This window comes from Silvimonas sp. JCM 19000 (assembly GCF_054652575.1).
On sequence record NZ_BAAIHC010000006.1, the window covers coordinates 57672 to 170363 of the forward strand.

Below are 112692 nucleotides of genomic sequence, written 5' to 3' on the forward strand. Positions count from 1 at the left end.
GAGCTGGATCAGCGGGTTGAATTGCGCACGCGCGAGCTGGGCGATACCAACCGCTTGCTGGAAGGCGAAATTGAAGAACGCCGTAATGCCGAAGAGCGGCTGCATCAATTAGCCCATCACGATCCGCTGACCCACCTTCCCAATCGCTTGCTGTTCAAGCAAAGACTGGAAGACGCGCTGGTGTCCACCGCGCAGGCGCAACCGCCACTGGCGGTTATGTTTCTTGATCTGGATCGTTTTAAAGATGTGAACGACACGCTCGGTCATTTTATTGGCGATCAATTGCTGATTGCCGTGGCAGAGCGGCTGATCACGCATGTACGGCCGGGCGATACGCTGGCACGCATAGGCGGCGATGAATTTGTCTGCATATTGGCCGGCGTCGACACGGCCGACGCGGTAAATCCGGTGGCCGAGCGCTTGTTGTCTTTATTTAATCTGCCGTTTCGCATCAGCGATAACGACATTCATCTGTCCGCCAGCATCGGGGTAAGCTTTTCGCCGCAGGATGGTAGCGACTTTGATGCGCTGGTCCGCAAAGCGGATATCGCCATGTATCAAGCCAAAGCCATGGGCCGCAATCGGCACCAGATCTACACGCACCAGATGTCGGTGGCGGCGGAAGAACGCGTGCAGATCGAACGCCATTTGCGCCGCGCGATCGAGGCTCAAGATATTGAGGTTTATTTCCAGGCCAAAGTGGATTCCGCGAGCGGGCGTCTGGTTGGCGCCGAAGCCCTCGCGCGCTGGACTGATCCGGTGTTGGGGTCGGTGCCGCCGGCGCGCTTTATTCCAGTGGCCGAAGATTCTGGCCTGATCGTTAAACTGGGGCAGCAAGTCCTGGAAAAAACCTGCCAGCAAATCGCGCAATGGCGGGCCGATGGTTTTGCCCTGGATTCGGTCTCGGTCAATTTGTCGGTTAAACAACTGGAACTGGACGACTTTGCCATTCGACTTGATCGGCTGCTGAAATCGCACGATTTGCCCGCCTGGGTATTGGAACTGGAAATCACCGAAAGCGTGATCATGGCCGTCGCTGACGCCTTTAGCGTGCTCGAGGCCATACGCGCGCTGGGCGTTAAATTGTCGATTGATGACTTTGGCACCGGCTATTCGTCATTGGCTTATCTCAAACAATTGCCGGTCGATATCCTGAAAATTGACCGCGCATTTGTCACCGGCATTGGCACCGGCATCGATAGCGAAGCGATCATCCGCACCATCATCGGCCTGGCCCGTAGCCTGGGGCTGAACACCGTGGCGGAAGGCGTCGAAGAACAAGCGCAGGTCGACTTTTTGCAACGCGAGGGCTGCACCACCATCCAGGGCTATTTTTATGGCCGCCCGCAGACGGCGGAATTGTTCATGCGGGATTGGCGCGCGCAAATTGCATAAACAGCGCCGCTGCGATGGCTTTGCACCCGAGCGGGCCGCGACGCATCAATAATTGAACGATCTGCTTACGCTGGCGGGACCGTCATATTCCACGGCCTTTTGCCGCTTTGGTTTCCGCTAATAAACGAGCGATAAACCACATTTTTTCAATGGCTTGAGGCGCATTTTCGGCATTCCGTTTCCGCTATTTTTTCCGCTTGCTGCGCGACCGCTTTGCAGCGTTGCGCGCAAGGTTGCCCTTACGCGGAAATCCGCAACCACGGCTGCTCCCCGCCAAATGCCGTCCGCAACCGCTCAATAAACAGCCGCGTTTTGGTATTCACATGCCGCGCGGTGGGGGTGACTGCATGCAGGGGCAGCACCGGGCTAGTGTAGTCGGGCAGTACCCGTTGTAGCTCGCCGCTGTGCAGATGGCGGGCCACCACAAAATCCGGGCCATAGACGATGCCGCCGCCTGCCAGCGCCACCGCCAACATCACGGCGGTGTTATTGGCGCTAAAGCGGCAGGGATAATCGAGTTCCTGCGTGTTGCCGGCGGCATCGCTAAAGCGCCATGGCGCCGTGGTCACTTCGCCCAGATAGCCTATCAGTTGATGGTTTTCCAGATCGGCGGGATGGCGCGGTACGCCCGCTGCGGCCAGATAGGCCGGGGTGGCGCAGGCCAGCAACTGGCAGTCGGCCAGCTTGCGTGCAACCAGATTGGAATCGGGCAGTCGGCCGATGCGCAGCGCGATATCCATCCCCTCTTCGATCAGATCAACAAAGCGATCCTGCAACTGCAACGTCACCTCGACGCCAGGAAATTCCGCCATGAAATCGGCCACCAGCGGCCCCAGAAACAGGGCCCCAAAGGTAATCGGCGCGGCGATGCGCAGGCTGCCGCGCGGCGTGGATTGCAGGTCCGCGGCTTCGCTGTCAGCTTCTTGCAGATCGTCGAGGATACGTTTGCTTTTAACAAAGTAGGCACGACCGGCATCGGTCAGGTTGAGCTGGCGCGTGGTGCGCTGTACCAGCCGTACGCCCACCTGGTCTTCCAGTGCGGCCAGGTAACGCCCTGCCATTACGGGTGAGAGGCCAAAACGACGGCCTGCGGCGGCGATACTGCCGTCTTCCACTGCGGCGACAAAGACCGACAGGCTGATAAAGCGATCCATGGTTTTCCCCGCGTGTATTCGCTACTTTGAGTTTGCATTCTATATACGCAGTGGCGCATTCACTACCTGGGCGAGCGTCCGGACAATAGCCATACACAGACGCGCCGTCTTTCGCGGCCGCAGGTACACCGGAGTGTTTCAACATGAAAATCCACAATCAGAATGTCGAACTCGATGTGACCGATACCCAGCTCGGCGATACCGCGCTGGTGTTTCAACATCATTGGGGCGGCTCGGCGGCCACATGGAACGGCGTGATCGAACAATTGCGCGGCCAGTTCCGTTGCGTGGCCATCGATGCGCGCGGTGCGGGCAGTTCCTCGGCCCCGGCCAGCGGCTATCGCACGGCGGACCACGCCAGCGATACGCGCGCGGTGATTGCGCAGTTGGGGCTGCAGCGCTATGTGCTGGTCGGCCATTCCATGGGCGGCAAAGCGGCGCAATGGCTGGCCGCGCAGCAACCGCAAGGGCTGGCCGGGTTGGTGCTGGTGGCGTCTTCGCCGCTGTCACCGATGGCGATTGATGAAGCCCAGCGCCAGCAAATGCACGGCGCCTATGCGTTTCTGGGCGCGGTGGAATGGACGCTGGACAACGTGTTGCTGGGGAGCGCGGTGGATAGCGCAACCCGCCAGCAATTGCGGGACGATGCGCTGCGCCTGAGTGCGCCAGCCAGGGCGGGCTGGCTGGAGATTGGCAGCCGCGAGGACTTGAGCGCGCTGGCCGCGCGAGTGCAGGTGCCGGTGAGTATCATCGCGGGCGAGCTGGACCGGGTGGACCCGCTGGCCGTGGTAACCAGCAAGATCGCCCCGCTCTATCCGGCCGCCGAGCTACATTTGCTGCCCGGCAAAGGCCATCTGTTGCCCGCCGAAGCGCCGCAAGAGATCGCACAGATCATCCGCCAGTTTGCGCAGACCTTAACGCCGCAAAGCCAGGCCGCCTAGTGCGACGAGACAAAACCGCGTGAGGGCGCGGGGTCGAGCAAGGCAAAGCTTTGCTTCATCCGCGCCACTTCCTGCAGCGGGCTGCGGCCAAACAGGCGCTTGAACTCGCGGCCGAATTGCGAGGCGCTTTCGTAGCCCACCTGCGCGCTGGCCGCCCCGGCCGTCATGCCATTGCGTGCCATCAACAAGCGCGCCTGGTGCAAGCGCGTCGACTTGAGATATTGCATCGGCGAGCTATCGGTCACCGCTTTGAAATGCACATGGAAGGTGGCGACGCTCATGCCTGCCGACGCCGCCAATGACGGTACATCCAGCGGTTGCGCAAACGATTGGTGGATGCGCTGGATGGCGCGGCCGATCTTGCCAAACTGACCATGTGCAGCCAGCGCGGCGCGCATCGATCCGCCTTGTTCGCCCAGCATCACGTGCAGATAAATTTCCCGCACCAGCGCTGGGCCGAGTAGCTGCGTTTCGAGCGGCGACGCCAGGGCACGCAACAAGCGCAGGACACTATCGGCCATGCGCGTATCCAGCGGGGTCGATGCCATGCCGCGCGGGGCCGCGGTGGGCAAATGGGCGAGGGCATCCAGCTGCAACATCAGATCGGTGGCCAGATTGAAGTCGAGGCGTAGATAAAGCGCCAGCAGCGGCTCGCTCGCGCTGGCCTCGGTCTCCATCGAAAAAGGCAAAGCCACCGACACCACCAGGTAATGCTGTGGATCGTAGATATACACCTGGTCGCCCAGATAACCACGCTTGCGGCCTTGGCACACAATGACGATGCCGGGCTCGTATAACACCGGCGTGCGCGTCAAGGGCCGATCCGAGCGCAACAGGCGGATATCGTCCAGGCCGGTCAGGTTATAGCCTTCAATCGGGGCCAGTCTGGCCAATAATTCGATGGCTTCGGGCACGAGTACGGTGGTGGTTTTGCGGGCGGTGGCAGGCATGGTCGATACGGCCAAAAGCGATGGCGCTACTTTGCCACTGTCGGCGTGCCTGCGGGGCCTGGTCAGACAATCAGGCTAAACATGCAGAGCATCGGGTCTTAGCGGCAACGCGGGGCGCGCCTAGCATGGCGGCACTGTTTAACCGTTCTGACTGGAGTTGCCCTTATGAGCTTGTCCCCTACCCCGAACAACAAAACCGTGCTGATTACCGGCGTGTCCTCCGGCTTTGGCCGCGCCTTTGCCGTTGCCTTGCTGGCGGCAGGCCATCGCGTAATTGGCACCGTGCGCAAGCCGGAGGCCTGCGCTGAATTTGCGGCATTGCACCCGCACAATGCCCATGCGGTGGTGCTGGATGTGACCGATTTTGCCGCCATCGAACCCACGGTCGCCCAGTTGCAAAACCAGTTTGGCCCGATCGATGTGCTGATCAATAACGCCGGTTACGGTCACGAAGGCACGCTGGAAGAATCGCCGCTGCACGAACTGATCGCACAATTCAACACCAATGTGTTTGGCGCGGTGGCCATGATCAAGGCCGTGTTGCCCACCATGCGCCAGTGCCGCAAAGGCCACATTATCAACGTCACCTCCATGGGTGGATTTATCACCATGCCCGGCATCGCTTATTACTGCGGCAGCAAATTTGCGCTGCAAGGCATCAGCGACACGTTGGTGCAAGAACTGCGCGGGCTGGGCATCCATGTGACTGCGCTGGCGCCTGGATCCTTCCGCACCGATTGGGCCGGACGCTCGATGGTGCGCTCAGAACGCAGCATTGCCGATTACGACGCACTGTTTGACCCCATCCGCGCCGCGCGCGAAGCCAAATCGGGCAAGCAACTGGGCGACCCCGCCAAGGCGGGCCAGATGTTGGTGGATTTGATTGCGCATAACGCACCCCCTGCGCAGCTGTTATTGGGCAGCGACGCGCTGGGCCTGGTGCGCACGCGGCTGGATGCGTTGCGTGCCGAGATCGACCAGTGGCAGGCGGTCACGCGCTCCACTGACTTTGCCTAAGCAGCCGCGCGCTTTGTCACGCCGCTTGCGCCGCGTTGCCGGCCGAATATATGATTCGTATATGGAACATATATACGGATAAGCGATGGGCATCGTAAATATCGACGACGAACTGCACGATCAAATGCGCAAGGCCAGCGCGGTATCGTGCCGTTCCATCAATGCGCAGGCGGCGTTCTGGATCAAGATGGGCATGTTGGCCGAGATGAACCCGACGCTGAGTTTTAATGAGATTGTCGCGCGCGAATTACGCGCCGCTGGCGTTGAGACTGCCGCCTTTCGGGTAGCAACGCCATGACCAAGCGGCCCGAAGAAATCGCCGTGATGGCCGAGGCTGGGCGCCTGCTGGCCAGCGTGTTTGCCCGGCTGGATACGCTGGATTTGATTGGCATGTCGACCATGCAGGTAAACGATCTGGTCGAGGCATTTATCGTCCATGACCTGAACGCACGCCCGGCCAGCAAAGGCCAGTACGGCTATGCCTATGCACTGAATTCATCGCGCAACCAGGTGGTGTGCCATGGCGTGCCCTCGCCCGCGGAGATGCTGCAGGATGGCGATATCGTCAATTTTGATATCACGCTGGAGAAGAACGGCTATATCGCCGATTCCAGCAAAACCTATCTGGTGGGCAATGTCGGGCCAGAAGCGCGGCGGCTGGTACAGGTCACGTATCAAGCCTTGTGGAAAGGCATAAAAACCGTGCGCCCCGGCGCTACCCTCGGCGATGTGGGCCACGCCATCGAACGCCACGCGCGCCAGCACGGCTTTGCGGTGGTGCGCGAATATTGCGGCCACGGTATTGGCCGCGAAATGCACGAAGAGCCGCAAGTGCTGCATTTCGGTACGCCCGGAACCGGCCTGGTTTTGCGCGAAGGCATGGTGTTTACCATCGAACCCATGCTCAACCAGGGCCGTCGCGCCATCTACACCCAAGCCGATGGCTGGACGGTGGTGACGCGCGACGGCAAGTTATCGGCGCAGTTTGAACATACGGTGGCGGTGACGCGTCATGGCGTGCAGGTGTTGACGCTGCGCGCGGACGAGAAAATCGCCGCCTGAGCGCCCGCCATCAGACGGGGGCCGTGGCCAGCGGTACCTCATCCAGCGCGTGATAGACCGGCTTGCCCCACGCCAAGGCCAGTTGCACATCCTGATCCGCGCCTTTTGATGCGCCTTCGATGCGATAAACCGCATCGCAACGCTGCAGCAAGCGGTGCGCCACCGGGTACATATATTGTTCGCTGATGGCGTCGCCCACGGCCTGCGAACCGGCCATGGCCGCCAACGGCAGCGCGGCCCATTCGCCGATCAGCGGCATATGGCCGCGTTGGTATACATCCAGCGCCGCGCGCTCCAGATGTTTGAGATTAAGCGCAATCCTGACCGGATCGCCGTCGGTGCCGCTGCGATAAGGCCCTGCAATCAAAATCATCTGGCTGCTCATGCCGCGCGCTCCCCGGTCAGCCCGCGCAAGGCGAGATGTTGTAACAACATGATGGTTTTGCCATCGACGATTTCACCGTGCGCAATCGCGTCCAGGGCTGCGGCCAGCGTCATCTCGATCACTTCCAGATCTTCACCCTCCGCCTCAACGCCGCCCCCGGCATGGATACGGGCATCGGCGGCGTATTCCGCAATAAAAAAATGCAGTTTTTCGGTGACCGAGCCGGGGCTCATATAGGCCTCGAAGACCTTGTGCACTTCGCCCACGCGGTAGCCGGTTTCTTCTTCCACTTCGGCGCGGATGCGCGCTTCGGGCGTGGCGTTATCCAGCAGGCCCGCCGCCGCTTCGATCAACATGCCGTCGTGGCCATTCACAAACACCGGCAAGCGGAACTGGCGGGTAAGCACCACCGTTTGTTGCTGGCGGTTAAACAGCAAAATGGTCGCGCCATTGCCACGATCATAGGTTTCGCGGCTTTGCCGTTGCCAGATGCCATCGCGGCGTAAAAAGTCGAACGTGGTTTTTTTGAGCACATACCAATCGTCCGACAACACCTGGGTATCGATAATGCGCACGCGCTCTGCCGTGGTCAGCATGGGGAGCTCCTGTTCCCGAAAATGAGTATTCATGCTATCGTGCAGTTTCGTGCAATACAAGCATCTTCGTGCAAACCATGCTGACCACAGAACGCAAAAAAACCATACTTGAAATGCTGGTGCGCGACGGCCGCGTACTCGCCGCCGACCTCGCCCACGCCTTTGGCACCTCCGAAGACACCATCCGCCGCGACCTGCGTGAACTGGCGGCCGAGGGCCTGCTGCAACGCGTGCATGGCGGCGCCCTGCCCGCCTCGTCGGCGGTGGCGCCGTTTGCGCAACGACGCTCGATTGAATCGGCGGCCAAGCGCAATATCGGCCGCGCTGCGGCGGCGATGATCGCGCCCGGCCAGATCGTCATTCTGGACGGCGGCACCACCTCAGCCGAGCTGGTCAAGCATCTGCCGCTGTCGCTGGCTGCCACCGTGGTCACGCATAGCCCGACTGTGGCCGTGGCGCTGGTCGACCATCCTTCGATTGAGGTCATCATGATCGGCGGCCGCTTGTACAAGCATTCGGTGGTTAATGTCGGCGCCGCGGCGATCGAGGCGATGTCGCATATTCATGCCGACCTTTACTTTATGGGCGTGACCGGCGTGCACCCGACTGAGGGCTTGAGTACCGGCGATATGGAAGAGGCGTATATCAAGCGCGCGCTGGCGGCCAGAGCGGCCGAGACGGTGGTGCTGGCGTCGATGGACAAGCTGAACGCGGCATCGCGTTATGCAATTGGTGCGGTGACACTGGCAAGCACCATCATTGTCGAGCAACAGGCCGATGCCGCGATTACGCAAGCGCTGCAAGCCAAGGGCATCAGCATCCTGCGCGCCTGAACCGGCCCCACTACAGCCGGAACCGCGTCACCACGGTCTGCAAATGCGCCGATAGCCCATCCAGCTGCATCGACGCCGTGGCCAGACCGCGCACGGTGGCGCTGTTTTCTTCGGCCATGCGTGCCACCGTTTCCATGCTGCTGGCCAGACCGTGGCTGGCGGTGCGTTGTTCGGCCAGCGCGCCGTCGATGACGGTGATGGCACTGGCAATGGCGCGGGTGCCGTGCTCGATGTCCTGCATGGTGAGCGAGGTTTTTTCTGCGGTATCCGAGACCACGCCCGCGCGGCTCAGGCTCCTGCCCATGCTGTCGGTCACCTGGTTTACGCCCGCCTGGATGGCATTGATCATCGCGGTAATCTCGCCCGCCGAGCGGGTGGTATGTTCGGCCAGGTTGCGCACTTCGTCGGCCACCACGGCAAAGCCACGGCCTTGCTCACCGGCGCGGGCGGCTTCGATGGCGGCGTTGAGCGCCAGCAGATTGGTCTGATCCGCCAGGCCGCGGATTACATTCACCACATGGTCGATGCGGCGGATATCGGTTTGCAGTTGCGTCATTTGCGCGGCGGTATCGGCCATTGCGCCGGTGACGAGGCCGATTTCGCCGGAGGACGTACGTGCGGCCTGGCTGCCTTCGGTGGCCAGGCGCCCGGCTGCGCCCGCGCGTTCGGCTGCTTCGTCCGCGCTATCGGCGACGTGGTTCACGCTGACAGTAAGTTGCTCGATGGTGGCGGCGGCGCTGGACGTCGCCTCCGCCTGTTGATGCGAGCCCGCCGCAATCTGCGCGGCCGAGGCCGACAACGCTTTGGCCGCGGCGGCAACCTGGCCCGCATCGTGATGTATGCCCGACACCACCTCGCGCAAACCGGCACGCATATCCTGCATGGTGCGGGCGATTTCGATGGCTTCATCACGGCTGGGCGCGATGAGCTCGTGTTGGCCCGACAGGTCACCGGCCTTGATCGCATGCGCCAGCCGCACTGATTTCTTGAGCGGCGTGGTAATGATCCAGCCCAGCGCCAGCGCCATCAAAACGCCGACAATCAAGGCACAGAGCGCCACGCCCAGCATGGTCCATAAAGCGGTGTGATAACTGGCCTGCGCCGTCGCACCCGATTGCAGCATTTGCTGCTCCTGATATTCCGTCATGCGCTTGAGCGCGGCGGCCAGTTCGGTGTTGTCCGGGCTGATATTGCTGGCCAGAAAGGCCACCGCCGCCGGGTTCTGGTTGGTTTTGATCAAACTTTCCATCTGCGGCAGATCACGCGTCAGCTTGTCATCGGCGGCGTGGATTTGCGCCAGGATGCCGCGCCCGGTTGGCGTGCGGATCAGCTTGGTCATGCTGTTGATATCGGCCTGCGCTTGCGTATGCAATTGCTCGATCAACGCCACATTGGCCGCATTTTGCGTTTCCGAGGTGCCGATAATGCCGTCGCGTATCACCCGGCGCATTTCCAGATAAGCCGTGCTGACCTTATAAGACAGCGCCAGCTTGGGATAGCGACTGTCGGTGATGTCGACCAGGTTGGCGTTGATGCTGGACATCTTCCACAGGGCCGTACTCACGACAATCGCCAGCAAGACCAGCACCACGGCAAAGCCCGATAACAGCTTTTGTTGCACCGACAGCAAACGCAGCATGGCGACCCCCGGGGCCAGCACGGGCTGGCATTACGGATAAGAATATTCCGTTATAGCGGCTGGCCCTGTGCGCAGTGGCGCGCGCGGCCGGGCTTCAGCCGTGCGGCACCCGGGCTAGCTGCGCCCGGACCATTCCACGGCTGGCGTAGCGTGCGGCAGTGGCGCTTGCAGCGCCTCTGCTACAAATTCAATAAACGCGCGCACCCGGGTATTGAGCGCGGCGCGCTCGGCCACGCAGGCGTAAATCTCCATCGGCTCGGGCACGGCGCCATCCACATCGCCCGGTGCGGTCTCAAACAGCGGGCGTAACTTGCCGCCATCGATTAAAGGCTGCGCGACAAAGTCGGCCAGGCGCACCACGCCGCCATCGTTAAGCGCAATCTGCGCCAGCATTTCGATATCGTCACAGATAAAGCCGGGCTGGATCGGCGCATCAAAGCGCTGGCCATTGCGCACAAATTTCCACGGCAAAAAGCGACCATCCACCGGATATCTGAACACCAGGCAGGCGTGTTGCTTCAGGTCTTCCGGCGTCTGCGGTGTGCCGGCGCGCGCCAGATAGGCGGGCGACGCGCAAAACACAAAGGGATAAGTGGCGATATGGCGTGCAATCAACCGATCATCCAGTTGCGGGGGGATGCGCAGGCTGACGTCGATGCCCTCCAGGCGATGGTCGGTGCGGCGGTCGGTGCTGATCAATTCGATGGCAATACGCGGATAGCGCTGCTGAAAGGCAGGCAGCAAGGGCGCCAGTTTATGCCGACCGAACACCGAGGTTGTGGCGATGCGCAGCGTGCCCTGCAGTTCCAGCGCATCTGTGGCCGCGGTCTGCGCCAGATCCAGATCATGCGGAATATGCCGCACCTTGTCGTAATACAAGGCGCCACTTTGCGTGAGCGCCATGCGCCGCGTGGTGCGTGACAACAAGCGCACGCCAAGATGCGCTTCCAGCCGCGCCACATTCTGGCTGACCGCCGCCGCACTCATGCCCAGCGCCCGTGCTGCCGCCGCAATACTGCCCGCCTCAACCACTTTGATAAAACACTGGATCAAACCCAGAAGATTGGCGGCCATCGCCCGGTCCTTGCTGCCGATAATTCGTCATGTTTGCTTAGCAATGAATCAAGCGCAAGCGGGCTACTCGCCTGCCAGCGGGCTTGTTATTGTGGCGGCTCCCTGACTTTATGCCCGTCCCGAGCGCCTGCCATGATGCCTGATACATCCCGCCCCGCCCTGCCCCACGCACCCCCAGCCAGCAAGCGCAGCGGCTTGCGCCGGCGCTTTCCGCGCACACTTACGCCCTATGTGTTCGCGCTGTATATGGCCACCATCATGGCTTTTTTGATGTGTCTGGTGATTACGCTGGCCGAGTTCGGCTATAACGCGCATTACGTGGAAAATGTGTTGAATGCCTATCGCGTGGCTATGCCCGCCGCCTTTTGCTGCATCCTGGTGGTGCGGCCATGCGTGGCGCGGCTGGTGGCATGGACCGTGCATCCGCATTAAGTCGGGCGCGCGTCACAGCACCGTCGGTTTTGCTGGGGCAGGCGTCACCGTCTGCCTTGCCCCGCGCTAGCCGCGCCGGGCGCGTGGGGATGCGGTACTGGCGCGCGGCACCAGCACCGGTTGCGACGTGACCAGCATCTGCGGCTCGGCATGCGCCGCGCGGGCGTCCGGGCCGACCAGTTTGCGCAGCAAAGATACCGCCAGTTCGGCCGCTTCTTGCGTCGGTACGGCCACGGTCGACAATGCCGGGCGGCTTTCTTGTGCCATCTGGATATCGGTAATGCCCATTACCGACAAATCGGCGGGAATACGCAAACCCAGGTCGGTGGCGGCGTGCATGGCGCCGATGGCGGGCAGGTCATTGGTGGCAAAAATCGCGGTCAGGTGCGGGTGTTTTTGCAGCAACAATGCGCCCGCGGCGTAACCGCCTTGCACGGTATCGGGCGAGGTCTCGATCAGCTCGGGGGCAAAGTGCACGCCGGCCGCGGCCATCGCATCGGTAAACCCGCGCAAGCGCGACGCATGGATGCCGCCTTTGCCATTGCCGACCACAATGCCGATATCCCGATGCTGCAAGGCCAGCAAATGCTGCGCCGCCAATTGCCCCGCCAGATAAAAATCCACCGCCACACAGGGCAGGCCCGGCGATTCATGCGGCTTTTCCCACATACACAGCACCACGGGTGAGCGGCTTTGGCGCAGCACGGCAAAGTCCAGATTGCCGTTCATGACCAGTACCCCTTGCGATAGTGACCCGGCCAGCTGGTTGAGATAGGCGTGCGCGGTGGCGGTGTCGTCGTTGGTGTTACACAGCAGCATAAAGCTGCCGTGGGCCCGGGCCGCGCGTTCGGCGGCGAGGGCAAATTCGGGATAAAACGGGTTGGCGATGCTGGAAACCATCAAGGCCAGCGTTGGCCCGCGGCCTTCCGCCAGCGCGCGCGCATTAAGGTTGGGCCGGTAGCCGAGCGCATCGATGGCATCGAGCACACGCTGGCGGGTTTCGTTGCTGACGCGGCCACGATTGCGCAGCACATTCGACACCGTCGCCGGGGTTACGCCGGCGTGCTGGGCCACCTCTGAAAGTGTAGTCATCGCTTGTTAATTTCCATATTTCCGGGCTGATCACGGGTCGCAGTCGGGCAATGTACACGCTTGGCTGGATGCTGGCGCGGGCCATGTCGCTGGCCCAGCCACGCGGTAAGGCGGCAGCGCGGGCTGCTACAAATATCCTGGATCACCGTATTGCATTTTGAGAAAACCGGCTGCTATAGTCCGTAGCACTTCGTCACCCACTACATCAAAACCGCCCCCTGCGTTACGGCGGTGATGCCTGAGTGGCCTTTTTTTGCAGACCGTGATTAAGCGCTTAATCAAGGCGGACAAATCTGACCATGGAGCCGGATTGATGGCAAGTATTTCGTTGCAAGGGGCGCAGAAAAGCTACGGCGATCATCAGCCCGTTATCCGCAATGTCGATCTGGAAATCGGCGAAAACGAATTCTGCGTTTTCCTCGGGCCATCGGGCTGCGGCAAGTCGACGCTGCTGCGCATGATTGCCGGGCTGGAAGATCTCAGCGGCGGCCAGCTCAAGATCGGCGGCCGTTTGATGAACGATGTGCCCGCGGCCGAACGCGGCGTGGCGATGGTGTTTCAGAGCTACGCGCTATTCCCGCATATGACGGTGTTCGAAAACATGGCGTTCGGCCTCAAGCTGGCCAAAACCCCGACCGACACCATCGTGGCCAAAGTAAACCAGGCCGCGCGCATTCTGCAGCTGGAAAACCTGCTCGACCGCTATCCCAAAGCCTTGTCCGGCGGCCAGCGCCAGCGGGTGGCTATCGGCCGCGCCATTGTGCGCGAACCGGGGGTGTTTCTGTTTGATGAGCCCTTGTCCAACCTCGACGCCACCTTGCGCGGCCAGACCCGCATCGAGATTGCACGCCTGCACAAGCAATTTGCTTCCGCCAGCGTGGTGTATGTCACGCACGACCAGATCGAAGCCATGACCCTGGCCGACAAGATTGTGCTGCTGCACGCGGGCAAAGATATGGAACAGCACGGCAGCATTGCGCAGATCGGCGCGCCGCTGACGTTGTATCACCGCCCGGTCAGCCGCTTTGTGGCGGGGTTTATCGGCTCGCCGCGCATGAACTTTTTACCGGCGCAAGTCAGCGCTATCGATAGCGCCGGCGTGGAAGTGGCGCTGGACCACACCGGCGAGAAGTTGCGCGTGCGGGTGGCCGGCACTCAGCTCAAGCCGGGGCAAGCCGTCACCCTCGGCATTCGGCCGGAACATCTCGAAAGCGCCCCGCCCGGCGCCGTGCCGCCGACCCAGACCATCCGCCGTCCAGTCTCGCTGATCGAGGCCTTGGGCGAGCACAGCTATCTGCATCTGAACGCACCGGACCAGGCCGTGTTGATCGCCAAAGCGCCCGGCGACGCCAGCGTCAAAGTGGGCGAAACGGTCAGCTTTGTGGCGCCCGAACACGCCTGCCATCTATTCACTGAAGACGGCTTTGCCGTCCCGCATCTGGAGTCGCAGCCATGAACCAACCCCAAGCCGGTGCGCCGATGCGCCTGGGCGTTTGCTATTACCCCGAACACTGGCCCGAAGCGATGTGGGCCGACGATGCCGCGCGCATGAAAGCGCTGGGCATTACGCAAGTGCGTATCGCCGAATTTGCCTGGAGCCGCATCGAACCGCAGCCGGGCCAATACAACTGGGGCTGGCTCGACCGTGCCGTGCAGGTTCTGGGCGATGCCGGTTTGCAGGTGGTGATGTGTACGCCGACGGCCACGCCGCCCAAATGGTTGATCGACCAACATCCGGATATTCTGGCGGTGGGGGCCGATGGCCGCCCGCGCCGTTTTGGTTCGCGCCGCCATTACGATTTTTCATCGCCGAGCTGGTTTGAGGCCTCGCAAGGCATCTGCACCGCCGTGGCACAACGTTACGGCCAGCATCCGGCCGTGGCGTTCTGGCAGGTGGATAACGAATACGGCTGCCATAACACCGTGGTCAGCTATTCCCCCGCCGCCGCGCAACGCTTCCGGCAATGGCTGCAAGCGCGTTACGGCGATATCGCCACGCTCAACCAGGCATGGGGCACGGTGTTCTGGAGCATGGAATACCGCAGCTTTGCCGAGATCGACCCGCCCATCGAAACCGTCACCGAAGCGCATCCGTCGCATCGGCTGGATTACCGCCGCTTTGCCTCTGACGAACTGGCGCGCTACAACCGCATGCAGGTCGATATCGTGCGTGCGCATTCGCCGGGGCGGCCGGTGGCGCATAACTTTATGCAGATGTTTAACGAGTTCGACCATTACAAAGTGGCGGCCGATCTGGACGTGGCCAGCTGGGATAGCTATCCGCTGGGCGCGCTGGAAGAAATGTGGTTCGCGCCTGAGATCAAGGCGCGCTGGCTGCGCACCGGCCACCCCGATTTCGCCGCGTTTAACCATGATCTGTATCGCGGCATGTCGCGCTTGCCGTTCTGGGTGATGGAACAGCAACCAGGCCCGGTGAACTGGGCGCCATGGAACCCCGCGCCGCTGCCCGGCATGGTGCGTTTGTGGAGTTGGGAAGCGTTGGCGCATGGCGCCGGTTGCGTATCGTATTTCCGCTGGCGGCAAGCGCCGTTTGCGCAAGAACAGATGCACGCCGGTTTACATACGCCGGACAACCAGCCCGATCTGGCCGCGCACGAGGCCGAGCAAACTGCCGCGGAAATCGCCGCCGTACAAGCCACGGGCCTGGATGGCGCGGTGCGTCCGCGCGTGGCGCTGTTGTTTGAATACGAAGCCAAATGGCTGTTCGAAATCCACCCCCAGGGCGCCGATTTCCATTACCCGCGCTTTGTCTTTGGCTATTACAGCGCACTGCGCAGCCTCGGGTTTGATGTCGATATCGTGCCCACCAACGCGGCGCTGGATGGCTACGCCCTGATTGTGGTGCCGCCATTGCCGGTAATGCCGGATGGCCTGGCGCAACGGCTGGCGCGCAGTGGCGCGCAGGTGGTGATCGGGCCGCGTACCGGCTCCAAGACGCTTGATCTGCAGATTCCGCACGCTCTGCCACCAGGCCCGTTGGCCGAGGTGCTGCCGCTGCGGGTCTGGCGCGTTGAATCACTGCGGCCCAATGTCAGCGAGGCCGTCGATGCCAGCGCGCTCGGGCTGGGCCAGCTTGATGCCGTGCATTGGCGCGATCTGATACAAGCGGATGCCCGCGTTGAAATCCTGGCCCGCTACGCCGATGGTCATCCGGCGGTATTACGCCACGGCAAGCTGCATTACTGCGCCAGCATTTTTGCTGAAGCAGGCACGCGGGCGCTGCTGCAACAGATTGCGCAAAACGCTGGCCTGGTGCCGCAAGCCTTGCCCGAGACCGTGCGCATTAGCCAGCGCGGTGCTTTGACTTACGTTTTCAATTACGACACGACGGCATACGACATTCAGGGTGTCGATGCAGCCGCGTTCGTGGTCGGCGCGGCCTCGGTCGCGCCACAAGGCGTGGCGATTTATCGCGCCAGCGCGCCGGCGCAGTAAGCACAGTCAATACCGGTTCAATGTCATTGGTAGCAACGCAGAAACATCCTCGATTCCAGCGCAAGCAAGGAGATAAAAATGAGCATGAAGGTACGCACTCGCATCCTGGGTTTGGCACTGGCCGGTCTCGGCCTGTGTAGTGGCCTGGCCCAGGCGGGCACATTGGCCGTTAACGTGGCATTCAAAGGCGCCAGCCAACGCGCGGTCTGGCAATCCGTTTTTGATGACTTTAAAAAAGCGCATCCCGATATCGACGTCAAAGCGACATTTGTGGATGAAGAAGCCTACAAAGTGCAATTGCCGGGCTGGCTGACCACCATCGCGCCCGATATCGTCAACTGGCACAACGGCGAACGCATGGCCTATTACGCGCGCCGTGGTTTGCTGGAAGATTTGTCCGGCGATTGGGCAAAGAATGGCTGGAATGAAACCTATGCCTCCACCAAAGAAGCCTCGTCGTGGAATGGCAAACAATATGCCGCGCCCACCGTGTATTACTCATGGGGCGTGTTCTATCGCAAAGATGTATTCCAGAAAGCCGGGATCAGCGCTGAGCCCAAAACCTGGGATCAGTTTATGGATGCCTGCAAAAAGCTGAAGGCGGCCGGGATCAGCCCGATTGCCTTGGGCGGACGCGATTCATGGACGTTGGCGGGCTGGTTTGATTATCTGGATTTGCGCCTGAACGGCAACGCGTTCCATCAAAAACTGATGGCGGGCGAAGTGGCCTATACCGATCCGCGCGTTAAAAAGGTTTATACAACGTGGAAAGAGCTGATCGATAACAAATACTTTATCGAAAGCCCGCTGTCGTATGACCTCGACGCCGCTCAGCCTTTCCTGTTCCAGGGCAAGGCGGCCATGATGTTGATGGGTACCTTTATCTCGGCCGGTTTCCCCGCCACGGTTAAACCGAATATGGGTTATTTCCAGTTCCCGATCATTGATAGCAAAGTGCCGACGGCGGAAGACGGCCCGGTTGAATCGCTACATATTCCGGCCAAAGCCAAAAACAAGGCGGATGCCCATACCTTCCTCGCCTTTGCCGAAACCCCGGAGATCAGCGCACGGTTGGCTAAAGGTCTGGGCTCCTTGCCGGCCAATGCTAAAGCGCCGGAACCGGAAGATCCCATTTCTAAAATCGGCTTCCAGATTCTGTCGCAAACGCGTGGCGGCATTGCGCAGTTCTACGATCGCGATATGACCAAAGAAATGGCCGATGAAGGCATGAAAGGCATGCAGCAATTCTTGTCGGACCCCAGCCAGATTGACGCCGTATTGGCGCAGCTGGAACAAACCCGCAAGCGCATCTACAAGAAGTAAGGCTGTGCAAGCCTGATGCGCGGCATCTACGCCAGGCGCATCAGGCTTGCTACCGGCTGCCGCCGGTTTGATCTGGAGAAAGACCGTGATTGATTCCGCCTCAGGTATCGCCCCGGCCGCCGCCGTCCCACCGCAGACCCGCCCGGCACGGGCCGCGCGCAAAGGCTTGTCGCCCAGCGCGCGCCGCCAGCGTCGCGCCGCCTGGTTGTTTCTGGCGCCAGCCTGCCTGATGGTGGCGGTGTATGTGCTGTACCCGATTCTGACCAGTATTTCGCTCAGTTTTTATAACTGGGATGGCATGACCGAAAAATCATTTGTCGGCCTGGCCAATTACGTTGAGCTGATCCACGCGCCCACGTTTTATACCGCGCTTAAAAACAATCTGATCTGGCTGTTATTGTTTTTGCTGTCGCCGCCCGCTGGCCTGGCCATTGCGCTGTATTTAAACCAGGAAGTCGGCGGCATTCGTTTGGTCAAATCGCTGTTCTTTGCACCTTTTGTTTTGTCGGGCGTGGTGGTGGGGCTGATCTTCAGCTGGTTTTACGACCCCACCTTTGGTTTATTGGCCATGTTGCTGGGCCACGGCATTCCGGTGCTGGGCGATCCGCATTACGTCACCTTTGGCATCGTCTTTGCCGCCCTTTGGCCGCAAACCGCTTATTGCATGATTTTGTATTTAACCGGCCTGACCAGCATCAACGCCGAACAGATTGAAGCCGCGCGCATGGAAGGCGCCAAAGGCTGGAATTTATTGTGGTACGTGGTGCTGCCGCAATTACGCCCCACTACGTTTATGGCCATCGTCGTCACCATCATTGGCGCATTGCGCAGCTTTGATCTGATCTCGGTCATGAGCGGTGGCGGCCCGTTTGAAAGCTCGACCGTGCTGGCGTATTACATGTACGACCAGGCCATCAAGTATTACCGCCTTGGCTACTCTGCGGCCATTGCTGTAGTGCTGTTTGCCATCATGCTGGTGTATATCGCCTGGCATTTGCGCCGCATGCTGCGCAATGAACATTGATCCGGAGGCCCACCATGTTCCCCATGCCTATTGAACACTGGAAGCCGCTTAACCGGCGCATTTATAAACTGTCCTTGCCGTTTGCTTTGCTGATCTGGTTATTGCCGATGATTGCGGTGATGGTCACATCCATTCGCTCCACCGAAGAACTCACCGAAGGCAATTATTGGGGCTGGCCCAAACACTTTGCCTTATGGGCCAATTATCACGAGGCACTGACCACCTCGCCCATGCTGCATTACTTTTTTAATAGCGTAATGATCACCGTACCCGCCGTCGCCGGTGCCATTACCCTGGCGGCAATGGCCGGGTTTTCGCTGGCGGTTTATAACTTTCGCGGCAATACCGCTTTGTTTGCCACCTTTGTGGCGGGCAATTTTGTGCCGATCCAGATTCTGATGATTCCGGTGCGCGACTTGTCCTTGCGCATGGGATTGTTCAATACCTTGCCGGCGCTCATTTTGTTTCATATCGCGTTTCAGACCGGCTTTTGCACTCTGTTTTTGCGCAATTTCATCAAGCAATTGCCGTACGAATTAGTCGAAGCCGCGCGCATTGAAGGCGCGGGCGAATGGACCGTGTTTTTCCGCATCGTATTGCCGCTGATCCGCCCCGCGCTGGCCGCGCTGTCTATCCTGGTGTTCACCTTTGTCTGGAACGATTACTTCTGGGCGCTGTGTCTGACCCAGGGCGACGAAGCCGCCCCACTCACCGTCGGGGTCGCCGCGCTGAAAGGGCAGTGGACCACGGCATGGAACCTGGTCAGCGCGGGTTCCATCCTGGCGGCGCTGCCTTCGGTGCTGATGTTCTTTGCCATGCAACGGCACTTTGTGGCGGGGCTGACCTTTGGTGCTACCAAAGGCTGAAGGCAAACCGGGCATGCCATGCAACAGGCGCGGCGCGCTTAATCCTGCAACAAGCGCGCCGCCAGAAAATCCCCCAGGATGCGCACCCGGGCGCTATGCCGACGTTCGCGCGGGCTGACCAGGTGGATGGGCGATGGCGGCGCTTGCCAGTCCGGCAACAGTTGCACCACTTCGCCACGCCCCAATTCGGCATCGATCAGCCAATCCGGTGAGTACGCAATGCCCATGCCGGCAAGGATGGCGTAGCGCATCACCTCGCTGCTATTGGTTTGCAGATCGCCCTGCACGGTGACCGCTTGCAAGGTACCGGGTGGCTGGTTCGCGCCTGGACCCGCGCTGAAACGCCAGACATTGCGCGTGGCCAGCGCGGTGTAGATCAGGCAATTGTGTTGTGCCAGGTCGGCCGGTTGCTGCGGCAAGGGACGCTCGGGCGGCAATTGGCGCAGATAATCGCGCTGCGCAACCAGCAAGCGGCGTGAGGTGCCGATACGGCGCGCCACCAGACCGCTATCAGCCAGTTCGCCGATGCGCAGCGCGACATCGATGCCTTGCTCGATCAGATCAATAAACCCGTCCTGCAACTGGATATCCACGCTGACGCCGGGATGCGCCGCCATAAACGCCTGCAGCAGCGGCATCAGCTTCAGGCGGCCAAACCCCACTGGCGCGGCAATGCGAATCAGCCCGCGTACTTGCTCGGCCCCTTGCCGCAGCAATTCTTCAGCAGCGTCCATTTCGGGCACCAGCCGCCGTACTTCTTCAAAGTAGCGCTGCCCTTCTTCGGTCAATGACAGTGAGCGGGTGGTGCGGCTGAGCAAACGCGCACCCAATGCATGTTCCAACGCGGCCACCTGTTTGCTGACCGAACTCTGAGTGACGCCCGACTGCGCCGCCACGGCCGAAAAGCTGCCGGCCTCGACCACACGCACAAAAGTCCTGATTGCGGCCAGCTTGTCCATAAGCGCTCATTTATTCCGAAAAGGAATGATTTATACAACTTCGGGCAGGCTAGTTCAACGTCATGGAATCAATCAAAGTGAGCCCGTCGCAAACCAACGCTCACGGAGCAAACATCATGGCAAATCAACAAACCGTTGTTATCACTGGCGCCCTTACCGGCATCGGCCGCGCCACCGCCCTGGCCTTTGGCAAACTGGGCGCCAATCTCGTCGTCAGCGGCCGTCGCCCAGAAGCCGGCCAGGCACTGGCGGCGGAGCTGCGCGCCCTCGGCGCACAAGCCGAATTTGTACAGGCCGACGTCACGCAAGAAGCTGAAGTACGGGCGCTGATGGCCGCCGCCGTAGCGCGCTTTGGTCGTATCGATGTGGCAGTAAACAATGCGGGTGTCGAAGGCCAGGGCGGCCCGCTGACCGAACAAACCGAGCAAAACTATCGCAGCACCTTTGAAACCAATGTGCTGGGCACCTTGCTGTCGCTCAAACACGAAATGCGCGTGATGCAACAGCAAGGCGCGGGCGCCATCGTCAACCTGTCTTCGGTGGCGGGCCAGGTGGGTATGGCCGGGGCGTCGGTGTATGTGGCCAGCAAACATGCGGTGGAAGGCCTGACCCGTAGTGCGGCGCTGGAAGGTGCAGCGCTGGGCGTGCGCGTTAACGCGGTGGCACCGGGCCCGGTACAGACCGATATGCTCGATCGCTTTGTCGGGCGTGATCAGGCCATGAAGAACGGCTTTCTCGCCACCATCCCGGCGCGGCGCGCGGCCGAGCCGGAAGAAATTGCCGAAACCATAGTCTGGCTGGCCTCGGATAAGGCGCGTTATCTGACCGGCCAATCGGTGGCCGTGGACGGCGCTTATACCGCGCAATAAGCCCCATCGCGGCCCGTAACCTGCCATGCCCACAGCAGGACGGGCCGCCCGCCTGGGTCAACGGTGCTGGCTTGTCTGCGCCATGTATCCAACTATCGGAATGAGAATGCTTCCATTTCGCGAACGGAAACGTTTACAATTTCGTACCAATCAAAACGAAATAATCAGGGTTGAAATCATGGGGCAAGTCCGGGCGCAAGCGCGTCATCGCAATTCCGTTTTTCAGATGAATATGGTGGCATCGGCCCTGCGCGGCCTGGTGCTGATGACGCCGGTACTGGCCGCATCGCAGGCTTTTGCCGCTGATACCACCGCCGCCAGCGATGCCGCCTCGGCACCTGCCAGCGCCAACGTCGGCAGCAACGAAAACGCCGTATTGCCCAGTGTGACCGTCACCGCCAAAGCCAGCCCGACTGCGCCTTATGCCGGCGGCCTGGTCGCCCGCGGCGGTAGCCTTGGCGTGTTGGGCACAGCCAGCGTAATGGACACCCCGTTCAGCACCACCAACTACACCGCACAAGGCATCGAAGCCGTGCAGGCGCGCGCCATCGGTGACGTAATTGCCAACGACGCCTCGGTACGCAACACCAACGGCGACGGCGGCTTTGGCGATAGCTATCAGATTCGCGGTTTCACCATGTCGACCAATGATGTGTCGTTCAATGGCCTGTACGGCATGGTGCCGCTGACGCGCATGCCGATTTCGATGGTCGAGCGCATTGAAGTGCTTAAAGGCCCCGGTACCTTGATGTATGGCATGGGCCCGTCCGGTGGTGTGGGTGGCGCGGTTAACCTGGTGCCCAAGCGCGCCTATGAAGAAGCGGTGACCAGCCTGACCGCCACTTATTTGTCGGATTCGCAATTTGGCCTGAAGGGCGATATGGGCCGTCGTTTTGGCGAAAACCAGGAATGGGGCGTGCGCGTCAACGGCTTGTATTCGAAGGGCGACGGCAATCTGGACGGCAACAACTCGGAACAGAACATGCTGTCCGCTGCGCTGGATTACAGCGGCGAGCGCCTGCGCTGGAGCCTGGATGCTTATACCCAGCATGAAGACACCGTCAATTTCCGCCCGCAGTTCAGCATCAGCAGCACGGTGATGCCGGATGCACCGTCGGGCAAGACCAATCTGTACCCGGGCACCACGCTGCAAGCCGATGACAAAGCCGTGGTCTCGCGGCTGGAATACGACATCAGCAACAACCTGACCGCCTATGGCGCCATCGGCCATCACGTGGCCGAATCCAAACAAAGCTTTCCCAGCACCACCGTGCTGGATGCACAGGGCGATACCAGCGATTTGTGGAATGGCTGGTACGACCAGAACGTGACCTCGACCTCGGCCGACGTGGGCGTGCGCGCACGCTTTGATACCTGGGGCGTTAAACACACGCTGATGCTGGAAGCCAACCGCATCAATCAAGAAACCGACTACTTCTATTATTCGGAAGACACCGGCGTTACTTCCAATCTGTACAACCCGGTGGCACTGCCCGCGATCAGCGCACACCGTGGCGACATGACGCCGCAAAACCAGACGCGCCTGACCAGCTATGCACTGACCGATTCGGCCTCGTTCTACGATGACAAGCTGCGCTTGATCGGCGGGATACGCCGCCAGCAGGTGTATACCCGCACCTTTGGCGATTACGGCCAGACTTCGGATGAGATCGGTTATTCGCCGGTGGCAGCCATCGTGATCAAGCCGATGCAACATATGTCGGTGTACGCCAACTACACGGCCGCACTGAGCGCCGGCGGCTTTACCAGCGCGGATGACGTCAACCCCAACCATCCGTTCCCGCCGTACAAGTCCAAGCAGTACGAGACAGGCGTCAAATACGACTTTGGCCGCATCACCACCACCGCTGCGGTGTTCCAGATCGAGCAAGCCAATTCGTCGACCAACCTGGTGAACGGCGTCAACCAGACCACGCAAGACGGCCGCAATCGCGTGCGCGGGCTGGAACTGACCGCCTACGGCGAACTGGTGCGCGGTCTGCGCTTTAACGCCAGCGGCAGCTTCTTTAACGCCAAGCAGTACAACACCGACGGTGGCGTTAACGATGGCAAGGACGTCGGCGCCATCCCCGATAACAACTTCAACCTGGGCCTGGACTGGGACACGCCGCTGAAGGGTCTGGCGCTGAATACGCGGGTGACCCGTACCGGCTCGATGTGGTACAGCAACGCCGACACCCTGCGCGTACCGGGCTGGACCCGTGCTGATATCGGCGCGCGCTACGTCACCACCGTGGGCAACCAGGTCGTGACCTATCGTGCCAATGTGGAAAACCTGTTCGACAAAGCCTATTGGGTGATGCAGAACGGCTACGTCGGCACGGCATCGGGCCGCACTTTTGTGCTGTCGGCACAGGTTGATCTGTAATTGCCGGGGCTCTATTGAGCATCCAGCAGCAAGGGCCCCGCGGGGCCCTTTTTTGCGTCCGCGCTGCGGCCATCAGGCCCGGCAAAACGATGCATCAAACTTGCCGCTATCTTCAAACAGCGGTTTGCTGAACAAATAACCCTGCATCAGCGCAATGCCGGTATCGGCCAGAAAAGCGGCTTCGTCCCGCGTCTCTACGCCTTCCGCAATGACGCGGATATCCAGTTCTTCGCAAATGCGGGTAATGCCGCGCACGATGGCCTGGCGGGCTTTGCTTTGGTCAACGTGCCGGATCAGATCCATATCCAGCTTGAGAATATCGGGGTGAAAATCCGCCAGCAGATTAAGCCCGGCAAAGCCGGCGCCAAAGTCGTCGATGGCGGTCAGAAAGCCGATTTTTTTGTATTCGCGCAGGATTTCGCATAGCCATTTGCCGTCATTGACGCGCTCGCCTTCGGTGGTTTCAAAGATGATGTGATCAATTGGAAATCCATAATCTCTGGCCGCGGCCAGCGTGCTCTGGATACAGACCTCGGGCCGGTAGATGGCATTGGGCATGAAGTTGATCGACAGCATGGTATCGAGCTGCAATTGCGTCGCCATCTGGATGGCTTTGACGCGACAGGCCTGATCAAACTGGTAACGATTGGCCTCGGTAATGCGCGACAACACGGTCGGCGCGGGCTCGCCCTGTACGCCGCGCACCAGCGCTTCGTGGGCATAAATGCTGCAGCTGCGCACATCGACGATGGGCTGATAGGCGTAGCTGAAGGCAAAATCCAGCGGCTGCGCGCTTTTGCATCCGGCGCAAGTCGGGCCGTCGGGATAGATTGCGAGCATGCCGCCTGAATGATGCTGGGCCATATGGGCCTCCGATGAGTGCTGCGAACGAAGCGGGGTTGCTGCATATAGCTTAGCAAGCGTCGCAGCAGCCTCTCAACGATCAGACCCGCCGGTCGCGTACTCAGGCTGCAATAGCCGGGCTGGTGGGATCAGGCGCGCCATCAAAGAACAGATACAGCGCGGTAATCTTGCCGTCTTTGGCCACGATAAAATCGGTACCGGCATAGGCAGGCGCTTCGCCGGGATTGCCCGCCACCCATTGCACGCGCCCGGCGTGCTGGTGCAGCACTTCGGCTGGCGCGAGCGGGCTGTATTTAAAGGTGGGATGCATGGCGCGGATTTCGCCAGCAATGCGGACGATTTCGGCACGGCCTTGATAAACGCCATGCGGTTCCACAAAAACAGCGTCCTCAGCCAGGATGTCGTCGGCCACGGCCTGGCGACGGGCAGCGTCGCCTTCGCCGAAGATGCCTTGCAGATTGCGTTCGAGTAGCGTTGCGATGTCATAGCTCATGCTGTTGGTCCCGTCAGATGGCCCTGCGCGAGGGCGAAGTGTTTTGCGCGGCGTGGCGGCTGACCGCAGCGTCATGCCACCCCATCAAACTAGCGTTGCATTCGCCTGGGCGTAAGGGCCGTTTGATAGAATCACTTTCCATACCTATGTATGACGCCGCCGTCGTACTTGCGCCCAGATCGGGGCTACTTTTCGGGATTGCTGCTTGGACTATTTTCTTGCCCTGCGTGCCTTTGTCCGCATCGCTGAAGCCGGCTCGCTGGCCAAAGCGGCTGATTCGATGAACCTGCCGCGCTCGTCGGTGAGCAAGTTGTTGCAGGATCTGGAAAGCCATCTTGGCACCCGCCTGGTCGAGCGCACCACGCGCGCACTCACCATCACCGACCACGGTGCGGCCTATCACGAACGCGCCGTGCGGGTGCTGGCTGAAGTTGAAGATATGGAAAACGCCGTGGTGCAAGAACGTGGTTCGCCGCGCGGCCGTCTGCGGGTGGATGCCGGTTCCAGCCTGGCCAATCGTGTGCTGGTGCCGGCGCTGGCGGATTTTCATGCGCGCTATCCCGATATCGAATTGCAACTGGGGATCAGCGACCGCTACGTTGACCTGATCGGCGAAGGGGTCGATTGCGTGATACGCACCGGCGTGCTGGCCGACAGCGCGCTGGTGGCGCGCAAATTATGCGAACTGGACTGGGTGACCTGCGCCACGCCGGATTATCTGGCCCGGCACGCGGCGCCCGCAGTGCCCGCTGATCTGCACGCCGACGTAGCCTCCCCGCATAGCGTGGTGGGTTATTTCTCTGCCGCCAGCGGTCGCATCGTGCCGCTGCGCTATCAGCACGCTGGGCAAGACCTTGAAATCAGCCCGCGTCCGGCTGTATCGGTCAACGAAAGCACGGCGCATCTGGGGGCTTTGTTATCGGGCGTGGGCATCGGGCAGACCTACGGTTTTATGGCGCGGCCGCACTTTGCTACGGGCCAGCTGCTTGAGGTATTGGCCGATTGCAAACCACCCAACCACGTGCTGCATCTGGTGTATCCGGCCAATCGCTTTGCCAGCCAGAAGCTGCGCGCGTTCTCCGAATGGGCCGTCGCCCTGTTCGCGCAATACGACCAACGCCAGCGCTGATCCCCGGCGCGCTGCGGCCGGATGCCCTGTCCAGCCTGCGCGCCGCCTGGCCCGAGGCTAGATAAATCCGCACCGCCCGGCCTGGCCAGGGCCAGGTAGCACGGCCGATTTTGCCGGGCGGGCCACCACCTATTCTGAGCTGCAATTCGCGCCGTCCGCCCCAGCAGGACTCTCGGCGCGAACGCCCGCGCCGCAGATACAACGCAACCCGTTGATGCTGACCTGGCATCGTCCATCTACATGGATGGTGTTTCCACGGCCACGGGCTTCTCGGCACCCGTCAATGCTCCTAAATTTGGCTCATCGGTTCACGCCGTTGCAGCCGCAACACCGCGTTCAGTGCCGGGCAGTGTTATCCATCACCCCTCGCCTTCAGCGCCTAGCCGCAGAAGCGAAAACAGAAGAGAGAAACCATCATGTCCAAAAGACTCGCTAACAAAATCGCCCTCGTCACCGGTGGTACCAGCGGTATCGGCCTGGCGACAGCGCAACGCTTTGCCGCTGAAGGCGCCCATGTTTACATCACCGGCCGCCGCAAAGATGTGCTCGATGCCGCTGTGGCCCAGATCGAAGGCGAAGTGACCGGCATCCAGGCCGATTCCAGCAAGCCGGAAGATCTGGACCGTCTCTACGCCCGGATCAAGGCCGACCATGGCCGTCTGGATGTGCTGTTTGCCAACGCCGGTGGCGGCGATATGTTGCCGCTGGGCCAGATTACCGAAGCCCACTTTGACGATATCTTTGGTCGCAACGTCAAAGCCGTCGTGTTTACCGTGCAGAAAGCGCTGCCGCTGCTAGGCCAGGGCTCTTCGGTCATCCTGACCGGCTCGGTGACCGGCATCGAAGGCAATGCCAATTTCAGCATCTACTCGGCCTCGAAAGCCGCCGTGCGCAACCTGGCACGGTCGTGGATTCTGGATCTGAAAGGCACCGGCATTCGCGTCAATGTGGTGTCGCCCGGCCCGATCCACACCGCCGGCCTGGTCGAACTGGCAGGCGACGACAAAGCGCAACAACAAGGCCTGCTGGATTATCTGGCCTCCACCGTGCCGCTGGGCCGCGTGGGCGAACCGGAAGAAATCGCCAAGGCCGTGCTGTTCCTGGCGACGGATGAATCAAGCTTTGTAAACGGCGCTGAGTTGTTTGCCGATGGCGGTAAAGCGCAAGTCTAAGCAGCGTGAACACGCTGTGATCTATAAAAGGGGTGCGGCGCTGGCTGCACCCCTTTTTGTATGCGCGTGCCTCAGGCCGCCGGGCGGGCATAAGCCCGTCTGGCCGCAAGGCGCAGGGTGATGCGGGTGCCGTTCGCGTTTGTTTCCAGCAGCAGCCGCGCTCCGATGCGGTCAGCGCGTTCACGCATGCCCAGCAAGCCCCAATGGCCAGCACGGCGGCCCGCTTTCGCCACCGCGGGCGGCAGGCCGCTGCCGTTATCGCTGACTTCAAGCAACAGCGCGCGCGCAGCGTAATCGATCTGCACGCTGATACGGGTGGCTTCGGCATGCCGCGCGGCATTGTGCAGCGCCTCGCCGACGATGGCGCTCAACTCCTCGACCAGGCCAGGCTTGAGCGGACGCGACGGCGAGACCCGCTGCAGTTCAAATTGCGGCTGCGGAAACAAAGCCTCGGTGCGCTCGAGCAGGCTTTGCAGCGCGGGCGTCAGCTCGGGTTCGGCGCTGTTGCGCAGTTCGTGCACTTCGTCGCGGCCTTCGATGATGGCCGCATTGGCTTGTTCGGCAATCCGCTCCAGCTGTTGCCGCAGCGCCTGGTCCGGCGGCAAGGCGCTGGCCAGGCTTTCGATACGCCAGATCAGCGCCTGCACCGTTTGCAATACCGTGTCGTGCAAGGTGCGTGCAATACGTTCACGCTCGGTGGTTTTGACCACCACGCGCTCCATCACCCGCGCGGTCAGCGCATTGACCCGATAGCGATACAGCCAGACCGCCAGCGCCAGCACAAGCAGCGCGCATGCCAGTTTGAACGGCAGGCTCTGTATCAGTGTTGGCGCAACATTGAACTGCAGTAGCGCCTCATCCGTGCCCGCCGCGCCGCCCTCCAGCGCGGCACGCACATGAAACGCATAGTCGCCCGGCCCGATATTGGTATAGGTGGTCATGCGGCGGCTGCCCGCGTCCTGCCAATGGGTATCGACGCCATCAAGACGATATTGAAACCGCACGCGTTCCGGATGGCGCAACTCGGCGCTGCTGAAATTGATCTGCATTTGCCGCGTGCCGGCAGGCAGGTGCAATGCCGAGGTCGCAGGCAGCGTTCCGGCGTCGGTCACCACGCTTTCGATCTGTGGCGGCGGCAAAGCAGGCTCGGGCGGCAAGGCGGCCGTATCCAGCGTGACCACGCCGCCGGTGCCGATAAACCACAGATGGCGGCCATCGGCCGTCGCGGCGGTCAGCACCCGCGAATCCAGAACCGCGCGGCCCGGATAACCATCGCCCGCGTCCAGCAACTGATAACGCAATGGCGCAGCCGGATCCGCCATTGCGTGGGCCCAGTCAGCGGCACGGATATGCACAACGCCCACCGCCCCATTCAGCCAGCGGTCGCCATTGGCGCTCACCACCAGTCCGGACACATTGCGCAGCACGCCCGGATCGCCTGGATTGAGCAGGCGGAACTGATCATGCTCCAGCACCGCCATGCCGTGCTCGCCGCTAACTACCAGCGGCCCCTGCGCAGCGGGGAAGATCCCCGAAATCAGCCCGATCACTTTGCTGTCGTAGCTGCGCGCTTTACCGTTGTCATCCAGGACCAGATCGCCCTGCAAGGTGGCGGTCCACAACTGGCCCACGCCACCAGCCGCGCTCAGATAAATATGCGGCGGCAGCGGAAACGCGCTCTTGGGCAGCCAGCGTTGGCCATCCCAAGCCATCAGTCTGGCTTCTTCCGTCACCAGCCAGAGGATCTTGCCGTCATCGATCAGCGTAATTACGTGCGGACTGTCGGGCTGCAGCAAGGCTTGCGGCGGATAGGCAATTTTTTCCACGCCTTGCGCCGAGTGTCGCTGCAAGCCCTGCGCGCTGGCCAACCAGACACTGCCGTTGCGGCCGCTGGCCAGCATGCGGGCGTTCAGATCAGGCTGCAACACCGGCGCCTGCCCGGCCCGCGCCAGCCAGACCTGCCCGCTGCCATCGTCAGCCAGCCAGGTCTGGCCCGCGCCGTCACTGGCGACGCGATACACCCCACCGCTATGGTTGAGCGCCGTGGCTTGCAGCCGCCGCGGCCGCAAGCGATGCAGGCCTTCGCGGCCGTTCAGCCAGAGATTGCCTTCGCGATCTTCCAGCGCCAGGTCGAACTGATCCAGCGGCGGCGATATCGGCACGCGCTGGCTGTAGCGCACAGGCGCGCCGGGCTGCGGCGGCAGCAGGCACAGCGTATCGCCGCAGCGCAACGACCACGCAATGCCGCTGGCATCGATCAGCCCGCCCACCCGGGATTCATTGAAATTGCTATCCGCTGGCCGGCGCGCTCCCGGCAAGGCATCGGCCAGCAGGCGTAGCCCGCCGTCGTGTCGATCTATCAACCAGACCTGTCCATCGGGCGTAATGCTCAAGCCGCCGCCGGTGACAGAGGCCGACACAAAACGATTGTGGCTGCGATCCAGTTGCCACGCGCCGTGGTCGCCCGAAGCCCACAGCCGGTCTTGCTGATCCAGCAACAGTCCACGACGGTTGCCGGGCGGCATGCCCGGAATGAGCGGTACTTCGGTCCAGCGACCGTGCGCAAAATGATGGACGCCATCGCTCAGGGTCCACAGGCTGCCGTCGTGGTCGATAACCAGGCTGGTGACCGCCTGCGGCGGCGCGCCGGGCAAGCGCGTCAGGTTATCAATGCGGCCGTCCGGGTGCAGCACCGACACGCCGCGCCCGAAAAACAGGATATAAAGATCGCCATTCGGCGCGGCATGCAAAGACAGGGGCCGGTTCTGATCCGGCGAATAGCTACTGCCCACATCGATGCGCGCAAAGTTAACGCCATCAAAGCGGAACAAGCCATCCACCGTGGCCAGCCACAAGTAGCCATTTGGCGTTTGCGCCATCCCCACCACATAAGAAATTCCCTGGTTTTCATAGGGCCAGACAGTGTGCTGCCAGGCGTTGAAATCAACGGTGGCCGCACGGGTGGGGAGCAGCGGCAGCAAGCACAACAAACAGGTGAGAAAGGCGCGGCGCATCGGTGGGTCGGAATTCCGGGCACGTACAAGGATCAGGTGGAAGGACGGCGCCAGCGGCCGTCGGCCACGCATCATACGTCAGGAAAACCGGGCCCGGATGGCTGCTTGCGGCGTGGACGCGGCGCATCGCACCGGCCAGGTCGTCGCTCCGCATTCAAAGCCAGCCCAGGCAGCGGCGCAGATGCTGGCTGAAGCGCTCACGGGCGAACGCAGATTGCGGCAACGATCCACGCAGCAAGGGCCGAATGCGTGTGATACGGCATTCGGCCCCTTATCAGATTTAACCTTGGGTTATGCGCGCACGACTTTCTCGCGCAGCCACTGTGTGACCAGCGCAAACGACTCATCCGAATTGCGCTCATAAATCAGCCCGTGGCCGTTACCGCGAATACCGTGCGCCGGTAAATCAACATGATCCACCGCTGCCCCGGCGTTACCCAGAAAGCCCAGAATATCCGCCGCATAGGTGGCAAACACCGAGGTTTCGCCGGTAACCAGCGCCACCGGCAGCCCGGCCAATGCGGGTATGCGCAAGCTGGCCGGATCAGCCGCCTGCACGGCGGCCGCTGATGCCAATGCAGGTGCAAAGGTCATCGGCGCGGCCGTCAGCCCCCAATCCAGCGTGCCTATACCTGGCGTATGCCCGAACACCGGCCCCATGGGCTCGACGGCAACAATGGCCGCCACCCGTTGCGGCCGCCGATCTGCCAGCAGCCAACCATCCGGCCCCGACGCCGAGTGCGTCACGATGATGGCCTTGCCGATCCGGTCGAGCAGCCGGGCGAGGCGGTCCGCATCCATGGTTTGCGATGCCGCCAGATCGGCGGGCATCGGGCCATAGCCGGCGATGAAGGCGTCAAATGCAGCCGCATCTGTGGCGGCAAAGGGCCACTGGGTTTCCGCGCCGCCCTCGGGAAAATACACCTGCTGTGCGCGCTCATAGGAGAAGGCCGGCCCCATCGGCCCCAACAGATCGGGGTGATAGGGCGAGCGGCCATGCCCAGGGCGGTCGACGCAGAACACGGCATAACCGGCCTCAACAAAGCGCTGCGCCCAGCCGGGGCGGCCATCGGGCGTATCCAGCCATTCCGTGCCCTGGAAGGTGCCGCCGTGCACCAGCACCACCGGATACGGCTGGGTGACCTGCTCCGGCGCCTCCCACGCCACATACATCGGGCCGTGCTGGAAGGTCTTGCCGTCACGGACCAGGCGGTCGCCCGGCACCCAGAAATCACCGCGGCGCGAGGTGCGTGGCGCTTGGCTGAGCCATGGCTGGGCGGCTTCGATCAAAAGGTTGCTCATGCTGCGTGCTCCAGTGTGGTCTGCAAGGGATGGTCGGCCAACGGATGTATCTCGATCTGCATCCATGCAAACAGCGGCAACTGGCTCAGCGCGGCATGCAGCGCGGTGGCATCGCTGGCGTGCCAGACGCTCCAGTTGCCCTGCTTGCCGGGAATGCGCCAGATCTGCTGCAACTGCCCGGATTGCATCAAGCGCCGTGCCTGGGCGAATTCGGCCCGCATCAGATCGGCCCGTTCTGGCGCGCTCAAGTCGGGCGTCAAGCTAACAATTATGTTCAACAAGAATTTCATGTGGTGATATCCCGGAAATGAAAGAAAGCTGCCGCAAGGCCTTTATGCATCAAGGCTTGTGGCAAAATGCAGGCGCAATTCTGCGGATGTCGGACACCTTGCAACACTGACATCCCTGCAGCTTTCACTTTCATTTTTGTACGGGTAGCGCATGGACTGGAACGACCTGAAAATCTTTCTGGCAATCAGCCGCAATGGCTCGCTGGGCGCGGCGGCCCGGCAACTGGAGGTCAGTCATCCCACCGTAGGCCGTCGATTGCAGGTGCTGGAACAGCAGTGCGGACAGCCGCTGTTTCGCCGCACCAGCGCGGGCCTGGTGCTGACCGATATGGGCGACAGGATTCTGCAACTGGCCGAAGAGATCGAAGCCAATGCCTTGGCGATCGAACGGCGTATGAGCGGCGGCGCAACGCAATGCGAAGGCCTGTTGCGCATCTCATCGGCGGACTGGTTTGCCAGCTATGTGCTGCCGCCGGTGATCACTACCCTCGCCCAGCGCCATCCGCTGATCGTGCCGGAAATCATCACCGGCCCACGCCAGTTTGACCTGACGCGACGCGAAGCCGACGTCGCTTTCCGGATCGTGCCGTTCAAGGACGCCGACATTGTGCAACGGCGTTTGATGAGCATGCCCTACGCTGTCTATACCAGCGCCGCCCAGCCTTGGGCGCCGAGCGATGCGGCCGCCAGACTGATCGTGATGAATACCGAGCAATCGCATTACCCGGACGTGCAATGGCTGCATCAACGCCTGCCACGCGCCAGCACGGTGTTTACCAGCAGCAGCCGTACCGTGCAGGCGCAAATGTGTGCTGCCGGGCTTGGCATTGCGGTGCTGCCGCGCTTGCTGGGCGATCAGTTACCGGCGCTGCAACAGCTTGATCTGGGCGAGCCCCCGCCTGGTCGCGAGATCTGGATGGGCTATCACCAGGATATGCGCCGGGTAGATCGCTTGCGCGCCTTGGCGGATATTGCCGAGGAGGTGCTGCAGCGCACGCATCCGGGATGACTGACGACCGATATTTTTGTCGCGCTATATACGCGGCCCCAGCGCCCATGGCGTCACCGTTGCAGCGACGCGGCGTGGCGCGTTAACTAGCCGGCCATGGCCTGAATCGACGTCCGGTCAGCCAACCAGGTGTCATCAAAGAAGGTGACTTCGCCCGTGGCCAGGTCATGTTTAGCCCCGATGATGCCAATCTTGCCCGCGGCGACCATGTGCTCAAGGATGTAACTGCGATTGATGATGGAACGCACCGCATGACGCACATTGAGGTCGGCGACATTTTCAACGAATGCGGCGTTCCTTGAATTGCGCTGGGACGGGTCCAGCGTCTGCCCTTCCTGGTACACAGCCGGCTGAATCTTGGACAGCAGCTCAGTCAGATTACCCATCTCGACATGGTCGCACGCGCCTTTGACCGCGCCACAGGACGAATGCCCGAGCACCACAATCAGCCGCGACCCGGCCACGCTGCAGGCAAATTCCAGGCTACCCAGAATGTCGGTGTTGATCACATTGCCCGCGATACGCACCGAAAAGATATCGCCTAGTCCCTGGTCAAAAATGAGCTCGGCAGAGGTCCGGCTATCAATGCAGCTGACGATGGTGGCAAAGGGCCATTGCCCGTCACGGGTTTCATTGGCTTGCTGCAGCAGGTCGCGACTTGCACGCAGATTGCTGACGAAACGCGTGTTGCCCTCCTTCAAGAATTGCAGGGCGAGCGCAGGCGTGACGGTGGCTTGTGTTTCGGATGTATGGGTTTTCATGCCAAGGCGGATAAGTGTGGACTGGGTCGAAATATTACTGACCGAGCGAGAATAAGCAATATCCGGATTTGCAGCGCCGCCCATTGCCTGGCACAAGCGGACGGCGTTAGAGCGCCCGGCGATGGGCTTGGGGATGCTCCCGCTTCAGTCGGGCGACTGGTTTCGACCAGGCGCTTGGCGCAGCCGCGGTCTGCCAGGCATGGCTCACCCAACCAGCGATAGAAGGACGCTTGAGCAGGCTTATCGTTGACGGTTTAGCCACGCTCAGCCAGCGCCCTTCCCGCCTTATTCCACCGTCACGCTCTTGGCCAGATTGCGCGGCTTGTCCACGTCCGTGCCTTTGCGGCAAGCCGTGTGGTACGCCAGCATTTGCAGCGGCAGCGTCAGCACCACCGGGGCCAGCGGGCCGGAGGCCACCGGCATGGTCAGTACGCGGTGGGCGCCGGCGTGGGCGGCTTCGCAGCCGGGTTCGGCCAGCAGAAACACCTTGCCGCTGCGCGCTTCGACTTCGCGCAGGTTGGACACCAGTTTTTCCAGCAGCTCATCGGCGGCGGCGCAGACGATGATGGGCATGTTCTCGTCCACCAGCGCCAGCGGGCCGTGTTTGAGTTCGCCCGCGGCGTAGCCTTCGGCGTGGATATAGGCGATTTCCTTGAGCTTGAGCGCGCCTTCCAGCGCGATCGGGAACAGCGTGTGGCGGCCCAGGAACAGCGCGTGGTTGTAATGCGACAGCTCGTGCGCCCACTTATCCAGCTCACCATCCAGCGCCAGCATTTCTTCCACCAGCACCGGCAGCTTGTGCAATGCGCCGACGATTTCGTCCAGCGCGCTGCTCGACAGGGTCTGCCGGCTTTGCGCCAGCGCAGCGGCCAGCACGTACAAGGCCACCAGTTGCGTGGTAAAGGCTTTGGTCGAAGCGACGCCGATTTCCTGGCCCGCTTGCGTCAAGAACAGCAGATCGGATTCGCGAGTCAGCGTGGAGTGCGGCACGTTGCACAGCGCCAGCACTTTAACGTCGCCGCGTTCGCGCGCCGAGCGCATGGCGGCCAGCAAATCGGCGGTTTCGCCCGATTGCGAGATGGCCACGATCAGCGTGCCGTCCTGTTCGCGGCCTTTGCGGTAGCGGTATTCGCTGGCAATGTCCACGCTCACCGGCAGGCCGGTCCATTCTTCGATCCAGTAACGCGCGACCAGACCGGCGTGGTAGCTGCTGCCGCATGCCACGATGCGCACAGCCGGGGCCCGGGCAAACAGGGCGTCGGCTTCCGGGCCAAACAGGGCGGGCTTGCAGCCCAGTTCCAGCACGCGTTGCAGCGTGTTGGCGATGGCGGTGGGTTGCTCGAAGATTTCTTTTTGCATGTAGTGGCGGAAGTGGCCCAGGTCAGCGGCATCCGCCGACACGTCCACCGTGCGCGAGGGGCGGCTGACGGGTTGGCCGTCTGCATCAAACACGCGCACTTCTTTGCGTTGCAGCTCAGCGATATCGCCGTCTTCCAGATACACCATGCGTTGCGTTACCGGCAGCAGCGCAGAAATATCCGAAGCAAAAAACTGTTCGCCAAAGCCAAGGCCCAGCACCAGCGGACTGCCTTTGCGGGCGCAGATGACGCGCTCGTGATCGTCGCGGCTCAGCACGCCGATGGCAAAGGCACCGGTCAGGCGGCGCACCGTGGCTTGTACTGCCGCCAGCAGGTTTTGCGATTGTTCAAAATAGTGATGCACCAGATGCGCGATGACTTCGCTATCGGTTTCGGAGCTAAAGCTGTAGCCGCGCGCCGTCAGTTCGTTGCGCAGGTCCTGGTGGTTTTCGATGATGCCGTTATGCACGATCAGGATGCTGTCGCCGCCCAGATGCGGGTGGGCGTTGGCTTCGGTCGGTTGGCCGTGCGTGGCCCAGCGGGTGTGAGCCAGACCGATCAGACCACTGGCGGTGCCGACTTTGGCGGTCAGGTCGGCCACCCGGCCTGCTACGCGGATGCGTTCGAAATGCCCGGGGCCGGTGAGTGCGATCCCGCTGGAGTCATAGCCACGATATTCCAGCCGTTCCAGCCCGGCCAACAACATGGGCACCACATTCCGTTCCGAGATTGCACCAACGATTCCGCACATAAACCCTGTTCCTTTCGACTGCTTTTGCCGGGAGGGCAAAAAAGAGGGGCGACTTTACGCGCCCTACGCGCGCGCGTCTTTAGGCGGATACCCTGAAACCAGTTGCCGACGCGCGGTAATACCACTTGCCGGATTCTCAGTGAGAACGCGGCGCGGCACTTTGGGCCAGATCAAGCAAAGCCGCGGTGTCGACCGCATCAATCTGGTCAGCGTCCAGAAACTGTTGGGCATAGGCCAACCAGACCTGTTGCCGCAAAAACACTTCAAACAGATCGCCATCGATGTGCTGATCGCGTGCCATCCGCGCCATGATGGCCAGGGCCTGCGAGAGCAACATGCCCTGTTTGTACGGCCGGTCTTTGGCGGTGAGTGCCTCAAACACGTCGGCGAGCCCCATGATGCGCGCCTGCACACTCATCTGATCGCGCGTCAGGCCCAGCGGGTAACCTTTGCCGTCCATACGTTCATGATGCCCACCGGCGAATTCGGGCACGCGCTGCAAATGGCGCGGCCACGGCAGCGAGGCCAGCATCTGGATGGTGACGTCGATATGGTGATTGATGATGTCGCGTTCAGCGCGCGTGAGCGTGCCGCGCCGCACGCTCAGGTTCTCGGCCTCGTCCGTGCTTAACAGCGCGTGCGCCTGGCCATCCACATCCAGCGTGCGTTGCGCAATGGCTTGCACGCGGGCGATATCGGCATCGCTCATGGCTTCGACACCGCGATTGGTATGGCGCAAAAAGGCGCGGTCGGCTTCGATCTGCGCGCGCGTTTGTTGCCAGCTGGCGGCGTCGGTCAGGCCTTTGAGATGGGCGATTTCCGCATCGCGCAGCAACACCTCAAAGCGGGTATCGATTAACGCAATCCGATCAAAAATGGTTTGCAGCTTGGTGGCTTTATCCACCACATGCACGGGCGTGGTGATCTTGCCGCAGTCATGCAGCAAGCCGGCAATTTTCAGTTCGTAACGGTCGGCGGCGCTCATGGCAAAACCGGCCAGCGGGCCATAATCGGCCTGGCACACCGCGTCGGCCAGCATCAGCGTCAGCTCGGGCACGCGTTGGCAATGCGCGCTGGTGTACGGCGACTTGTCGTCGATCGCCATATTGATGATGCCGATAAAGGCTTCAAACAGTTCTTCCAGCGCATTGATCAGCTGGCGGTTATTGATGGCGATGGCCGCTTGCGAGGCCAACGATTCCACCAGTTTCTGGTCGTCGGCGCTGAACGCGATGCTGTCGCCATTCTCGTCCTGCGCATTGATCAGTTGCAGCACGCCCAGCGCGGCACCGTCATGGTTGCGCAGCGGCACACACAAAAACGAACGCGAGCGATAACTCAAGTGTTCATCAAACTGGCGCGTGCCACTAAAGTCATAGCCTTCGGCGGTGTAGGCGTCGGCGATATTGATGGTCTTGTCCAGATTGACCGCCGCTGCCGCCACATTGGCCAGGTTGGGGCTGCCATCGGCCAGCTTGAGCGGCAGCGCCGGAATATGCGCGCGGATAGGGCTGGTGCCGCCCCAGTGCAGATTGCGCGAACCGGTCATCACCAGTTCAAACTGCAACTGGTCGTCGCGCTGCAGATACACGGTTCCGGCATCCGCGTTGACCAACTCGCGCGCCGTGATCAGGATCATCTCGATCAGCTGCGCGATATCGGTCTGCGCCGACAAGGCAATGCCGATGTCGTTGAGCTTTTGCAATCGATTTCGTAGATCGGCGTGATCCATGCGTTCGGTCATCACTTGGGTGTGCAGTTCTTTAAAAGTCGAGCCGTTGCCGCGGCAGCAAGCGCGCAAAACGGCGGCCGCATACGGGGTCGTGCTGAAGTTGTTGCATGATCAATTCGTGGTCGGCTGGCTTTAGATGCGTAATCCAGACATCGGCCTCGTGTTGCATCTGGCCCAGCGCGGTCAGCAAGGCGCTGGGAGAAAAATGCAGCGCAGTGCGCGCCAGATCGGCATCCTGGTCGGCAAATGCGGTTTCGATAATCAGCGCCCGCAGGTCGGCAATCTGGTTCACCGCCTGCCAGAACGGCGGGTGGTCGGCCGTATCGCCCGAAAACACCACGCAACCGTCCGCACTGTGCAAAGCATAGGCCACCGCGGGCACGGTATGCAGCGCGGGCAAGGCACGGATGCGGCCGCCGGGCACCTCTACGCTATCGCCCTGTTCCATCACGGCAAAGCGCAGAAACGGCGCCTGCGGGCTGGGGATGGCGGCAAAGTCAGGCCAGATCTGCCAGTTAAAGATATGCCGCTGCAAGACGTCGATGGCGGCCTGCGTGGCATGCACGGTAACCGGTTGCTCGCGGCTGCCAAAGGCGGTGTCCAGCAACATGGGCAGGCAGGCGATATGGTCCATATGCGCGTGCGTCAGGAAGATATGGTCGATCTGGAGCAGCGCCTCAAACGACAAGTCGCCCACGCCGGTCCCGGCGTCGATCAGGATGCGGTCGTCCAGCAGCAACGACGTGGTGCGCTGCCCGGCCCCGATCCCTCCGCTACATCCCAACACCTGCAATTGCATCTGGCCCTCTGCTAAAAAAGAAATCGCGACGCATCGGGTGGGTCTGGCCCACCGGTCCAAGCCGCGGACAAGCACACGATGCGCGCCAGCCGCTTGAGCGCGTTCCCACATGCAACGCCGATGCGACAGCGCGATATTGGCATGCGGCTTTGCGGGGTGGGTCTTGACCCACCCTACGGGCAGCCCTATTTCGTGTCGAATTCGTGGATTGCGCTCCACGCAGCGGCGGGGGGCAACTGTTGCCAGGCGGCAATGCGCTGCAGATACACCCGGTACAATCCACAGTCCGGCTCGGCCGCAGCCAGCAATTCTAATTGCGCGGCGGCAATTTGCCAGTGCTGTGCCCGGTAATCGCGCAGCACTTGTGCAAACTGCTCGGCTCGTGCTTGTAGCGCGGGGTCGCTGGCCGGCCCGAGCGGTTCGTACAAGGTAACCGGGTCTTCGCGGCCCTTGACCCGCACCCGGTCAAGCTCGCGATAAACCAGATCTGGCGCGGCCTGGCGCGTGGCGTCGGTCACGATCACCGGTACGCCGTAATGGGCGGTCAGGCCCTCAACCCGAGAGGCCAGATTGACCGCATCGCCCATCACCGTATACGTCATCCGATAACTGGACCCCATATCGCCGACCGTGACCACACCTGTGTTCACGCCCACACCCACAGCCAGCCTGGGCCAGCCGCGTTCTTGCCATTCCGGGTTGGCGGCAGCAATGGCGCGCTGGATATCCAGCGCCGCCAGCACTGCATTGTGGGCGTGGTTGGCGTCAGGCAAGGGCGCGCCCCAGAACGCCATCACGCAATCGCCAATGTATTTGTCGATGGTGCCAAGGTGACGGCTGCGGATAACGGTGGAGATCGTGGTCAAAAAGGCATTCATGAAGCGCGCCAGCTCATCGGCTGGCATGCCTTCGCTGATGGCGGTGAAATGGCGCACGTCGGTAAACAGCACGCTAAGTTCGCGCGCCTGGCCCGCCATGGTATAGGCACGCGGATCATCGCTCATGCGCTCGACCAGCTCTGGCACCACGTACTGGCCAAACAGCTCGCGTAGCTGGCTTTGCCGTCGTGTCACAAAGAAATAGCCGTATGCCATGTTGATTACATACAACACCAGCACCAGCACCAGCGTGTTGGCAAACGGCATGTCGACATAAGCAAAGCGCCACAAGGCCAGATCGGCCAGCACCAGCGCCAGCAACAGCAATGACGTGGTCAGCGTCGCCATCAGTGGCGTAAAGGTGGCCAGCAGCCACGTCAGTAATGGCGTCAGCACAATCAGCAACAGCAGTTCACCGCCCAGCAGATAGCCAGGCCGTTGCGGCAAATCGCCATCCAGCAGCGCCGAGATCATATTGGCGTGCACTTCAACGCCGGGATAGGTCTCGCCCACCGGGGTCACCCGCAAATCATTCAGGCCCGGTGCGGTGGCGCCGACCACCACAATGCGATTGGCCAACAACTCGCGCGGCACACGGCCACGCACCACATCGACCGCTGAAACATAAGTATAAGAATGTGCCGGGCCGCGATATGGCACGGTGGCCTGGCCATGCGCATCAACCGCCAGCCGCGTGTTGCCCAGGCGCAAGGCTTCCAGCTGCGGCACGCCGCCACCGGCTTCGATGACGGGCTCCAGCGCGGGATTGCCCTGCGCCAGCCGCACCAATTGCAATGCCAGCGACGGGTAAAACTGATTGTTGATCTGCACCAGCAAGGGCACGCGCCGGATGACACCGTCGGCATCCACTTGCGGCACAAAATGCCCGCCGCCGGCGGCCGCTTGTTGCAGCTCGGCCAGATTGCCGCCGTAATGCGCGCCTTGTAACAGCAGACCTTGCACCGGCGCCAGCGCGTCGGCAGGTAAGGCGGGCGGCGGCAAGGCGCCTGCGTTGACCGCGTCGTCACCATTGCTGTAGTAAAAACCCAACGCCACCGGCCGATTCTTGAGGGCGCGCGCCAGGCGGCCATCGCCATCCAGTTGCGGCGCAATGCGGCTGAGCGTGTCTTTGAATTCGGGGACGTCCTTGAGCTCGCGGTTGGCCAGCCGTTGCAGCGCGGGCAGGCCGCCACTGTTGTCTTCTTCGGCAAACACCACGTCAAAACCGAGCGCGCGCACTTTATAGCGATTGAACGATTGATCGAGCAGCCGCGCCACCATATCGCGCCGCCACGGCCAGTGGCCGAGCGCCGCCAGGCTTTTCTCGTCGATGTCGATAATGGCAACGCGGGAATCCGGCTCGCTGGTGGCGCCCAGGCGGATACGCGTGTCGTAAAGATAGGCGTCCAGCCGGTCCAGCGCAGGCAGCGGCAGGCTGCCCACCAGATGTGCCAGCAACACCAGCAGCGTCAGCAGGCCCGCCAGTAGCTGCAGCCCATATTTTTTGATCACAAGATCAAGCCTGGTCCCGGAAGAAGAACGCCATTTTTACACCAACCAGTTCAATCAAGTCTTCTTCCTTGAGCTGGATCATGTCGATGTCGTGACCGTTCACACACGGCTTGCGCGGGCCCTCGACATGGCTGATGACATAGCCTTGCGGTTGCCGCGTGATCACGGCCACCTGGCTGCCGGTGCGGCCCAGCGTGGTGGACGGCTTGTTCAGGATCAGTTCACGCCCGGCGTTGGCACCGGTCAGCACTTTGATCACGCCGATCTTGCGCGCGGCGGGCGCTGGCGCGGCCACCGCAACCGGGGCAGCAGCGGGCGCCGGGCGTTGCGCTGCGTTGGGGGGCGTGGCGGCCTTGAGCAAAGGCTTGCCGCCGGGTGGCATCAGCAACACGGTTTTTTCAAACGGCTTGGCCGGGGTCGGGGCAAAGGTGGCTTTGTTATCCAGGCAAAAGCGGAAGATATGCTTGCCGATACGGACCTGATCGCCGTCCTGCAACAAATGCCGCGTTACTCGCTGGCCATTCACCGTGGTGCCATTGGTGCTGTCCAGATCCTGCAACACGTATTGATGGTTTTTTTGCCGCACCACGGCGTGTTCGCCGGAAATCGCCAGGTGATCAACCGCAATTTCGTTATGCGGCCGCCGGCCGATGCGTGTGGTTTCCTGCAGCAGTTTGTACTCTTCGACGTACTCGCCGGCCAGGCTCAGGATCAGTTTTGCCATCTGTTTTATCTTTGTGGTGTCAGCGCCCGCGCGTGTTCTGGCCTGCCCGGGCCCACGGCGATTGCTCACTGCTCAGTTCGGGTAATGCCCCGCGTTCCGCTATGGGGTTTTCGGGGATTTAGGTGCGACCCAATCGGCAATCTTCGCCCATAAGCCGCCATTGGCGCCGAAACTGGCTTGCACGGCAATCAGGATCACCGAGATATTGTCCTTGCCACCGAGATTGTTTGCCTGCTGGATCAGATGCGCGGCGGCAACGGGCAGATTGGTGCGCAGCACGCTGAGGGTTTCCAGCATCTCGGCTTCGGCAACCAGGTCAGACAAGCCGTCTGAGCACAGCAAAAACAGATCGTCCGGCAGGGCTTCATGCTCGTGCACTTCAACTTGCAGATCAGGCGAAATACCCACCGCGCGCGTCACCAGATTTTTATTGCCGGAATAACGCGCTTCTTCGGCCGTGATCAGACCGTGGTCAATCTGTTCTTGCAGAAACGAATGGTCGTGGGTCAGTTGCTCCAGCGACTCGCCGCGCAAGCGATACAAACGCGAATCGCCCACATGCGCCACCGCCACATGGTTGTCGTAAAACAAGGCGCTGACCAGCGTGGTGCCCATGCCCGCGTACTGGCGTTCAGAGCGCGATAACTCAAACACCGCCAGATTGGCGCGTTGCACCGCGTCGGCCAGCAAACTGAGCGCACCCGCATGTTCGCCATGGCGCAGCAACTGCCGGTTCTCGGCCAGCGCAATGGCTTCGCGCAGCGCTTGTGCCACCACTTCGGCCGCCACCTTGCTGGCCACTTCACCGGCGTTGTAACCGCCCATGCCATCGGCCAGCACGGCATAGCCTTCGGCGGCATCGATCAACACAAAGTCTTCGTTATGGTCACGCTGCAAACCGGTATCGGTGTGCATGACCATCTGCAGCGCGCTGGCGAGATTACGCATTGCCAGCCGCCCGTTTCAGCAGACCAGCCTCAAGCCGGGCGCAAGCGTGCGCCAGTTGCTCGCCGGTCTGGAAACGCTCCGCCGGGGCCTTGGCCAGGGCCTTGATGATGATGGCGGCCAGCATGCCCGGCACCTTGGGATTGAACTCACGCGGATCGCGCGGCGTGTCATGCGTAATCGAGAACATCAACTGCCCCATGGAATCCCCTTCAAACGGCAGACGCCCCGTGCACATCTGATACAGCGTCACGCCTAGCGAAAACAGATCAGAACGCCCATCCAGCGGCTGCCCGAGCAATTGTTCCGGGCTCATATACGACGGTGTACCCAACACCATGCCGGTGCGGGTGCGATTGACGTCGGTGATGCGGGCAATGCCAAAGTCCATCACTTTAACGGTGCGGTTGGCGCGGTCAAACATGATATTGGCTGGCTTGATATCGCGATGCACCACATTCTGCGCGTGCGCATATGCCAGCGCGGTGGCGACTTTGCGGATCACTGCCGCCACTTCGGCCAGCGGCAACAGCTTGCCGGCTTGAGTAAACGGCAGCAGATCGCCGCCTTGCAATAACTCCATGGCGATCCACGCTAGATCGTTATCCTCGCCCGCATCATAGATGGTCACGATATTGGGATGCGTCAGTCGACCGGCAGTTTCCGCCTCACGGAAAAAGCGCTGGCGCGCTTCTTCCAGCATGTCGGCCTCAAATTCCTGCGTCAGCGCCAGCGTCTTGATCGCCACCACGCGGCCGATGCGTGGATCGCGACCCTGATACACCACGCCCATCGCGCCTTTGCCCAGTTCTTTTTCGATCTGATAGCGGCCCAGCATCGGCTTGGTGACATCGCCATCGGCGCTGATCAGGGTGCCATGCACGCCGGTGCCGCCCAGCAGCACGGTCTCGGCCAGTTGATGCGCCCGGTTGATGCGCGCGGGCAGATCCTGCCAATGCTCGTCATATTGCGCCATCGCGCGGTAGACCGTTTCCGCCTTGTTGAACTGGCGCTTGCGTTCAAAGTCGAGCGCCAGATTGTTGAGTACCGACATCATGTCATCCGACATCGGCACGCGCCGCAGCTTGTCAAAAGCCATGTCCAGCTGGCCCTGGCCTTGCAGCGCCAGGCCCAGCATGCGATTGGATTCAGCGCTCTCGGCGGCGGATTGTTGCTCGCGCGCTTCTGACAACAGATAGCGTTTGCTGGTGAGCACCAGATAGCCCAGCGCCAATAAGGCCACCGGCCCCATCAGCGGCACCCACAACAGCGCCTGCGTCATCATCACAAATTGCGCCCCCAGCAGCGCCAGCGCGGCTACGGCACTCAAACCAGCGGCCAGCGCCGCATTCAGACGCGGCAGCGCCAGAATCAGATACGCCGCCACCAGCGCCAGCACCGCCAGCTGCAACACATGGGTCCAGCCGGGCGAAACAAAATAATGCTGCTGCAACAGCGCCGAAACAATCTGCGCGCCCAGCAACACCGGCGGCATGGCGGCGGAGACCGGTGTTACAAAATTGCTGCCGATGCCGGGGGCGGTGGCACCGATCAACACGATTTTGTCGCGATATTTATCCAGCGCAATCTTGCCGTTATAGACGTCATAAAACGAATCGACGCTGAACGGGGGCGTGCCGTTTACGTTGTCGTAAAAGTAAGGCCGGAACGCCGCGTCCTGATCCAGTGGCACGCGCACACTGCCCAACTGCGCCGCGGTTCCCAGCGCAAAGTTGATCTGCGCGGGTTTGACATTGAGTGCGTGCGCGGCAATCAGCAAATCGAAAGAGGGATAAATCTTGTCCTGATAGCGCAAAGCCAGCGGCACGCGCCGCACCACGCCATCCAGATCAGCCTGTTGCGTATCGCTACCGACACCGGCGGCCGCCTCGCCCACGGGCGCCAGCGGAATGGTGGGCTGCGTGACCGACAGCGGCCAGCCATCGGCCGGGTCCCCTTGCGGCTTGAGTTCGGTGCGGTTGATAAAGTCCGGCAGCGTGCGATCGGGGTTGCCATCGGCATCGCCCAGGCGAAACAACATCGGCACCAGCACATTGCCCGCGCGCTCGATGCTGCTGGTTAAAGTGCGGTCTTCGTCCAGCGCCGCCATTGCTTCATCCAGCAAAGGCGTAATCATCGGTGGCCACGCGCCGGGGTCTGCATCGTGCAGGGTCTTGATGCGTTGTAGATACGCCAGGCCGCGATCCTGTTCAGGCTCGGTGTAGTACACGGTCGAGACGATGGTATGGGCGTGGGCAGCGGCCAGCTTGTCAATCATGCGGGCCTGGATATCGCGCGGCCACGGCCAGCGGCCCATATTGTCGAGGCTTTGCTGGTCGATGGCGATGACGGCAATGCGGCTGGAAGGCGTGCGGGAAGTCAGGCGCACCCCCGCGTCATAGGCAGCGTTTTCCATACTGTTGACCACGGGCGTTGCGACCCATAGCAGCAGATAGAGCACAACCACCGCCAGCGCCGCGATCCAGTCGCGGCGCCACAGCGTCCACTTCATGTATTTCCCCTGCGGGCGTCGCGCCGGCCCCGGCGTACGCCACGTTGCCCCGATAGGTTGGAATGTGGCTTCTGATCCGCGCCGCATCGTGAGTGTGCGGCTAGGTGTTGATCTCAAATCAAACGTGCAGCGGGCAGTTTATGGGGTTTTTGCGACTGCCCCAAGACATGGCTTGCACCATTCCGTATCACTGATACGAAATGTTGCGCAAAAGGCGCAGCGCGGGGGATGGGCGGGGTGAATTGTGCGGGCTAAACAGGAGTGATTATTAAAAAACCAAGGCATGCCAAGACTATCCGAGACACATAGTCGCTGTGATACGCAAGAGCGAGCGCATCACACCCCATTAATGGTGTCTTTTGGGTTACTATCATGCAGATCGAAGTGGAAGAATACGTGCGCGAAGACGGCAGTTGCCCGTTTCGGCGCTGGGTAGACCGGCTGGATCACCGGGCGGCGCTTAAAGTAAGTACCGCGTTGATGCGGCTGGAAATGGGCAACACCTCAAACATCAAATGGTTTGGCGGCATCGGCGAATACATTATTGATTTCGGGCCGGGCTACCGGGTTTATCTGATGCAGGATGGTCCGACGTTGATCCTGCTGTTTGGCGGCGGCACCAAGCGCACGCAGCAACGCGACATCGATGCGGTCCACGCGCTGCGTATGGAATACAAAGCGCGCAAAAAATCAGGCGACACACAAGGAAAAGCGGGATGGCACTGACTCGGGATTACAAGCAGACTTTTATCGAGCGCGCGCAACGCGAGCCCGACTTTGCACGGACCATGCTCGAGGGGGCGGCGGAGTTGTTCTTTAACAATGAGCGCGTGCCGGGGCTCATGACGCTGCGCGATCTGACCAACGCCACGCTCGGCTTCGAGGCCTTGGCCGCTGCCATCGACTGTCCCAGCAAAAGCGTGCATCGCATGCTCTCGGCGCGCGGCAATCCCTCGACGCAAAACCTTTGCGCCATTTTTACTGCGCTGTGTCAGCATCTGGGCGTCACGCTCGAGGTCCGCTGCAAAGCGGACACAGCCGTGCCATCAAGGCACGTCGGCATAACCCATGCGGCGACCGATGATGCTGGCCTTGCGTAGCAGGCGGCGATCGTTGCGGTGGGTGTCGTAATAGCGCGGGTTGGTGACCATCGCGGCCAGTTTGGCCGACTGGCCCGCGCTCAGCCCGGCGGCGTTGGTCTTGAAGTAATAGCGAGCGGCGGCGTCGGCGCCGTAGATGCCGTTGCCCCACTCGATGACGTTGAGATAGATCTCAAAGATGCGGCGCTTGTCCATCAGCTTTTCCAGCATCACCGTTATCACCGCTTCTTCGGCTTTGCGAAACGGCGAGCGGCTGGAAGACAAAAACAGATTCTTGGCCAGTTGCTGGCTGATGGTGGAGCCGCCAGCCACAATGCGCCCCTTCTTCAGGTTCTTTTCCCACGCGGTCTGGATGCCTTCCCAATCAAAACCATCGTGCTCCAGAAACCGCGCGTCTTCTGACGCCACCAGTGCGCGCTTCAGATTGGGCGAAATCTGGTTGTAGGGCACCCATTTATGCCGCAACTCAGCCTCGGGGTCCGTCTGTTGCAAGCGCGCCAGACCTTCTTCCATAAACGCGGTGTCATCCGGGTTGTGGGTGCGCCACCAGACCACGTGGACCAGGATCCACAGGTTCCACAACAACAGCAGCACCACCAGCGCCAGCAGGATGCGCCAGATCCACCCACCCACAGAATGCTTCTTCACCATGTGCCTTCAGACAGCCAGTCAATCAAACGATGCGCGATTTTAGGCTGGCTGCTTACAAACTGATAGCGCTGTTTACAGCTGGGCGCGCAACTGGGCCAGCACCGGCTCCACGCTGGGCTGGTGGCCAGTCCATAAGCTGAAGGCCTCGGCCGCCTGCCCCACCAACATGCCCAGACCATCCACCCGCACGGGCACGCCGGCTTCGCGCGCATGCGCCAGAAATGGAGTCTCGTCGCGGCCATACATCATGTCGTAGGCCAGCGATTCACCGTGGAAGACCGCATCGGGGATAGGCACACGCTCGCCGCCCAGGCTGGCTGAGGTGGCGTTGATGACCACGTCGAACGCTGCATCGACATCATCAAAACCGCAGCCGCCCAATGCCACGCCAAATGCGCCAGCGGCATCGGCCAGTTCGGTGGCCAGCTGGCGTGCCTTGTCGGCGGTACGGTTGGCAATCACGATCAGGCTGGGCCGCGCTTGTGCCAACGGCAACACCACACCACGCGCCGCGCCCCCGGCCCCCAGCAGCAGCACCCGCTTGCCGCGCAGATCAATATGGCGTTGCAAATCGCTAACCAGCCCCGCGCCATCGGTGTTATCACCGAGCAGACTGCCATCGGCCTGCACCAGCAAGGTGTTGACCGCGCCCGCCGCCGCCGCGCGCGGAGTGCGCTGATCGGCCAAGCGCCATGCTTCTTCCTTGAAAGGCACCGTGATGTTGCAGCCTGCCCCACCCGCGGCAACAAACTGACGCACCGAATCGGTGAAGCCATCCAGCGGCGCCAACAGCCGTTCGTATGAAAAATCCTGCAGCCCGCATTCCGCTGCAAACGCAGCATGAATCGCAGGCGATTTGCTATGCGCCACCGGGTGGCCAATTACGACATAACGCATCAGCTTTGTACCCACGGCAAACGATGACCCTGCCAACCATTCACGCTGCCACGATGCTGGCTGGCGTCTTTATCGCCTTCAAAACCTTCCAGCACGTTGTACGACTCGGCATAGCCCTCCGCCGCAGCGGCAGCCGCCGCATCGTGCGAACGCGCGCCAGAACGGCACATAAACAACAAGGTTGCGTCGGGATCCGCCACGCTTTGCAGCTGGCCGATGAACTCGTGATTGGGCGTCATGCCCGGAAAACGCTTCCATTCCAGCAGCACGGCATTGGGCACCGTGCCCACAAATTGCCACTCGGCCTGGGTGCGCACATCCACCAGTTTTGCCTCAGGCATACCCAGCAAAACCTGTTGCGCCTCGGGCGGCGTCAGCGCGCCTGCGTAGGGCAGATTGTTATCAGCCGCGCGTTGGCGGGCTCGATCCAGGATGGCCTGGATTTGTGGGTGGATCTGGCTCATGAGCTTGCTCCTGATGGTTTCGCGGATGATTCTACCGCCCCAAACTGAGTCTGACGCAAGTGCAAATCGCCCGCCTTTGGTGCACCGGCGTGGTGCATGCACCGTTTTTGTGCCTTCATTAAAAGCGGGAAAACCGCAATTCCTTTGTGGCACAATGGCTGGCAGCACAGAATTTTACTGGCACGCTACTTGCTTACTATCGTCCGACCCGCACCGGTGAGGATGGCAGGAAAGACCGGTAAGTGTGACATTCATTTAAACAATCTCTGCATTAGGAGAGCCCCAGATGTCGGCAGCTGACGTAATCAAGCTCATCAAGGAAAACGATGTCAAGTTCGTTGACCTGCGTTTCACGGATACCAAAGGTAAAGAGCAACACGTAACCGTTCCTTCGCACGTCGTTGACGAAGACTGGTTTGTGCACGGCCACGCCTTTGACGGTTCTTCTATCGCTGGCTGGAAAGGCATTCAAGCCTCCGACATGCTGCTGGCTCCGGACACCACCACCGCCAAGCTCGACCCGTTCTACGACGAGCCGACCGTGTTCATCACGTGTGACGTGATCGAGCCGTCCGATGGCAAGGGTTACGACCGTGATCCGCGCTCCATCGCCAAGCGCGCTGAAGCCTATCTGAAGTCCTCCGGCCTGGGCGACGTTGCCTACTTTGGCCCGGAACCTGAATTCTTTATTTTCGACGGCGTGACCTGGGGCGCGGACATGTCCGGCTGCTTCATCAAGATCAAGTCCGAAGAAGGTGCCTGGTCTTCCGCTGAAGACTACGAAGGCGGCAACACTGGCCACCGTCCGACCGTGAAGGGTGGTTACTTCCCGGTTCCGCCGGTTGACAGCCATCAAGACATCCGCGCCTCCATGGTGCTGGTGCTGGAAGAACTGGGCGTGCCGGTTGAAGTGTTCCACCACGAAGTGGCTACCGCTGGCCAGAACGAAATCGGTACCAAGTTCAGCAGCCTGGTACAACGCGCTGACTGGACCCAGATCCTGAAGTACGTGGTGCACAACGTGGCACACCAGTACGGCAAGACCGCTACCTTCATGCCGAAGCCTATCGTTGGCGACAACGGTTCGGGCATGCACGTGCACCAATCCGTGTGGAAAGATGGCAAGAACCTGTTTGCTGGCAACGGCTACGCCGGCCTGAGCGAATTCGCCCTGTACTACATCGGCGGTATCATCAAGCACGCCAAGGCGCTGAACGCCATCACCAACCCGGGCACCAACTCGTACAAGCGTCTGGTTCCGCACTACGAAGCACCGGTCAAGCTGGCCTACTCCGCGCGTAACCGTTCGGCCTCGATCCGCATTCCGCACGTGCAATCCGACAAGGCTCGCCGTATTGAAGCGCGCTTCCCGGATCCGTTGGCTAACCCGTACCTGGCATTCTCGGCACTGCTGATGGCCGGTCTGGATGGCGTGCAGAACAAGATCCACCCGGGCGATCCGGCCGACAAGAACCTGTACGATCTGCCGCCGGAAGAAGACAAGCTGATCCCGACCGTGTGCGCCTCGCTGGACGAAGCACTGGACGCACTGGACAAGGATCGCGAGTTCCTGACCCGTGGCGGCGTGTTCAGCAACGACTTCATCGATGCCTACATCGAACTGAAGATGGTTGAAGTGAACCGCACCCGTATGACCACCCACCCGGTGGAATTTGATATGTACTATTCGCTGTAATTGTTGATTGGGCCGGCTTGAATGCTGGCCCGGTTACAGCACACAAAAAACCCGCGATATCGCTATCGCGGGTTTTTTTATGGCGCACGACCTGGTGGGTACGCGTATTACTGATAAGGCATTAACGTCGCCATTACATCCACTGAGCCTGCTTTCACCAAGGCACTGGTCAGCACATAGGGCGCCATCAGCGGCAGTTTTCTTTTGCCATCGCGCCAATCGCCAACCGCTTTGTGCCCCGTGGCATCCCATGTGGAACTTTCCGGCCGAGCGATCACGCCGTGCCGTTAAATTTTTCAATCCGCATTCACCGCCTTGGGCGATGGATCTGTAGTCTCACACGGCTCTCAGCGATAACTCATCGTAAACGTCGCCAATCCGTTTGCGGTGCCCGGCTTGACGGTATTGCTGGTCTGGATATATCTCACCGCGAAGGGAATAGAGTATCGCCCCGGGCCGGTAGATCCATATTCCCGTTGGCCCGACGCCCCCCAAATGTTGGAGTCGGGGCCGAATACAACAGGAACGTCGGTACCGACGGGAATAATCTGTATGCCCACGCCTTTAGCTGTGGAACTGCCTGAAAGACTGAGCGTATTGGACGTATTGCCCGGATTGGTTGCATCGGTAAATACGGTGCCGATGCGTGCGTTAACGCCGGGGTCGCCACCCGAGCAACTTAACTGGATATTGAAAGTGGAATAGGCCCCCACCGTGTTGATCCCTTTCAAATCCGTCGTCTTGATATCCGGGACATTATACGTTCGCTGCTTTGACCCATCGTCCACAGCGCACGTCGGGATCTGGGGCGTCACAACCATGCCACCAGGAGGAAACTCGTAAACGGCAATCGTAAAATTTCTGTCCACCATGACCTGCTGAAAGATGATTCCTTGCAACGCACCCGAGCCTTTAATTGGCCCTGTCTTGATCAGATCCACAACAAGACGATATTCCACACCCCAATCAAGCACGGCTCTGCCCATGTCGCCAGAATACCAAGGCACGACTTTGTCAAAGCCGTTAGGGCGCGTCGATAATCCGATCCCTGGCATGCTACTTGGCACAACAGTATATCCACCTACTACAGTACCGACTCGCTCTCCCCTCGGGCCCAATGCCCAAAACTCTTTACCGGCAGGATTGCATTCCGTCCACGCTTGCGTGGGCTTTATCGCCACAATGGTTACCGACCCAAGTTTGGTGCCATCGGGGACATCAGGATTGACGGTCAGTGTACCGAGCGGGGCCGACTGAGAATAAAAAGGTTTGCTAGTCCAGCCTATCCCATCACCATGGTTCATGCAGGTACCCCAAGGCACGGCTCTGGCATTCATGCTGCAAACTAAAGCCACGGCAGAGAAAAAAAACCGCCCGACCAAATGCAAGGTTGAAATACCTCGATTAAATAATTTCATGATCCAGATTCCCGTAACAATTGAGCAAGTCAGCGCCGTCCAAGCCGAATTTACCAATTTGCATCGTTCAAATGGACGCGGCATTTAATCCAATGGATAAATGCCGCGCTTTATATCTGTCCACCTTTTGCATAGAGTTAATCGACGCACGCTGCCGACATTAAAGACCCGCTCCATTTATGGAGAAATCAGAAAACACCTAAATCGACCCTGTTCCGGATTGACTGCAGGTGCTTTTATCACCGTAAATGGGATAACACCCGGTTGGACGAAGTTGTGGGATCGATGCTGTATTTGCGGCAGCCAGCCGGTCAGAGCTTTTATTTCTTCAATACTAAAAAAACCTCATTAATTATAAGGCCTCTTTTTTTTAAGGATTAAAGACGCTTGTAACAATACCTCAGCCGTGTATTAGCCCGTCCATAAAAGTCTAATGCGCCGGCAAACCGGCATGGTTTCCCGGCGCATATGGATCAAGGCATCGTAACGGTGTACAGAACGCTCGAATTAGCCGAACCCGCCGTGGCTTTACCCGTAGCGACGTATTCAACGATGTAATCCATTTTTGCAGCGCCACCGTTCAATGCGACTTGCTTCGAACCTTGCCCCTGGCCGGTATTGCCCAGATTGACGACCGAGCGGTCGGCATTGCGGATGCCCAATTGCACGTTCTGTGCCGCATTTGCTGCAGCATCAAGCTTCAGTTGGCCCGTGGTCACATCGATGGTCGGGCCCGGTTCGAACGCGGTGAACACCGTGCCGGTGGTGAGCGTGCAGTTGCTCAGCGAAATGCTGAACGGCTTGCCATTGGCCGTGGCACGGGCGGCGCTCAAGCTGCTGGCCATGACCGAATCCAGCGTGACGGTAAAGTTTTTGTCGGAGGTGCCATTGCCGGTCACGGTGCACGATTGCGAAGAAATCGAGCCCTTGAAGGTGATGGTGCCATCGGCTGCGTAGCTCCCCGATGCCAATAAGGCGGAAGCCAGCGCAATTGCAGTGATATTGAGTTTCATCGGAAAGCCTCTTTCAAATGATAAAAAATTAACAAGTTTTATTTGATTGCAAACAATGCCCGCTTGGGCTTGAAAACCAGGCCCGCCTTGCTGGCGGATCTTATTTACCGGTAGCTCATGGTAAATGTCGCGCGCGCAACAACGGAGCCGGCCTTGCTACTGCTTGCGGTCTGCACCAGATGCGCTTTTAGTGGAATCGTAAAATTGCCATTACTGGCATTGCCTGCAAACCAGGCGTTGGTATTGGCTGCTGCTGAAGAATCCGGACCATAAGAAATCGCGCCCGAATTATTCTCAATCTGCACGCCTACACCTTTGGCCGTTGAATCGGTTGCCGGCGTTAGCGTATTACTGACATTGGCTGGATTGCTCTGATCGGTAAATGTGACATACATACCGCGCACACCGGTGGCGCTGCCGCCCCCGCAAGTAAAATCAAGATTGAATGTTTTATTACCGCCCACTACACCGGCTTTGTTACCGCTTGAGATTGAGGGCAAATCAACATTTTGTGATTTACTGGATTGGTTAACCGTGCAGGTCGGCGAACCCACGGTGACTCTTACCGAATTAATAATCGTCTGATAAAAAGTTTCGTAATTCCTTCGATCTGTGGGATCGGCCTGTGCATTCAATTTAAACCCACCGGTGTCTCCACCAACAGTTATCTTTTCCATTACAACAAGATTGTAATAGACCGGCATGGTCACAGGGGTCCCCGCCCAAGTCCATCCTCCGTACGTATATCCCCCGCCCATTGAAAATATATATCCCCCGCTAGTACCTATTTGCAACCCAACGCCCGGAATACCTGTTCGGGCCACATAATAGCTATTAACACCCGAATAATAACCAGCAGACTCCAATTCTTCATTAAAGCCGCGGGGTACCAGGTTTTGGGAACAAACAAAGGTCTGATTAACCGTAAAGGATGCGATCACTTTTCCAACCGGATCATCCGGCGACGCGGGGTAACTAGGCTGTGGAAAGATCACGGGCGGCGAGCTGAGCATCGTGCAAACAGGTGCTGCCTGCGCGCACAGACTGAACGCGGCGAACAACGTACCGCCAATCAGCATGCTCATACTCTGCACAACGCTACGCCGGACCGCAGCGGCCCGGGTCGGCCAGCTCAACGTCGAGCTGGCCTCCGTTAAGTCACCTACTTGCATGCTGCATCTCCAAACACATAACCTGCGTTTGGCGTTTCAGTAGCAGCCGGCAGGCTATAAGACAGCGCACATTTCTGATCCGCGCCTTCACCCCATTTCACCGACAATTCGCCAGTGTCTGTTTCCAGGCCACGCGCAATAATCCGACCGCCCTGCGCGACGCTACCTACCGATGCACCCTTGCTATCCAGCACCTCGGCGGCAAACGGCAGCGGTTTGCCGTCACGCGTGGTCACACGCAAGATGGCAGGACGGCCCTTGGTGGTTTCGGTTTCAAACTTGATGCGAGTGACCGCCCCGGCCGTCGGCGCGGTATGTTGCTGCGTGGTTTTCAGTTCCACGTTCTGCGGCAAGCCTTTCGGATCAATCGACACACTGTTGTCGCCAAAGGCGGTCAGGTTGGTCGCGATGCCTTTGCCACGGCCGTTCAGCCGCGCACCGCTGCCGCCGCCGGCGATGGATGCGCCCGCAGCGCCATCGGCTTCAATAATGGCCACCGACTCACCCAGCGTCTGCGCCAGCACCAGGCCGCCGCCATACGCCACCATCCCGCCGGACAAGCCCGCACCCACCTGGGTGTAATTGCTGCCCTTACCCGCGTTCGCGGTCAAAGTACCCCACGGCGCAGCGTAGCTGGCGTTGGCGCTGACCGTATTGGCGGCCGCAGAATCGCGACCACCGCTCACGCCGTAGTTGACGGCACCATTTGCCAGCGAGCCGGTGAGCGATTCCTGGATACCCGTGCCATTGCTGTCGTGCTGCACATTGGTGGTCGAGTACAGCGCATTCGGGCCCACGCCCAAGGGCAAGCCCACGTTGAACATCACGCGGTTTTCCCATTCGCCGGTATTGACGGCGAGCTGGCGGTTCAAGGTCACGCCATAGGTGGCGCTCTTGAAGGTGTTGTTATAACCGGCCGAGAATTGCGTATCCGCGCCAGCCCGGTTCCAGTAATCCTGGGCCGAGCCGGTAAAGAAGATGTTGCCCCAGTCACCAGGCAGCTTCTGGTTGATGGTGGCCTGAATCCGGCCACGCTGAATGCCGTTCATGACATTGCCGTAGCCGCGCTCATCCAGCGCCTGCAGGGTGGCAGCATCGCTCAAGCTCAAGAAGCCCGAGGTTGAATAGCGATAAGCAGCCAGCGCGATATTGGTGTCGGTCGGCGAGATATTCAGCGAATAGCTCAAGCGGAAGCTGGCACCGTTGCGGTTGGGCTGGTGCTCCAATACGGTCCGCGCTGCCGTGATATCGGCCGACAACGCGCCAAAGCGCGTATTCAGCGCGGCACCACCGGCCACCGAGGTGTAGTTCTGGGCCGCCATCGCGCCGCCGTAACCCGTGATGGCGTTGCTGAAGCCGTGCCGCAGCACTGCCTGGCCCACCCACGGATGGATGTCCGAAGACCCATCGCGATATTGACCCGCAGCCACGGCGAAACGCGTGTCATTGGGACGCAACGCATTCACGGCGGACGCATACGGCACCGCCGAGATATGCACGCTGCCGTCGGCCTCGGTGACAATCACCTGCAAATCACCGCCGTAACCGGTCGGGTACAAGTCGTTGATTTCGAAGGCACCCGGCGCGACGGTGGTTTCGTACAGGATGTTGCCATTCTGCTTGATCACCACTTTGGCGTTGGTCTGCGCGATGCCACGAATGGTTGGCGCGTAACCACGCTGCGATTCCGGCAACATGCGCTCATCGCTGGCCAGTTGCACACCACGGACACCAAAGCTGTCGAATACGACACCGTCGGTAAACGTGTCGCCCATGGTCAACTGGCTCTTCAGCGGGGTAATGCCACGCTGCAGATAGGTGCGGACGGCCTGGTATTCGGTGCCGCCCTGGTCGCTATGCGTCAGGCTGCCGCTGTGGCGGAAGCGCCATGGGCCCATATTGAAGCCCAGATCGGTACCGGCATAAAACTGCGTGTTGGTCTCGCCGTTGTTTTTGCTTTGGTACACATTGGTGTTGTATTGCAGGGTGGCAGCGGTCACGCCGTCATCCCAGAATTTGGGGTCGACATAACCCCGTGCCGCGTTATTCAGATAGGCCTGCGGCACGCTCACGCGCAAACCTTGATCATTGTTATCGAATACGGCGGAGGCACCCGGCACCAGATCGGCAAGCTGCAGACAGCCACCGGCATTAGCGCGCGCTTCGGCATCCGGGCCGATTTTGGCGAAATTGATGCCAACGCTATCAAACAGCGCGCGGGTAAAGCACGGCTGCACGTCGCCGTTACCGACGTCTTGCAACACCACCGTCACCCGGCCTTGCTGAAAGTCGTTGACGTACAGCGGCACGCTATAGCTACCGGGCAGCGCGCGGTTGCCTTTGGAAAAACGGCTGACATCGACCACGGCATCGCCGGAGGACTGCAAAAAACGGTTATTGAATTTAACCGAATCGCCGCTGGCGGGCTGGGTGGCGGTCTCGGTCGCAGCGGCGGCCAACGTCATTTGCGATGGGCTGCCAAAAACTGCGAGCAAAAGTAACGCCAGGGGCCGCAAGTTCATTGCGCCCGAATTAGATCGGATATTCATTTTGGTTGTCCTGTTCTTGCGCGCAGCCCGCAGGCATGGATCAGAGCCATGCCACGTCGGTGCGGTTAATCGGGATACGCGTGACGCGGATCAGAGGCTGGCCGGGCCAGCGGAGTTATTGATGTGCAGCGCCGAGCGGCATGTTGTGTTCTTCATCGGTGCCGTAGTCGTTCAGCGTGTAGAAGTGCACCTTGGCATCGGCCGCGTTGCCGACATTGCCTTCGATGGTCAGTTCGCGCTTGTCGCCCGACTTCAACAACTGGCCGTCCTCAACCTTGGCCGTCTTGCCACCCGACTGGAATTCAATCGCGCCAAACGAGATGTTGTAGGGCGACGGATTGCTCACCAGCAGACGTGCTTTGCCGTCTTTGTTGATCAACTGCCATTGCAACTGCTCAGGGGCTTGTTCCGGCTTGCCAACCAGACCTTTGGGACGGAAGAAGAACTTGATGCGATAACGGAAAGCCAGTTGCAGAGAATTCTTGCCTTCTGCCGCGTCATGGTTGGCCTCGGGCGGAATTTCCAGCACGTTGAGCCAGAACACCGATTCGTGATCTTGCGGCAGCGGTTCGCCGGTATAACGGATACGCAAGGTTTGCGATTTTTGCGGATCAATCCGGAACACCGTGGGGGTGATGGTAAATGGGACAGCAATGGCATCCGGCGTTGCCTTGGCATCGCCATTGTCCAGCCAGACCTGGCTCAAAGCGGGTATCTTGCCCACATTGTCGAGCTTGACGGTTACTTCGGATTCAGCGGCGTCATAAATAACGCGTGTCCCGGCAATTACGATGGATGCATGCACAGCAGACGAAAGTGCAAGACCTGCCACCATTAATCCTGCAATTGCTGATTTAAGTAATTTGCTCGAAAACATGAGACCACCTCGCAATAAAACAATAAAAACAGCAGGCAATTGATGGGTAATCAGAACACCCATCAATTGACCTGCCCGTAATTACAGAGACAACAATTACGGCATAGTGATGGTGTACATCACGCTCGAATTAGCGGTACCGGCAGTTGCTTTGCCAGTAGCCACATATTCAGCGGTGTAGTACATGGTGGCTTCGCCGCCATTGAGGGCGTACAGGGCCGAGTTTTGTGCCGCGCCGTCAGCACCGATCTTGATCACGGAGTTGTCCGCGTTCTTGATAGCGATCTGCACGTTCTTGGCGGTGCTGGACGAATCCAGGTTCAGGCGGCCGGTAGCGGAATCAACGGTCGGGCCGGGTTCGAACGAGGTACGAACGTTACCGGTGGTGGTGGTACACGCGCTCAGCTTCAGCGAGAACTGCTTGCCTGCCGAAGACTTGCCGGCTGCGTCCAGGCTGCTGGCCATTACCGAATCCAGACCAACACTGAAATCCTTGGACGAAGAACCATTGCCACCCAAGGTGCAAGTTTGCGACGTCACATTACCTTTGAAGGTAATCGTGCCATCAGCTGCAAATGCGCCGGCGGAGAAAAGAGCCGAAACAGCTGCCAGGGAAAGAAGTTTGGATTTCATTTGAGGTTTCCATTTAAAAAGGGAAGAAAAAATTTTCGCCGCAGGCACATCTGAAGTTCAATTCGATTTGAGGATGTGCATCGCAGGAACCGAACTTTAGGCATCGCGCCGATTGCCAGACATCGGAGGCTTCCTAATTTATCCGGATCGCCTGTTCACCTTATTGCGGGATTCAGATATTGCTCACGTCTATGGCATCCACCCGGATTTAATTCGGAATATTCCTAGCTATCGATTTGCCCGAAATAACGGCCATTCAGAGGGGCATGGCGCAGGCGACATCAGCAAACCCCAGGCAACGCGGCCGCGTGTGCATCAAACACTGACAGACGGATGCGTTGCGCCTGGCTATGCTTTGCAGACGGCCCGCCACCGCCGTGCTGGCGCGGGCGCCCCCTACGATCAACTGCCGCGGTTTAAATGCCTATGAGCTTTGCGCCCACGCGCTTGCGACACTTCCAGGTTTTGCTGTTTGCCTATGTGGTCAGCGGCTGGCTGGGCTTCGCCCTTGGCGCGCTGCATCACGATGCAGATCTGATCGCGCTGTGGTTGCCGGGTGGCGTGGCGCTGGTGATTTTGTTGATGCTGGGTTGGTGGGGCGTGCCGGCCATTTTGATAGGCAGTGCGGCGGTGCATGCGCCCTTGATTTATGGCCATTTGCCGCTGCGCCAGGGCGCGCTGTATCTGACGGCACTGGCGCTGATCGATGTGTTGCAAGCCTGGTTGGCAATGCGCGCCTGGCGCGGCCGTGAGGCCCGCTTGCATGCGCCGCTGATCCGCCGCACGCATGATCTGATCTGGTTCTGGGTGCAGGTGTGCTTGTTGCCGGTGGCGGTCACCACGCCGCTGATTGCCGCGCTGCAAAGCACCATGCACCTGTTACCCGATCAAGACCCGGATACGCTGGTGCGCCAGGTCCTGACCCTGGCCCTCGCCGGCTTTGGCGGCTTGCTGTTGGTGGCGCCGTGCTATGTGGTCTGGCGCGATCGCAGCCGCTGGCCGTGGCGCAGTCTGCCGTGGCGCACATGGTGGCCGTCGGCGCTGATTTGCGTGGTGGTGCTGGCCTCGTTCTGGTTCTATCCGCCCGGGCTGACCCTGATTCTGCCCTTGCTGCTGGCCAAGACCATCCATTATCGCTGGCCCGGTATGGCGGTATCGGTCTTGCTGGTCGGGCTGGCGTGTTGGGTGGGCACCGTGCTCGGCTTTGGTCCGTTTGTGGATACCAGCGCGCATCTGGCCTTCTTTAATCTGCAGCTGTTTTTGTTTTCGACCGCGGTGATGCTGCAATACCTGGCCCTGGCGCACGAAATGCTGTTGCGCCAGCACTGGCAAATGGAGGCCGAAGTCAAACAGCGCACCGAAGCCCTGGCCAGTGCCAATGCCCGGTTAGAAGAACTGGCCACCACGGATGAACTGACCGGGGTGCCCAATCGGCGCGAATGGCAACGCCGCTGCGCGCATGCGGTGATGCTGGCGCGCCGGCATCAGCAGCCGCTGGCGGTGCTGTTGCTGGATCTGGACCATTTCAAGCAAGTGAACGATACCTATGGCCATCTGATTGGTGATCTGACCTTGCGTACCGTCTCGCGCGCCTGCCAGGAAAGCCTGCGCGGCAGCGACAGTTTTGGCCGCTGGGGTGGTGAGGAATTTGTCGCGCTACTGCCCGATACGCCGCTGGAAGATGCACAACAAGTGGCCGAAAAGTTGCGCCACGCCGTCAGCGCCGCGCGGATCAAACTGGATAACGCGCCGGTCGCCAGTATGGCGGTCACGGTCAGCATTGGCGTGGCGCGGCTGCATGCAGCCGATGCTGATCTCGATACCTTGCTGACGCGGGCCGACCACGCGCTGTATTTTGCCAAGCAGACCGGGCGCAATCGCGTGGTACTCGAAACCGAATTGCCGGCCGACAGCCCGCGGCTGTAATCCCCATGCCCGCCGCCGCCGCACAGGCGGCGCTGGCCTCGCTACAATGTCATTCCTCCCCGATAAAGGTTGCTGAGCATGAGCGTGCGCGCAGTGGTTTTCGATTTTGGCGGTGTGCTGTTCGACTGGAACCCTGAATATCTGTATCGCGATCTGATTCCCGACGCCCGCGAGCGCGCGTGGTTTCTGCAACACGTCTGCAACGGGGACTGGAATCTGCAGCAAGACGCCGGGCGGACTCTGGCCGATGCCACCGCGGCCAAGATTGCCGAATTCCCCGAGCACGCGGAGCTGATCCGCGCGTTTTATGATCGCTGGGCAGTGATGCTCAACGGCACGCTTGCGGACGGCGTCCAGTTAATGGAAGACCTGGAGGCGGCTGCAATCCCCTTATACGGGCTCACCAACTGGTCGGCCGAGACGTTTCCGTATGCGTGGGAAAACTATCCGCTGTTGCATCGGTTCAAGGACATTGTGGTGTCCGGCCGCATCCAGCTGATCAAGCCCGATGCCGCCATCTATCACGAGATGTTCCGCCGCATTGCCCGCGATATGCCGGATGTGCAGCCGCAGGAACTTGTCTTTATCGACGACAACAAAGATAACGCGGCGGCCGCCACCGCCCTGGGCTGGCACGGCATTCATCACACCAGCGCCAGCCACACCGAAAAACAACTGCGCGACCTCGGATTGCAGTTTCAAGCAACAAGGACACTCAAATCATGACCGATCACCGGGTCAGCATCCGCTACTGCACGCAATGCAACTGGATGTTACGCAGCGCCTGGCTGGCGCAAGAGCTGCTCAGCACCTTCAGCGATGAACTGGCTGAGGTGGCATTGCAACCGGGCACCGGCGGCGTGTTTATCGTGCACTGTAATGAGGTGTTGATCTGGGATCGCAAGATCGAGGGCCGGTTTCCGGAAGCCAAAGAGCTCAAGCAAAGGGTGCGTGATCTCGTCGCGCCAGACCGGCCACTCGGTCATAGCGACCGGCCCGCGTAAGCCAGGCTGTGATAAGGTGCCGTCCATGCCCAATCCATCGTCTTTTTCTTGCAAATCTGGCACCCGCCTCCGCCTCGGTGCGCTCGCCCTGTGCGCGAGTCTGCTCGCTGCCAGTGCATGGGCGGATATCTACAAGTACACCGACGACGAAGGCCGCGTGACCTTCTCCAATATCCCCATGCGCGGCGCCACCAAGGTTTATTCCGAGATGATCCCGATGGGCAGTCGGCCGCATAACGCCAATGCCAAGGGGACTAACGTGCAACGCGTCAACGCCCCCAGCCCGGCGGATTTCCCCAAGGTGGACAGCAGCACCCAGCGCAGCCGCGATAGCAATCGGCGCAAGATTCTGGAAGATGAACTGGCCACCGAGCGCCAGTCCCTGACCGACGCGCGCAAAGCGCTGGCCGACGCTCAGGCCGCGCCCGGCGACGCGCAGCTGAACCCGGCCAAATACAACGATCGCATCATGCGTTTGCGCGACAACGCCACCGTGCACGAAAAGAACGTCGACGCCCTCACCGCCGAACTGGCTAAAAGCAAATAAACCTCGTCTCCCATAGGGCTGGACTCGGCGCCCCCGTCCAGACCCTCTACGCAAAGCCGCCCACCAGCACGTTGCAGCGTGTTTATCACTGTGTGTTGCTGCCAGGCCGTTTTGGTCCGCGCAAAGCGCGGCACTGTAATCGGAGTGCGGCGGCTTCATCCTTCTCGCTTGCTTTGATTGGTGGGTCGAGACCCACCCTATCCGCTCGCATTTTCCGGTTTTTCTGATTGCGCAATTGATCCAAGTCAGGGCATTGCACCGTTTCATTGCCTGAAATGCACGTGATTGGTGCATTATCGGACTGGCGTTGCACCAGCCCACGTACCTCGCATGCTGGCCCGGTAATTGCTTGGTATCGCCACGTACGGCCACCACGGCTGTGTCTTACCGGGCGCAGACCGCGCTGAGCTTTGATCCATCTTCTGTTCAAGCAGACCGCACAATGACTCCGACACCAAGCGCCTTCGCTGGCCTGGATTTTCTCGATGCAGCCGTACTGGCCACCCACGATGATGGCTCGCTGGTCTACTTCAACCCGATCGCCGCCGATTTGCTCGGCCTGCGTGATGACTTTATTGGCGCGCCGCTCACGCAATGCCTGGGGCCAGACAATGCCGTGGTTACCGCGTTGGAAAACGCCGGTCGCGGCAATATCACGCTGACCGAACACGAAATCCTGCTGCACAGCACGCATGGCGAAATCTACGTATCGCTCACCGCCAGCCCCATCGATGGCCCGGCCGGCTCGGCGATTGCGGAAATCCGCCAGATCGACCAGCAGCGCAAGATCGCCAACGAAGAGCGTCTGCAAGCGCAGCAACAAGCCAACCGCGAGTTGATCCGCAATCTGGCACACGAAATCAAGAATCCGCTGGGTGGCATCCGTGGCGCCGCGCAATTGCTGTCGCGCGAACTGCATGACGCCCATCTGAAGGAATACACCCAGGTCATCATCGAAGAATCGCAGCGCCTGCAAAGCCTGCTTGACCGCTTGCTGACGCCGCATCGTCTGCCGCAGTTGGGCGAGCTGAGCATTCACGAAGTGCTGGAGCGCGTGCGCAGCCTGATGCTGGCCGAAACGCCGAATGGCCTGGCCGTCAAACGCGATTACGACACCAGTCTGCCCAACCTGATTGGCGATCGGGAACAGCTGATCCAGGCCGTGCTTAATATCATGCGCAACGCCATCCAGGCCATGGCGGGCGTGGGCGAGATCATGTTGCGCACGCGGGTGGCGCGGCAGGTCACGCTTAACCGCCAACGCTATCCGATTGCGGTGCAGATCCAGATTATCGATAACGGGCCAGGCATCCCCGAGCATCTTAAAGACACGCTGTTCTACCCGCTGGTATCGGGCCGCCCCGGGGGCACCGGCATCGGGCTGCATCTGGCGCATACCTTTATCAGCCAGCACCACGGCACTATCGATTTTGACAGCCGCCCCGGCTACACCTGTTTCAACCTGTTGTTGCCGCTCAATGGCTGGCAAAACGAAACCGCACTCACAACTAAAGCAACGGAGCATCCATGAGCACCGTCTGGGTCATCGACGACGACCGTTCCATCCGCTGGGTTTTTGAAAAAGCACTGGCGCGTGAAGGCATTGCGTTTGCCACGTTTTCTTCCGCCACCGAAGCACTGGCCCGCCTGGGCCGCGAAGTGCCCGAAGCCATCGTGTGCGATATCCGCATGCCGGGCGAATCGGGGCTGACCTTTCTTGAGCTGGTCAAAAAAGATTATCCGGGCCTGCCCGTGATCATCATGACCGCGCATTCCGATCTGGAAAGCGCCGTATCGGCCTTCCAGGGCGGCGCGTTTGAATACCTGCCCAAGCCATTCGATATCGACCAGGCCACCGGCCTGATCCAGCGCGCGCTGCAAGAAGGCGAACGCCAGGCCATCGGCGAAGAAGCGCCCGTCACCAACCCGGACATCCTGGGCCAGGCGCCGGCCATGCAGGACGTGTTCCGCGCGATTGGTCGTCTGAGCCAATCCGCTGCCACGGTGTTGATTACCGGCGAATCCGGCTCGGGCAAAGAACTGGTGGCACGCGCCTTGCATCGCCACAGCCCGCGCGCGGCCAAGCCGTTTATTGCCATCAACACCGCCGCTATCCCTAAAGATTTGCTCGAATCCGAATTGTTCGGCCACGAGCGCGGTTCGTTTACTGGCGCCGAAGCGCGTCGCCAGGGCCGCTTTGAACAAGCCGAAAACGGCACGCTGTTTCTCGATGAAATCGGCGATATGCCATCCGAACTGCAAACGCGCTTGCTGCGCGTATTGTCGGATGGCTTCTTTTACCGCGTGGGCGGCCAGGCACCGATCAAAGCCAATGTGCGCGTGATTGCGGCCACCCACCAACATCTTGAAGAGCGCGTAAAACAAGGCGCATTCCGCGAAGACTTGTTTCACCGCCTTAACGTCATTCGCCTGCGCCTGCCAGCGCTGCGCGAACGCCGCCAGGACGTTCCCCTCCTGGCGAGGCACTTCCTGGCCCGCTCAGCCGCAGAACTGGGTGTGGAACCGAAGCGCCTGTCTGAAGACGCCATGACGGCGCTCAGTAACTTCAGTTTTCCCGGCAACGTGCGTCAGCTGGAAAACCTGTGTCACTGGATTACCGTCATGGCGCCAGGCGCTACCGTCGGCGCCGCCGACTTGCCGCCTGAAATCAGCGAAATTACTACCGATGGCGAAACCGGCACCGTGGTCAGCGGGGACTGGCGCGCCGCATTGGCCGCCGACATAGGCAGCCGCCTGGCCAAGGGCGAGAACCGCGTGCTGGATCAGATCATGCCGGCGTTTGAGCGCACGGTGATCGAACGCGCGCTGGCGCATACCGGCGGCAAGCGCATTGAAGCGGCGGAGTTGTTGGGTTGGGGGCGCAATACCCTGACCCGCAAGATCCAGGAATTGGGGATGGATAACGAGGTCTGACCTCTGCCCATCAATCGGTAGGGTGCGTTACCCCCGGCTTTTTCGGGGGCAACGCACATTTCGGTTATGCCATGGATGGTGGATGGCCCCGGATGGGGCCGGGGCCTTTGGCCCCAAACTGTGCGTTGCCCCCAAAAAACGGGGGTAACGCACCCTACGCCGCCCGGTCCAATCCGGGTCAGCGGTTACGCCACACTGTGGCCACGCCCTTCAACTCGCGCACGCCCACATCCACCGCGCCGTGCCCGCGCCAGCCGGGCCGCAGCCACACGGTCTTCATCCCCAGCTTGCGTGCGGTTTCCAGGTTAGCCAACGAATCCTCCACCATCACGCAACGGCGTGGGTCCAGCCGGAAGCGCTTCAGCAAGCGCAAAAAGGCCTTGGTCTGCGGCTTGGGGATATAGCCGCCATCGTCGATGCCATGGATCGCCTCAAAATACCGGGCAATACCCAGCGCCTCGGCCAGTGCCGCGCCGTAGTGATGCGGCCCGTTGGTAAACAGGATTTTGCGGCCGGGCAAGCGCGCCAGCGTGCGCTGCAATCCGCGCATCGGATAAACCTGCGCGGTCAGTTCGGCCAGCGGATGCGTGGCGTGTAGAAAGTCTTGCGGACGAATATGCGGGTGGTGGCGGATCAAGCCGCTAAGCGTGGCGCCGTAGCGATCCCAGTAATCCAGACACAAGGCCTTGGCGGCGTCGGCATCCAGCTGCAGCGCCTGCGCCACATGCGCTGCCATGGCCGCATCGATCACCGGAAAGGCATGGCGGCTGGCGTGATGCAGCGTGTTGTCCAGATCAAATAACCAGACCGGCTGCCGCAACGCCTGTTGCGCGCCGGTCTGCCCCTGCCGCGTGCGCCAGTAACGTGTGCGGCGGCGGCGCGTTTTATCCGTGGATGTAATGTTCAAGTTGCTCAATGGTGCTGGCCTGGTCCGCAATTTTTTCGCGCACCAGATCGCCGATGGAAAGAACACCCAGCACTTTGCCGCCCTCTTCCAGCACCGGCAAATGGCGGATGCGCTTGTCCGTCATCACGCCCATGCATTGGTCGAGCGAGATTTCGGGTGTGACGTAGATAATTTTGCGCGTCATGATGTCGGCCACCGGCGTGCCTGCCGACGTCTTGCCCATCAGCACGACCTTGCGCGCGTAATCACGCTCGGAAAAGATACCGGCGATGCCGTCATCGTCGATGACCAGCACCGCGCCGATGTTCTTGTCGGCCAGCAATTGCAACGCCTGATACACCGTGGCGGTGGGACTGACCGAAATCACCCCGTCGATCGCTTTGTCTTCGAGCAGTTGGCGAGCGGTTTTCATGGTTGTGCCTCCTCTTGATGCAAGCGCCCGCAAACGCGGGCAGCTTTTAATCTAGCTGGTCTCAAAGAGGTTGCAACCACGGCCCGCACAACCAGAACAAGCGCTTGCCGCATCGGGTGGGTCAAGACCCACCCCGCAAAGCCACGTACCGCATCACCGCAGCCCGCTATGCCGCAGCGCAGGATGGCGATATCAGCACCGCACAACCCCGCGCTCAATGCGCGCGGATCATGGTCCCCACGCCCTGGCTGGTCAGCACTTCCAGCAACAGCGCATGCTTTACCCGCCCATCAATAATATGCACCGAGTTAGCGCCGTTCTTGGCCGCATCCAGCGCCGACGAAATCTTGGGCAGCATCCCGCCCGAAATCGTGCCATCGGCAAACAGCTCATCAATACGCGCGGCCGTCAGTCCGGTCAGCAGATTGCCTTCCTTATCCAGCACGCCCGGGGTATTGGTCATCAGGATCAGCTTTTCGGCATGCAGCACTTCGGCCAGCTTGCCCGCCACCAGATCGGCGTTGATGTTGTAGCTTTCGCCTTCGCGGTCAACGCCAATCGGCGCAATCACCGGGATAAAGTCGTGCGCATCCAGATGCGCCACGATGGACGGATCGATGCTTTCAATCTCGCCCACCTGACCGATATCAATCAATTCATCATCGTTGGCGCCCTTCAGATACATCTTGCGCGCCTTGATAAAGTGGCCGTCCTGGCCGGTCAGGCCAACCGCCTTGCCGCCGTGTTTGTTGATCAGCGACACGATCTCTTTATTAACGTGCCCGCCCAGCACCATCTCGACCACATCCATGGTCTCGGCGTCGGTTACGCGCATACCCTGGATAAATTCGCCTTTCTTGCCGATACGGTCGAGCAGTTCATTGATCTGCGGGCCGCCGCCATGCACGATGACCGGGTTCATGCCCACCAGCTTCAGCAACACGACGTCGCTGGCAAAGCCTTCTTTAAGCTCTTCGTCGATCATGGCGTTGCCGCCGTACTTGATCACGATGGTTTTATCAAAAAAACGCTGGATATACGGCAGCGCTTCGGACAACACCTCAGCTTTTTGCTGCGCGGAAATTTCGGTCATGGCAGTTTTTCACACGAAAAGTAGCGGAATGCGCGGATTGTACCAGCGTTAATGCCCATTTCCATGACATCCCGGGTGGACGCAGACGTGCTGCTTGCGCCGCGTCGCACAAAACAATCATCATGCGCGTCAACGACTTGAAGGCGTAGTCAGTTACATCTGTCACGCTTGCCCAACCCGGTCCGGAAGAACAATTAAATATGCGTCGCTTACTGCTTGCCTCCGCGTTGCTTTGTAACGCGCCCTGGGCCTTTGCTACTGACTTGATGGACTCGTTCCGTGCTGCCGCCGCGCACGACGCCACTTATTCCGCCGCGCGCTATGCCTTGCAGGCAGGCGAAGAGAAAACTGAACAAGCGCGTGCCTTGTGGCTGCCACGGGTTAACGTGGCCGCCAACAGCAATTACGAGCTGGCGCAATACAACGCCGGTTATCCCACCGACACCAATCCCGATAGCAATCGCCACGGCGCCAGCTACGGCTATTCGGTGACGGCGACGCAACCGCTGTATGACGTCAGCGTCAGGGCGGGCAGCACACAATTGCAGAAAGAAGCCGCGCAGGCCCAGGTGCAATGGCGTCAGGCACAGCAGGATCTGGTTTTGCGTGTGGCGCAGGCCTATTTTGATGTGCTGGCCGCGCAGCAAAAGATCACGCTGGCCGAGGCGCAAAAACAAGCAGTGTCTGAACAACTGGCGCAAGCCCGCAAGATGTTTGAAGTCGGCACCGCCACCATCACCGACACCAACGACGCCCAGGCGCGTTACGACGCCATCGTCGCCAGCGAGATCGCCGCGCAGAACGATCTGGACAGCAAACGCAATGTATTTGCCCTGCTGACCGCCCTGGATCCGATGGCGCTGGCCACACCGTCACCCACCCAGACCCCCACCCCGCCCAATCCGCCGCGGGTGGCGGACTGGCTGAGTATGTCGGTGCAGCACAACCCCAATATCGAGCAGCAAGCGCTGGCCGTAGAAATTGCCACTGCCGAAATTGATAAATACCGTTGGCAAACCGCGCCAACGATCAGCGTAGTCGGTAATTACGGCGATCGTTGGGATCGCTCGGGCATTTCCAAATCCACCGGCATCGATACCACTGTGGGTGGCTCCGTGGGATTGCAACTGTCAGTACCGCTTTACACCGGTGGAAATCGCAGTTCGCAATATCGCGCCGCAATTGCCACGCGTGAACAACAACGCGATTTGCTTGAAGCCGCGCGCCGCACCGCCAATCAGCAAGTCACTACCGCGTTTTTGGGCGTGCAAAGTGGTGCGGCGCAAATCCAGTCGCTGGTCCAGGCCGTAAAAAGCAGCGCCAGCTCGCTGGAATCCACACGGGTGGGCCGCCAGGTGGGGGTGCGGACCACGGTGGATGTGCTGAATGCAGAACAGACTTATTTCCAGGCACGATATGACCTGGAAGTGGCCCGTTATCAATATTTGTTGTCCCGATTACAATTGGCCGCAGCGGCCGGCACGCTGGATTTTCCTGAGCTGGAAAACGTTAATCGTTGGCTCATTCAAGACAAAAATAATTAATCACTAATTAACGGCGATATGCGATTTTTGATAGGCGAATTAAATCGTCGCGCAAAAGTCGGGCTTGAATTGTTAAAACCCCGCACGCATAATTGCTTAAAGCGATGCCGCATTATGGCGCCCGCTGTGCAACCCGTCCCCCACTTAAGACGGTCGCGCTTGACACGCCTCAAGGAGAAAACAAATGGATTTAGCTGGTCTGTCACTGCCCAAGCTGTACCAACTGCAAAAAGATCTGGAACGCGAAATCGTTTCGCGCAAAGAATCCGACAAGGTGTCGTTGTTGAATGAACTGCAACAACTGGCCGCCGCCAAGGGTTTTTCGCTGAATGAAGTGCTGGGGCTGGACAGCGGCCGCAAAGGCAAAACCAAAGCCGCTGCTTCGGTATCCAAAGCGCAATTCCGCAATCCCAAAGATGCAACCCAGACCTGGTCTGGCCGCGGTCGCAAGCCGCAATGGGCCATCGACTGGCTGGCCACCGGCAAATCGCTGGACGAGCTGCGCGTATAAACGCGGCCGTACCGCAGGCGTTGATCCCGCCGCGATTACCGGTTTATTGAATAAGGCAGCCAGACGGCTGCCTTATTCTTTTGTGCAGTACAATTGTCGTCTGATTTTTATGGCCATTTTGCATGCCCCATCCGCTCACCGAAACGTTAAACCCCGAACAACGCGCCGCCGTTGAGTTGCCGCCAGAGCACGCGCTGATTCTGGCCGGTGCGGGCAGCGGCAAAACGCGCGTATTGACCACGCGGATTGCCTGGCTGTTGTCCACCGGCCAGATCAGCCCGGCCGGCTTGCTGGCGGTGACGTTTACCAACAAAGCCGCACGCGAGATGTTGTCGCGCATTACCAGCATGCTGCCGCTCAATCCGCGCGGCTTGTGGGTGGGCACTTTCCACGGCCTGTGTAACCGCATGCTGCGGCTGCATCATCGCGATGCCGGTTTGCCGCCTTCGTTTGCCATTCTGGATAGTGCGGATCAGCTGGCAGCGATCAAGCGCGCCATGAAGACATTGAATGTGGATGAAGAGCGTTTTCCGGCACGCGCCACCTCGCATTACATCAATGGCAACAAAGAAAAAGGCCTGCGTGCCGCCGACGCGGAAGCCTGGGATGATTATTCCCGGGTGCAACGCCAGGTCTATACCGAATATGAAGCGCAATGCCGCCGCGAAGGCGTGGTTGATTTTGCCGAATTATTGTTGGCCAGTTATGAACTATTACTGCGCAACAGCGCATTACGCGAACATTATTGCAGCCGTTTCAAACACATACTGGTCGATGAATTCCAGGATACCAATGCATTGCAATACGCCTGGCTTAAATTGCTGGCTGGTGAACACAATGCCTTGTTTGCGGTAGGCGATGACGATCAATCGATTTACGCATTTCGTGGTGCGCGGGTCGGCAATATGATCGATTTTCAGAAAGATTTTGCGGTTAAACATGTAATCCGCCTGGAACAGAATTACCGTTCGCATGGCAACATTCTGGCCGCCGCCAATGCCGTGATCGAACACAATACCGATCGCCTGGGTAAACAATTGTGGACCGCCGAAGATCAAGGCGAACCATTGCGCATCTATGAAGCCGCCACCGATACCGAAGAAGCCGGCTTTGTGGTGGATGAAATCGGCACACAACATCGTGAAGGCGTGCCGCTGGATGAAATTGCGATTCTGTATCGCTCCAATGCGCAATCACGGGTGATTGAACATGCCCTGGTGGCGGCGGGATTGCCTTATCGCGTGTATGGCGGATTGCGATTCTACGAACGTCAGGAAATCAAACACGCATTGGCTTATCTGCGTCTGGTTGCCAATGAGAATGACGATAACGCCTTGTTGCGCATTATTAATTTTCCCGCGCGTGGCATCGGCAATCGCACTATCGAAACCCTGACCGACACCGCGCGCCTGGGCGGCATGAGCTTGTGGCAAGCCGCCTGCAATAGTGGCAGTGGCCGCAGCGCCGCCGCAGTGGGGCGTTTTGTGCAGATGATCGACGCCATGCGCCAGCAAGCCCAAGGGCTGGCATTGCCCGAACTGGTCAGCATGGTGCTGGCGATGTCAGGTTTGCTTGAGCATTACCGTAATGACAAAGACGGCGAAGAACGCGTTTCCAACCTGGATGAACTGGTCAACGCGGCCGCCGCTTTTGTCAGCGAGGATGAAAACGACCTGATCACTTTTCTGGCCAATGCCTCGCTGGAAAGCGGCGAGCACGAAGCCCAGCCGGGCCAGCAAGCGGTGCAGCTGATGACCATCCACGCCGCCAAAGGGCTGGAATTTCATACCGTATTTCTATCCGGCATTGAAGAAGGACTGTTTCCGCACGATAACAGTTTGTCGGACCCGCTCGGATTACAGGAAGAACGCCGCTTGATGTATGTGGCGCTAACCCGGGCGCGCCGCCGGCTGTATCTATCGCTGTCGCAAAGCCGCATGCTGCATGGGCAATGGCGCTACGCGCCGGCCAGCCGTTTTCTGAATGAGATTCCGGCCGGTTTGTGCAAATACCTTAACCGCGGATATGCGCCTGACAGCTTTGGCTCGGCCAGCTCGGCAGCCGCGCCCGCGCCCGCGCCGCGCAGCATGCCAGCCAATACGCGTGCCAACGCACCGGCGCATGGGCTCAATATCGGCATGAATGTGCGCCACCCCAAATTTGGCCTGGGCGTGGTGGTGGATCACGAAGGCGGCGCCAATGGCAATGTTCAGGTCAATTTTGCCGAACATGGACTGAAATGGCTGGCGGTGGCCTACGCCAAACTGGAGCCCGTTAACGGATGAACGACGCGGTAGATATCCCCAGCCTGGCGGGCGCGCGCGCGTTGGTCATTGATCGGGCCAACGAAATGCGCGCTGCGTTGGGCACCGGTCTGGCGGAATTCGGGGTCGAAACCATCGATTACGTGGGCAAGCCCGCCGATGCCTTGGCCCGCATCAACGCGCACGGCTACGACGTAGTGCTGTGCGAATACGACCTCGGCCAGGGCTTTGACGGCCTGCATCTGTTCGAAAGCTGCCAGCAACACCAGCTACTCAAACCGTCCTGCATTTTCATGATGGTGACCGGCGAGCGCCGCCTGGCTCAGGTCATGGGCGCCGTCGAGCTGGTGCCCGATGGCTATCTGCTCAAGCCGTTCTCGGGCGCCGAATTTGCCAATCGCATCGCACGGGCGCTCAAGCGCAAAGGCGGCTTCCGCCGTATCGATGCCGCGGTGCGCAGTGGTGACTACCTGGGTGCGATTGCCGCTTGCGACCGCGAAATTCATCTGCGCCCGCTGGAAGCGCCCGAATTCCAGCGCATGAAAGGCCATCTGCAATTAATGATTGCCGAATATGGCGCAGCCGAAACCACCTACCGCCAGGCCATCTCGCAACGTCAGGCGCCGTGGGCGCAAATGGGTCTGGGCCGTGCCTTGTTCGGGCAGAAAGATTACGTGAGCGCGCGCTCATGCTTTGAAGCGGTCAATTCGCAATACGAATTGATGGTGGCGTCCTACGATTGGCTGGCGCGCACGCAAAATGCTCAGGGTGATCCCAAAGGCGCCCAGTCCACGCTCAGCCGCGCGCTGCAACGTTCGCCGCTGGTGGCGCAACGGCAACGCGCGATGGGCCGGCTGGCTGAGCGCAATGGTGAATTGCAACAGGCTGAGGGCGCATTGACGCAAGCGCTGGAGCTATCGCGCGGCTCGTTCTGGCGGGAGCCCGCCATCTACGGCGAGCTCGGGCGCGTGCAAGTGGCGCGTAGCGACGTCGGTGCGGCCCGCCGCACCATGCAGCGTTTGCGCAGCGACTTTAAAGGCGATGCGGCAGCGGAAGTGATCGGCAATCTGGTGGAGTCGGCAGTGCTGGAAGCGCTGGATGATCACAAGCGCGGCGATCAGATGTTCCGGGCAGCCTGTGAGCAACTGGATGCGCTGGAAGACGTGCCAGCCAATGTATTCCTGGAAGCGTCGCGCCATGCCTATGCGCGTCAGCAAAAAGAACGCGGTGAACACTTTGCCCGCGCCGCCTTGCGCAGCGCGCATGACGACGCCGAGTTATTGGCCAGCGTGGAAGGCCTGTATCTGGCGCAGGGCGATGCCGAGACCGGGCGTCGCCTAATTGAAAACGCCACGCGCGATATCGCAGATATCAACAATCTGGCCATCGATGCGGCCAAGGCGGGCGATTTCCAGCGCGCCGCCGAACACTTTATTACCGGGCTGGCAGCGGTCAAAGGCAATGTGCAAGTGTTGTTGAACGCGGCCAATACGCTGCTGACCTGCGTCAATCAGGAAGGCTGGAACGAACGCTATATGACGCTGGTCCACCAGTATCTGCAGCGGGTGCGGCGGCTGGACCCGGCCAACGGTAAGGCTCGGCAGCTGAACGAGGCCTTCCGTCGTACCCAGTTCCGCTATGGTATCGACGCCGAAACCGGCCGCAAGACCGGTTCAATTTCATGACTATGTTTAGAGCTCCACTGCGCAAAAGGCAGTAGGAGACTTACGGCACGCTCCGGTAGACTACCCGCGACGCCGATTTATAAGGAGAACGCTTGATGCACGCTGCTTTGAAGCTGGAACAGACCACTGCCCATATCCAGCTCAACGGGCATTTCACCTTTGAAGCGCACCGCGACTTCAAACAGGTGACGCAAGAGGCGCTGGATAATCCGTCAGTGACGGCATTGACGCTGGACTTTACCGGTGTCGACTATATGGATTCTGCGGCGCTGGGGATGTTGCTGCTGCTGAACGAGCGCGCGGGCGGCCGACGGATTACGTTGGTGAACTGCAAAGGCACGGTGAAGGCCGTGCTGGATATCGCCAACTTCGGCAAGATTTTCGATATCAAATAAACCACAGGGTGGGACGCCGCGCCCCACCCTGTGTTTTGCTACAGCTCGACCTGCATGCCCATTTCCACCACACGGTTGGGCGGGATGCGGAAATAGTTGGTGGCCCGGGTGGCGTTGCGTGTCATCAACGAGAACAACCTGCGCCGCCACCACGTCATCGCCGGGTATTTGCCTTCCACGATGGTCTCGCGCGACAAGAAGAACGAGGTCTGCATCGGGTCGAAATCCAGCGCGGGTTGCAGTTCTTCCACCTGCTTCAGAATCGACGGCACCGACGGCTCTTCCTTGAAGCCGTAAGTCGAAATCACCTGATAGAAACTCTCGCCCAGCTTGCGCACCACCACGCGCTCGCGCCGCGCCACAAACGGGATATCGGCGGTGCGGATGGTCAGGAACACCACGCTTTCGTGCAGCACCTTGTTGTGCTTCAGGTTATGCAGCAATGCATGCGGCACGCTGTCCATGCTGGTGGTCATAAAGATGGCGGTGCCTTCCACCCGCTGCGGTGGCGACGATTCCAGACTTTCCACAAAGCCTTGCAGCGGCAACTCGCCTTCACGCAGCCGTTCGCCCAACAGCACGCGACCCCGCTTCCACGTTGTCATGAAGGTGAAGGCAATCATGCCGATCACCAGCGGAAACCAGCCGCCGTCGGGTAGCTTGAGCATATTCGACGACAAGAACAGCAAATCCACGCCCAGAAACACCACCAGCAAAGCGCGCATCAGATAACGCCGTTGCTTGCTGGCCGCGCGCGCCAGCACATTAAACGCCAGCAGCGTGGTCATCACCATGGTGCCGCACACCGACAAGCCATAGGCGGCCGCCAGGTTGTCTGAAGTGCGGAAGGTCAGTACCAGCACGATCACCGCCACCAGCAAGAACCAGTTGATTTGCGGCACGTAGATCTGGCCGATTTCCTGATCGGAAGTGTGGTCGATGTCCATGCGCGGACAGTAGCCCAGCTGGATGGCCTGGTTGGTCATCGAGAACGCGCCCGAGATCACCGCCTGCGAGGCAATCACCGTGGCGGCAGCGGCCAGCACCACCAGCGGTGCGGTGGCCCATTGCGGCGCCAGCAAAAAGAACGGGTTCTTGATTGCCGCCGGGTTATGCAACAACAGCGCGCCCTGGCCGAAGTAGCACAAAGCCAGCGACGGCAGCACCAGGCTAAACCACGCGATGCGGATCGACTTCATGCCAAAGTGACCCATATCGGCGTACAGCGCTTCGCCCCCGGTCACCGACAGCACCACCGCCCCCATCACCACAAAGCCTCGCCACGGATAAGCCACCATAAAGTCGATGGCGTGCATCGGGTTGATGGCCCATAGCACTTCGGGGGCTTTGACGATGCTGTTGATGCCCATGACGGCCAGCACAAAAAACCAGAACACCATGATCGGGCCAAACAACTTGCCGACGCTGGCGGTGCCGTGGCTCTGGATCACAAACAAGCCGATGATCACCGCGATGGTCAACGGCACGATGTAGGGATCAAGCGTATGCGAAATCACGCTGATACCTTCGAAGGCCGAAAGCACCGAGATGGCTGGCGTGATAATGCCGTCGCCATAGAACAAGGACGCGCCAAATATCCCCAGCCCCATCAGCACATAGGCTTTGCGGCTACGCGGCTCCACGTCGCGCAGGGCCAGCGCCATCAGCGCCAGAATGCCGCCTTCGCCCCGGTTGTCGGCGCGCATGATCACGATCACGTACTTGATCGAAACCACGACCATGATGGCCCAGAAAATCAGCGAGAGGATGCCGAGAATATTGGCAGCGTTGATCGGCAGGTTGCCGTGTGCGGTCAGGCAGGTTTTAAGCGTGTATAGCGGGCTGGTGCCGATGTCGCCGTACACCACACCGATCGCGCCCACCGTCAGCCGCGCCAGTTTGGCGCCCGACGGTGCATGGCTGGAATGTGCGCTCATGCTGCGGAGGTCTCTGTAATCAAAACGGAATAAAGCGAATGAACCGGGCGCGATTATAGCCCTGTGCCGTTGTGGTGCACCTCTAATCGGGTATCAACTGCGGCAATGCAACATAAATCCGCCGCCAATCAAAGTATGGACCAGGATCGGTCTTGCGCAACGGCGCGATATCGTTATGCCCCAGCACGGTGTGTATGCCACAAAACCGTGCCAGTTCCGCGGCCAGCGCCACCAGGGCGGCGTATTGCGGCTCGGTGTAGGCGATGTGATCGCTACCTTCGAGCTCTATGCCGACGGAAAAATCATTGCAGCTGTCACGTCCGCGCCAGTGCGAAACCCCGGCATGAAACGCTTTTTGCGTCACCGGCACAAACTGCACCACCGCGCCATCGCGCCGGATAAAAAAATGCGCCGACACCCGCAAGCTGCCCAGATCAGCAAACAGCGGGTCTTGCGGTGCAATCGAATTGGTAAATAGCTGTTCAACCCCCGGGCCGCCAAACTGCCCCGGCGGCAGGCTGATGTTGTGTATGACCAGCAGATCAATCGCCACGCCCGCAGGCCGTGCAGACTGATTGGGGCTGGGCACATGCCGCGCGTTGGCGTACCAACCAGCGGCATCAAACGCGCTCATCGCAACACTACCGCCGTCAGGATGCCCGCCAGCAAGGCGGCAATCACCCCGAGAATGTAATTGCGCTTGCGTTGTTCCCACACCAGGCCGTGATAGCCCTGTTGCAGCAAACCGGCCGGATCATGCGCCAGCAGATCATTCAGCTTGCGCGGCAGTGTGGGCAGCATCGCGGTCCACAGCGGGGCTTCGTGTTTGATATTGCGCCACAGGCCACGCCAGCCGATCTGCTCGTGCATCCAGCGTTCCAGAAACGGCTTGGCGGTTTGCCACAAATCCAGATCGGGATCGAGCTGACGGCCCAGGCCTTCGATATTCAGCAGGGTTTTTTGCAGCAACACCAGTTGCGGCTGAATTTCAACATTAAAGCGGCGCGAGGTTTCAAACAGCCGCATCAACACCTGGCCAAATGAAATCTGCGAAATCGGCTTGTTAAAGATCGGCTCGCACACCGTGCGCACCGCGGCTTCCAGTTCTTCAACCCGGGTATCGCGCGGCACCCAGCCTGATTCGATATGCGCGGCGGCCACGCGGTGGTAATCGCGATTAAAGAAAGCAAGAAAATTGATCGCCAGATATTGCTTGTCGGAATCCGAAAGCGTGCCGACGATGCCAAAATCCAGCGCGATATAGCGGTTATCGGGCGCGACAAAGATGTTGCCCGGATGCATATCGGCGTGAAAAAACCCGTCGCGAAAAACCTGGGTAAAGAAAATCTCGACGCCATAGCGCCCCAGTTTTTTCAGATCAATGCCGGCTTCCTGCAACTGCGCAATGCGGCCGATGGGGATGCCATCCATCCATTCCATGGTGACCACTTCGCGCGCGCACCAGTCGTAAAACACTTCGGGCACGATCAGTTTGTCGGAGCCCAGAAAATTGCGTCGCAACTGCGAGGCATTGCCCGCCTCGACCATCAGGTCGACTTCGTCGTGCAGATATTTATCGAACTCGGCCACGACCTCACGCGGACGCAAGCGTTTGCCGTCGCGGAACACGCGCTCGACCAGGCCAGCCATCACGCCCATCAGGGCCAGATCGCTTTCGATCACCGGCAAAATGCCGGGGCGCAGCACTTTGACGGCGACCGCACGGCCATCATTCAGGCGTGCGCGATGCACCTGCGCAATGGAGGCGGAAGCCACCGGCGTGCGATCAAACTCGGCATACAGCGCACTGATGGGACGGCCCAGCGCACCCTCGATTACCGCCACGGCAACATCCCCGGCAAACGGCGGCACCCGATCTTGCAGAAATGCCAGTTCATCGGCGATATCGGGCGGCATCAAATCACGCCGCGTCGACAACACCTGGCCAAACTTCACGAAAATAGGCCCCAGCGCTTCCAGCGCCAGCCGCAAACGCACCGCGCGCGGCGTGCTGATCTTGCGCCAGAACAGGGTGCGGTTAACCAGCACCGATAGCCCGCGTACCCGTTCGTGACCGAGCAAGAATTCATCGAGCCCGTAGCGATAAATCACGTAGGCAATTTTAAGCAGGCGGAAGAACCGCATGGAAATCCCGGAATAATTTTGAGATAGAAAGCGGCGAGGCCAGATCCATCTGGACGCTTAGCCCAGCCGTTGCAGCCGCTGTTCCAGCCGCGCTACATCGTCGCGCAAGGTGTCGACCTCGGCACAGAACTCGGCCACGTGCTGTTTGCGCGCCAACAAAGGCGCCTCGTCGCGCCAGTACTCGCCCAGCTCCAGCAACAAACGCGAGCCGATGGCACCCGGAATGCCACCGACGCGCTCGGCAAACCAGGTCAGACGGTTGGCCGCCACATCGCCGATCAGGCTGGACAATTCTTCGGCCATATCCCAGCGCACGCCGGACAGAATCTGGCCGATGGCGGCGGCCAGTTGTTCATCGCCATTAAGGCCCACCTTGCGTGAGGCGGCTTCGCGATCAAACAACCAGGTGCTGAAGAAGGACGGCGACAAGGTGATGGTGGCTTCGGCGGGCATGTCTACCGCCTGCACCGTGCCATCCGGCTGGATGCCCAAGGTGCCGGAGAACGCGGGCAACACCAGCCGCACTACCCGCCCGGCGTAACCGGCCAGCGCCACCTTGCTGGTGTGATCATGAGCGAGCAAACGGTTGAGCAAACTGGCGAGCATGCGAGGTCTCCGGGCAGGGTATCAGGCGATCAGACGGTTAGAACTTGATGCCTTTGTGCAAGGCAACCACGCCAGCCGACATATTGTGGTAGTCCACTTTGCCAAAGCCTGCGTCGTACATCATGGCCTTGAGCGTGTCCTGATCCGGATGCATACGGATCGATTCCGCCAGGTATTGATACGAATCGGCATCATTGGCCACCAGCTTGCCCATAAACGGCAACAGCTTGAACGAATACAGATCGTAGGCGGGCTTGAGCGGCGCCCACACGCGCGAGAACTCCAGCACCAGCAAACGGCCGCCCGGTTTGAGCACGCGGTACATCTCTTTCAGCGCCTGGTCTTTGTGCGTCATATTGCGCAGACCAAACGCCACCGAGACGATATTGAAATAGTTGTCCGGGAACGGCAGCTTTTCGGCATCACACAAGGCTACCGGCGTTGCCACGCCAGCATCCAGCAAGCGATCACGGCCCACGCCCAGCATCGAGCTATTGATATCGGTCAGCCACACCTGGCCGGTTTTGCCCACTTTGCGCGCAAACGCTTTGGACAAATCACCCGTGCCGCCCGCGATATCCAGCACGCGGTCGCCGGCTTTGGCGCCGCTGGTTTCGATGGTGAAGAACTTCCAGGCGCGGTGCAGGCCGGCCGACATCAGGTCGTTCATCACATCGTATTTTTGCGCCACCGAATGGAAAACCTCGGCTACTTTTTGCGCTTTCTCTGATTCTTCGACGGTCTTGAAGCCGAAATGCGTGGTTTGATCACTCATAGGTCCATCCCTTTCAATGCTGAGAGCCGTAGGGCACGCCGGCAGCTGCCAGCCGATGCAGATAGTCTTGCCATTTGGTGGCGTGGTCGCGGCCCAGTTCGTACAGGTATTCCCACGAATACAGGCCTGAATCATGGCCGTCGTCAAACACCAGTTTGATGGCGTAATTGCCGACCGGCTCGATGCCGACCAGGCTGACGTTCTGCTTGCCCACTTGCAGCACGCCCGGGCCCGCGCCATGTCCACGCACTTCGGCAGACGGGCTGTAGACCCGCAGGTATTCGCAAGTCAGCTGATACCGCTGGCCATCGTCAAATGCCACCTCCAGCACGCGCGAGGCTTTATGCAGTTTGATTTCGGTGGGCTGCGGGGTATCTGGCGTCAATCCAGCCATAAGCGCTCCTGAAAATTTGGGGCGATTGTACCCGATCCGACATGGTAGCCCCAGCGGTGTGGGGGCGGGGTTGGGGCTGGGCGGGGAGGTTGGTCTTGGTGGCTTGAGCCTGCGGCGCGTGTTTTTGAGGTCTGGCTTATGTTGAAGAGCCCTTTAACCGCTTTGCCTGCGGCGCATATTTTGCGGTTCGGCTTATGCCGAAGAAACCTTTAACCGCTTAGCCTGCGGCGCCTGTTTTGATACCCGGGGGTGCCCGGGAGCACGTCGGTGTTCAATGAACACTTATCGTGCAACTTTGTTTCGCCAAAGAAAAGTAACCCAAAGAAAGGCGACCCTCCGCGCGATAAAGCTGCGCAGAAGGGATAAGGTCAAAAGCCGAAACTAACCGTCTGCATAACCGGGTTTTGCAGCTGCCGCTCCGCGGACGCGAGGCTCAGTCGGAGCCGCTGCGCTGTCTCCTACCTTCGCCCGCTCAGGAAATGGTTGGGGTTTTGCACGCGGGGTTGCCTCGTTGCCGCGCAACATCGGGTGGGCGTGGTGACTGAGTGGTGACCGTGTATGAGCGATGTAGTTGGGGTTGGGGTTGGGGTTGGGGTTGGGGTTGGGGTTGGGGTTGGGGTTGAAGGATTTAGCAATCGCGCAGCGCATTGCCAGTAACAACAGTCCCGGCGTTGAGGCCGTTGCAGTGCGTCCAGTTTGCGTGCCGCCGGAGCACAGAAAGCGGAGTGGGCGTATTGCCCATGAGCATTGCGCGCACCGCCGGCACGCAAAATGGATGTGCTGCAACGGCCTCCTCTCCAAAGACTTGTAATATTGTGTTCACATTTAGGCCTTAATCTCGCAACAATTTCGGGGCAGCCATCCCCCGCTTCCAACTAATCCGGCTGCCGCGCCACCCCGCACCACTGAGGTTTAAATGCCAGCCAATATCCTGCTTGTCGAAGACGAACCAGCCATCCAGGAACTGATCGCTTTCAATCTGACGCAAGCCGGTCACCACGTCATGCGCGCCGATTCGGCCGAGTCCGCCTCGCATATTGTGCGCAACGCGCTGCCTGATCTGATTTTGCTGGACTGGATGCTGCCGGGCATGACCGGTATCGACTTTGCCCGCAAATTGCGCGCCGAAGAGCGCACCAAGCAGATTCCGCTGATCATGCTCACCGCGCGCTCGGACGAGCAGGACAAAATCGTCGGCCTTGATACCGGTGCCGATGACTACATCACCAAACCCTTCAGCCCGCGTGAACTGCAAGCGCGCATCAAGGCCGTGCTGCGCCGCCGTTCGCCGCAAGTGACCGATGATCTGGTCGAGGTGCAAGGTCTGCGGCTGGATCCGATCACCCATCGCGTGACCGGCAACGGCGACGCCATCGATCTCGGCCCCACCGAGTTCCGCCTGCTGCACTTCTTTATGACCCACCCCGAGCGCGTGCACTCGCGGGCGCAGTTGCTGGATCAGGTGTGGGGCGACCATGTGTTTGTGGAAGAACGCACAGTGGATGTGCATATCCGCCGCCTGCGTTCGGCGCTGGAAATCAGCGGTTACGATCGCCTGATCCAGACGGTGCGCGGCACGGGTTATCGCCTTTCCGCACAGTAAGCCACCCGCCTTCGTGGCATTATGGCGGCGCTACGGCACACCTTGACGCGCTAAAAACCGCTGTCACATCACCTTGGCAAGCTAGTCGGTGCCCACGCTTTAGCGCGTGGCCCGATGGGCTGGCGGGTGCGGCGTGCCCGTTCGCCCCTTCTCTACTCCAGCGTCGGAAACCCTGAATGATCTGGCTGCGCTCGCTGATTTATTACGTATCGATTGCCTTCGTCTGCCTGTTTGCCAGCGCGATAGGCGGTGCGGTCTGGGGCCTTGGTCTGGCCGTTGTGTTTCTCTCCCTGGCCATCGCCTTCCATTTGCTCAACCTCGGCCGTCTGCATATCTGGATGCAGAACCCGCGCGTGGACAATGTGCCTGGCAGTTTTCTGATGTGGCAGGACGTGTTCGATCGCCTCTATCAACAAGTCCGCGTGCAAAAAAAAGCGCAAGAACGACTGGCACATGCCCTCGATCGCTTCACCAGTGCGGGCGAAGCCTTGCCTGATGGCGTGATCATCCTGGATGAACACGACCGCATCGAATGGTGCAATCCGGCCGCCACGCAGCATCTGTGCATCGACCGCGTGAGCGACGTCTGGCAGATCATTACCAACATCGTGCGCCAGCCCGCCCTGCGCGATTATCTGCGCAGCCAGGATTTCACCCATCCGGTGGTGTTGCGCACTACACGGCCGCAAGAACACGTGTTGTCGGTGCAGCTGGTGCCGTTTGATATGACGCGCAAATTGCTGCTCAGCCGCGATATCACCCAGCTCGACCGGGTGCAGACCGTGCACCGTGACTTTATTGCCAACGTGTCGCATGAATTGCGTACCCCGCTGACGGTGGTGGGCGGCTTTATCGAAACGTTTATCGATTTGCCCGACCTCGAACCGGCCACGCGTAATCAACAACTGCAATTAATGTATGACCAGACGCAGCGCATGACGCGGCTGGTGGATGATCTGCTAACGCTGTCCAAGCTCGAAAACGGCCAGCAAATGAAAGAAGAAGAAGTCGACGTGCAGCAGTTGATTGTGCTGATGCAGGCCGAGGCGGATGGTTTGTCGCAAGGCAAGCACCGCATCGAACTGGGCACGCTGGCTACGCAACGTTTGATGGGCAATCACGACGAACTGCATTCGGCGTTTGGCAATCTGGTGTCCAACGCCATTCGCTACACACCTGCGGGCGGCAGCATCACGCTGAACTGGCGCGTCGACAACGGCCACGGCATTTTCAGCGTGCAAGACACCGGCATCGGCGTGGCGCCCGAACACGTGCCGCGGCTGACCGAGCGCTTTTATCGCGTAGATCGCGGTCGTTCCCGCGCCACCGGCGGCACCGGCCTGGGCCTGGCCATCGTCAAACACATTCTGCAGCGGCATCAGGCGCAGTTGCAGGTCAAATCGCGCCTGGGTGAGGGCAGCGAGTTTGCGGTCAAATTCCCCGCACATCGACTCTTACCCGATTAAAGTTTTGGCTGACGACGCGACAAAAGTACCCCGCCGTTTGCCGAAAACACTTACGCGAGTGTTTTAAATTGAATCAACGCCCCCATATACTGGCGTACCCATGGGCGCGTGCGATTGCCGCTGCACAAACTTTTTAGCGGGCGATCGGTGTCAAACCCTTTCGGTTGGCGGATAATACGCGGCGAATCGCGCGGGTCCGCGCCGTTTTTTCAAACAAAGATTAAGGTGAATGCAATGAGTAGAATCGCTGCCATCAAGCCCTTTGGGCAACGCATCTGGCTGGATAACCTGTCCCGCGGTCTGATCAAATCGGGCGAACTGGCCAAGCTGTTGCAGGAAGACGGCATTGCAGGCGTCACCTCCAACCCGGCTATTTTCTACAAGTCGATCAGCTCCGACGCCCTGTACGCAGGCGATCTGGCCGAGCTGAAAAAGCAGAATCTGAGCGCCGAACAACGCTACGAAGCGCTGGTTGTGCCGGATATCCAGGCCACTTGCGATCTGACCGCTTCCATCTACCGTGACAGCAACGGTCTGGACGGCTACGTCAGCCTCGAAGTATCGCCGGCCCTGGCCAACGATGCCGCTGGCACCATCGAAAACGCCAAGCGTCTGTGGGCCGCCATCAACCGCCCCAACGCCATGATCAAAGTGCCGGCCACCCCGGCTGGCGTGATCGCGTTTGAAGAACTGATCACCTCGGGCATCAACGTTAACGTCACGCTGATGTTCAACCTGGTTCACGTCGACGACATCCTGAACGCCTATGTGCGCGGTCTGGAAGCACGCGTTGCCGCTGGCCAGCCGATCGACAAGATCCAGGCTGTGGCTTCGGTGTTCCTGTCGCGCGTTGACACGCTGATCGACAAAAAACTGGACGCCATCGGCTCCGCTGAAGCCAAGGCACTGCAAGGCAAGATCGCCATCGCCTTCGTTAAAGTGGCTTACCAGCACTACAAAAAGCTGTTCCACGGCGACCGTTTTGCTGCACTGAAGGCCAAGGGCGCCAACCCGCAACGCCTGCTGTGGGCTTCCACCGGCACCAAAAACGCAGCCTTCCGTGACACCATGTACGTGGAAGAACTGATCGGCCCGGAAACGGTTAACACCGTGCCGGACGCTACCCTGGACGCCTTCCGCGACCACGGCGTTGCTGAAAACAAGCTCGACACGCAAATCGAAGAATCGGTGCAAGCACTGGTTGCCCTGCGCAACCTGGGCATCAACTACAACCTGATCGGTGAACAACTGCAGGTTGAAGGTCTGAAGCTGTTCGACGAAGCGTTCGACAAGCTGCTGCAACTGACCGCCTAAGCAGTCATGCAGCAATAAAAAAACCGGCTCTGGTAGCCGGTTTTTTTTCGTCCGCAATAGTGTGCGGGCGCCATGAAGCTCAGCGCACGCGGCGGAACACCAGCGACGTATTGATGCCGCCAAAGGCAAAGTTATTGCTGACTACATAATCGCAATCCAGCTCACGACCGTCCCCGACGATGTAATCGAGCGCAGCGCAACGTGGGTCAGGTGTATTCAGATTGATGGTCGGGGCAAACCAGCCGTGGTTCATCATCTCAATGCTTAGCCAGGCCTCGAGCGCGCCACAGGCACCCAGCGTGTGGCCCATATAACTCTTGAGGCTGGAGATTGGAATTCCCGCGCCAAACACCTGCTGCGTGGCTAGCGTTTCGGCGATATCGCCCTGCTCGGTGGCGGTGCCGTGGCCATTCACATAACCGATGGCGTCGGCCTCTAGCCGCGCGTCCTGCAAAGCCAGACGCATGGCGATGGCCATAGTGGCGGCGTTCGGTTGCGTGACATGGCTGCCGTCGCAGTTGCTGCCATAGCCGATCAGCTCGGCATGGATGGTCGCGCCGCGTGCCAGCGCGTGTTCGTATTCTTCCAGGATCAGCGTGCCTGCGCCTTCGCCGATGACCAGCCCGTCGCGGCCGGCGTCATACGGTTGCGGCGTGGTGTGCGGGGCATCATTGCGGGTGCTGGTGGCGAACAGCGTATCGAACACCGCCGCCTCGGTCACATTCAGCTCTTCCGCCCCGCCCGCAATCATCACATCGGCCTGGCCATAACGGATGGCCTCGTAGGCGTAGCCGATACCCTGGCTGCCCGAGGTACAGGCGCTGGACGTGGTATATACGCGCCCGGTCAGGCCAAAGAACACCGCGATATTCACCGCCGTGGTGTGGCCCATCATTTTCAGGTAGCTGTTGGCGTTGACGCCCTCGGTGGACTGGTTAAGCAGCATCTTGCCAAAGTCGGCCACCGCATCCGGCGTGCCGGTGCTGGAACCATAAGCCACCCCGGTACGGCCTTGGGTAAGGAGCGGATCGCCCAGCAAGCCTGCCTGCGCCAGCGCCAGTTCGGCCGTGCGCACGGCCATCAGCGCCACGCGGCCCATGCTGCGCGTGCGTTTGCGGTTATAGGTTTCGGGCGGCAGTTCAAACGGCGCGGCGGGCGCGCCCAATGCCGTGTTCAGGCCGTCATATTGCGTCCATGCTTCCAGCCGCTGCACGCCGCTGCGCCGTGCCCGCAAACTGGCTTCGATGCTGGGCCAGTCATTGCCGATGGGGCTGATGCCGGCCATGCCGGTGACCACCACACGCCGCATCATGCCAGGCCTCCGTTTACCTGTAACACCTGGCGGGTGATATAGCTGGCGTCGGGCGAGATCAAAAAGCTGACCGCCGCCGCCACTTCTTCAGCATGGCCCATGCGCTTGGCCGGGATCAGCTTGAGCGCTTCTTCCAGCACCAGCGGGTCCACCATTTCGGTATCGATCAGGCCGGGTGCCACGCAATTGACGGTGATTTTGCGCTTGGCCAGTTCCAGCGCCAGCGCCTTGGTGGCGCCGATAATGCCCGCCTTGGCGGCGCTGTAGTTCACCTGGCCACGATTGCCGATCACACCCGACACCGACGACAGCGTCACGATGCGCCCCGGCCGCCGCGTCTGGATCATCGGCATGACCAGCGGCTGCAGCACGTTATAAAAGCCGTCCAGATTGGTCAGGATGACGCTGTCCCAGTCCACTTCGCTCATGCCCGGAAAGGGCGCGTCGGCGGCGATGCCCGCGTTGCAGACCACGCCATAGGGCGCGCCATGCTGCGCCACATAGGCTTCCAGCGTAGCGCGGGTTTCCAGGCGGTCGGCCACATCAAACTGCAGGATTTGCACGCTGCGGCCCAGCGCGGTGATTTCGTTGGCGACGGCCTCGGCCTGTTCGCGACGGCTGCGACAATGCAGCACCAGATCATAGCCCTCGCGCGCCAGGCGCAATGCGATGGCGCGGCCTATGCCGCGGCTGGAGCCGGTCACGAGGACGGTAGAAGCGGAAGAACTCATGCGTGCTCTTTAAGGTATGCCGCCAGATCATCTGGCTGGTAAGCGGAAATCATCGCCTCGGCCAGCACGACGCCGTCCGGGCTGGTAATGCGACATGCGGTGACGCCGATGCCGTTATCGGCCTCGAATTCGCGCGTGACCGTAATCAGCAGGGGCTGGCCCACGACAAAGCTGGACACGTGCGTCACATAGCGCCGCGTCCCCAGGATAAAGCCGACGCGAGGCGTCTCGCCGCGTTGCAGACCTTCCCAGCCCGCCAGCGCGGCCGTGGTTTGCGCCATATATTCCAGGCCCAACCAGGCGCCGACTTCGCCATTGACGTCAAATAAATCATCTGCGCGCGGCGTGACGCGGGCGGTCAGCGTGCCTTTATCGACGCTGACCAGCGCATCCAGCAACAGCATCGGGCCCGCATGCGGCACCAGATCAGCGATGGGAAAAGAATGTGGCTTCATGTTGCAAGGACCAAAGCAATGTTATTACCGCCAAAGGCGAACGAATTACTGATCACGGCGCGCACCGGCGCGCTTTGCGCCGCCGCCACCAGGGGCAGCGGAGCCAGCGCCGGGTCGGCCATGCCATCCCAGCGGTGCGGCGGCAAACGCTGGGCGGCGTCAGTCAAGGTGAGCCAGCCAAAAACCGCTTCCAGCGATCCCGCCGTGCCAAGGCAGTGGCCGGTCAACGCTTTGGTTGAACTCGCTGGCACGCCGGGCAGCAGCGCGGCCACCACCGCGTGTTCCATCGCATCATTTTGCGGCGTGGCGGTGCCGTGCAGATTGGCATAGCCGATGTCGGCCGCCGTCATGCCCGCCCGCTGCAAGGCTTGCGTGATGGCAGCGCGCGCGCCGCGCCCATCCGGCGCCGGTGCCGAAATATGATGGGCATCCGAGCTTTCGCCCCACCCCGCTACGCGCACAGTGGCCGGGGTTTTGCTCAGCACCAGCAAAGCGGCGGCCTCGCCCAGATTAATGCCGCGCCGGTTGACCGAAGACGGCAAACACACGCCGGGCGCAATCGACTCAATCGAGCCAAAGCCCGCCACGGTAAACCGCGCCAGGGTGTCGGCACCGCCCACGATGACCACATCGGCCACCCCGTGTTGCAGCAAACGTGCGCCAGCGGCAATGGCCTTGGCCCCCGAAGTGCACGCCGTCGAAATACAATACGCCGGGCCGCTCACGCCCAGTTCGTGCGCCAGCAGCGCCGCGGGTGAGCCCAGCTCTTGCTGACGATAGTGGAAGTCCGCTGGCAAATCGCCCTGCTCCACCCACATCCGCATCGCGTCTTCGCCATGCGCAATGCCGGAAGTGCTCGACCCCATCACGATAGCCACCCGCTCGGGTGCAACCTCACGCATCAGCGCATCCAGCGTCGGGCGGATTTGCGCCAGAGCCGCCAGCAGCATGGCGTTATTGCGCGAACGCAACGGCAGCGGCAAATGCGCAACCGAAGGCAGCTCGGCATCGACCTGGCCCAGCACCAGCTCGCGTTGCGGGCTATAAGCGGACGTCGCACGCAGGCCCGGGCTGACGCCCGCGAACAGATGCTCGCGTATGTCTTCCAGCGTGTTGCCCAGGGCGCACAGCGCGCCGACCGCGTTGATATAACAAGTCATTCCACGTCGCTCGAAGTAATGGTGAGCGTGTAATACAGCTGATGATGGTGCAGCACCGCCTGGCCTTGCCAGCGGTCGGGCTGGTCGTAATGGATATCGACCGCCACCGCGTCATCACGCCACAGCGTGCGGCTGTCCGCCGTGTCTTCCACGCGCCAGCCCGGCGGTAAAGCGGCAGCCAGCGCATCGTGCGCGGCGTAGATCACTAATAGATCATTCAGGATGCGTTGCGGCGGCAGCTTCATGCCGGGCATCAATTGCGCATCAAGATGCTTTCCATCGTAGTTCAGCGTGGCCAGGCGTACGCCCATGGCGCTGCTGATCATGGTCAGTTGTTGCGGCTCCAGCTGCAGCACCGATTCCATTACCGCGCCGCCGGTGGGCCAGCTGATCTGCGTTTGCTGCTGCAGCGTACGTGGCGTGCCGAGCGCGGCGGGGGCGATCTGCAGCAGCGGCAGATCGCGCGTCAGCCAGCTGGCGCAGCCGCCGAGCGGCAGCAATATACAGAGCAACAACAGCAATCGCACAGCGCGCAGCATCAGGCCATCACCGCCGCATCAAGGGCTGCCAGCCAACGCTCCGGCGCGCGCACGCACGGGTTGCTTTCGTCCCAGGCGTAGCCAGCCAGAATGCTGGCGATCATGCGACGGATTTCCTCGTTCTTGCCTTTGTAATAGATCAGTTTCTGAAAGCGGCCATCGTACCAGGCGGTCACAAAGGCGCGGAAGGCATCCACGCCGCGCTTGAGCGGTACGGCGTAGTCGGCTTCCCAATCCACGGTTTCGCCATCCAGCATGCGGCCCAGCGCTTTGGCGGCCAGGCTGGATGAGGTCATGGCGATGGTCACGCCGGATGAAAATACCGGATCGAGAAACTCGCCCGCATTCCCCAGCAAGGCAAAGTTTTTGCCGTACAAGGATTTGACGTTGGCGGCATAGCCCGTGATCTGGCGCACCGGAGTGTCCCACACCGCATCCGCCAGCAAGGCTTTGAGGTTGGGCGCTTCATGGACCAGCGTTTGCAGGCGGGTCAGCTCATCGCCCTGGTATTGCGCCAGGAAGGCGGGCTCGGCCACCACCCCTTGTGAACAGCGGCCATTGCTGAACGGGATGGTCCAGTACCACACCGCCTCGTGCTGCGGGTGGGTGGTGATGATGATCTTGTTGCGATCAAACGAGCCAGGCGCGGTGCGGTCTTCAATGTGCGTGAACAAAGCGCCGCGCACGGGGAAGTTCGACGGGGTTTCCAGATCAAGCAAGCGCGGCAACACGCGACCAAAGCCGCTGGCATCCAGCACAAAGCGCGCTTCAACCCGATATTGCTCACCACTGGCGTTGTCTTTGACGGTCAACGCCGGCTGCTCGCCGTTCACGTCGGCCGCCAGCACGGTTTGTTGATAGCGGAATTCAGCGCCGGTGCGGGCCGCGCCATCGGCCAGTACTTTATCGAACGTGCCGCGTTGCACTTGATAGGTGGTGCCCCAACCGGGCGTCCACTTTTCGCGAAAATCAAAATACGTGGTCTCGGTGGCGCCACGGGCAAAGGTAGCGCCGTTCTTGTACTGGAAGCCGGCCTCGACCACGTCCTGCAGCAATCCGGCTTCTTCGATATAGGCCATGCTTTGCGGCAACAGGCTTTCGCCTATCGAAAAGCGCGGAAACGTCTCGCGCTCCAGCACCAGCACGGCACGGCCCTGCTGGCGTAACAAGGCCGCGGCAATGGCGCCGGAAGGGCCAGCGCCAATGATCACAACGTCAGTGGTTTCAATGCGGGACATGAGACAGCGACAGCCTTTAATCAGGATGAGATGAGAGCCGGAACAACGGGGCCAGCAGCCAGACCAGCCCGATGCCGCTCAGCGTGGCCAGGCCAAACGCGTGCAGCGCGGGGGTATGGCTCAACGCCAGCAAACCAAACGACAGCAAAGTACACAGCGCCGCCAGCGTCACCGCCAGCCAGACGCGCCCGTCATGCGGATGCTCCAGCAAAAAGATGCCGTAATCCATGCCCATGCCCAGGACCAGCAACAGGGTCACGACGGTCAGCAATTGTACGGGCGCTCCGAGCAAACCCAGTAACGCCAGCGTCAATAGTGTGGCGATTGCGGGAGGCAGCAATACCCGCCATGCCTGGCGCCGATATCTGAGGCTCAGCACGATAAAGCTCAAGACATAGGCGCCAATGAGCACCTGAGTCAGCAGCACGCGATAGCGCGTCATCAGGCGCGAGATATCCGCCACCTTGTCCACCCACGTCACGCCACTCAGCCGTAGTTGCGCCAGTTCGCCGCTGACGGCGTTGTTATTCAGACCCTGCAGCAAGACCACGCTGGCATAGCCCTGGCCCTGCTGGCCCAGCCACAGATAGGACGTGGCTTGTGCCGCGGGCGAGCTTATCCAGGCGGCAAAAGTCAGCAGCGGCGCGGGCTGGCGCTGTTGCGCGGTCCAGGCCGGTTCCAATCCGATCTGCCCGGCCACGCCTTCGAGCAATCCCGGCACGTGATCGATATGCGCTTGTCGCCATGCTGCATTGGCACGTTGTTGCGCCACCGAGGGCAGCCAGCGGCTGATGCGTTCGGCCCCCGCCAGCTTGCCCTGCGCAATAAACGGCGCCAGCCGTGCCGCCAATGCTTCTTCCCGCTGCAGCACTTGCTCCGGCGTGTCGCCTTGCACGATAAACAATTGCGCCGGACTGGGCAGGCCCATCACACGGCCGATATCAATCTGTTCTTTGAGTAAACCGGCATCAATGCCAGACAGCGCACGGATATCGTCGGAAACCTGCAAGCGGCTAAGGCCGACCCCCAGTAGCAGCAGCAAAGGCAGGCCCAACCAGGCGTGACGTTTGCCCAGGCGTGGCCAGTGTTTCAACGACTGGCTGATGCAGCGGCTCAAGGGCGTGGCGGGCAAGTTGCGGCTGGCCAGCAGCGGAAACCACAGCATCACGCTCAGCCACGCCGCCACAATGCCGATCACGGCAAAGGCGGCCATTTGCGCCAGACCGGGAAACGGCGTCAGCGCCAGTCCCAGATAACCCAGCGACATGGTGCAGACCGCCAATGCCATGCCCGGCAATAGCCGGCGATAGCGCGTTGGCACCGGCGTGTCGTTGTCGATGCTGGAAGCCAGCGCCAGCAAGCTGTAATCGACCGCGACGCCGACCAGGCTGGTGCCGAACACCAGCGTCAGCATATGGATATGGCCGTAAATCTGCAGCACCAGCGCCGTGCTGACCAGGCTGCCTACTGCCACGGACAAGGCTGCCAGCGCCACCGGGCGCAGACCGCGGAAAGCCAGCAGCGCCAGTAACAACACGCCCAGGGTGGAGCCGACGCCTATGGTCGACATCTCAGATTTAGCGCCGCGTGCGGCGGTCGCTGCGTGCAGGATGACGCCAGCCCGGCGCAATTCCACCTCGGGATACTGTTGCTTGAGCCGTGCTGCGGCCGCTTCCAGCCCGTTCAGCACGTGTTCTTGCAACCCCAGCGAAAACGCACTGCCCTGCAGCGTATACGGCAGCACCACGTAATTGATGCCGCGATCACTGGCACGCAAGTAGCCATCGATGGGCCGCACTTTGTTGGCGCCCGCCAGGCTTTGCAGCCAGTTGGCGTACAAGCCAAACGGATCATCCTGCCACGCCAGCGGGCTGGTACCCGCGGGCGAATAGGCGGCGGCCAGCGCGCGCTGGCTCCAGTCGGTGTTCGCTGCGGCTTGCGCGTCGCCGGGCGAGAGCAGATTGTGCCGATACGGCGCGTAGAAATGGCTGATGCTGTCCAGCGCCGCACCCAGCGCTTGCGGCTGCAGTGGCAAGGATTTGATGTGCTGTTGCCAGAATTGCGCCGCTGCAGCAGCACGCTCGGCATCAGGCGCACCCAGCATGAACACCAGATGGCGCTCGCCCTGGCGCGCCAGCGATTGCAGCGCTGCTTCGGCCAGCGGATTGCGTTGATCACGCGGCAGCAAGGCAAACAGATCGGTATCAATGCGCGTGGGCAAACTGTGGCGTTGCCATAGCAACGCGCCGCCCAGGCCGAGCACCAGCGCCAGCCACAGCAGCGCCAACAGACGTAGCCAGCCGGGCCAACGTGGCTCAGTCAAAGCTGCCCGCCTCGCTGGGCGCCAGCGTTTGTGCGGTGCTGACGTCATGCATGTCGATGCGGGTCACGTCGCCGCTGGCTGAGTTCAGTTCGATATGTTCCACCGTACCCGCGCCTTGCAGCTGAATGCCGGCGATCAACTTGGCCAGCGTGGCGTCTTTGGGTGTCAAAGCCATGCTCCAGCGCTTGCCGTCGACTTTGCCATCGGCGTTAAACATACGCCCGAGCGCCGACACATCGCCCGAGAACAACGAAAACAGCAAACTGCTGACGGTTTTGACGGTGGGCTCTTTATCCGCGCTTAGCTTCATCATCACTTGATCGCCATTGCGCTGCACGATTTCGCCGCGGGTAACCCGCAGCGTGCTGGGGAATGGCTTTTGTGCCTGCCAGATCACGCCTTTTTGCTTGTCGACGAGAAACGATCCCGTCGAGGTCAGCGGCTTTTTGACGCCATTGAGCTGACGCAACTGAGTGAACTGCCCCCGGATGACCGGGGCGTCAATCAGACGACTTTGCACATCCTTGAACAACGCCTCATCCGCCCAGGCGGGCATTACGCCTACGGCCACAACCAGCACGGCCAGGCAACGCAACCACGATTTCATACGGTGACTCCCAGTTTCTGCAACAACACCGGCGGGCAGACGTAACACATCTCGCCGCTCTCACGCACCACCGCCACTTGCACGGTATGGCCCCGCGTCAGACGCGCGCCGCTGGCGTGGTCATGGATTTCATAACGGACTTTGAGACGGTTTTCCCACTCGACGATGTGGGCGCTGACCACAATGCGCTGCATATAGCGCAGCGGCCTGGCGTAGCGGATATTCAGTTCGATAACGGGCCAGACATAGCCCGAAGCGCGCATGGCGGGCACGTCGTAATCGAGCTGCTGAAACAGCGCGGTCCGCGCGTGCTCAAAATAGCGCACGTAATTGCCATGCCAGACAATGTCGAGCGGATCGAGATCGTGAAACGGAATAGTCAGCTCGATCTGCGCCCGCCAGCGCGGATCAGAAGCGCTCGGTTCAGTCGGCATACAGGCTCCACGCTTGTGCATCGATGCGCGTTAACAACTGCCGCAGCAGCGGCTCCAGCGCGACATCTTCTTCGATAAACGCAATCTCTTGCGTCAGTGCCGCACTGAAAAGCGCGGCGTGGCCGTGCAGGGCGACGGTCGCGCCGCCCACACGCTGGCGTAAAGCCAGGCCCTGGCGCACGGTAATCAGCATGGCGGCCAGCACTTGTTCGGTCAGTTGCAACACCCGCAAGCAATCGCGCGCGGCAATGGTGCCCATACTGACCTTGTCCTGGTTATGGCATTCGGTAGAACGCGAAAACACCGAGGCTGGCATGGTCAGTTTGAGCGCCTCGGCCGTCCACGCCGACACGCTGATCTGCAGCGCCTTCAATCCGTGATTGATCGCAGCGCGCGGCCCGGTCGCACCCGACAGATTGGCGGGCAGGCCGTTGTTGTAGCGCGCATCCACCAGCAGCGCCATTTGCCGGTCGAGCAGATCGGCGATATTGGCGATCAGGTTCTTCAGGCTATCCATGGCAAAGGCGATATGCCCGCCATAGAAATGGCCGCCATGCAGCAAACGGCCGCTGTCGGGGTCGATCAGCGGATTGTCGTTGGCGCTGTTGAGTTCGTTTTCGATGGTGTCGCGCAAGAACGGCAGCGCATCTTGCAGCACGCCGATTACATGCGGGGCACAACGCAGTGAATAGCGATCCTGCAAGCGCTGCTCCTGGCCGATTGCCTCGATATCGCTGGCTATGCGCGCGGCCACCTTTTGCTGGCCCGCATGCGGCTTGGCGGCAAACAGGGCGGCGTCAAAGTGATAGGCATTGCCCGCCGCCGTTGCCACCGCCAGGCTGGTGATACGTGCCGCCAGCTGGCTGACGTAGTGGGCTTTGTCCCACGCCAGGCAGGCCAACGCCGTCATCACCGCCGTGCCGTTCATGATGGCGAGGCCTTCTTTGGGCCGTAGTTGCAAGGGGCTGCGGCCGAGGGTGGCCAGGGCTTGCGCGGCGCTCTGCAGCTGGCCGTCGGCCAACACTTCGCGCTCGCCACACAACGCAGCGGCAACATAGGACAGCGGCGTCAGATCCCCACTGGCCCCGACCGAACCCTCGGCCGGAATCAGCGGCAACACATCGTGCGCCAGCAAGGCGTGGAGTTGCTGTAGCAGCGCCAGGCTAACGCCGGAATAGCCGCTCTTGAGCGATGCCAGCCGGGTGGCGAGGATGGCGCGGGTTTGCGGCGGGCTGAAATGCGCGCCCAGGCCACAGCCGTGATAGGTGTACAGATGCCGAGGCAACTCGCCCACCAGATCGAGCGGAATGCCGACGGTGCAGGAATCGCCATAGCCGGTGGTAACGCCATAAATCTGGCCGTGTTCAGCCAACATGGCGTCAAGTTGCGCGGCGCCGCTGGCGATACGGGCGCGCCAGGCGCTGTCTTCGCTCAGCTCGGCGCGGGCCTGCCGCCGCGCCAGGGCGACGATGTCTTCGATGCGCAAACGCGCGGGGCCAAATACCACGGCGTTCATCGCTACTCTCCGCGTGGGGCGCTGCCCCAGAAATCAAAAAAGTTAAACCACTGGAACGGCGCAGCCACACAGGCTTGCGCCATTTGCTCGGCATAAGCTTGCGCCAGCGCGGTCGCGCCGCCGATCCGGTCGGCACGCGGCAAGCGCACGGCGTCGGCCAGCACGCGTATCGTGATCACCGAACGCGCGCCCTCGCGCCGTGCCATCAGGCTGATCAGCGGGCAGCGCAACATATTCGCCAGCAGATACGGCCCGAACGGCAGCGGCGCGGGCGCGCCAAGAAAATCCACATTCAGCACCGGGCCTTGTTCGGACACCGGCACGCGGTCACCGGCAATCACGATAAATTCACCGCGCTCAACCTTCTCCGCCAGCATCACCGCCGTCGCGGGCGAAAAGTCGCTGACCTGGATCAGATCGAGCTGGCTATCGGGGGCCAGATCGTGCAGCACGCGGTTAAAGCGTTCGGCATGCCGCGTATGCACAAAGATATTCAGTTTGATGCCTTGGCGGCGCTGGCGCGCAATCGCGCGGCACAGCTCGAAATTGCCGATATGCGACACCACAAACACGCCGCCGCGCCCGGCATCGAGCAGATCCAGCACGGCTTGGCGGCCGCTGACGCTCACTTCGCCCAGGCGATCCGGATCGCTCCACGCCAGCACTTTATCCACCAGCGCTTCGGCAAAGGCGGCAAAGTGGCGCAGCACATTCAGCAAGCCGGGCCGTGGCGTGCAGCCATTGCTGTACAGATACAGCCGCGCCAGATAATCGCGCGAAGCCCGCCGCGCCACTGCGCGCGTCAGCACATACCACGCCAGCACCGGATACAAGGCCAGCCGGAACGGCCAGCGCCCGCACAGCCGGTACAGCGCAAACATGAACTTCATGCCGCCCACAAAGCCTGCCTCGCCGATGCGTGCCCAATGCATCAGGCGCACCGCATACCGGCGCGACCGCTAACGAGGCGGGCCAACAACAGCGGCAAGCGCAGCAACATGCCAAGGAACAGGCGACCATGCATCAGCGAAATGCGGATGTTGTCGCGCAGCACATCAAAGTGCGACACGCCGTCGCTGGGATAACTAACATGCACCGGCACATTGACGATAGGCACGCCGCGCCAGTCCAGCCGCACCAGGATTTCGGTATCGAAATCCATGCGCCGGCCGATATGCGCGCGCGCTGCCAGCGCCAGCGTGGTGGCCAGCGGATACAGGCGTAAACCACACATCGAATCCTTGATGCGCAGCGACAACGTATTCAGCCAGACCCAGATATGCGTGGCATAGCGGCCATAGAGCCGCACCTTGGGCACCGAGGCGTCATAGATGGGATAACCGGCGATCACGGCGTCCGGGTGCGCTTGCGCGGCGGCGATCATGCGCGGCAGATCGCGCGTGTCGTGCTGGCCGTCGGAATCAATCTGGATGGCGTGGCTATAACCCAGCGCGTGCGCGGCGCGAAAGCCACTCAGCACCGCCACGCCTTTGCCCTGGTTGTGCGGCAGGCGTTCCAGCGTAACCCCGGTTTGCTGAGCCAGCTGGTCCAGCACGGCTGCGCAGGCAGCGCTGCTGCCGTCGTCGACCAGCAGCACCGGCAGATCGAGCGCACGCAAGGCGGCGACCACCGCGCCAACCGCACGCTCGTGGTTATAAACGGGAATGACGGCGCACAGTTTCATGCGGCCTCAAAGCGCATACGGCCGCTGGAATGCGCGCGCGTGGTTTCGGCGCTGAGCGCGCTGACATAGCTGAAATTGAGTTGCTGTTTGTCGACGCGATAATCCAGCGTCAGGGTGACCGCAGCATCGGGCAGGATCACATTCTGGAACTTGATCGCATCCATGCCGCAAAAACGTGGCGGCAAAGCAAAGTACTGGCGGCCGAAATGCACGGCCCAATCGATCTGGGTAACGCCCGGTAACACGCCTTGCTCGACAAAGTGGCCAGCGAAATGTGCGGCGTTGGGCGGAATATGCAGTTGCAATACCACGTGATCAGCGCCCTGGCTGACGCCGGTAATTGCAGGATAACGCGGCCGTGCAGCGGGCACCGGCGCATCGAACAAGGCTTTGATATCTTGCTCGCGCACTTTGCTCATGCTGGTTTGCGGCAAGGCATCGACAAAGCGCCAGCGCCGCGGCAGGGCCACCCGATCAAAGCGCAGGGCCAGCTTTTCGCGCAGCGCGCGGCCCAGACTGGCGTGACCGAGCGCCTGCGCCTGGGCCCGGCCGGCGGCATTAAGCACCACCGCGGCGGCCAGCTCGGTGCGCTCGCCGGGCAGCACAATCACACGCGACTCGCTAATCCAGCCGGTTTGCGACAGCGCGGTTTCCAGCGCGGTCAGCGAGACGCGTTTTTCTTCGATCTTGGCGATACGATCGGCGCGCCCGAGCAAACGGAAGGTGCCATCGGCAGCAAACGCCGCCTGATCGGCCGTCACAAACCAGTCCATGCTCGGCAGATACGGCGAGCGCAATTGCAGCAGGCCGTCAGCGGACAGGGCGACGTCCACTTGGGGCAGCGCAGTCCAGGCCGCGCTGGGCTGGTCGCGCCAGGCGATGCCACCGGTCTCGGAGCTACCAAAAATTTCGCGCACCGCCAGACCCGATTGCGCGCGGATCTGGTCGGAAGTGGCAGCAGGCAACGGCCCGCCCGAAGAGAAAATGGCGACGTGGTGGCTGGCAACGGCGGCCCAATCCAGGGTATCGGGCAAGCGCTTGAGAAAAGCCGGGCTGGACACCAGCACTTGCGGCACGTGGGCGGCGGCCACGGTCAGCGCCTCGGGAAAAGCCAATGCCTGCGCGGCAAAAGGACGGCCCGACACCAGTGGCCAGATCACGCGGAACAACAATCCATATAAATGCTGTTGCGACACGGTGGCGACCACCAGCGCATCGGCCGGGATGGTGGCGCCAAACACGCTGTCCTGTGCCTGCATCTCATCGTTGAGCTGGGCCAGGCGTTTTTCGATGCACAAGGGTTCGCCGGTGGAGCCGGAGGTAAACACCGCCACGGCACGTTGTGCCGGATCAAGCGGCTTGAGGGGTACGGTTGACGTTGAACGCGCCCAGCCGCAATGATCGGCGCCGGTAAATTCGCCCAGCAAGGCCACGGCGCGCTGACGCATTTGCGCTGCGGTCGCGGGCGTGGCGTCAGCCGGCAGAATGACGCAGCGGCCTGCATGCCAGGCCGCCAGCAACCAGACACTGGCGCGATAACAATCGCTGTCATACAAGGCCACATCGCCCGGCGGCACGCATTGCAACAAGGCGCAGGCACGCGCGACATCCACACGCCATTGCGCGCGACGTATCCAGTGCCCGTCGCGCCACGCCAGCGGCAGACTATCTGCGCCAGCCAGCGCGCCCAGGCTCAAATCCAGTTCAGTGTTGCTCATTTCGTCTCACACGCTGGCGCACCAGCCATTCGCCAGCAAACAGACAGCCCATCGCGATATAAGCGATGACGCCGTTATACAGCGCCCAGATGCGGGCATCGCCCCACAGCACGGTCAGCAAAGCCAGCGTGCCATTGAGCGCAAAAAATCCACACCACACCACGGTCACCTTGCGCGTATAGCGCACGCCCGAAGGCGGCAGCTCCGGTTCGGTCAACCGCGCCAGCCGTTCGATGACCGTCTGCGGCGCCCGCAAACTGAGCCCGAACACCAGCAGCAAACAGGCATTGACCAGCACCGGATACAAGCGCACCGGTAAGTCATTGCGCGCCAGCAATGCCACGGCGCCACACAAGGCGGCTACCGGCGCCAGCCACGCCATGCCAGGCAAGGCATGGCGGCGGCGCCAGGCCAGCGGCAGCAAGGCCAGGCCTGCCAGCCAGAACGGCCAGTGCAGATAACGGAACAGCCAGAACAGCGCCGGCACGCTTAGCCCGGCCAGCGCTGCTAACCATGCGGGCACGTCAGGCCCCGTGTTCCTGCAACTGGCGATACACGGCTTCGACCACGTCTTCCACCGTACGCACCGCCTTGAATGCCTCCGGCGCCATCTTTTTGCCGGTGGCTTGTTTCAGCCGCACGATCAGATCCACCGCATCGATGCTGTCGATATCCAGATCTTCATACAAACGCGCTTCGGGCTTGATCAGCTCTGGCTTGATTTCAAAGGTCTGGGCCAGCTCTTTGGCGATCCAGTCGTAAATGTCCTGCTTTTGCATGCTGCTCTCCACCCCGCCGCCAGCAACCCGACCACGGGCTGCGGGATTGATCCGTTCATTTGATTTTATTTGGTGCGATGCGTGCCCACATACGCCGCCAACGCCGCCACCGAAGCGAAATGCTGGCGCGTCTCGGCGGAATCTGCGGCAAAGCTCAGGCCGTAACGCTTTTGCAGCGCCACGCCCAGTTCCAGCGCGTCGATCGAATCCAGCCCGAGGCCTTCGCCAAACAAAGGCGCGTCGGTATCGATATCGGCGGGGGAGATTTCTTCCAGATTCAGGCTATCGATGATCAGGGTCTTGATCTCGGCGACCAGGTCAGCTTGGGTCATGTCGCGCTATCTCTTTGCTAAAAAATTGTTCTAGCCAGGTGGTTAACCACCTGGCCTGTAATGGCGTTTCGCCGTGCCCGGCCAGCAAGGGCGCCAGTTCGATATCGTCGAGCACATGCACGCAAAAATGCGGTTGGCGCAGGGGCGGACGATACCATTTGCTGCGCTTGGTCAGTGTTGGCTCAGACACGGTAATGATGACCGGCGTGATGGTAGCTGGCCCGCGCACGGCAATATTGGCCGCGCCACGCTGAAAATGTTGAGGCTGGCCCGGCTCATCGCGCGTGCCCGCCGGAAAAATAATCAGGTTGTTGCCGCGCGCCAGCGTATCCAGCCCGGCCTGCACCAGTTCCGGCCCCATCGCATTACTGATATAGCCCGCCATGCGCACGACACCCGCAGTGAAGGGATTCCGCCACATTGCCGCCTTGACCACGCAATCGGGCTGCTCGATCAGGGCCATCAAGATCACCACATCGATAAGCGAAGGATGATTGGGCAGGATCAGCAGGCCACGACGGCGCAGTTTGTCGCGACCATACACAGTCAGCGTCATCGCGCCGGTGATCTGCATCAAACCAACCTGCGCGGCCATGGCCTTATGCACGATGCGTTTGCCCAGTTGCTGCCGCTGCGGCGCGCGCCAGAACAGCCACAACAGAGGCACCAGCAACAACTGCATCAGCACGCCACCGAGGCCGAACAAGATAAACCCCAGCGCAAACAACGTTGCGCGCCACGTCCGCGCCAGCGCGTTCATTGCGCGGGCGTGCGGCTGATGTGCCAGCCGCTCAGGCTGAGCGCCAGGCTGGGCGCATCGGTCAGCAAAAAGCGCATCAGATCAAGCGGGGCGGCATCTTGCCCCGGCCCGGGCTGATGATGCAAGCGCAATTGCGCGCCTGGCGTCAGTGTCAGCAACGCGGCGAAGGCCGGTGTGGCAGTTTCGCCATAGCGCGCATACATCTCGGGCAACGGTTCATCGCAAAACAGCAAACGCACACCGGGCGCGCCATCGGCCAATTGCATCGCCGCCTCGATCAAACCGCCCAATGCGGTTTGCGTACCCGCCGCCAACGCCGACACCGGCGTTTGCTGTTGGGTGGCGATGGTATACAGGCCGCCAATGGCGTTATGCACCGACATGCTGAACGACTGCGGCGACACCGCACCGCTCTCGGCCAGCTCTTGCAGCAAGGCAGTCGAACGCAAAATCTCGCCATAGCGCGACGCCACCACCAGCGGCAAGTCTGCCGACGCGGGCTGCGCATACAAGGTTTCCAGCGCCATCCGTCCCAGCTGCTGCGCCCGCCGCCGCAACATCGCCGGCATCGCCGCCACTGCAGGCTCTTGCTGCTGTGGCTGGCGCTCACCGGTACGCGCCCAATGCTGCCAGGCCTCAGGCGTGGTCAGATCGCTCGCCCAGGCAGACCAGGCGTGCAGATTAAAACTGAGGGATGCGGCAGATGTGGCGGACATGAACGGGTATTACGCGTGGGCCGTTTTAAAAAATCGATTGAAAACAAAAGCCTGCATCAATCAAGGCGGCCGCCATCGTGCCATAGCGGGCTGACGCTGGCAAATTCAGCAGGCCGCGCGCGTCTGGTCGAACGCGTCGGTTTACCTGGACGAGGTTTTGTGGTTTGGCGCTCTGAATGGGCATTTGAACGCGGCGCACGGCTTCGCCTCCTGCCGCGGCGAGCAGACAGCAGGTCAGGCCCCGTTCTGACACTGCGCCAGTTTCAGCCAGCCTTTATCGGCCAGCGTGGCGGCGGCAAGCCGGATCTGCCTTGGCGAGAACCTGGGTTTTAGCTCGTGCCACGCATAAACCTGCTCAGTCAGTTGCTCCACCGTATCGCCCGGATTGTGTTTGCCACACCAGTGCACGGTGGCCAGCAATTCAAGGCCAAATGGCGATTCAAAACCCTGCACCAGATCGGCGACCTGGCTAAAGCGTTGCCGCGTAGCGGCAAAGCTTTCAAGAAAACGCGTTGCTTGCGCCTGTGCACCCGGCATCAGCGAGATCACCTTGCCAGGCGCATCGCCCCCATCGGCATAGCCGGTAACAAAATGGCCCTCGATCGCGTTCATCACGTGCCGCAGGTTTTCGGCATACGGGCCGTAGTGGCCGGCTTTGAATTGCAGCTCGAGGGGTTCCCCCGCGGCTTGCATGAAGTACATCAGTTTGTGCACCTCCAGCGACGAAACCGTGGGATCAAGCAAGCCTTTCAGGTATTGCGCGATCAGCTCGATCAACGCGGCGCGACCTGGCGTCATGGCGGGCGGCGCATGGCGGGCTGGCGCCTGCGCAGAAACGGGTATGCCGTCGGGCTCATATATCAGTACCCGCAAGCCCCGCAGGTCCGCCAGCGCCGATTCAATCCTGGGTTTGACCAGCCCCCAATCCAGCCCGCCCAGACCACTGCCCAAGGGCGGGAGCGCGACCGACTGGATGCCATTGGCACTGATTACCTGGCGCAAATCCGCAAGGCCCGCTTCGATATCGGCCAGCAGGCTTCTCTGCTTCCAATGCCGTTTGGTCGGGAAATTGATGATAAAGGCAGGCGCGGCTGCGCCGGTTGAGTGCACGAACATCTTGCCCGGCTGCACTTGCTGCCGTTTGCATGCGGCGGCGTAGTCGCGAAAATTGTCTGGCCACTGCCGCTTGAACTGCAGCGCGATGCCCCGCCCCATTACGCCCACGCAATTGACGGCATTGACCAGCGCGTCGGCATCGGCCAGCAACAAATCACCGCGGGTGTATTCAATCATGTCCAGCTCTCAGTAATACCAATCGGGTCTGACTTCGATCACCGGGCGATGCGGCGCGCCGGACGCGTCCTGAATGGTCGCGGCGACACGTTGGCCAATCAGCCTTGAATGCACGCCTATCCGCTCGACCAGTCGCCAGGGGAAAGCACGCTCCAGCAAGAACTCAGCTTGTTTGCCTTCACGACAGCCTGCCCAGTTGCGGCTGTTTACAGCGTCCCACTGGATTTCGTGCAGGCAAGCCAGATCGCAGCGATCTTCGAAATAGCGTGAACCGGCATTGGACAAGGTAAATGCCCAGCGGCGATTGTACCGCTGCGCCCATGCCACCGCAGCACGCAGATCCGCCTGCAAATGAATGATGGGTGTCTGCCCTCCCCGGTAGGCAAGCTCCGCGTGGTTGGCCATGTGGATCAAATAGAGCATCACCGAGCGCGGGCAAAAATAAAAAGGGACGCACTGCCCCACATAAAGCCCCGGATGGCTATGCAAGACCAGTTCCGTCAATCTGCGCGCCTTGATGCTGGCCAGACCGATCATGCTGCCTGCCAGAGTTTGCTCCGCGCTTGTCGCATCGCAGTGCAATCCACGTTGTTGCAGGATCGACGCGAGTCGATCCACATGGACGATGTGATAAATCTGCGGGCGAGCGGGCACGAACATGGCGACGGTGGCTGAGTGGCGATCGGGCATCGTCCACCGCGGGCCGCAGGCAAACCCTGAGCAGGATCAAACCGGATAATTCCGATAAAACGATCGCTGTCTTGAGTAAAAAACAAACCCGGCACAAGTCCGGGTTTGGGGTACTGCGATCACGGATGGCTGCGGGGCTTATTGCAGGCCCAGCGGGGCATCCGGGTTTTCTTGCTGCAGCACGTACTTGTTGCCGCCGATGGTGACCACGTAGTTGGACGGGCCCGAGATCGGCAGATAGTAGTTGAGTGCCACCGTTACCGTCGCGCCTGGCGCCAGCGATTGCCAGGTGGGCAGGCTGAACGACGCGTGGTTGTAGTTGGCTTTAAAGCCACCGATGTTGTTGGGGCCGCTGTAGCCAGCCTTGGTGGTTTTGAGGCCAAAGCCCGATTGGTCCGCCATGGTGGCCGGGGCCGACACAGGGTAATCGAACTCGATGGTGGTGCCGCCCGCGATGGTTTGCGTGGTGTTGTTGGTGATTTCCATCTTCGGCGTGATTGGGTAGTTGTTATCACCCAGCGGCCATTGGTCGAGCACGATGGCCAGTTTCACGGCCGAAGTCGGCAGCGCGGTTTCGGATTTGGTGTTGCCGTAGGGCGCGGCAGCGCTGAAGGCGGCGTACAGATCATTGGTTAGCGTGTAACCAATAAAGTACTCACCCTTGCCGCCGTTTTTGGTGGCATCCCAATCGTAATCGCCAGCCAGTTCCCAGATCATGGCGCCGCCGATGCCGTTATCGACAATGTATTGCGCCTTGGCCTTGATCGACTGCTCGGTTTCGGTGGAGATAAACACCTGCTTGGTGGCGTTCCACAACCACGGCGCCACCAGCGCGGCGCTGTAGTTCGGCACATAGGTGCCGGTCAGCGTTTTGTCGGTGACTTTATAGGCGTCCAGATAATCCGGGACGATGCCGTTCTGCAGGTTAAGCGCATGCCACAACGGGTTGCCGCCGCCCGGAACCGGGTTGCCCTGGCTGTCGAGGTCGTACCACACGTTGTCGATGCCGGTTGCACCCGTGCCGCACGTGGCCACACCGGCGCACGTGACCGTGCTGCTGGTGGTGCCGCTGGTGCCCCACAAACCGTTGGTGCCGCCGGTCACGCCTTTCCAGCCGCGCGTGTAATACGGCACGCCGATATTGATCCGGCCGGCTTGCATTGCGCCGCGGTAGTAGTGATACGCCCAGTCGGTGTTCAGATAACCAATGCCACCGTACTGGCCCGCGCCATACACGCCACCGGCTTTCAGCTCGGCATCATTGCCATCGTCATACAAGGCGGCATTCGGCCCCACGTACTGGTTCCACGAGCCATGCAGGTCGTACGACATCAGGCTGGCGTAGTCCAGATATTGCAGACCGGCCATATTTTCTTCGCCACGCAAAATCCAGCCCGAAGCCGAGCCGGCAATACTGAGCATGTAGTACTTCTGATCAGCCACCGCGGCGGCATCCAGTTTCTGGCGGATGGATTTGAGCAGCAGCGTATAGCTGGGCATCAGGCCCTTCAGACGCGGCGTGGACAGGCTGAAATCCAGCGGATTGCCCGCTTGCGCGTTGCTGGTGGGGTGCTCGTAATCGATATCCACACCATCAAAGAAGGTGTACTGGCGCAGGAACGCCACCACCGAATCGGCAAACGTGTTGATGCCCGCGGTATTGGCGCTGCCATCGGCATTGGTGGTCATGGTGTAGAAGCCGGTACCGCCAGCCCAACCGCCAATCGACAACATGATCTTGACCTTGGGGTTGGCCTTTTTGTATTGCGCCAACAGGTTGAAGTGACCGTTGTACGGCAGCGAGGTATCCATGGCCGCACCTGCGACGCCGGGCCAGGTGAGGCCGATTTCGGGGCTGGTGGCGCTGGTGTCGATCTGCAGCTTGTAGCTGGTCGGGTTGACCGAGGCAAACGCATAGTTGATATGCGACACCTTGGACCACGGGATGTTGTTGACCAGGTAGGCGGGCGTGCCGTCCTTGCCGGTGCGCCAGCTGGCGAAGTACGCCACGATGCGACGGCTGAGGTTGTTGGCCAGCACTTCGCGGCCATTGGCGTCATACACCTTGCAGTACGGCACGCTGGTGGCGCCCGGGATCAGGCCATCCGGACGGCAGGCGTTGGCGGACGGCGTCGGTGCCGGAGTGGGTGTGGGTGCGGGGGTCGGGGTTGCCGTCGGCGTCGGGGTTGGGACTGGCGTCGGCGCGGCGGTTGGGGTCGGGGTGGGCGCGGGCGTCGGGGTTGGCGTGGGTTTCGGTGTGGGTGCAGGGGTCGGTGCCGGTGTGGGCGTTGGCGTCGGGGCTGGCGTCGGCGTGGTGCTGCCGCAATTGCCGACGATCAACCACGGTTGGCCGCTGCCCGCGGTGCCGGAATTGGTGGCGGGGCTATTGCCTTGCGTCCACCAGTTGGCTTTGTAGTTAACGCCGTTCAGGCTGACCAGCGCGCCTGCGTTATACGCGGTGGTGGCGCTCCAGGTCGGGTTGCAACCGCTGGCCGGGGTCGGCGCGGGCGTCGGTGTCGGCGCGGGGGTGGCGGCTGGCGTCGGCGCCGGCGTCGGGGCTGGCGTGGCCACCGGGGTGGGCGCGGGGGTTGCCACCGGCGTCGGGGCCGGGGTGGGCGCTGCGGTCGGTGTCGGGGTAGGTGTGGCGCTGCCGCCGGTATCTACGCCCAGATCTTTCCACAGACTCGGCGTGCTGGCCGGGTTCCAGTTGGCGCCCACGTAATCGGTCTGGGTAACCAGCGCCTGATAATCGTGGCCGTTATATACAACAATGCTGCCAGCGGTATAAGTACCGCCATCCTGCCAGGCCGGATACGCGGCAAACGCGCATACCGAGACCAGGGCAGCGGGCAAGGCCGCAAGGGCCAGCCGGGTGCTCTTCATGGTTATGTCTCCATCCATACTCTGGTTAACGCACGCTCTGTACGTGCCTCTGCGTCGGCATTTTTTGTAAGAAAACGATTTGCCAACGGCGCGCGGCGGGCCTTTTTCTGGCTGTTTGACCGCGTGCATCGCTGATTACCATTGAAGGGCCAGAGGCTGTCAACACGGTGGGTTTGCGGTGGAATGCGCGGTTTGGGCACTGGTATTAGCGCAAGCTGCGCTGGCGGGATCCATGCCGTGATCATTTTTATGCTGCGCTGCAATATAAAAATGGCGAGGCCTTGCCCCGCGCGGCCTGGCGCGTGCGGCTGCACACAATCAGCAGGCCCTGATATAGGCGCGGCGCGGCGTGTGGCTTATCGCAGTGGTCTTTACAGCACCGCTTTTCGCCGCTGAACGGTGGCATTTTTGTTTCAGTGCGCTGGCGTGGGTACGGCGTTTACCTTACGGCGGTGGCAATTTGCGGGAGCCGTGATTTAGTGAATGGCTTTGGGTGGTGGGTCTGGACCCACCCTATGCACCACTTTTATGGGGTCGCTCCGAATCCGCCGCGCCACGCGGCTGAACTGCGCCACGGCGGCGGCGGGGTTGCTCGAAAAGCGGGCAACATGATAAAACCCGAGTTCATTACTCAGGTTTTATCATGCTGATCCGCAAGCTCTTCAAGTTCGAAAACGCCCATATCGTGCGCAACTGTTCCAGCGATCGTTGCCGCCATTCCATCCACGGCCACAGCTATAAGGTTGAGGTGCTGCTGGAGGCGCATACGCTGGACCACGGTCAGATGGTGTACGACTTCGGTTTGATGAAGGGCACCATCAAGGATGTGATCGATGCGTTTGATCACGCCATCTGTTTCTGGGACAAAGACGACCCCGAGTACATCCGCCTGTGCAAGCAATTCAGCGCGCGCTGGATTGCTTTGCCGGTATCGCCCTCCGCCGAGCAGTTTGCTCGACTATTCTTTATCGTCATCGACGCCATTTTGCAGAACACGGTCATGAAGAACGGCGAAGGCGATGTGCGCCTGCATTCGGTGATCGCGCATGAAACCGACACCGGCTACGCACAAGCCTTCCGCGAAGACGCCGACAACGCCCGCATGGGCGTCATCCGCCCCGCCGATATCGTGTTCTCAGAGCAAGTGCTGGCGGAATGGCAAGACCCGCAAATGATGCAGAAGCTGATTGCGGGGCAGACGTTCGTTAACCCCGATGTGCCGTTGCAAGTAAAGGTCTGAGGGCCGCTGCGGCAGATCGTGTAACAGGACAGACTGACATGATTTCCGCAGAAACCCATCCCGATCCGGCCGCGCTGATCCAGGCGCAACTGGATGCCTATAACGCCCACGATATCGACGCCTTTGTCGCCTGTTACGCCGAGGACGTGCGCGCCGCGGTGTGGCCGTCCGACAAGACACGGCTGGAAGGCCGCATCGCCTTCGCCGGCTATTACCGGCTGCATCGCTTTAACCGCCCCAATCTGCACGCCGAACTGGTCAATCGCATTGTGTTTGGCCATGTGGTGATTGATCACGAAATCATCACCGGGCTGGACCAGTTAACGGTGGAAGTGGTGGCGATCTATCAGATCAAGGATGGCCTGATCGCCAGCGTGCACTTTGTTGAATACGAGCCCGACGTCGGCTTTGCGCTGGAGCCTTAGCGTTACCAGACGGGCTCATCATGCGGCCGCGCCAGCAGCGCAAAGCCCAGCAGAAAGATCATGGCGCCATAGGGCCAGATATCGCTGATCAGCGCTGACAAGCCACGGAAATGCATCAGGTGGCCGTAATGCCAGCGGAACAGCGGCAGCATGGCTGACAGCTGCGGCACCAGAGGCCACAACCAGCTGACCAGCACCGCCGCCAGCAAGCAGATCGCGCCAGCCACCGCCCGCAATCGACGCGGCAAACGCCACAGCACCGCCAGCAAGGGGACGGCCGCCAGGCCACCGAGCGCCACGTTCCAGTTAATCCAGATAAAGAACTGGCTCCAGCGCAGCATGATGGCGGCAAAGATGATCTTGCTCAGCAACACCAGGCTGACCAGGGCAATGATGGCACGCGGGATATTCCGGCTGTAGCGCACCAGCACCGAAGTAAACAGACATACGCCCAGGGTGTTGAGCAGCATGCCACCGCCTTCAAGCAAATCCAGAAACAAGCCTGGATCCTGCATCGGGGCGAGAATGGGTTGCGGAATGCCGCGCGGTTCGTCCACCACGCCAAAGAACGGCACCGATGGATCAAACTGCGTAATCAGCCACAGACACAACCAGACCAGCCCCCACTCCGCCGCGCCGCCCGGATACAGATGTTTGTGGCGAAACACCAGCCAGGCGTGCTGCACGCGCCGCGCGCGCAAGGCCACCGCCCCCACCGCACCAATCAGCCCACCCACGCCGTTGGAAAAGATGTCCATATTGCTGGCAACGCGGCTGGGAATGAACTGCTGCACAAACTCGACACCGCACGACACCAGTACGCACACCAGCGCGCTGATCAGCCACGCCAGCGCGGGCCAACGCCGGATCATCAACGAGGCGCCGATGCCCAGCGGCACATAGGCCAGTACGTTGATGGCGTTATCAAAAAACGTGTAGTAGTACGGCAGCGGGTAGGTATAGAAGGCAAACACCGGCTCGCCGGTATAACGCCAATCGGTAAACGGATAAAAACTGACCAACAGCACCACCAGCAGGTAGCACCAGAAGAAATAACGCGAGAGCCGCGTATGGGGGTGCGCGCTGGCAAGAAAGCTGATGGGAGGGGAAGCGCGCATAGGGGCCGTTGATTGAATGGGGGCAGGCCTGGCAGCCTGCCCCCGCCAGCTTATCGGGCGGTCTTCACTTCCGTCCAGAGGCGGTTCAGATCACGCAGCGGTTTGCCTTCCAGCGCGTTGAGCTGATACAGCTTTTTCATATTGTCCGGCGTCGGAAACACGGCGTTGATGGCCTTGATATCCGCGTTCACAAACTGGCCGGCAGCGGCGTTGGGGTTACCCGAGCCGATCATGTTGGTCAGCTCGGACGAATTCTTGCCATCGAGCATGAAGTTGATGAACTTGAAGGCCAGATCGGGGCGCGGCGCGCTCTTCATCACCATCATGTTATCCACCGACAAGGTGTTGCCTTCTTTCTGCAGCGTGTAGGCAATGCCGAACGGACGCTTGGCGGTGTGGGCGTCGGTGTTGGCCTGGAACATGTCGTTGGAGTAGCCGTGCGCCAACCAGATATTGCCCACCGTCAATTCCTTGATGTAGCTCTGGTTGTTAAACGCAGCCCAGTACGGCTTGGCCTTGATGATGGTGTCTTTGGCTTTCTGCCATTGCTTGGCATCGGTGCTGTTCGGGTTAAAGCCGTTGTACATCATGGCGGCAGCGAACAGTTCTTTCGGGTCATCCAGCACGGTGACCTTGCCTTTGATCTTGCTCAGCACCGCCGGATCAAAAATCGCGGCCCAGCTGGACGGATCAATGCCCAGTTCCTTGATTTTCTTGTCGTTGTAACCGATCAGCGTGGTGGTAAACGCGTACGGCACCGAGTATTTGTTGCCCGGATCAAACTGGCTGTTCATGAACGAGGCGTTCATGTTTTTCAGATTCGGAATCTTGCTCTTGTCCAGCGGCTGCACCAGACCTTGTTTGATCAGCGGCGGCAAGGCAAAACCCGTCGGCACCACCACGTCATAACCCTTGGCGCCAGCGGCCAGCTTGGCCAGCATTTCTTCCATGGCGCCGTAATAATCCTGCACCACCTTGCACTTGCAGTCGGCTTCGAAATGCTTGACGGTTTCGGGCGCGATGTAGTTGTTCCAGTTGTAGATGTGCAATACATCTTCGGCTTGCGCAGCAGCGCCCGTAGCCAGCATCAACGCCAACAACAGCTTTTTCATGTCTGAGACTCTCCGGTCTGAACCACTGAAAAAAGTGCGGGGGGCATGCACCCGCACCCATGATCAAAAACAATCAGCGCCCGATTATGCCAGAGGTTATGCCGCGTATGCCGGTGGCGACCGCCCTGTGGTTAATTTGCCGCCAACCCGCGCCGCCATTGCCCCGCAGCGGTGCGATGGGCGTAAAAAAGCCGCCCAATAAAGGGCGGCGATAAACCATGCATAGGGTGGGTCTAGACCCACCACCCAAAGCCGCAAGCTCGGTGCGCTGAGCCTGGCAATACCGCTTCGGGTTAATGGCGTTTGATCGCGCCACCCAAAGCCGCCTGGCATTGCTGTGAGCCTGGCCAGCCACTTTGAAGGGTGGGTCCAGACCCACCCTATGGGTTAATGGCTGGCACGTAGCGCGCCGGGGGCCAGTTTGGCGGCGATCATGATCAGCGCCAGCGTCAGCAGCATCAGCAGCGACGAGATCGCATTCACTTCAGGCGTCACCGCAATCTTCAGCATCGAGTAAATCTGCAGTGGCAGCGTCGACGCGCCCGCGCCCGCTACAAAGTAGGTGATCACAAAATCATCAATCGACAGCGTAAACGCCATCAACGCGCCCGCGATAATGCCTGGCAGGATCAGCGGAAACGTCACCCGCCAGAACGCCTGCAATGGCGAAGCGCCCAGATCACGCGCGGCTTCGACCAGTGATTCGTCCATGCCCTGCAAACGCGAGCGCACCACGATAGCGACAAAGCCAATCGAGAATGCGATGTGCGCCACCGTAATCGACAGATAGCCCATGCTGAAATTAAGCGTCACAAAGAACATCAGCAACGACAAGGCCATCAGGATTTCGGGAATCGCAATCGGCGTCAGCACCAGCACCGGCAACAGACGCAGCCGGTACTTGTACATCGACAAGCCCGCCAGCGTGCCAAAGAAGGTGGCGAAAATGCTCGACACCAGCCCGATCAGCAGCGAATTGCGCGCCGCGGTCAGCATCTGTTCATCGCTGAACAGCACGCCGTACCAATGCGTGGTAAAGCCCACCCATTCGGCGTTCAGGCGCGAATCGTTGAACGAATACACCACCACAATCAGCAGCGGCAGATACAGAAAACCGTAGACCAGCAGCGCGCACGCCCACAGCCATTTTGATTGCTTAGAGTGCATTGCGTTTGCCTCCGCGGCCCAGCAGGCTCATCAGGCCGGCCATGATCAACACCGACAGCGTCAGCATGATGGACAGCACCGAGCCAAACGGCCAGTCGCGCGAATCCAGAAACTGCTGTTTGATCAGGTTACCGATCATGATGCCGTCGGTGCCGCCCACCAGATCGGGCACCGCAAAAATGCCCAGCGCCGGAATAAACACCAGCGCCGCGCCCGCGTACACACCCGGCAGGCTCAGCGGCCAGGTGACTTTCCAGAAGCGCTGCCAACGCGATGCGCCCAGATCTTGCGCGGCATCGAGTAAGGCCATGTCATGCTTCTCAAGATTGGCGTAGAGCGGCAGCACCATAAACGGCAGATGCACATACACCAGCACCAGCACCACCGCGAACGGCGTAAACAGAAACTGCAAGGGCTCGACGCCGAACATGCCCAGAAAGCCGTTGACCACTTTGGCAAAGTAACCCTGCGGCCCCAGGATAATCATCCAGGCGTACACGCGGATCAGAAAGTTGCTCCAGAACGGCAGGATGACCAGCAGCACCAGCAGATCGCGCCATTTTTTGGGCGAACGGGCAATCAGCCACGCCAGCGGATAGGACAACACCAGGCACAGCAGCGTGGTCAGGCCCGCATAACAGAACGATTTGATAAACAGCTCGATAAACACCGGCTCCTGAAAGAAGCGGGCAAAGTTATCGAGCGTAATGTAGTCATGCCAGTTTTGCGCATTGACCAGCAGCGTGGTTTTGCCGGTGGCGGCATCGGTGCCAAACAGCGGCATCAAGCCGCCGTAATCGCCGGGAAAACGAAACGCCGCCAGCGCCATCATGCCGGTAGGGATGGCAAAGAAGATCAGCAGATACAGCAGCGGCGGCCCGGAAATCAGCCACTTCGACACGCGTTTGGAGGTACTGATGGACACGAAGCCCCCTTACGCCAGCACGAAATGGCCGGCGTCAAAGCGCCATGCCAGCTCGACCTGATCGTTGTCGTCAAAGAAACGGGCGCGGCCCGGTGCGGCGTTGGGCAGCATGGTTTCGATCAACATGCCGTTTTCCAGCTCGACGATGTAGACCGTCACATCGCCCAGATACAGACAGTCGTGCACCTTGCCTTTGAAATGCACTTCATCGGCATTGCCAGTGGCCACGCTAGCGCCCAGCTTGATCTTCTCGGGGCGCAAGGCCAACGTGCCTTTCTGGCCCACGCTCGCGCCGGCCACCGGCAGCGTATCCAGCGTACCGACGCCTTCGATTTCGATCTGCATACGCTCGGCGCTGACGCTGCGGATGGTGGCATCCAGCAGGTTGCATTGGCCGATAAAGTCGGCCACAAAGCGGCTCTTGGGGTATGAGTAGATATTCTCGGGCGCATCGAGTTGCTCAACCTGGCCCTGGCTCATTACCGCAATCCGGTGCGACAAGGCCAGCGCTTCGCCCTGGTCATGCGTCACATAAATAAACGTGATGCCGACTTCTTTTTGCAGATTGATCAGCTCCAGCTGCATTTGCTCGCGCAATTTGGCATCGAGCGCCGACAGCGGCTCATCCAGCAACAGCACGCGCGGACGATTAACCAGCGCGCGCGCAATCGCCACGCGTTGCCGCTGGCCACCCGACAATTCGCTGGGCATGCGCGTGGCAAACTGCTGCAGGCGCACGTCTTCCAGCACTTCCGCCACGCGGGCCTTGATCTGCTCCGGCGCCACCCCCGCCATCTTGAGCGGAAAGGCCACGTTCTGTTGCACCGTCATATGCGGAAACAGCGCGTAGCTCTGGAATACCGTATGCACCGGGCGCTTTTCCGGCGGCACGCCATTCAGCGACTTGCCATCCAGCAGCAATTCGCCGCTGTCCGGTTGCTCAAAACCCGCCAGCATCCGCAGCAAAGTGGTCTTGCCGCAGCCCGACGGGCCCAACAAAGTAAAGAACTCGCCGGCCTCTACGCTGAGACTGACGTGATTGACGGCGGTGAAATCGCCGAAGCGTTTGACCACGTCCCTGATTTCCAGCAAAGCCATGCCGTTCCCCATAAAAAAACGCGCGCTATTCTAACCGGAAAGCCCGCCCTGGCCCAGCCGCTTGCGTATTGCGCGGGCCGGTTTGTTACGCGGCAAGTGGGCGATGCCCGGCGTATGATGAGCGCCTGTCTTGCTACCCGGATTCTGGATCATGATGGACTGGCACCGCCTGCTCAGCGCCAACCGCCTGGGCGCCCCGCGCGACAATGCGCCGGACGACGAACTCTCGCGCAGCGATTTTCATAAAGACCACGACCGCATCGTGTTCTCCTCACCGTTCCGGCGGCTGGGCCGCAAAACCCAGGTGCATCCGCTGACCGAAAACGACCATGTGCATACGCGCCTGACGCATTCGATCGAAGTGGGTTGCGTGGGCCGCAGCCTGGGTTTGATTGTAGGCGAGCAACTGCGCAACGAACTGCCGTCGCATATCTCGCCCTACGATCTGGGCGCAATTATCCAGGCCGCCTGCCTGGCGCACGATATCGGCAATCCCCCGTTTGGCCACGCGGGCGAATACGCCATCCGCGACTGGTTCCGCCGCGATGACCATGCCTATCTGCTGCAGAATCTGTCGCCGAATGAACGGCGTGATCTGCAGACGTTTGAAGGCAATGCGCAGGGGTTCCGGGTGGTGACGCAACTGGAAAACCATCGCTTTGAAGGCGGCATGCGGCTGACCTATGCCACGCTGGGCACCACGCTCAAATATCCATGGACCAGCGAATTTGCGGGCGAAAAAGGCAAGTTCAGCTGCTACCAATCCGAGCGGCATTTGCTGGAACAAGTGGCATCTGAACTGGGCCTGCCCGAAATCGCCCCAGGCCGCTGGGCGCGCCATCCGCTGTCTTATCTGATGGAAGCGGCCGACGATATTTGCTACGCGATTCTCGATCTGGAAGACGGTATCGAAATTGGCATGCTGCCGTATGACACGGTCGAGCCTTTGCTGATGAAGATTTGCGGTGGCGATACCGAATTGCTGCAGATGGAAGTGGCGGCGGCGCCGTCGGTGCGGCGCAAGATTTCTTTGCTGCGTGGCAAGGCCATAGGCCGTTGTGTGACCGAAGTGGCCAAGGCGTTTATCAAGAATCACAAGAAGTTATTGGCCGGCGAATTTAGCGGTGACATGCTCGGCGATTGCCCGGCCAGCCTGCGCCATGGCATTGCCGAAGCCAAGCAACTGGCGCGCGATCAGATTTTTAATGCGCGGCGCAAAGTGGAAATTGAAGTCGGCTCGTTTACTTGTCTGGATATCTTGCTGGATGCATTTTGCAATGCAGCCTGGCAATTACGCGTATCGCCGGAATTGCCGTTCCGCATGAAGCGGATTCTGGATCTGATGGAATACAACGCGCCGAAGAAGGAATGGCCGATTTATCAAACCTACGGCCGCGTGCTGGATTTTATTGGCGGCATGACGGACAACTACGCCACCTATCTGGCGCAGCAAGTCGGCGGCATGGGCCGCTGATCCGGGCACGGCCCCCTCCGGAACATATCGATACCGCCCGCGCATGGAGTGTGGGAACAATCTGACGTACGCTGTGCGCGTTTGCCTTTTGCCCCGGAATCGAAATGCGCCCTACCCTGTTGATTGCTTTTGTTATTTCACCCTTGCTGGGCGCATGCGGCGTGGTGTCGACCGCGGTAGATGTCGGGGTCACGGCGGTGAATGTGGGCGTGACGGCAGTGAACGTGACCACGACTGCGGCTGGCGTGGCCTATGACGCGGGCAAAGCAACGGTCAATGGCGTGACGACCGTGGGTGGCTGGGCCATCGATGCCGCGCGCACTGCGCCGG

General features: G+C 60.6%; 103 protein-coding genes (2 of these 103 running past the window's edge). 38 read left to right on the plus strand and 65 right to left on the minus strand.

The annotated features are described in order from the left end of the window. Positions 1-1395 carry the 3' portion of a putative bifunctional diguanylate cyclase/phosphodiesterase gene (locus ACYQ1A_RS07530; RefSeq protein WP_499361429.1) on the plus strand. 747 nt of this gene lie to the left of the window's left edge, so 1395 of the gene's 2142 nt are visible here — the last part of the coding sequence; its start codon lies off the left edge, out of view; the stop codon is at positions 1393-1395. A 239-nt stretch (positions 1396-1634) separates the two neighbouring features. Here ACYQ1A_RS07530 and ACYQ1A_RS07535 read toward each other — a convergent pair whose 3' ends face one another. Further along, a complete protein-coding gene (locus ACYQ1A_RS07535; protein ID WP_499361430.1) occupies positions 1635-2549 on the minus strand; it encodes a LysR family transcriptional regulator in 915 nt (304 codons plus the stop codon). Between the two features lie 143 nt (positions 2550-2692). Here ACYQ1A_RS07535 and ACYQ1A_RS07540 point away from each other — a divergent pair, with 143 nt between their 5' ends. Then, positions 2693-3490 (plus strand): alpha/beta fold hydrolase, encoded by a 798-nt coding sequence (locus tag ACYQ1A_RS07540; protein WP_499361431.1) that lies wholly within the window; start codon positions 2693-2695, stop codon positions 3488-3490. Here ACYQ1A_RS07540 and ACYQ1A_RS07545 read toward each other — a convergent pair. Continuing rightward, positions 3487-4440: an AraC family transcriptional regulator gene (locus tag ACYQ1A_RS07545; protein ID WP_499361433.1), complete on the minus strand. Its 954-nt coding sequence runs from the start codon at positions 4438-4440 to the stop codon at positions 3487-3489. The two genes, ACYQ1A_RS07540 and ACYQ1A_RS07545, sit on opposite strands and share 4 nt — an antisense overlap. A 165-nt stretch (positions 4441-4605) precedes the next feature. On the opposite strand from ACYQ1A_RS07545, the gene ACYQ1A_RS07550 reads away from it, so the two are divergent. The 3 genes from ACYQ1A_RS07550 to map all read left to right on the plus strand — a co-directional run bounded on the left by ACYQ1A_RS07550 (position 4606) and on the right by map (position 6519). Further along, positions 4606-5457 carry an oxidoreductase gene (locus tag ACYQ1A_RS07550; protein ID WP_499361435.1) on the plus strand — a complete coding sequence of 284 codons (852 nt, stop codon included), beginning with the start codon at positions 4606-4608 and terminating at the stop codon, positions 5455-5457. 85 nt (positions 5458-5542) lie between these two features. After that, positions 5543-5755, plus strand: coding sequence for a ParD-like family protein (locus ACYQ1A_RS07555; RefSeq protein ID WP_499361437.1), 213 nt, complete (start codon positions 5543-5545; stop codon positions 5753-5755). Next, positions 5752-6519, plus strand: coding sequence for a type I methionyl aminopeptidase (map, locus tag ACYQ1A_RS07560; RefSeq protein WP_499361438.1), 768 nt, complete (start codon positions 5752-5754; stop codon positions 6517-6519). Before ACYQ1A_RS07555 ends, map begins: the two co-directional genes overlap by 4 nt. Positions 6520-6529: 10 nt before the next feature. On the opposite strand, the gene ACYQ1A_RS07565 is transcribed toward map, so the two are convergent. Next, positions 6530-6904 carry a hypothetical protein gene (locus ACYQ1A_RS07565; RefSeq protein ID WP_062225152.1) on the minus strand — a complete coding sequence of 125 codons (375 nt, stop codon included), beginning with the start codon at positions 6902-6904 and terminating at the stop codon, positions 6530-6532. Further along, a complete protein-coding gene (locus ACYQ1A_RS07570) occupies positions 6901-7500 on the minus strand; it encodes an NUDIX domain-containing protein (protein ID WP_499361440.1) in 600 nt (199 codons plus the stop codon). Before ACYQ1A_RS07570 ends, ACYQ1A_RS07565 begins: the two co-directional genes overlap by 4 nt. Before the next feature lie 77 nt (positions 7501-7577). On the opposite strand from ACYQ1A_RS07570, the gene ACYQ1A_RS07575 reads away from it, so the two are divergent. Then, entirely contained in the window at positions 7578-8333 is a 756-nt protein-coding gene (locus ACYQ1A_RS07575; RefSeq protein ID WP_499361443.1) for a DeoR/GlpR family DNA-binding transcription regulator, read from the plus strand. A gap of 10 nt (positions 8334-8343) precedes the next feature. On the opposite strand, the gene ACYQ1A_RS07580 is transcribed toward ACYQ1A_RS07575, so the two are convergent. Both ACYQ1A_RS07580 and ACYQ1A_RS07585 read right to left on the minus strand, forming a co-directional pair. Continuing rightward, on the minus strand, positions 8344-9972 hold the full coding sequence (locus ACYQ1A_RS07580; RefSeq protein WP_499361445.1) for a methyl-accepting chemotaxis protein: 1629 nt from the start codon (positions 9970-9972) through the stop codon (positions 8344-8346). A gap of 114 nt (positions 9973-10086) precedes the next feature. Beyond that, positions 10087-11046, minus strand: coding sequence for a LysR family transcriptional regulator (locus ACYQ1A_RS07585; protein WP_499361447.1), 960 nt, complete (start codon positions 11044-11046; stop codon positions 10087-10089). Between the two features lie 132 nt (positions 11047-11178). Between ACYQ1A_RS07585 and ACYQ1A_RS07590 the strand changes: the two genes are divergently transcribed. After that, positions 11179-11478, plus strand: a complete 300-nt coding sequence (locus tag ACYQ1A_RS07590; protein WP_499361449.1) for a DUF2798 domain-containing protein — start codon at positions 11179-11181, stop codon at positions 11476-11478. Between the two features lie 66 nt (positions 11479-11544). Here ACYQ1A_RS07590 and ACYQ1A_RS07595 read toward each other — a convergent pair whose 3' ends face one another. Then, on the minus strand, positions 11545-12570 hold the full coding sequence (locus ACYQ1A_RS07595) for a LacI family DNA-binding transcriptional regulator (RefSeq protein WP_499361451.1): 1026 nt from the start codon (positions 12568-12570) through the stop codon (positions 11545-11547). Between the two features lie 313 nt (positions 12571-12883). Between ACYQ1A_RS07595 and ACYQ1A_RS07600 the strand changes: the two genes are divergently transcribed. The 5 genes from ACYQ1A_RS07600 to ACYQ1A_RS07620 all read left to right on the plus strand — a co-directional run bounded on the left by ACYQ1A_RS07600 (position 12884) and on the right by ACYQ1A_RS07620 (position 19239). After that, positions 12884-14026 (plus strand): ABC transporter ATP-binding protein, encoded by a 1143-nt coding sequence (locus ACYQ1A_RS07600; protein ID WP_499361454.1) that lies wholly within the window; start codon positions 12884-12886, stop codon positions 14024-14026. Then, positions 14023-16026 (plus strand): beta-galactosidase, encoded by a 2004-nt coding sequence (locus ACYQ1A_RS07605; RefSeq protein ID WP_499361456.1) that lies wholly within the window; start codon positions 14023-14025, stop codon positions 16024-16026. The genes ACYQ1A_RS07600 and ACYQ1A_RS07605 overlap by 4 nt, the downstream gene beginning before the upstream one ends. A gap of 78 nt (positions 16027-16104) precedes the next feature. Further along, positions 16105-17349, plus strand: coding sequence for an ABC transporter substrate-binding protein (locus ACYQ1A_RS07610; protein WP_499361457.1), 1245 nt, complete (start codon positions 16105-16107; stop codon positions 17347-17349). A gap of 85 nt (positions 17350-17434) precedes the next feature. Then, the gene (locus ACYQ1A_RS07615) at positions 17435-18373 is read left to right on the plus strand and encodes a carbohydrate ABC transporter permease (protein ID WP_499361459.1); all 939 of its coding nucleotides are present in this window, start codon (positions 17435-17437) and stop codon (positions 18371-18373) included. 14 nt (positions 18374-18387) lie between these two features. Further along, a complete protein-coding gene (locus ACYQ1A_RS07620) occupies positions 18388-19239 on the plus strand; it encodes a carbohydrate ABC transporter permease (RefSeq protein ID WP_499361460.1) in 852 nt (283 codons plus the stop codon). A 38-nt stretch (positions 19240-19277) separates the two neighbouring features. Here ACYQ1A_RS07620 and ACYQ1A_RS07625 read toward each other — a convergent pair whose 3' ends face one another. Further along, the gene (locus ACYQ1A_RS07625; RefSeq protein ID WP_062224569.1) at positions 19278-20198 is read right to left on the minus strand and encodes a LysR family transcriptional regulator; all 921 of its coding nucleotides are present in this window, start codon (positions 20196-20198) and stop codon (positions 19278-19280) included. A 116-nt stretch (positions 20199-20314) separates the two neighbouring features. On the opposite strand from ACYQ1A_RS07625, the gene ACYQ1A_RS07630 reads away from it, so the two are divergent. Further along, positions 20315-21067: an SDR family NAD(P)-dependent oxidoreductase gene (locus ACYQ1A_RS07630; RefSeq protein WP_499361462.1), complete on the plus strand. Its 753-nt coding sequence runs from the start codon at positions 20315-20317 to the stop codon at positions 21065-21067. A 178-nt stretch (positions 21068-21245) separates the two neighbouring features. Then, a complete protein-coding gene (locus ACYQ1A_RS07635; protein ID WP_499361464.1) occupies positions 21246-23456 on the plus strand; it encodes a TonB-dependent receptor in 2211 nt (736 codons plus the stop codon). 72 nt (positions 23457-23528) lie between these two features. Here ACYQ1A_RS07635 and ACYQ1A_RS07640 read toward each other — a convergent pair whose 3' ends face one another. Together ACYQ1A_RS07640 and ACYQ1A_RS07645 are read right to left on the minus strand one after the other, a co-directional pair. Next, positions 23529-24320: an EAL domain-containing protein gene (locus tag ACYQ1A_RS07640; RefSeq protein ID WP_499361466.1), complete on the minus strand. Its 792-nt coding sequence runs from the start codon at positions 24318-24320 to the stop codon at positions 23529-23531. 100 nt (positions 24321-24420) lie between these two features. Next, positions 24421-24813: a nuclear transport factor 2 family protein gene (locus ACYQ1A_RS07645; protein ID WP_499361467.1), complete on the minus strand. Its 393-nt coding sequence runs from the start codon at positions 24811-24813 to the stop codon at positions 24421-24423. Between the two features lie 205 nt (positions 24814-25018). Between ACYQ1A_RS07645 and ACYQ1A_RS07650 the strand changes: the two genes are divergently transcribed. Continuing rightward, a complete protein-coding gene (locus ACYQ1A_RS07650; protein WP_499361469.1) occupies positions 25019-25942 on the plus strand; it encodes a LysR family transcriptional regulator in 924 nt (307 codons plus the stop codon). A 416-nt stretch (positions 25943-26358) separates the two neighbouring features. After that, positions 26359-27114 carry an SDR family NAD(P)-dependent oxidoreductase gene (locus tag ACYQ1A_RS07655; protein ID WP_499361470.1) on the plus strand — a complete coding sequence of 252 codons (756 nt, stop codon included), beginning with the start codon at positions 26359-26361 and terminating at the stop codon, positions 27112-27114. Between the two features lie 71 nt (positions 27115-27185). On the opposite strand, the gene ACYQ1A_RS07660 is transcribed toward ACYQ1A_RS07655, so the two are convergent. From ACYQ1A_RS07660 to ACYQ1A_RS07670, 3 genes are all read right to left on the minus strand, one after another. After that, positions 27186-30128, minus strand: coding sequence for a sensor histidine kinase (locus ACYQ1A_RS07660; RefSeq protein WP_499361472.1), 2943 nt, complete (start codon positions 30126-30128; stop codon positions 27186-27188). Positions 30129-30419: 291 nt separating this feature from the next. Continuing rightward, entirely contained in the window at positions 30420-31430 is a 1011-nt protein-coding gene (locus tag ACYQ1A_RS07665) for an alpha/beta fold hydrolase (RefSeq protein ID WP_499361475.1), read from the minus strand. Then, positions 31427-31708 (minus strand): muconolactone Delta-isomerase, encoded by a 282-nt coding sequence (locus ACYQ1A_RS07670; RefSeq protein ID WP_499361477.1) that lies wholly within the window; start codon positions 31706-31708, stop codon positions 31427-31429. The genes ACYQ1A_RS07665 and ACYQ1A_RS07670 overlap by 4 nt, the downstream gene beginning before the upstream one ends. Before the next feature lie 163 nt (positions 31709-31871). On the opposite strand from ACYQ1A_RS07670, the gene ACYQ1A_RS07675 reads away from it, so the two are divergent. After that, positions 31872-32729: a LysR family transcriptional regulator gene (locus ACYQ1A_RS07675; protein ID WP_062223798.1), complete on the plus strand. Its 858-nt coding sequence runs from the start codon at positions 31872-31874 to the stop codon at positions 32727-32729. A gap of 86 nt (positions 32730-32815) precedes the next feature. Here the strand turns inward: ACYQ1A_RS07675 and ACYQ1A_RS07680 are convergent, their stop codons facing one another. The 8 genes from ACYQ1A_RS07680 to ACYQ1A_RS07715 all read right to left on the minus strand — a co-directional run bounded on the left by ACYQ1A_RS07680 (position 32816) and on the right by ACYQ1A_RS07715 (position 44701). Further along, positions 32816-33574: a carbonic anhydrase family protein gene (locus tag ACYQ1A_RS07680; protein ID WP_499361479.1), complete on the minus strand. Its 759-nt coding sequence runs from the start codon at positions 33572-33574 to the stop codon at positions 32816-32818. Positions 33575-33775: 201 nt separating this feature from the next. Then, positions 33776-35599 (minus strand): glutamine--fructose-6-phosphate transaminase (isomerizing), encoded by a 1824-nt coding sequence (gene glmS / locus ACYQ1A_RS07685; protein ID WP_499361480.1) that lies wholly within the window; start codon positions 35597-35599, stop codon positions 33776-33778. A 136-nt stretch (positions 35600-35735) separates the two neighbouring features. Then, positions 35736-37343 (minus strand): HD domain-containing phosphohydrolase, encoded by a 1608-nt coding sequence (locus ACYQ1A_RS07690; protein WP_499361482.1) that lies wholly within the window; start codon positions 37341-37343, stop codon positions 35736-35738. 19 nt (positions 37344-37362) lie between these two features. Continuing rightward, positions 37363-38130: a 3',5'-cyclic-nucleotide phosphodiesterase gene (locus tag ACYQ1A_RS07695; protein WP_499361483.1), complete on the minus strand. Its 768-nt coding sequence runs from the start codon at positions 38128-38130 to the stop codon at positions 37363-37365. Between the two features lie 185 nt (positions 38131-38315). Then, a complete protein-coding gene (locus ACYQ1A_RS07700; RefSeq protein WP_499361485.1) occupies positions 38316-40520 on the minus strand; it encodes a CHASE2 domain-containing protein in 2205 nt (734 codons plus the stop codon). A 4-nt stretch (positions 40521-40524) separates the two neighbouring features. Beyond that, complete coding sequence (locus tag ACYQ1A_RS07705; RefSeq protein ID WP_499361486.1) at positions 40525-41244, minus strand: FHA domain-containing protein; 720 nt, start codon at positions 41242-41244, stop codon at positions 40525-40527. Between the two features lie 99 nt (positions 41245-41343). After that, complete coding sequence (locus ACYQ1A_RS07710; protein WP_499361488.1) at positions 41344-42192, minus strand: Stp1/IreP family PP2C-type Ser/Thr phosphatase; 849 nt, start codon at positions 42190-42192, stop codon at positions 41344-41346. Then, the gene (locus ACYQ1A_RS07715; protein WP_499361490.1) at positions 42185-44701 is read right to left on the minus strand and encodes a CHASE2 domain-containing serine/threonine-protein kinase; all 2517 of its coding nucleotides are present in this window, start codon (positions 44699-44701) and stop codon (positions 42185-42187) included. The genes ACYQ1A_RS07710 and ACYQ1A_RS07715 overlap by 8 nt, the downstream gene beginning before the upstream one ends. Before the next feature lie 372 nt (positions 44702-45073). Here ACYQ1A_RS07715 and ACYQ1A_RS07720 point away from each other — a divergent pair, with 372 nt between their 5' ends. Together ACYQ1A_RS07720 and ACYQ1A_RS07725 are read left to right on the plus strand one after the other, a co-directional pair. After that, positions 45074-45427 (plus strand): type II toxin-antitoxin system RelE/ParE family toxin, encoded by a 354-nt coding sequence (locus ACYQ1A_RS07720; protein WP_499361491.1) that lies wholly within the window; start codon positions 45074-45076, stop codon positions 45425-45427. After that, on the plus strand, positions 45418-45801 hold the full coding sequence (locus ACYQ1A_RS07725) for a hypothetical protein (protein WP_499361493.1): 384 nt from the start codon (positions 45418-45420) through the stop codon (positions 45799-45801). Before ACYQ1A_RS07720 ends, ACYQ1A_RS07725 begins: the two co-directional genes overlap by 10 nt. Here the strand turns inward: ACYQ1A_RS07725 and mtgA are convergent. The 3 genes from mtgA to ACYQ1A_RS07740 all read right to left on the minus strand — a co-directional run bounded on the left by mtgA (position 45748) and on the right by ACYQ1A_RS07740 (position 47813). Beyond that, the gene (gene mtgA, locus ACYQ1A_RS07730; RefSeq protein WP_499361495.1) at positions 45748-46449 is read right to left on the minus strand and encodes a monofunctional biosynthetic peptidoglycan transglycosylase; all 702 of its coding nucleotides are present in this window, start codon (positions 46447-46449) and stop codon (positions 45748-45750) included. The two genes, ACYQ1A_RS07725 and mtgA, sit on opposite strands and share 54 nt — an antisense overlap. Positions 46450-46524: 75 nt before the next feature. After that, positions 46525-47349, minus strand: a complete 825-nt coding sequence (gene aroE, locus ACYQ1A_RS07735; RefSeq protein WP_499361497.1) for a shikimate dehydrogenase — start codon at positions 47347-47349, stop codon at positions 46525-46527. Then, a complete protein-coding gene (locus tag ACYQ1A_RS07740; RefSeq protein WP_499361499.1) occupies positions 47349-47813 on the minus strand; it encodes a rhodanese-like domain-containing protein in 465 nt (154 codons plus the stop codon). The genes aroE and ACYQ1A_RS07740 overlap by 1 nt, the downstream gene beginning before the upstream one ends. A 286-nt stretch (positions 47814-48099) precedes the next feature. Between ACYQ1A_RS07740 and glnA the strand changes: the two genes are divergently transcribed. Further along, entirely contained in the window at positions 48100-49509 is a 1410-nt protein-coding gene (glnA, locus tag ACYQ1A_RS07745) for a type I glutamate--ammonia ligase (RefSeq protein WP_499361501.1), read from the plus strand. 347 nt (positions 49510-49856) lie between these two features. Here glnA and ACYQ1A_RS07750 read toward each other — a convergent pair whose 3' ends face one another. The 6 genes from ACYQ1A_RS07750 to ACYQ1A_RS07775 all read right to left on the minus strand — a co-directional run bounded on the left by ACYQ1A_RS07750 (position 49857) and on the right by ACYQ1A_RS07775 (position 57171). Further along, complete coding sequence (locus tag ACYQ1A_RS07750) at positions 49857-50927, minus strand: fimbrial protein (protein WP_499361503.1); 1071 nt, start codon at positions 50925-50927, stop codon at positions 49857-49859. Positions 50928-51400: 473 nt separating this feature from the next. Beyond that, positions 51401-51940, minus strand: coding sequence for a fimbrial protein (locus ACYQ1A_RS07755; RefSeq protein WP_499361504.1), 540 nt, complete (start codon positions 51938-51940; stop codon positions 51401-51403). Between the two features lie 104 nt (positions 51941-52044). Beyond that, positions 52045-53112 carry a fimbrial protein gene (locus ACYQ1A_RS07760; RefSeq protein WP_499361506.1) on the minus strand — a complete coding sequence of 356 codons (1068 nt, stop codon included), beginning with the start codon at positions 53110-53112 and terminating at the stop codon, positions 52045-52047. Next, the gene (locus ACYQ1A_RS07765; RefSeq protein ID WP_499361508.1) at positions 53103-55661 is read right to left on the minus strand and encodes a fimbria/pilus outer membrane usher protein; all 2559 of its coding nucleotides are present in this window, start codon (positions 55659-55661) and stop codon (positions 53103-53105) included. Before ACYQ1A_RS07765 ends, ACYQ1A_RS07760 begins: the two co-directional genes overlap by 10 nt. A gap of 115 nt (positions 55662-55776) precedes the next feature. Next, the gene (locus ACYQ1A_RS07770; protein ID WP_499361510.1) at positions 55777-56466 is read right to left on the minus strand and encodes a fimbria/pilus periplasmic chaperone; all 690 of its coding nucleotides are present in this window, start codon (positions 56464-56466) and stop codon (positions 55777-55779) included. A 168-nt stretch (positions 56467-56634) separates the two neighbouring features. Next, positions 56635-57171 carry a fimbrial protein gene (locus ACYQ1A_RS07775; protein ID WP_062223312.1) on the minus strand — a complete coding sequence of 179 codons (537 nt, stop codon included), beginning with the start codon at positions 57169-57171 and terminating at the stop codon, positions 56635-56637. A 420-nt stretch (positions 57172-57591) separates the two neighbouring features. Here ACYQ1A_RS07775 and ACYQ1A_RS07780 point away from each other — a divergent pair, with 420 nt between their 5' ends. The 6 genes from ACYQ1A_RS07780 (at position 57592) to ntrC (ending at position 63582) form a co-directional block, all read left to right on the plus strand. Then, positions 57592-59097, plus strand: coding sequence for a sensor domain-containing diguanylate cyclase (locus tag ACYQ1A_RS07780; protein ID WP_499361512.1), 1506 nt, complete (start codon positions 57592-57594; stop codon positions 59095-59097). Positions 59098-59175: 78 nt separating this feature from the next. After that, positions 59176-59823, plus strand: coding sequence for an HAD family hydrolase (locus tag ACYQ1A_RS07785; RefSeq protein WP_499361515.1), 648 nt, complete (start codon positions 59176-59178; stop codon positions 59821-59823). Continuing rightward, the gene (locus ACYQ1A_RS07790; protein WP_062223319.1) at positions 59820-60101 is read left to right on the plus strand and encodes an Rdx family protein; all 282 of its coding nucleotides are present in this window, start codon (positions 59820-59822) and stop codon (positions 60099-60101) included. Before ACYQ1A_RS07785 ends, ACYQ1A_RS07790 begins: the two co-directional genes overlap by 4 nt. Positions 60102-60126: 25 nt before the next feature. Beyond that, positions 60127-60648: a DUF4124 domain-containing protein gene (locus ACYQ1A_RS07795; protein WP_499361518.1), complete on the plus strand. Its 522-nt coding sequence runs from the start codon at positions 60127-60129 to the stop codon at positions 60646-60648. 442 nt (positions 60649-61090) lie between these two features. Continuing rightward, positions 61091-62179, plus strand: a complete 1089-nt coding sequence (gene glnL / locus ACYQ1A_RS07800) for a nitrogen regulation protein NR(II) (protein ID WP_062225422.1) — start codon at positions 61091-61093, stop codon at positions 62177-62179. Then, positions 62176-63582 carry a nitrogen regulation protein NR(I) gene (ntrC, locus tag ACYQ1A_RS07805; protein ID WP_053936815.1) on the plus strand — a complete coding sequence of 469 codons (1407 nt, stop codon included), beginning with the start codon at positions 62176-62178 and terminating at the stop codon, positions 63580-63582. Before glnL ends, ntrC begins: the two co-directional genes overlap by 4 nt. A 178-nt stretch (positions 63583-63760) precedes the next feature. On the opposite strand, the gene ACYQ1A_RS07810 is transcribed toward ntrC, so the two are convergent. The 3 genes from ACYQ1A_RS07810 to argB form a co-directional block, all read right to left on the minus strand. Then, positions 63761-64489 (minus strand): pyrimidine 5'-nucleotidase, encoded by a 729-nt coding sequence (locus ACYQ1A_RS07810; RefSeq protein WP_499361522.1) that lies wholly within the window; start codon positions 64487-64489, stop codon positions 63761-63763. Further along, positions 64467-64901, minus strand: coding sequence for a CBS domain-containing protein (locus ACYQ1A_RS07815; RefSeq protein ID WP_499361526.1), 435 nt, complete (start codon positions 64899-64901; stop codon positions 64467-64469). The genes ACYQ1A_RS07810 and ACYQ1A_RS07815 overlap by 23 nt, the downstream gene beginning before the upstream one ends. 214 nt (positions 64902-65115) lie before the next feature. Further along, positions 65116-65994 carry an acetylglutamate kinase gene (gene argB, locus ACYQ1A_RS07820; protein WP_053937025.1) on the minus strand — a complete coding sequence of 293 codons (879 nt, stop codon included), beginning with the start codon at positions 65992-65994 and terminating at the stop codon, positions 65116-65118. Positions 65995-66260: 266 nt separating this feature from the next. On the opposite strand from argB, the gene ACYQ1A_RS07825 reads away from it, so the two are divergent. The 5 genes from ACYQ1A_RS07825 (at position 66261) to ACYQ1A_RS07845 (ending at position 72393) form a co-directional block, all read left to right on the plus strand. Next, positions 66261-67538: a TolC family outer membrane protein gene (locus ACYQ1A_RS07825; protein ID WP_499361527.1), complete on the plus strand. Its 1278-nt coding sequence runs from the start codon at positions 66261-66263 to the stop codon at positions 67536-67538. A 184-nt stretch (positions 67539-67722) separates the two neighbouring features. After that, positions 67723-68049 carry an H-NS histone family protein gene (locus ACYQ1A_RS07830; protein ID WP_499361528.1) on the plus strand — a complete coding sequence of 109 codons (327 nt, stop codon included), beginning with the start codon at positions 67723-67725 and terminating at the stop codon, positions 68047-68049. A gap of 122 nt (positions 68050-68171) precedes the next feature. Next, the gene (locus ACYQ1A_RS07835; protein WP_499361529.1) at positions 68172-70334 is read left to right on the plus strand and encodes a UvrD-helicase domain-containing protein; all 2163 of its coding nucleotides are present in this window, start codon (positions 68172-68174) and stop codon (positions 70332-70334) included. After that, positions 70331-71998 (plus strand): response regulator, encoded by a 1668-nt coding sequence (locus tag ACYQ1A_RS07840; protein ID WP_499361533.1) that lies wholly within the window; start codon positions 70331-70333, stop codon positions 71996-71998. The genes ACYQ1A_RS07835 and ACYQ1A_RS07840 overlap by 4 nt, the downstream gene beginning before the upstream one ends. Before the next feature lie 95 nt (positions 71999-72093). Continuing rightward, complete coding sequence (locus ACYQ1A_RS07845; protein WP_062223154.1) at positions 72094-72393, plus strand: STAS domain-containing protein; 300 nt, start codon at positions 72094-72096, stop codon at positions 72391-72393. Between the two features lie 38 nt (positions 72394-72431). On the opposite strand, the gene ACYQ1A_RS07850 is transcribed toward ACYQ1A_RS07845, so the two are convergent. The 6 genes from ACYQ1A_RS07850 to ACYQ1A_RS07875 form a co-directional block, all read right to left on the minus strand. Next, positions 72432-74330 (minus strand): potassium transporter Kup, encoded by a 1899-nt coding sequence (locus ACYQ1A_RS07850; protein WP_499361538.1) that lies wholly within the window; start codon positions 74328-74330, stop codon positions 72432-72434. Positions 74331-74412: 82 nt separating this feature from the next. Then, entirely contained in the window at positions 74413-74964 is a 552-nt protein-coding gene (gene ampD / locus ACYQ1A_RS07855) for a 1,6-anhydro-N-acetylmuramyl-L-alanine amidase AmpD (protein WP_499361541.1), read from the minus strand. Continuing rightward, the gene (gene ubiB / locus ACYQ1A_RS07860) at positions 74961-76475 is read right to left on the minus strand and encodes a ubiquinone biosynthesis regulatory protein kinase UbiB (RefSeq protein ID WP_499361543.1); all 1515 of its coding nucleotides are present in this window, start codon (positions 76473-76475) and stop codon (positions 74961-74963) included. The genes ampD and ubiB overlap by 4 nt, the downstream gene beginning before the upstream one ends. A 57-nt stretch (positions 76476-76532) precedes the next feature. After that, positions 76533-77081: a ubiquinone biosynthesis accessory factor UbiJ gene (locus ACYQ1A_RS07865; RefSeq protein ID WP_499361545.1), complete on the minus strand. Its 549-nt coding sequence runs from the start codon at positions 77079-77081 to the stop codon at positions 76533-76535. 37 nt (positions 77082-77118) lie between these two features. Beyond that, entirely contained in the window at positions 77119-77856 is a 738-nt protein-coding gene (ubiE, locus tag ACYQ1A_RS07870; RefSeq protein WP_499361546.1) for a bifunctional demethylmenaquinone methyltransferase/2-methoxy-6-polyprenyl-1,4-benzoquinol methylase UbiE, read from the minus strand. A gap of 13 nt (positions 77857-77869) precedes the next feature. Beyond that, positions 77870-78250, minus strand: coding sequence for a gamma-butyrobetaine hydroxylase family protein (locus ACYQ1A_RS07875; RefSeq protein ID WP_053936803.1), 381 nt, complete (start codon positions 78248-78250; stop codon positions 77870-77872). 916 nt (positions 78251-79166) lie between these two features. On the opposite strand from ACYQ1A_RS07875, the gene phoB reads away from it, so the two are divergent. The 3 genes from phoB (at position 79167) to tal (ending at position 82633) form a co-directional block, all read left to right on the plus strand. Further along, positions 79167-79853 carry a phosphate regulon transcriptional regulator PhoB gene (gene phoB, locus ACYQ1A_RS07880; RefSeq protein ID WP_053936802.1) on the plus strand — a complete coding sequence of 229 codons (687 nt, stop codon included), beginning with the start codon at positions 79167-79169 and terminating at the stop codon, positions 79851-79853. A gap of 176 nt (positions 79854-80029) precedes the next feature. Then, positions 80030-81319 (plus strand): phosphate regulon sensor histidine kinase PhoR, encoded by a 1290-nt coding sequence (gene phoR, locus ACYQ1A_RS07885; protein WP_499361547.1) that lies wholly within the window; start codon positions 80030-80032, stop codon positions 81317-81319. Positions 81320-81553: 234 nt separating this feature from the next. Continuing rightward, positions 81554-82633: a transaldolase gene (gene tal, locus ACYQ1A_RS07890; RefSeq protein WP_053936800.1), complete on the plus strand. Its 1080-nt coding sequence runs from the start codon at positions 81554-81556 to the stop codon at positions 82631-82633. A gap of 79 nt (positions 82634-82712) precedes the next feature. Here the strand turns inward: tal and ACYQ1A_RS07895 are convergent, their stop codons facing one another. From ACYQ1A_RS07895 to ACYQ1A_RS07995, 21 genes are all read right to left on the minus strand, one after another. Then, on the minus strand, positions 82713-83945 hold the full coding sequence (locus ACYQ1A_RS07895; RefSeq protein WP_499361548.1) for a beta-ketoacyl-ACP synthase: 1233 nt from the start codon (positions 83943-83945) through the stop codon (positions 82713-82715). Then, positions 83942-84676, minus strand: coding sequence for a 3-oxoacyl-ACP reductase FabG (fabG, locus tag ACYQ1A_RS07900; protein WP_499361549.1), 735 nt, complete (start codon positions 84674-84676; stop codon positions 83942-83944). Before fabG ends, ACYQ1A_RS07895 begins: the two co-directional genes overlap by 4 nt. Beyond that, positions 84673-85131: a hotdog family protein gene (locus tag ACYQ1A_RS07905; protein WP_062224798.1), complete on the minus strand. Its 459-nt coding sequence runs from the start codon at positions 85129-85131 to the stop codon at positions 84673-84675. Before ACYQ1A_RS07905 ends, fabG begins: the two co-directional genes overlap by 4 nt. Then, positions 85128-86291: a beta-ketoacyl-ACP synthase gene (locus tag ACYQ1A_RS07910; RefSeq protein WP_499361550.1), complete on the minus strand. Its 1164-nt coding sequence runs from the start codon at positions 86289-86291 to the stop codon at positions 85128-85130. Before ACYQ1A_RS07910 ends, ACYQ1A_RS07905 begins: the two co-directional genes overlap by 4 nt. Beyond that, complete coding sequence (locus ACYQ1A_RS07915; RefSeq protein WP_499361551.1) at positions 86288-86830, minus strand: DUF3261 domain-containing protein; 543 nt, start codon at positions 86828-86830, stop codon at positions 86288-86290. Before ACYQ1A_RS07915 ends, ACYQ1A_RS07910 begins: the two co-directional genes overlap by 4 nt. After that, positions 86830-88068, minus strand: coding sequence for an NAD(P)/FAD-dependent oxidoreductase (locus ACYQ1A_RS07920; RefSeq protein ID WP_499361552.1), 1239 nt, complete (start codon positions 88066-88068; stop codon positions 86830-86832). The genes ACYQ1A_RS07915 and ACYQ1A_RS07920 overlap by 1 nt, the downstream gene beginning before the upstream one ends. A 16-nt stretch (positions 88069-88084) precedes the next feature. After that, the gene (locus tag ACYQ1A_RS07925; RefSeq protein WP_499361554.1) at positions 88085-90391 is read right to left on the minus strand and encodes an MMPL family transporter; all 2307 of its coding nucleotides are present in this window, start codon (positions 90389-90391) and stop codon (positions 88085-88087) included. After that, positions 90384-90998 (minus strand): outer membrane lipoprotein carrier protein LolA, encoded by a 615-nt coding sequence (locus tag ACYQ1A_RS07930; protein ID WP_499361555.1) that lies wholly within the window; start codon positions 90996-90998, stop codon positions 90384-90386. The genes ACYQ1A_RS07925 and ACYQ1A_RS07930 overlap by 8 nt, the downstream gene beginning before the upstream one ends. Next, complete coding sequence (locus ACYQ1A_RS07935) at positions 90995-91432, minus strand: acyl-CoA thioesterase (RefSeq protein ID WP_499361556.1); 438 nt, start codon at positions 91430-91432, stop codon at positions 90995-90997. The genes ACYQ1A_RS07930 and ACYQ1A_RS07935 overlap by 4 nt, the downstream gene beginning before the upstream one ends. After that, positions 91422-92948: an HAL/PAL/TAL family ammonia-lyase gene (locus ACYQ1A_RS07940; RefSeq protein WP_499361557.1), complete on the minus strand. Its 1527-nt coding sequence runs from the start codon at positions 92946-92948 to the stop codon at positions 91422-91424. The genes ACYQ1A_RS07935 and ACYQ1A_RS07940 overlap by 11 nt, the downstream gene beginning before the upstream one ends. A 2-nt stretch (positions 92949-92950) precedes the next feature. Continuing rightward, a complete protein-coding gene (locus ACYQ1A_RS07945; protein ID WP_499361559.1) occupies positions 92951-93880 on the minus strand; it encodes a lysophospholipid acyltransferase family protein in 930 nt (309 codons plus the stop codon). Beyond that, a complete protein-coding gene (locus ACYQ1A_RS07950) occupies positions 93880-94632 on the minus strand; it encodes a glycosyltransferase family 2 protein (protein ID WP_499361560.1) in 753 nt (250 codons plus the stop codon). Before ACYQ1A_RS07950 ends, ACYQ1A_RS07945 begins: the two co-directional genes overlap by 1 nt. After that, entirely contained in the window at positions 94629-96350 is a 1722-nt protein-coding gene (locus ACYQ1A_RS07955) for an ApeI family dehydratase (protein WP_499361561.1), read from the minus strand. The genes ACYQ1A_RS07950 and ACYQ1A_RS07955 overlap by 4 nt, the downstream gene beginning before the upstream one ends. Continuing rightward, positions 96337-96873: a COG4648 family protein gene (locus ACYQ1A_RS07960; protein WP_499361562.1), complete on the minus strand. Its 537-nt coding sequence runs from the start codon at positions 96871-96873 to the stop codon at positions 96337-96339. The genes ACYQ1A_RS07955 and ACYQ1A_RS07960 overlap by 14 nt, the downstream gene beginning before the upstream one ends. Position 96874: 1 nt before the next feature. Next, complete coding sequence (locus ACYQ1A_RS07965) at positions 96875-97129, minus strand: acyl carrier protein (protein ID WP_062225447.1); 255 nt, start codon at positions 97127-97129, stop codon at positions 96875-96877. A gap of 65 nt (positions 97130-97194) precedes the next feature. Beyond that, positions 97195-97461, minus strand: a complete 267-nt coding sequence (locus tag ACYQ1A_RS07970; protein WP_062225444.1) for a phosphopantetheine-binding protein — start codon at positions 97459-97461, stop codon at positions 97195-97197. Next, positions 97448-98221 carry a lysophospholipid acyltransferase family protein gene (locus tag ACYQ1A_RS07975; protein WP_499361564.1) on the minus strand — a complete coding sequence of 258 codons (774 nt, stop codon included), beginning with the start codon at positions 98219-98221 and terminating at the stop codon, positions 97448-97450. The genes ACYQ1A_RS07970 and ACYQ1A_RS07975 overlap by 14 nt, the downstream gene beginning before the upstream one ends. Further along, complete coding sequence (locus ACYQ1A_RS07980; protein WP_499361565.1) at positions 98218-98937, minus strand: beta-ketoacyl synthase chain length factor; 720 nt, start codon at positions 98935-98937, stop codon at positions 98218-98220. Before ACYQ1A_RS07980 ends, ACYQ1A_RS07975 begins: the two co-directional genes overlap by 4 nt. 234 nt (positions 98938-99171) lie before the next feature. Then, entirely contained in the window at positions 99172-100230 is a 1059-nt protein-coding gene (gene darG / locus ACYQ1A_RS07985; RefSeq protein WP_499361566.1) for a type II toxin-antitoxin system antitoxin DNA ADP-ribosyl glycohydrolase DarG, read from the minus strand. A gap of 9 nt (positions 100231-100239) precedes the next feature. Next, positions 100240-100920: a type II toxin-antitoxin system toxin DNA ADP-ribosyl transferase DarT gene (gene darT / locus ACYQ1A_RS07990; protein ID WP_499361568.1), complete on the minus strand. Its 681-nt coding sequence runs from the start codon at positions 100918-100920 to the stop codon at positions 100240-100242. A 138-nt stretch (positions 100921-101058) separates the two neighbouring features. Then, complete coding sequence (locus ACYQ1A_RS07995) at positions 101059-103803, minus strand: chitinase C-terminal domain-containing protein (protein WP_499361569.1); 2745 nt, start codon at positions 103801-103803, stop codon at positions 101059-101061. A gap of 643 nt (positions 103804-104446) precedes the next feature. Between ACYQ1A_RS07995 and ACYQ1A_RS08000 the strand changes: the two genes are divergently transcribed. Beyond that, positions 104447-105043 carry a 6-pyruvoyl trahydropterin synthase family protein gene (locus tag ACYQ1A_RS08000; protein WP_062224349.1) on the plus strand — a complete coding sequence of 199 codons (597 nt, stop codon included), beginning with the start codon at positions 104447-104449 and terminating at the stop codon, positions 105041-105043. 38 nt (positions 105044-105081) lie between these two features. Next, positions 105082-105468 (plus strand): nuclear transport factor 2 family protein, encoded by a 387-nt coding sequence (locus tag ACYQ1A_RS08005; RefSeq protein WP_499361570.1) that lies wholly within the window; start codon positions 105082-105084, stop codon positions 105466-105468. A gap of 2 nt (positions 105469-105470) precedes the next feature. Here ACYQ1A_RS08005 and ACYQ1A_RS08010 read toward each other — a convergent pair whose 3' ends face one another. The 5 genes from ACYQ1A_RS08010 to ACYQ1A_RS08030 form a co-directional block, all read right to left on the minus strand. Then, entirely contained in the window at positions 105471-106586 is a 1116-nt protein-coding gene (locus ACYQ1A_RS08010) for a VanZ family protein (protein WP_499361571.1), read from the minus strand. A gap of 50 nt (positions 106587-106636) precedes the next feature. Then, entirely contained in the window at positions 106637-107698 is a 1062-nt protein-coding gene (locus ACYQ1A_RS08015; RefSeq protein ID WP_499361572.1) for an ABC transporter substrate-binding protein, read from the minus strand. A gap of 387 nt (positions 107699-108085) precedes the next feature. Beyond that, entirely contained in the window at positions 108086-108865 is a 780-nt protein-coding gene (locus ACYQ1A_RS08020; protein WP_053936778.1) for an ABC transporter permease, read from the minus strand. Next, positions 108855-109790 carry an ABC transporter permease gene (locus ACYQ1A_RS08025; RefSeq protein WP_499361574.1) on the minus strand — a complete coding sequence of 312 codons (936 nt, stop codon included), beginning with the start codon at positions 109788-109790 and terminating at the stop codon, positions 108855-108857. The genes ACYQ1A_RS08020 and ACYQ1A_RS08025 overlap by 11 nt, the downstream gene beginning before the upstream one ends. A gap of 9 nt (positions 109791-109799) precedes the next feature. Further along, positions 109800-110888: an ABC transporter ATP-binding protein gene (locus ACYQ1A_RS08030; protein WP_499361575.1), complete on the minus strand. Its 1089-nt coding sequence runs from the start codon at positions 110886-110888 to the stop codon at positions 109800-109802. Between the two features lie 151 nt (positions 110889-111039). On the opposite strand from ACYQ1A_RS08030, the gene ACYQ1A_RS08035 reads away from it, so the two are divergent. Beyond that, positions 111040-112362 carry a deoxyguanosinetriphosphate triphosphohydrolase gene (locus ACYQ1A_RS08035; RefSeq protein ID WP_499361576.1) on the plus strand — a complete coding sequence of 441 codons (1323 nt, stop codon included), beginning with the start codon at positions 111040-111042 and terminating at the stop codon, positions 112360-112362. Positions 112363-112466: 104 nt separating this feature from the next. Then, positions 112467-112692 carry the 5' portion of a hypothetical protein gene (locus tag ACYQ1A_RS08040; protein WP_499361577.1) on the plus strand. 14 nt of this gene lie beyond the right edge of the window, so only the first 226 of its 240 coding nucleotides appear in the window; the start codon lies at positions 112467-112469; the stop codon falls past the right edge of the window.

What these genes read in the sequence shown, in the direction of transcription:
- ACYQ1A_RS07570 (WP_499361440.1), bottom strand. Translation starts at nt 7,500, where the DNA reads ATGCTGACCACGGCAGAGCGCGTGCGCATTATCGATACCCAGGTGTTG.
- phoR (WP_499361547.1), top strand. Translation starts at nt 80,030, where the DNA reads ATGATCTGGCTGCGCTCGCTGATTTATTACGTATCGATTGCCTTCGTC.
- ACYQ1A_RS07580 (WP_499361445.1), bottom strand. Translation starts at nt 9,972, where the DNA reads ATGCTGCGTTTGCTGTCGGTGCAACAAAAGCTGTTATCGGGCTTTGCC.
- ACYQ1A_RS07605 (WP_499361456.1), top strand. Translation starts at nt 14,023, where the DNA reads ATGAACCAACCCCAAGCCGGTGCGCCGATGCGCCTGGGCGTTTGCTAT.
- ACYQ1A_RS07565 (WP_062225152.1), bottom strand. Translation starts at nt 6,904, where the DNA reads ATGAGCAGCCAGATGATTTTGATTGCAGGGCCTTATCGCAGCGGCACC.
- ACYQ1A_RS07830 (WP_499361528.1), top strand. Translation starts at nt 67,723, where the DNA reads ATGGATTTAGCTGGTCTGTCACTGCCCAAGCTGTACCAACTGCAAAAA.
- ACYQ1A_RS07625 (WP_062224569.1), bottom strand. Translation starts at nt 20,198, where the DNA reads ATGGACAAGCTGGCCGCAATCAGGACTTTTGTGCGTGTGGTCGAGGCC.
- ACYQ1A_RS07760 (WP_499361506.1), bottom strand. Translation starts at nt 53,112, where the DNA reads ATGCAAGTAGGTGACTTAACGGAGGCCAGCTCGACGTTGAGCTGGCCG.
- ACYQ1A_RS07630 (WP_499361462.1), top strand. Translation starts at nt 20,315, where the DNA reads ATGGCAAATCAACAAACCGTTGTTATCACTGGCGCCCTTACCGGCATC.
- ACYQ1A_RS07955 (WP_499361561.1), bottom strand. Translation starts at nt 96,350, where the DNA reads ATGAGCAACACTGAACTGGATTTGAGCCTGGGCGCGCTGGCTGGCGCA.
- glnA (WP_499361501.1), top strand. Translation starts at nt 48,100, where the DNA reads ATGTCGGCAGCTGACGTAATCAAGCTCATCAAGGAAAACGATGTCAAG.
- ACYQ1A_RS07795 (WP_499361518.1), top strand. Translation starts at nt 60,127, where the DNA reads ATGCCCAATCCATCGTCTTTTTCTTGCAAATCTGGCACCCGCCTCCGC.
- ACYQ1A_RS07535 (WP_499361430.1), bottom strand. Translation starts at nt 2,549, where the DNA reads ATGGATCGCTTTATCAGCCTGTCGGTCTTTGTCGCCGCAGTGGAAGAC.
- ACYQ1A_RS07695 (WP_499361483.1), bottom strand. Translation starts at nt 38,130, where the DNA reads ATGCAATTGCAGGTGTTGGGATGTAGCGGAGGGATCGGGGCCGGGCAG.
- ubiB (WP_499361543.1), bottom strand. Translation starts at nt 76,475, where the DNA reads ATGCGGTTCTTCCGCCTGCTTAAAATTGCCTACGTGATTTATCGCTAC.
- phoB (WP_053936802.1), top strand. Translation starts at nt 79,167, where the DNA reads ATGCCAGCCAATATCCTGCTTGTCGAAGACGAACCAGCCATCCAGGAA.
- ACYQ1A_RS07740 (WP_499361499.1), bottom strand. Translation starts at nt 47,813, where the DNA reads ATGAGCCAGATCCACCCACAAATCCAGGCCATCCTGGATCGAGCCCGC.
- ACYQ1A_RS07715 (WP_499361490.1), bottom strand. Translation starts at nt 44,701, where the DNA reads ATGAAGTGGACGCTGTGGCGCCGCGACTGGATCGCGGCGCTGGCGGTG.
- ACYQ1A_RS07755 (WP_499361504.1), bottom strand. Translation starts at nt 51,940, where the DNA reads ATGAAACTCAATATCACTGCAATTGCGCTGGCTTCCGCCTTATTGGCA.
- ACYQ1A_RS08010 (WP_499361571.1), bottom strand. Translation starts at nt 106,586, where the DNA reads ATGCGCGCTTCCCCTCCCATCAGCTTTCTTGCCAGCGCGCACCCCCAT.
- ACYQ1A_RS07550 (WP_499361435.1), top strand. Translation starts at nt 4,606, where the DNA reads ATGAGCTTGTCCCCTACCCCGAACAACAAAACCGTGCTGATTACCGGC.
- ACYQ1A_RS07540 (WP_499361431.1), top strand. Translation starts at nt 2,693, where the DNA reads ATGAAAATCCACAATCAGAATGTCGAACTCGATGTGACCGATACCCAG.
- fabG (WP_499361549.1), bottom strand. Translation starts at nt 84,676, where the DNA reads ATGAGTTCTTCCGCTTCTACCGTCCTCGTGACCGGCTCCAGCCGCGGC.
- ACYQ1A_RS08030 (WP_499361575.1), bottom strand. Translation starts at nt 110,888, where the DNA reads ATGGCTTTGCTGGAAATCAGGGACGTGGTCAAACGCTTCGGCGATTTC.
- glmS (WP_499361480.1), bottom strand. Translation starts at nt 35,599, where the DNA reads ATGTGCGGAATCGTTGGTGCAATCTCGGAACGGAATGTGGTGCCCATG.
- ACYQ1A_RS07895 (WP_499361548.1), bottom strand. Translation starts at nt 83,945, where the DNA reads ATGATGCGGCGTGTGGTGGTCACCGGCATGGCCGGCATCAGCCCCATC.
- ACYQ1A_RS07620 (WP_499361460.1), top strand. Translation starts at nt 18,388, where the DNA reads ATGTTCCCCATGCCTATTGAACACTGGAAGCCGCTTAACCGGCGCATT.
- ACYQ1A_RS07995 (WP_499361569.1), bottom strand. Translation starts at nt 103,803, where the DNA reads ATGAAGAGCACCCGGCTGGCCCTTGCGGCCTTGCCCGCTGCCCTGGTC.
- ACYQ1A_RS07610 (WP_499361457.1), top strand. Translation starts at nt 16,105, where the DNA reads ATGAGCATGAAGGTACGCACTCGCATCCTGGGTTTGGCACTGGCCGGT.
- ACYQ1A_RS07950 (WP_499361560.1), bottom strand. Translation starts at nt 94,632, where the DNA reads ATGAAACTGTGCGCCGTCATTCCCGTTTATAACCACGAGCGTGCGGTT.
- ubiE (WP_499361546.1), bottom strand. Translation starts at nt 77,856, where the DNA reads ATGAGTGATCAAACCACGCATTTCGGCTTCAAGACCGTCGAAGAATCA.
- ACYQ1A_RS07970 (WP_062225444.1), bottom strand. Translation starts at nt 97,461, where the DNA reads ATGACCCAAGCTGACCTGGTCGCCGAGATCAAGACCCTGATCATCGAT.
- ACYQ1A_RS07775 (WP_062223312.1), bottom strand. Translation starts at nt 57,171, where the DNA reads ATGAAATCCAAACTTCTTTCCCTGGCAGCTGTTTCGGCTCTTTTCTCC.
- ACYQ1A_RS07965 (WP_062225447.1), bottom strand. Translation starts at nt 97,129, where the DNA reads ATGCAAAAGCAGGACATTTACGACTGGATCGCCAAAGAGCTGGCCCAG.
- ACYQ1A_RS07635 (WP_499361464.1), top strand. Translation starts at nt 21,246, where the DNA reads ATGGGGCAAGTCCGGGCGCAAGCGCGTCATCGCAATTCCGTTTTTCAG.
- ACYQ1A_RS07790 (WP_062223319.1), top strand. Translation starts at nt 59,820, where the DNA reads ATGACCGATCACCGGGTCAGCATCCGCTACTGCACGCAATGCAACTGG.
- darG (WP_499361566.1), bottom strand. Translation starts at nt 100,230, where the DNA reads ATGATTGAATACACCCGCGGTGATTTGTTGCTGGCCGATGCCGACGCG.
- ACYQ1A_RS07920 (WP_499361552.1), bottom strand. Translation starts at nt 88,068, where the DNA reads ATGTCCCGCATTGAAACCACTGACGTTGTGATCATTGGCGCTGGCCCT.
- ACYQ1A_RS07545 (WP_499361433.1), bottom strand. Translation starts at nt 4,440, where the DNA reads ATGCCTGCCACCGCCCGCAAAACCACCACCGTACTCGTGCCCGAAGCC.
- ACYQ1A_RS08000 (WP_062224349.1), top strand. Translation starts at nt 104,447, where the DNA reads ATGCTGATCCGCAAGCTCTTCAAGTTCGAAAACGCCCATATCGTGCGC.
- aroE (WP_499361497.1), bottom strand. Translation starts at nt 47,349, where the DNA reads ATGCGTTATGTCGTAATTGGCCACCCGGTGGCGCATAGCAAATCGCCT.
- ACYQ1A_RS08005 (WP_499361570.1), top strand. Translation starts at nt 105,082, where the DNA reads ATGATTTCCGCAGAAACCCATCCCGATCCGGCCGCGCTGATCCAGGCG.
- ACYQ1A_RS07665 (WP_499361475.1), bottom strand. Translation starts at nt 31,430, where the DNA reads ATGAGCAACCTTTTGATCGAAGCCGCCCAGCCATGGCTCAGCCAAGCG.
- ACYQ1A_RS07875 (WP_053936803.1), bottom strand. Translation starts at nt 78,250, where the DNA reads ATGGCTGGATTGACGCCAGATACCCCGCAGCCCACCGAAATCAAACTG.
- ACYQ1A_RS07690 (WP_499361482.1), bottom strand. Translation starts at nt 37,343, where the DNA reads ATGACCGAACGCATGGATCACGCCGATCTACGAAATCGATTGCAAAAG.
- ACYQ1A_RS07585 (WP_499361447.1), bottom strand. Translation starts at nt 11,046, where the DNA reads ATGGCCGCCAATCTTCTGGGTTTGATCCAGTGTTTTATCAAAGTGGTT.
- ACYQ1A_RS07705 (WP_499361486.1), bottom strand. Translation starts at nt 41,244, where the DNA reads ATGGCAAAACTGATCCTGAGCCTGGCCGGCGAGTACGTCGAAGAGTAC.
- ACYQ1A_RS07780 (WP_499361512.1), top strand. Translation starts at nt 57,592, where the DNA reads ATGCCTATGAGCTTTGCGCCCACGCGCTTGCGACACTTCCAGGTTTTG.
- ACYQ1A_RS07975 (WP_499361564.1), bottom strand. Translation starts at nt 98,221, where the DNA reads ATGAACGCGCTGGCGCGGACGTGGCGCGCAACGTTGTTTGCGCTGGGG.
- ACYQ1A_RS07555 (WP_499361437.1), top strand. Translation starts at nt 5,543, where the DNA reads ATGGGCATCGTAAATATCGACGACGAACTGCACGATCAAATGCGCAAG.
- ACYQ1A_RS07835 (WP_499361529.1), top strand. Translation starts at nt 68,172, where the DNA reads ATGCCCCATCCGCTCACCGAAACGTTAAACCCCGAACAACGCGCCGCC.
- tal (WP_053936800.1), top strand. Translation starts at nt 81,554, where the DNA reads ATGAGTAGAATCGCTGCCATCAAGCCCTTTGGGCAACGCATCTGGCTG.
- ACYQ1A_RS07980 (WP_499361565.1), bottom strand. Translation starts at nt 98,937, where the DNA reads ATGTCCGCCACATCTGCCGCATCCCTCAGTTTTAATCTGCACGCCTGG.
- ACYQ1A_RS07850 (WP_499361538.1), bottom strand. Translation starts at nt 74,330, where the DNA reads ATGAGCGCACATTCCAGCCATGCACCGTCGGGCGCCAAACTGGCGCGG.
- ACYQ1A_RS08015 (WP_499361572.1), bottom strand. Translation starts at nt 107,698, where the DNA reads ATGAAAAAGCTGTTGTTGGCGTTGATGCTGGCTACGGGCGCTGCTGCG.
- ACYQ1A_RS07825 (WP_499361527.1), top strand. Translation starts at nt 66,261, where the DNA reads ATGGACTCGTTCCGTGCTGCCGCCGCGCACGACGCCACTTATTCCGCC.
- ntrC (WP_053936815.1), top strand. Translation starts at nt 62,176, where the DNA reads ATGAGCACCGTCTGGGTCATCGACGACGACCGTTCCATCCGCTGGGTT.
- ACYQ1A_RS07655 (WP_499361470.1), top strand. Translation starts at nt 26,359, where the DNA reads ATGTCCAAAAGACTCGCTAACAAAATCGCCCTCGTCACCGGTGGTACC.
- ACYQ1A_RS08035 (WP_499361576.1), top strand. Translation starts at nt 111,040, where the DNA reads ATGATGGACTGGCACCGCCTGCTCAGCGCCAACCGCCTGGGCGCCCCG.
- ACYQ1A_RS07595 (WP_499361451.1), bottom strand. Translation starts at nt 12,570, where the DNA reads ATGACTACACTTTCAGAGGTGGCCCAGCACGCCGGCGTAACCCCGGCG.
- ACYQ1A_RS07915 (WP_499361551.1), bottom strand. Translation starts at nt 86,830, where the DNA reads ATGCTGCGCGCTGTGCGATTGCTGTTGTTGCTCTGTATATTGCTGCCG.
- ACYQ1A_RS07725 (WP_499361493.1), top strand. Translation starts at nt 45,418, where the DNA reads ATGGCACTGACTCGGGATTACAAGCAGACTTTTATCGAGCGCGCGCAA.
- ACYQ1A_RS07590 (WP_499361449.1), top strand. Translation starts at nt 11,179, where the DNA reads ATGATGCCTGATACATCCCGCCCCGCCCTGCCCCACGCACCCCCAGCC.
- ACYQ1A_RS07720 (WP_499361491.1), top strand. Translation starts at nt 45,074, where the DNA reads ATGCAGATCGAAGTGGAAGAATACGTGCGCGAAGACGGCAGTTGCCCG.
- ACYQ1A_RS07865 (WP_499361545.1), bottom strand. Translation starts at nt 77,081, where the DNA reads ATGCTCGCCAGTTTGCTCAACCGTTTGCTCGCTCATGATCACACCAGC.
- ACYQ1A_RS07750 (WP_499361503.1), bottom strand. Translation starts at nt 50,927, where the DNA reads ATGAAATTATTTAATCGAGGTATTTCAACCTTGCATTTGGTCGGGCGG.
- ACYQ1A_RS07930 (WP_499361555.1), bottom strand. Translation starts at nt 90,998, where the DNA reads ATGAAATCGTGGTTGCGTTGCCTGGCCGTGCTGGTTGTGGCCGTAGGC.
- ACYQ1A_RS07765 (WP_499361508.1), bottom strand. Translation starts at nt 55,661, where the DNA reads ATGAATATCCGATCTAATTCGGGCGCAATGAACTTGCGGCCCCTGGCG.
- argB (WP_053937025.1), bottom strand. Translation starts at nt 65,994, where the DNA reads ATGACCGAAATTTCCGCGCAGCAAAAAGCTGAGGTGTTGTCCGAAGCG.
- ACYQ1A_RS07660 (WP_499361472.1), bottom strand. Translation starts at nt 30,128, where the DNA reads ATGCGCCGCGCCTTTCTCACCTGTTTGTTGTGCTTGCTGCCGCTGCTC.
- ACYQ1A_RS07845 (WP_062223154.1), top strand. Translation starts at nt 72,094, where the DNA reads ATGCACGCTGCTTTGAAGCTGGAACAGACCACTGCCCATATCCAGCTC.
- darT (WP_499361568.1), bottom strand. Translation starts at nt 100,920, where the DNA reads ATGCCCGATCGCCACTCAGCCACCGTCGCCATGTTCGTGCCCGCTCGC.
- ACYQ1A_RS07940 (WP_499361557.1), bottom strand. Translation starts at nt 92,948, where the DNA reads ATGAACGCCGTGGTATTTGGCCCCGCGCGTTTGCGCATCGAAGACATC.
- ACYQ1A_RS07785 (WP_499361515.1), top strand. Translation starts at nt 59,176, where the DNA reads ATGAGCGTGCGCGCAGTGGTTTTCGATTTTGGCGGTGTGCTGTTCGAC.
- ACYQ1A_RS07680 (WP_499361479.1), bottom strand. Translation starts at nt 33,574, where the DNA reads ATGGGCGGCGCTGCAAATCCGGATATTGCTTATTCTCGCTCGGTCAGT.
- ACYQ1A_RS07710 (WP_499361488.1), bottom strand. Translation starts at nt 42,192, where the DNA reads ATGCGTAATCTCGCCAGCGCGCTGCAGATGGTCATGCACACCGATACC.
- ampD (WP_499361541.1), bottom strand. Translation starts at nt 74,964, where the DNA reads ATGAGCGCGTTTGATGCCGCTGGTTGGTACGCCAACGCGCGGCATGTG.
- ACYQ1A_RS07600 (WP_499361454.1), top strand. Translation starts at nt 12,884, where the DNA reads ATGGCAAGTATTTCGTTGCAAGGGGCGCAGAAAAGCTACGGCGATCAT.
- ACYQ1A_RS07910 (WP_499361550.1), bottom strand. Translation starts at nt 86,291, where the DNA reads ATGACTTGTTATATCAACGCGGTCGGCGCGCTGTGCGCCCTGGGCAAC.
- ACYQ1A_RS07935 (WP_499361556.1), bottom strand. Translation starts at nt 91,432, where the DNA reads ATGCCGACTGAACCGAGCGCTTCTGATCCGCGCTGGCGGGCGCAGATC.
- map (WP_499361438.1), top strand. Translation starts at nt 5,752, where the DNA reads ATGACCAAGCGGCCCGAAGAAATCGCCGTGATGGCCGAGGCTGGGCGC.
- ACYQ1A_RS08020 (WP_053936778.1), bottom strand. Translation starts at nt 108,865, where the DNA reads ATGCACTCTAAGCAATCAAAATGGCTGTGGGCGTGCGCGCTGCTGGTC.
- ACYQ1A_RS07645 (WP_499361467.1), bottom strand. Translation starts at nt 24,813, where the DNA reads ATGAGCTATGACATCGCAACGCTACTCGAACGCAATCTGCAAGGCATC.
- ACYQ1A_RS07640 (WP_499361466.1), bottom strand. Translation starts at nt 24,320, where the DNA reads ATGGCCCAGCATCATTCAGGCGGCATGCTCGCAATCTATCCCGACGGC.
- ACYQ1A_RS07575 (WP_499361443.1), top strand. Translation starts at nt 7,578, where the DNA reads ATGCTGACCACAGAACGCAAAAAAACCATACTTGAAATGCTGGTGCGC.
- ACYQ1A_RS07840 (WP_499361533.1), top strand. Translation starts at nt 70,331, where the DNA reads ATGAACGACGCGGTAGATATCCCCAGCCTGGCGGGCGCGCGCGCGTTG.
- glnL (WP_062225422.1), top strand. Translation starts at nt 61,091, where the DNA reads ATGACTCCGACACCAAGCGCCTTCGCTGGCCTGGATTTTCTCGATGCA.
- ACYQ1A_RS07945 (WP_499361559.1), bottom strand. Translation starts at nt 93,880, where the DNA reads ATGCATTGGGCACGCATCGGCGAGGCAGGCTTTGTGGGCGGCATGAAG.
- ACYQ1A_RS07815 (WP_499361526.1), bottom strand. Translation starts at nt 64,901, where the DNA reads ATGAAAACCGCTCGCCAACTGCTCGAAGACAAAGCGATCGACGGGGTG.
- ACYQ1A_RS07675 (WP_062223798.1), top strand. Translation starts at nt 31,872, where the DNA reads ATGGACTGGAACGACCTGAAAATCTTTCTGGCAATCAGCCGCAATGGC.
- ACYQ1A_RS07905 (WP_062224798.1), bottom strand. Translation starts at nt 85,131, where the DNA reads ATGAAGCCACATTCTTTTCCCATCGCTGATCTGGTGCCGCATGCGGGC.